The organism is Allomuricauda sp. R78024 (assembly GCF_044596045.1).
Lineage (GTDB): Bacteria > Bacteroidota > Bacteroidia > Flavobacteriales > Flavobacteriaceae > Flagellimonas.
The window spans coordinates 1,923,872-2,039,214 of the sequence record NZ_CP138995.1; the positions used below are offsets into that span (position 1 = coordinate 1,923,872).

General features: G+C 37.3%; 100 protein-coding genes, 1 tRNA gene and 1 other RNA gene (2 of these 102 running past the window's edge). 31 read left to right on the top strand and 71 right to left on the bottom strand.

What is annotated here, in order from left to right; all coding sequences use genetic code 11:
* Positions 1 to 542 carry the final stretch of a hypothetical protein gene (locus tag SJY44_RS08565; RefSeq protein ID WP_396592044.1) on the top strand. Its footprint begins 928 nt before the window's first position, so only the last 542 of its 1,470 coding nucleotides appear in the window; its start codon lies beyond the left edge, outside the window; the stop codon is at positions 540 to 542.
* 3 nt (positions 543 to 545) lie between these two features.
* Here the strand turns inward: SJY44_RS08565 and SJY44_RS08570 are convergent, their stop codons facing one another.
* Together SJY44_RS08570 and msrA are read right to left on the bottom strand one after the other, a co-directional pair.
* Positions 546 to 1,274, bottom strand: coding sequence for a CBM9 family sugar-binding protein (locus tag SJY44_RS08570; protein ID WP_396592045.1), 729 nt, complete (start codon positions 1,272 to 1,274; stop codon positions 546 to 548).
* A 39-nt stretch (positions 1,275 to 1,313) separates the two neighbouring features.
* Positions 1,314 to 1,997, bottom strand: coding sequence for a peptide-methionine (S)-S-oxide reductase MsrA (gene msrA, locus SJY44_RS08575; RefSeq protein WP_396592046.1), 684 nt, complete (start codon positions 1,995 to 1,997; stop codon positions 1,314 to 1,316).
* Positions 1,998 to 2,085: 88 nt separating this feature from the next.
* Between msrA and SJY44_RS08580 the strand changes: the two genes are divergently transcribed.
* Together SJY44_RS08580 and SJY44_RS08585 are read left to right on the top strand one after the other, a co-directional pair.
* A complete protein-coding gene (locus SJY44_RS08580; RefSeq protein ID WP_396592047.1) occupies positions 2,086 to 2,766 on the top strand; it encodes a peptidoglycan DD-metalloendopeptidase family protein in 681 nt (226 codons plus the stop codon).
* A gap of 182 nt (positions 2,767 to 2,948) precedes the next feature.
* Positions 2,949 to 3,176 (top strand): hypothetical protein, encoded by a 228-nt coding sequence (locus tag SJY44_RS08585; RefSeq protein WP_298928128.1) that lies wholly within the window; start codon positions 2,949 to 2,951, stop codon positions 3,174 to 3,176.
* Between the two features lie 252 nt (positions 3,177 to 3,428).
* Here SJY44_RS08585 and SJY44_RS08590 read toward each other — a convergent pair whose 3' ends face one another.
* From SJY44_RS08590 to SJY44_RS08635, 10 genes are all read right to left on the bottom strand, one after another.
* On the bottom strand, positions 3,429 to 5,006 hold the full coding sequence (locus tag SJY44_RS08590; protein WP_396592048.1) for an amidohydrolase family protein: 1,578 nt from the start codon (positions 5,004 to 5,006) through the stop codon (positions 3,429 to 3,431).
* A 7-nt stretch (positions 5,007 to 5,013) separates the two neighbouring features.
* Entirely contained in the window at positions 5,014 to 7,527 is a 2,514-nt protein-coding gene (locus SJY44_RS08595) for a M14 metallopeptidase family protein (RefSeq protein ID WP_396592049.1), read from the bottom strand.
* Positions 7,528 to 7,569: 42 nt separating this feature from the next.
* Complete coding sequence (locus SJY44_RS08600; RefSeq protein ID WP_396592050.1) at positions 7,570 to 8,787, bottom strand: sensor histidine kinase; 1,218 nt, start codon at positions 8,785 to 8,787, stop codon at positions 7,570 to 7,572.
* A gap of 164 nt (positions 8,788 to 8,951) precedes the next feature.
* Positions 8,952 to 12,314, bottom strand: a complete 3,363-nt coding sequence (gene secA, locus SJY44_RS08605) for a preprotein translocase subunit SecA (RefSeq protein WP_396592051.1) — start codon at positions 12,312 to 12,314, stop codon at positions 8,952 to 8,954.
* Between the two features lie 133 nt (positions 12,315 to 12,447).
* The gene (locus tag SJY44_RS08610) at positions 12,448 to 12,672 is read right to left on the bottom strand and encodes a DUF2795 domain-containing protein (RefSeq protein ID WP_013551418.1); all 225 of its coding nucleotides are present in this window, start codon (positions 12,670 to 12,672) and stop codon (positions 12,448 to 12,450) included.
* Between the two features lie 125 nt (positions 12,673 to 12,797).
* A complete protein-coding gene (locus tag SJY44_RS08615) occupies positions 12,798 to 13,355 on the bottom strand; it encodes a cob(I)yrinic acid a,c-diamide adenosyltransferase (RefSeq protein ID WP_396592052.1) in 558 nt (185 codons plus the stop codon).
* Complete coding sequence (locus SJY44_RS08620; RefSeq protein WP_396592053.1) at positions 13,352 to 13,486, bottom strand: hypothetical protein; 135 nt, start codon at positions 13,484 to 13,486, stop codon at positions 13,352 to 13,354. The genes SJY44_RS08615 and SJY44_RS08620 overlap by 4 nt, the downstream gene beginning before the upstream one ends.
* A 34-nt stretch (positions 13,487 to 13,520) precedes the next feature.
* Positions 13,521 to 13,961 (bottom strand): hypothetical protein, encoded by a 441-nt coding sequence (locus SJY44_RS08625; protein ID WP_396592054.1) that lies wholly within the window; start codon positions 13,959 to 13,961, stop codon positions 13,521 to 13,523.
* A 64-nt stretch (positions 13,962 to 14,025) separates the two neighbouring features.
* Entirely contained in the window at positions 14,026 to 15,903 is a 1,878-nt protein-coding gene (locus SJY44_RS08630; protein WP_396592055.1) for an ABC-F family ATP-binding cassette domain-containing protein, read from the bottom strand.
* A 24-nt stretch (positions 15,904 to 15,927) separates the two neighbouring features.
* The gene (locus tag SJY44_RS08635; RefSeq protein ID WP_396592056.1) at positions 15,928 to 17,097 is read right to left on the bottom strand and encodes a DUF4105 domain-containing protein; all 1,170 of its coding nucleotides are present in this window, start codon (positions 17,095 to 17,097) and stop codon (positions 15,928 to 15,930) included.
* Positions 17,098 to 17,198: 101 nt separating this feature from the next.
* Between SJY44_RS08635 and SJY44_RS08640 the strand changes: the two genes are divergently transcribed.
* Entirely contained in the window at positions 17,199 to 17,930 is a 732-nt protein-coding gene (locus tag SJY44_RS08640) for a CDP-alcohol phosphatidyltransferase family protein (RefSeq protein ID WP_396592057.1), read from the top strand.
* On the opposite strand, the gene lptB is transcribed toward SJY44_RS08640, so the two are convergent.
* The 4 genes from lptB to SJY44_RS08660 are packed head-to-tail and all read right to left on the bottom strand — an operon-like array spanning position 17,927 to position 20,862.
* Positions 17,927 to 18,667 carry an LPS export ABC transporter ATP-binding protein gene (lptB, locus tag SJY44_RS08645; RefSeq protein ID WP_298928096.1) on the bottom strand — a complete coding sequence of 247 codons (741 nt, stop codon included), beginning with the start codon at positions 18,665 to 18,667 and terminating at the stop codon, positions 17,927 to 17,929. The genes SJY44_RS08640 and lptB overlap by 4 nt on opposite strands.
* A gap of 56 nt (positions 18,668 to 18,723) precedes the next feature.
* Complete coding sequence (locus SJY44_RS08650; RefSeq protein WP_396592058.1) at positions 18,724 to 19,074, bottom strand: carboxymuconolactone decarboxylase family protein; 351 nt, start codon at positions 19,072 to 19,074, stop codon at positions 18,724 to 18,726.
* A complete protein-coding gene (gene tatC, locus SJY44_RS08655) occupies positions 19,064 to 19,897 on the bottom strand; it encodes a twin-arginine translocase subunit TatC (RefSeq protein ID WP_298928091.1) in 834 nt (277 codons plus the stop codon). Before tatC ends, SJY44_RS08650 begins: the two co-directional genes overlap by 11 nt.
* Positions 19,897 to 20,862: an SIS domain-containing protein gene (locus tag SJY44_RS08660; RefSeq protein ID WP_396592059.1), complete on the bottom strand. Its 966-nt coding sequence runs from the start codon at positions 20,860 to 20,862 to the stop codon at positions 19,897 to 19,899. Before SJY44_RS08660 ends, tatC begins: the two co-directional genes overlap by 1 nt.
* 188 nt (positions 20,863 to 21,050) lie before the next feature.
* Between SJY44_RS08660 and SJY44_RS08665 the strand changes: the two genes are divergently transcribed.
* Positions 21,051 to 23,252: a RecQ family ATP-dependent DNA helicase gene (locus tag SJY44_RS08665; protein ID WP_396592060.1), complete on the top strand. Its 2,202-nt coding sequence runs from the start codon at positions 21,051 to 21,053 to the stop codon at positions 23,250 to 23,252.
* Here SJY44_RS08665 and SJY44_RS08670 read toward each other — a convergent pair.
* Genes SJY44_RS08670 through SJY44_RS08685 form a run of 4 tightly spaced genes read right to left on the bottom strand, consistent with a single transcriptional unit; the run spans position 23,249 to position 24,595 of the window.
* Positions 23,249 to 23,647 carry a DUF2752 domain-containing protein gene (locus tag SJY44_RS08670; RefSeq protein ID WP_299213913.1) on the bottom strand — a complete coding sequence of 133 codons (399 nt, stop codon included), beginning with the start codon at positions 23,645 to 23,647 and terminating at the stop codon, positions 23,249 to 23,251. The genes SJY44_RS08665 and SJY44_RS08670 overlap by 4 nt on opposite strands.
* Positions 23,631 to 23,918, bottom strand: coding sequence for a CD225/dispanin family protein (locus SJY44_RS08675; protein WP_298928083.1), 288 nt, complete (start codon positions 23,916 to 23,918; stop codon positions 23,631 to 23,633). The genes SJY44_RS08670 and SJY44_RS08675 overlap by 17 nt, the downstream gene beginning before the upstream one ends.
* 24 nt (positions 23,919 to 23,942) lie before the next feature.
* A complete protein-coding gene (locus tag SJY44_RS08680) occupies positions 23,943 to 24,275 on the bottom strand; it encodes a CCC motif membrane protein (protein WP_396592061.1) in 333 nt (110 codons plus the stop codon).
* 11 nt (positions 24,276 to 24,286) lie between these two features.
* Positions 24,287 to 24,595 carry a DUF2752 domain-containing protein gene (locus tag SJY44_RS08685; RefSeq protein ID WP_396592086.1) on the bottom strand — a complete coding sequence of 103 codons (309 nt, stop codon included), beginning with the start codon at positions 24,593 to 24,595 and terminating at the stop codon, positions 24,287 to 24,289.
* Between the two features lie 86 nt (positions 24,596 to 24,681).
* Here SJY44_RS08685 and SJY44_RS08690 point away from each other — a divergent pair, with 86 nt between their 5' ends.
* The gene (locus tag SJY44_RS08690) at positions 24,682 to 25,224 is read left to right on the top strand and encodes a Smr/MutS family protein (protein WP_396592062.1); all 543 of its coding nucleotides are present in this window, start codon (positions 24,682 to 24,684) and stop codon (positions 25,222 to 25,224) included.
* Here the strand turns inward: SJY44_RS08690 and SJY44_RS08695 are convergent.
* Positions 25,221 to 26,195, bottom strand: a complete 975-nt coding sequence (locus SJY44_RS08695; protein ID WP_396592063.1) for a hypothetical protein — start codon at positions 26,193 to 26,195, stop codon at positions 25,221 to 25,223. The genes SJY44_RS08690 and SJY44_RS08695 overlap by 4 nt on opposite strands.
* 110 nt (positions 26,196 to 26,305) lie before the next feature.
* Here SJY44_RS08695 and SJY44_RS08700 point away from each other — a divergent pair, with 110 nt between their 5' ends.
* Positions 26,306 to 27,454, top strand: a complete 1,149-nt coding sequence (locus SJY44_RS08700; protein ID WP_396592064.1) for a cysteine desulfurase family protein — start codon at positions 26,306 to 26,308, stop codon at positions 27,452 to 27,454.
* On the opposite strand, the gene SJY44_RS08705 is transcribed toward SJY44_RS08700, so the two are convergent.
* From SJY44_RS08705 to SJY44_RS08715, 3 genes are read right to left on the bottom strand one after another with little or no spacing between them, the layout of a single operon-like run.
* Positions 27,451 to 28,104 (bottom strand): hypothetical protein, encoded by a 654-nt coding sequence (locus SJY44_RS08705; RefSeq protein ID WP_396592065.1) that lies wholly within the window; start codon positions 28,102 to 28,104, stop codon positions 27,451 to 27,453. The genes SJY44_RS08700 and SJY44_RS08705 overlap by 4 nt on opposite strands.
* Before the next feature lie 9 nt (positions 28,105 to 28,113).
* A complete protein-coding gene (locus SJY44_RS08710) occupies positions 28,114 to 30,633 on the bottom strand; it encodes a carboxypeptidase-like regulatory domain-containing protein (protein WP_396592066.1) in 2,520 nt (839 codons plus the stop codon).
* Entirely contained in the window at positions 30,587 to 32,278 is a 1,692-nt protein-coding gene (locus SJY44_RS08715; RefSeq protein ID WP_396592067.1) for a M23 family metallopeptidase, read from the bottom strand. The genes SJY44_RS08710 and SJY44_RS08715 overlap by 47 nt, the downstream gene beginning before the upstream one ends.
* 167 nt (positions 32,279 to 32,445) lie before the next feature.
* Between SJY44_RS08715 and SJY44_RS08720 the strand changes: the two genes are divergently transcribed.
* The 5 genes from SJY44_RS08720 to SJY44_RS08740 all read left to right on the top strand — a co-directional run bounded on the left by SJY44_RS08720 (position 32,446) and on the right by SJY44_RS08740 (position 35,325).
* Entirely contained in the window at positions 32,446 to 32,736 is a 291-nt protein-coding gene (locus SJY44_RS08720; protein WP_298928061.1) for a hypothetical protein, read from the top strand.
* Positions 32,737 to 32,750: 14 nt separating this feature from the next.
* On the top strand, positions 32,751 to 33,041 hold the full coding sequence (locus SJY44_RS08725; RefSeq protein ID WP_163423072.1) for a cell division protein ZapA: 291 nt from the start codon (positions 32,751 to 32,753) through the stop codon (positions 33,039 to 33,041).
* 55 nt (positions 33,042 to 33,096) lie between these two features.
* Positions 33,097 to 33,206: non-coding RNA, 6S RNA (gene ssrS / locus SJY44_RS08730), on the top strand.
* A gap of 51 nt (positions 33,207 to 33,257) precedes the next feature.
* Positions 33,258 to 34,829: a ribonuclease Y gene (gene rny / locus SJY44_RS08735; protein ID WP_396592068.1), complete on the top strand. Its 1,572-nt coding sequence runs from the start codon at positions 33,258 to 33,260 to the stop codon at positions 34,827 to 34,829.
* A 76-nt stretch (positions 34,830 to 34,905) separates the two neighbouring features.
* Positions 34,906 to 35,325 (top strand): CBS domain-containing protein, encoded by a 420-nt coding sequence (locus tag SJY44_RS08740; protein ID WP_298928049.1) that lies wholly within the window; start codon positions 34,906 to 34,908, stop codon positions 35,323 to 35,325.
* A gap of 84 nt (positions 35,326 to 35,409) precedes the next feature.
* Here the strand turns inward: SJY44_RS08740 and SJY44_RS08745 are convergent, their stop codons facing one another.
* The 12 genes from SJY44_RS08745 to SJY44_RS08800 form a co-directional block, all read right to left on the bottom strand.
* The gene (locus SJY44_RS08745; protein ID WP_396592069.1) at positions 35,410 to 37,545 is read right to left on the bottom strand and encodes a DUF349 domain-containing protein; all 2,136 of its coding nucleotides are present in this window, start codon (positions 37,543 to 37,545) and stop codon (positions 35,410 to 35,412) included.
* 144 nt (positions 37,546 to 37,689) lie between these two features.
* Positions 37,690 to 38,439 (bottom strand): shikimate dehydrogenase family protein, encoded by a 750-nt coding sequence (locus tag SJY44_RS08750; RefSeq protein WP_396592070.1) that lies wholly within the window; start codon positions 38,437 to 38,439, stop codon positions 37,690 to 37,692.
* Entirely contained in the window at positions 38,393 to 39,430 is a 1,038-nt protein-coding gene (locus SJY44_RS08755) for a DUF368 domain-containing protein (RefSeq protein WP_396592071.1), read from the bottom strand. The genes SJY44_RS08750 and SJY44_RS08755 overlap by 47 nt, the downstream gene beginning before the upstream one ends.
* 18 nt (positions 39,431 to 39,448) lie before the next feature.
* Positions 39,449 to 40,366: a DUF368 domain-containing protein gene (locus SJY44_RS08760; protein WP_396592072.1), complete on the bottom strand. Its 918-nt coding sequence runs from the start codon at positions 40,364 to 40,366 to the stop codon at positions 39,449 to 39,451.
* Between the two features lie 25 nt (positions 40,367 to 40,391).
* Complete coding sequence (locus tag SJY44_RS08765) at positions 40,392 to 41,792, bottom strand: tetratricopeptide repeat protein (protein WP_396592073.1); 1,401 nt, start codon at positions 41,790 to 41,792, stop codon at positions 40,392 to 40,394.
* An 86-nt stretch (positions 41,793 to 41,878) separates the two neighbouring features.
* Positions 41,879 to 43,075, bottom strand: coding sequence for an aspartate aminotransferase family protein (locus tag SJY44_RS08770; protein ID WP_396592074.1), 1,197 nt, complete (start codon positions 43,073 to 43,075; stop codon positions 41,879 to 41,881).
* Positions 43,075 to 44,781: an OstA-like protein gene (locus tag SJY44_RS08775; RefSeq protein ID WP_298928028.1), complete on the bottom strand. Its 1,707-nt coding sequence runs from the start codon at positions 44,779 to 44,781 to the stop codon at positions 43,075 to 43,077. The genes SJY44_RS08770 and SJY44_RS08775 overlap by 1 nt, the downstream gene beginning before the upstream one ends.
* 67 nt (positions 44,782 to 44,848) lie before the next feature.
* Positions 44,849 to 46,117: an adenylosuccinate synthase gene (locus SJY44_RS08780; RefSeq protein ID WP_396592075.1), complete on the bottom strand. Its 1,269-nt coding sequence runs from the start codon at positions 46,115 to 46,117 to the stop codon at positions 44,849 to 44,851.
* A gap of 12 nt (positions 46,118 to 46,129) precedes the next feature.
* Positions 46,130 to 46,585 carry a transcriptional repressor gene (locus SJY44_RS08785; protein WP_298928023.1) on the bottom strand — a complete coding sequence of 152 codons (456 nt, stop codon included), beginning with the start codon at positions 46,583 to 46,585 and terminating at the stop codon, positions 46,130 to 46,132.
* 42 nt (positions 46,586 to 46,627) lie between these two features.
* On the bottom strand, positions 46,628 to 48,832 hold the full coding sequence (locus SJY44_RS08790; RefSeq protein WP_298928021.1) for a RelA/SpoT family protein: 2,205 nt from the start codon (positions 48,830 to 48,832) through the stop codon (positions 46,628 to 46,630).
* A gap of 44 nt (positions 48,833 to 48,876) precedes the next feature.
* Positions 48,877 to 50,109 (bottom strand): M48 family metallopeptidase, encoded by a 1,233-nt coding sequence (locus tag SJY44_RS08795; RefSeq protein ID WP_396592076.1) that lies wholly within the window; start codon positions 50,107 to 50,109, stop codon positions 48,877 to 48,879.
* A gap of 3 nt (positions 50,110 to 50,112) precedes the next feature.
* Positions 50,113 to 50,916, bottom strand: coding sequence for a TrmH family RNA methyltransferase (locus SJY44_RS08800; protein ID WP_396592077.1), 804 nt, complete (start codon positions 50,914 to 50,916; stop codon positions 50,113 to 50,115).
* Positions 50,917 to 50,983: 67 nt separating this feature from the next.
* Between SJY44_RS08800 and SJY44_RS08805 the strand changes: the two genes are divergently transcribed.
* Positions 50,984 to 51,787, top strand: coding sequence for a DUF6503 family protein (locus SJY44_RS08805; protein ID WP_396592078.1), 804 nt, complete (start codon positions 50,984 to 50,986; stop codon positions 51,785 to 51,787).
* A gap of 58 nt (positions 51,788 to 51,845) precedes the next feature.
* On the opposite strand, the gene SJY44_RS08810 is transcribed toward SJY44_RS08805, so the two are convergent.
* From SJY44_RS08810 to SJY44_RS08835, 6 genes are all read right to left on the bottom strand, one after another.
* A complete protein-coding gene (locus SJY44_RS08810; RefSeq protein ID WP_396592079.1) occupies positions 51,846 to 53,138 on the bottom strand; it encodes an amidohydrolase family protein in 1,293 nt (430 codons plus the stop codon).
* Positions 53,139 to 53,149: 11 nt separating this feature from the next.
* Entirely contained in the window at positions 53,150 to 56,092 is a 2,943-nt protein-coding gene (locus SJY44_RS08815; RefSeq protein ID WP_396592080.1) for an amidohydrolase family protein, read from the bottom strand.
* Positions 56,093 to 56,156: 64 nt separating this feature from the next.
* A complete protein-coding gene (locus tag SJY44_RS08820) occupies positions 56,157 to 57,224 on the bottom strand; it encodes a DUF3810 domain-containing protein (protein WP_396592081.1) in 1,068 nt (355 codons plus the stop codon).
* A 153-nt stretch (positions 57,225 to 57,377) separates the two neighbouring features.
* Positions 57,378 to 58,487, bottom strand: coding sequence for a peptidylprolyl isomerase (locus SJY44_RS08825; protein WP_396592082.1), 1,110 nt, complete (start codon positions 58,485 to 58,487; stop codon positions 57,378 to 57,380).
* A gap of 5 nt (positions 58,488 to 58,492) precedes the next feature.
* Complete coding sequence (gene gldI / locus SJY44_RS08830) at positions 58,493 to 59,050, bottom strand: gliding motility-associated peptidyl-prolyl isomerase GldI (RefSeq protein WP_396589419.1); 558 nt, start codon at positions 59,048 to 59,050, stop codon at positions 58,493 to 58,495.
* The gene (locus tag SJY44_RS08835; RefSeq protein WP_396589420.1) at positions 59,047 to 60,063 is read right to left on the bottom strand and encodes a bifunctional oligoribonuclease/PAP phosphatase NrnA; all 1,017 of its coding nucleotides are present in this window, start codon (positions 60,061 to 60,063) and stop codon (positions 59,047 to 59,049) included. The genes gldI and SJY44_RS08835 overlap by 4 nt, the downstream gene beginning before the upstream one ends.
* A 315-nt stretch (positions 60,064 to 60,378) precedes the next feature.
* Between SJY44_RS08835 and SJY44_RS08840 the strand changes: the two genes are divergently transcribed.
* Positions 60,379 to 60,798, top strand: coding sequence for a nucleoside-diphosphate kinase (locus SJY44_RS08840; RefSeq protein ID WP_109662234.1), 420 nt, complete (start codon positions 60,379 to 60,381; stop codon positions 60,796 to 60,798).
* Between the two features lie 56 nt (positions 60,799 to 60,854).
* Here SJY44_RS08840 and SJY44_RS08845 read toward each other — a convergent pair whose 3' ends face one another.
* The 4 genes from SJY44_RS08845 to recF are packed head-to-tail and all read right to left on the bottom strand — an operon-like array spanning position 60,855 to position 63,188.
* Positions 60,855 to 61,361, bottom strand: a complete 507-nt coding sequence (locus SJY44_RS08845; RefSeq protein ID WP_396589421.1) for a GNAT family N-acetyltransferase — start codon at positions 61,359 to 61,361, stop codon at positions 60,855 to 60,857.
* A gap of 27 nt (positions 61,362 to 61,388) precedes the next feature.
* Positions 61,389 to 61,685, bottom strand: coding sequence for a DUF721 domain-containing protein (locus SJY44_RS08850; protein WP_396589422.1), 297 nt, complete (start codon positions 61,683 to 61,685; stop codon positions 61,389 to 61,391).
* Complete coding sequence (locus tag SJY44_RS08855; protein WP_396589423.1) at positions 61,685 to 62,107, bottom strand: hypothetical protein; 423 nt, start codon at positions 62,105 to 62,107, stop codon at positions 61,685 to 61,687. The genes SJY44_RS08850 and SJY44_RS08855 overlap by 1 nt, the downstream gene beginning before the upstream one ends.
* Position 62,108: 1 nt before the next feature.
* Positions 62,109 to 63,188, bottom strand: a complete 1,080-nt coding sequence (recF, locus tag SJY44_RS08860; RefSeq protein WP_396589424.1) for a DNA replication/repair protein RecF — start codon at positions 63,186 to 63,188, stop codon at positions 62,109 to 62,111.
* A 126-nt stretch (positions 63,189 to 63,314) separates the two neighbouring features.
* Between recF and SJY44_RS08865 the strand changes: the two genes are divergently transcribed.
* The 7 genes from SJY44_RS08865 (at position 63,315) to SJY44_RS08895 (ending at position 69,462) form a co-directional block, all read left to right on the top strand.
* The gene (locus SJY44_RS08865; RefSeq protein WP_396589425.1) at positions 63,315 to 64,076 is read left to right on the top strand and encodes a tol-pal system YbgF family protein; all 762 of its coding nucleotides are present in this window, start codon (positions 63,315 to 63,317) and stop codon (positions 64,074 to 64,076) included.
* A 4-nt stretch (positions 64,077 to 64,080) separates the two neighbouring features.
* Entirely contained in the window at positions 64,081 to 64,563 is a 483-nt protein-coding gene (gene ribH / locus SJY44_RS08870; protein ID WP_396589426.1) for a 6,7-dimethyl-8-ribityllumazine synthase, read from the top strand.
* Positions 64,564 to 64,693: 130 nt separating this feature from the next.
* A complete protein-coding gene (locus tag SJY44_RS08875; RefSeq protein WP_298927965.1) occupies positions 64,694 to 64,978 on the top strand; it encodes a riboflavin synthase subunit beta in 285 nt (94 codons plus the stop codon).
* Positions 64,978 to 66,825, top strand: a complete 1,848-nt coding sequence (gene mutL / locus SJY44_RS08880; RefSeq protein ID WP_396589427.1) for a DNA mismatch repair endonuclease MutL — start codon at positions 64,978 to 64,980, stop codon at positions 66,823 to 66,825. The genes SJY44_RS08875 and mutL overlap by 1 nt, the downstream gene beginning before the upstream one ends.
* The gene (locus SJY44_RS08885) at positions 66,826 to 67,560 is read left to right on the top strand and encodes a rhomboid family intramembrane serine protease (protein ID WP_298927959.1); all 735 of its coding nucleotides are present in this window, start codon (positions 66,826 to 66,828) and stop codon (positions 67,558 to 67,560) included.
* 3 nt (positions 67,561 to 67,563) lie between these two features.
* Positions 67,564 to 68,430, top strand: coding sequence for a rhomboid family intramembrane serine protease (locus SJY44_RS08890; protein ID WP_396589428.1), 867 nt, complete (start codon positions 67,564 to 67,566; stop codon positions 68,428 to 68,430).
* Positions 68,431 to 68,433: 3 nt separating this feature from the next.
* Positions 68,434 to 69,462: an endonuclease/exonuclease/phosphatase family protein gene (locus SJY44_RS08895; protein WP_396589429.1), complete on the top strand. Its 1,029-nt coding sequence runs from the start codon at positions 68,434 to 68,436 to the stop codon at positions 69,460 to 69,462.
* On the opposite strand, the gene SJY44_RS08900 is transcribed toward SJY44_RS08895, so the two are convergent.
* The 11 genes from SJY44_RS08900 to udk all read right to left on the bottom strand — a co-directional run bounded on the left by SJY44_RS08900 (position 69,454) and on the right by udk (position 79,725).
* A complete protein-coding gene (locus tag SJY44_RS08900; protein WP_396589430.1) occupies positions 69,454 to 69,762 on the bottom strand; it encodes a DUF6122 family protein in 309 nt (102 codons plus the stop codon). The two genes, SJY44_RS08895 and SJY44_RS08900, sit on opposite strands and share 9 nt — an antisense overlap.
* The gene (locus SJY44_RS08905; RefSeq protein WP_396589431.1) at positions 69,755 to 70,387 is read right to left on the bottom strand and encodes a WbqC family protein; all 633 of its coding nucleotides are present in this window, start codon (positions 70,385 to 70,387) and stop codon (positions 69,755 to 69,757) included. Before SJY44_RS08905 ends, SJY44_RS08900 begins: the two co-directional genes overlap by 8 nt.
* Positions 70,384 to 72,123, bottom strand: a complete 1,740-nt coding sequence (gene lepB, locus SJY44_RS08910; protein ID WP_396589432.1) for a signal peptidase I — start codon at positions 72,121 to 72,123, stop codon at positions 70,384 to 70,386. The genes SJY44_RS08905 and lepB overlap by 4 nt, the downstream gene beginning before the upstream one ends.
* A gap of 48 nt (positions 72,124 to 72,171) precedes the next feature.
* Entirely contained in the window at positions 72,172 to 72,873 is a 702-nt protein-coding gene (gene dapB, locus SJY44_RS08915) for a 4-hydroxy-tetrahydrodipicolinate reductase (RefSeq protein WP_396589433.1), read from the bottom strand.
* A 3-nt stretch (positions 72,874 to 72,876) separates the two neighbouring features.
* Complete coding sequence (locus SJY44_RS08920; protein WP_396589434.1) at positions 72,877 to 73,518, bottom strand: DUF5683 domain-containing protein; 642 nt, start codon at positions 73,516 to 73,518, stop codon at positions 72,877 to 72,879.
* Positions 73,511 to 74,422, bottom strand: coding sequence for a ParB/RepB/Spo0J family partition protein (locus SJY44_RS08925; protein WP_396589435.1), 912 nt, complete (start codon positions 74,420 to 74,422; stop codon positions 73,511 to 73,513). Before SJY44_RS08925 ends, SJY44_RS08920 begins: the two co-directional genes overlap by 8 nt.
* The gene (locus tag SJY44_RS08930; RefSeq protein ID WP_298927938.1) at positions 74,423 to 75,196 is read right to left on the bottom strand and encodes an AAA family ATPase; all 774 of its coding nucleotides are present in this window, start codon (positions 75,194 to 75,196) and stop codon (positions 74,423 to 74,425) included.
* Positions 75,197 to 75,331: 135 nt separating this feature from the next.
* The gene (gene scpA / locus SJY44_RS08935) at positions 75,332 to 77,398 is read right to left on the bottom strand and encodes a methylmalonyl-CoA mutase (protein WP_396589436.1); all 2,067 of its coding nucleotides are present in this window, start codon (positions 77,396 to 77,398) and stop codon (positions 75,332 to 75,334) included.
* Positions 77,391 to 78,788 carry a methylmalonyl-CoA mutase subunit beta gene (locus tag SJY44_RS08940; RefSeq protein WP_396589437.1) on the bottom strand — a complete coding sequence of 466 codons (1,398 nt, stop codon included), beginning with the start codon at positions 78,786 to 78,788 and terminating at the stop codon, positions 77,391 to 77,393. The genes scpA and SJY44_RS08940 overlap by 8 nt, the downstream gene beginning before the upstream one ends.
* Entirely contained in the window at positions 78,781 to 79,113 is a 333-nt protein-coding gene (locus SJY44_RS08945) for a septum formation initiator family protein (protein WP_298927930.1), read from the bottom strand. The genes SJY44_RS08940 and SJY44_RS08945 overlap by 8 nt, the downstream gene beginning before the upstream one ends.
* 3 nt (positions 79,114 to 79,116) lie before the next feature.
* Complete coding sequence (gene udk / locus SJY44_RS08950; RefSeq protein WP_298927926.1) at positions 79,117 to 79,725, bottom strand: uridine kinase; 609 nt, start codon at positions 79,723 to 79,725, stop codon at positions 79,117 to 79,119.
* 193 nt (positions 79,726 to 79,918) lie between these two features.
* On the opposite strand from udk, the gene SJY44_RS08955 reads away from it, so the two are divergent.
* The 4 genes from SJY44_RS08955 to SJY44_RS08970 all read left to right on the top strand — a co-directional run bounded on the left by SJY44_RS08955 (position 79,919) and on the right by SJY44_RS08970 (position 84,705).
* Positions 79,919 to 80,404 carry an acetyl-CoA carboxylase biotin carboxyl carrier protein subunit gene (locus SJY44_RS08955; RefSeq protein WP_396589438.1) on the top strand — a complete coding sequence of 162 codons (486 nt, stop codon included), beginning with the start codon at positions 79,919 to 79,921 and terminating at the stop codon, positions 80,402 to 80,404.
* Between the two features lie 6 nt (positions 80,405 to 80,410).
* Positions 80,411 to 81,853: an acetyl/propionyl/methylcrotonyl-CoA carboxylase subunit alpha gene (locus SJY44_RS08960; RefSeq protein ID WP_396589439.1), complete on the top strand. Its 1,443-nt coding sequence runs from the start codon at positions 80,411 to 80,413 to the stop codon at positions 81,851 to 81,853.
* A gap of 5 nt (positions 81,854 to 81,858) precedes the next feature.
* Positions 81,859 to 83,400, top strand: a complete 1,542-nt coding sequence (locus SJY44_RS08965; protein WP_396589440.1) for an acyl-CoA carboxylase subunit beta — start codon at positions 81,859 to 81,861, stop codon at positions 83,398 to 83,400.
* Positions 83,401 to 83,496: 96 nt separating this feature from the next.
* Positions 83,497 to 84,705, top strand: coding sequence for a multidrug effflux MFS transporter (locus SJY44_RS08970; RefSeq protein WP_396589441.1), 1,209 nt, complete (start codon positions 83,497 to 83,499; stop codon positions 84,703 to 84,705).
* Here SJY44_RS08970 and SJY44_RS08975 read toward each other — a convergent pair.
* The 8 genes from SJY44_RS08975 to SJY44_RS09010 all read right to left on the bottom strand — a co-directional run bounded on the left by SJY44_RS08975 (position 84,702) and on the right by SJY44_RS09010 (position 95,818).
* Positions 84,702 to 85,784 carry an anhydro-N-acetylmuramic acid kinase gene (locus SJY44_RS08975; protein ID WP_396589442.1) on the bottom strand — a complete coding sequence of 361 codons (1,083 nt, stop codon included), beginning with the start codon at positions 85,782 to 85,784 and terminating at the stop codon, positions 84,702 to 84,704. The genes SJY44_RS08970 and SJY44_RS08975 overlap by 4 nt on opposite strands.
* A complete protein-coding gene (locus SJY44_RS08980; RefSeq protein WP_396589443.1) occupies positions 85,784 to 86,449 on the bottom strand; it encodes a class I SAM-dependent methyltransferase in 666 nt (221 codons plus the stop codon). The genes SJY44_RS08975 and SJY44_RS08980 overlap by 1 nt, the downstream gene beginning before the upstream one ends.
* Positions 86,446 to 88,056 (bottom strand): glycoside hydrolase family 3 protein, encoded by a 1,611-nt coding sequence (locus SJY44_RS08985; protein WP_396589444.1) that lies wholly within the window; start codon positions 88,054 to 88,056, stop codon positions 86,446 to 86,448. Before SJY44_RS08985 ends, SJY44_RS08980 begins: the two co-directional genes overlap by 4 nt.
* A complete protein-coding gene (locus SJY44_RS08990) occupies positions 88,049 to 89,329 on the bottom strand; it encodes an MFS transporter (protein WP_298927903.1) in 1,281 nt (426 codons plus the stop codon). The genes SJY44_RS08985 and SJY44_RS08990 overlap by 8 nt, the downstream gene beginning before the upstream one ends.
* Positions 89,326 to 89,808 carry a hypothetical protein gene (locus tag SJY44_RS08995; RefSeq protein ID WP_396589445.1) on the bottom strand — a complete coding sequence of 161 codons (483 nt, stop codon included), beginning with the start codon at positions 89,806 to 89,808 and terminating at the stop codon, positions 89,326 to 89,328. The genes SJY44_RS08990 and SJY44_RS08995 overlap by 4 nt, the downstream gene beginning before the upstream one ends.
* 2 nt (positions 89,809 to 89,810) lie before the next feature.
* Entirely contained in the window at positions 89,811 to 91,268 is a 1,458-nt protein-coding gene (locus SJY44_RS09000; RefSeq protein ID WP_396589446.1) for a glycoside hydrolase family 10 protein, read from the bottom strand.
* Positions 91,269 to 91,425: 157 nt separating this feature from the next.
* Positions 91,426 to 92,736, bottom strand: coding sequence for a RagB/SusD family nutrient uptake outer membrane protein (locus tag SJY44_RS09005; RefSeq protein ID WP_298927895.1), 1,311 nt, complete (start codon positions 92,734 to 92,736; stop codon positions 91,426 to 91,428).
* 10 nt (positions 92,737 to 92,746) lie between these two features.
* Positions 92,747 to 95,818, bottom strand: coding sequence for a SusC/RagA family TonB-linked outer membrane protein (locus SJY44_RS09010; protein ID WP_396589447.1), 3,072 nt, complete (start codon positions 95,816 to 95,818; stop codon positions 92,747 to 92,749).
* A 212-nt stretch (positions 95,819 to 96,030) separates the two neighbouring features.
* Here SJY44_RS09010 and SJY44_RS09015 point away from each other — a divergent pair, with 212 nt between their 5' ends.
* The gene (locus SJY44_RS09015) at positions 96,031 to 96,777 is read left to right on the top strand and encodes a DeoR/GlpR family DNA-binding transcription regulator (RefSeq protein ID WP_298927890.1); all 747 of its coding nucleotides are present in this window, start codon (positions 96,031 to 96,033) and stop codon (positions 96,775 to 96,777) included.
* 37 nt (positions 96,778 to 96,814) lie between these two features.
* On the opposite strand, the gene nagB is transcribed toward SJY44_RS09015, so the two are convergent.
* Complete coding sequence (gene nagB / locus SJY44_RS09020) at positions 96,815 to 98,755, bottom strand: glucosamine-6-phosphate deaminase (RefSeq protein WP_298927887.1); 1,941 nt, start codon at positions 98,753 to 98,755, stop codon at positions 96,815 to 96,817.
* Between the two features lie 193 nt (positions 98,756 to 98,948).
* Here nagB and SJY44_RS09025 point away from each other — a divergent pair, with 193 nt between their 5' ends.
* The gene (locus SJY44_RS09025) at positions 98,949 to 99,698 is read left to right on the top strand and encodes a DeoR/GlpR family DNA-binding transcription regulator (RefSeq protein WP_298927885.1); all 750 of its coding nucleotides are present in this window, start codon (positions 98,949 to 98,951) and stop codon (positions 99,696 to 99,698) included.
* Between the two features lie 5 nt (positions 99,699 to 99,703).
* Positions 99,704 to 100,513, top strand: a complete 810-nt coding sequence (locus tag SJY44_RS09030; protein ID WP_298927882.1) for an N-acetylmuramic acid 6-phosphate etherase — start codon at positions 99,704 to 99,706, stop codon at positions 100,511 to 100,513.
* A 16-nt stretch (positions 100,514 to 100,529) separates the two neighbouring features.
* Here the strand turns inward: SJY44_RS09030 and SJY44_RS09035 are convergent, their stop codons facing one another.
* Entirely contained in the window at positions 100,530 to 101,651 is a 1,122-nt protein-coding gene (locus SJY44_RS09035; protein ID WP_396589448.1) for a PQQ-dependent sugar dehydrogenase, read from the bottom strand.
* Positions 101,652 to 101,797: 146 nt separating this feature from the next.
* Here SJY44_RS09035 and SJY44_RS09040 point away from each other — a divergent pair, with 146 nt between their 5' ends.
* From SJY44_RS09040 to SJY44_RS09050, 3 genes are all read left to right on the top strand, one after another.
* Positions 101,798 to 110,119, top strand: coding sequence for a T9SS type B sorting domain-containing protein (locus tag SJY44_RS09040; protein WP_396589449.1), 8,322 nt, complete (start codon positions 101,798 to 101,800; stop codon positions 110,117 to 110,119).
* A gap of 210 nt (positions 110,120 to 110,329) precedes the next feature.
* Positions 110,330 to 110,626, top strand: coding sequence for a hypothetical protein (locus SJY44_RS09045; RefSeq protein ID WP_396589450.1), 297 nt, complete (start codon positions 110,330 to 110,332; stop codon positions 110,624 to 110,626).
* Positions 110,627 to 110,712: 86 nt separating this feature from the next.
* Positions 110,713 to 110,786: transfer RNA gene (locus SJY44_RS09050), tRNA-Pro, on the top strand.
* 591 nt (positions 110,787 to 111,377) lie between these two features.
* Here SJY44_RS09050 and SJY44_RS09055 read toward each other — a convergent pair.
* The 4 genes in view from SJY44_RS09055 to SJY44_RS09070 are tightly spaced (at most 36 nt apart) and all read right to left on the bottom strand, a layout consistent with a single transcriptional unit that may run on beyond the window.
* Complete coding sequence (locus SJY44_RS09055; RefSeq protein WP_396589451.1) at positions 111,378 to 111,530, bottom strand: hypothetical protein; 153 nt, start codon at positions 111,528 to 111,530, stop codon at positions 111,378 to 111,380.
* A 6-nt stretch (positions 111,531 to 111,536) separates the two neighbouring features.
* Positions 111,537 to 112,865 carry a Gfo/Idh/MocA family oxidoreductase gene (locus SJY44_RS09060; protein WP_396589452.1) on the bottom strand — a complete coding sequence of 443 codons (1,329 nt, stop codon included), beginning with the start codon at positions 112,863 to 112,865 and terminating at the stop codon, positions 111,537 to 111,539.
* Between the two features lie 3 nt (positions 112,866 to 112,868).
* Positions 112,869 to 114,251: a DUF1080 domain-containing protein gene (locus tag SJY44_RS09065; protein WP_396589453.1), complete on the bottom strand. Its 1,383-nt coding sequence runs from the start codon at positions 114,249 to 114,251 to the stop codon at positions 112,869 to 112,871.
* 36 nt (positions 114,252 to 114,287) lie between these two features.
* Positions 114,288 to 115,343, bottom strand: partial view of a TRAP transporter large permease gene (locus tag SJY44_RS09070; protein ID WP_396589454.1) — the 3' portion only. The gene runs 240 nt beyond the window's last position; only the last 1,056 of its 1,296 coding nucleotides appear in the window; the start codon falls outside the window, past its right edge; the stop codon is at positions 114,288 to 114,290.

Consider the following 115,343-nt stretch of genomic DNA (forward strand, 5'->3'; position numbering starts at 1 on the left):
ATGGCGAGGTAAAATTGGCGGCTAATACCAAAAACATTAATGCAAGCTTGTCTTATTCAAGCTTGCATGCTTCTACCATTGATGGTAATGGAACAGATATAAGAGCATCCTATTCACCAGTAGTGGTTCAGAAATGGAATTTGGGACAGTTAAAAACGGATTATTCAGATTTGGTTAATTTAAAGGAAGTGGGAGAACTAAAATTAAACGCTATTTCTTCCAACGTAATTATTGATCGGTTGGTGGGCAAGGTGTTTGTTACCAATAAGTTTGGTGATTTAAACATAAACTCAATAGCCAATGGTTTTTCTGCAGTTGATATTTCTGTAGAGAATGGAGAGGTCAACTGTAAAATTCCTTCCGTGCCGTTTTCTATATATGTTAATGAAACGGCTTCGGATTTTAAGTATCCAGAAATTCTTGCGATTGGGTCATCCAATCATTATGGTGCCGTTATTCACAAAGGCTACCATATCAACAATAAAGAAGGTAAATCCATCAAAATCAATTCCAAATACAGCGAAGTAGTCTTGGAACAATAAGATTTATTTGAGTATTAAAGTCCCAAAAATATCTGCATTGATCCATCCCTGATTCTTATCTTCTCCAGGAACAAATACGGATCCAATAAAATTCTCTCTCTCTTTACTGGTATCGTTATCACAATAGGCTAAGGCAAACCCTACCTTTTTATTTTTGGATAGGCTTTTGGGTGTATTCTCTTTCCCATCAACATATTCATCAGAAAAAAGTTTTACCGCAATTTCCCAAGTAGTGGTCTTGTCGTTTGTTGCATGCTTAGAAATGATATGGTCATTATATAATCTTGGTTTCTGATCAGGTGCCAAATCAACAACATTTCCATCCATGGCCACATGATAGGCAAAAGCATTATGTGTAAATTGATGTGTTCCTCCTGAGTTATCTTCGTCAATAAATACTTCTACACAATCATCATCCCACCACAACTTTAACGGGTCATCATGTTGATCAAAAAGAATATCATCTGTGATTTCAACCAAAAGATAAAGTGCATTTTCATCCCAACTTAACTTATACCTGCCATTAAAGTCATCACTGGTATAGGCATTTCCTAGCCAAAGTTGATCCAGCGCCAACCATTCAACATTGCCCCAACATGCATCAAGAGCTTGTCCATCAATGGTTGGGCTTTTTTGAGCTTTTTTCACCTCTATTAGTTGGTGGTCTTCTTTTTGAGTGGAAGCACAGCTTATCAGCAATAAAAAAAGGGTCAAGCTTATAAATTTTTGCATGGCCCTAAGATAACTATTTTAAAAAATCTCCTACAATTTCTAATGCGATTCTTCCTTCAAATAGGACTTGAAATTTTCCTTAAATCGATTGAATCTAGGGATTGAGACGTTCCTTATATAGGAATTATGTGGATTTCTTTTTTCAAAGTCTTGATGATAATCTTCTGCTTTGTAAAAAATGTCAAATTCCTTAATCTGTGTGACGATAGGACGCCCATACACGTTTTTAGATTCTAAAAGGGTTACATAATCAGCTATGATCTTCTTTTCTGCTTCATTCTTATAAAAGGCAATGGAACGATATTGCGCCCCCCGATCAGGTCCTTGTCTATTTAATAATGTAGGATCGTGAGAACCAAAAAATACTTGGACCAATTTGGTGAAGGATATAACTTCTGGATCATAAAACACTTCTACAGCTTCTGCATGGCTTGTACGACCATAGGCCACTTGTTCATATGTAGGATTTTCCTCAGTTCCGCCAGAATAACCAGAAACCACTTCCTTAACTCCTTTTACACTTTCAAAAATGGCTTCTACACACCAAAAGCAGCCACTTGCAAAATAAGCGGTCTCATAATTTTGTAATTCTTCAACGGTGAGTTCAATCTTTTCTATGGTTTCCTGCTGAGCAAGAACGGGTTTAACTACAGTGTTTTTGGGTTGGCAACTAGCAGAGGCCAATAAAACAGATATTAAAAAAGTAATTCTTGCTATCTTCATCTTGGTTTTATTGCTTAGTAGCATCAAGATAAGAAGTATTACTTGTGTTGCTGTTAAAAATTGTTAATCCATCAATGTTTTGTGTATAATGAATACCTTGGAAGTATTGCTTAAGGAATATGATACCAGCCCTATACCTATATTAGATTCAGAGATACCTCTGTCTGACTATTGTCTTATTGATTTATCTTCAAAGAACAAGAGTTTAGAAAGATTTGATATTACTTCGCCAGACTCCTGTCAAAAATATGTGGATGAGGTTCTTTCGATACATAATGCATACGTTGCTTTTGGCGGATACTTGGAACATAGGTCCTTATATACTAAGTCTGAACGATTTTTAACCACAGGCGAACGCAACATTCATTTAGGGATGGATTTTTGGTGCAAAGCAGGTACCAAGGTAATGGCTCCATTAGCTGGAAAGGTCTTTAGTTTTAAAAATAATGATGATATGGGCAATTATGGACCAACCATCATTTTAGAGCACCAAGTAGGGGAAGTTACCTTCTATACCCTTTATGGGCATCTTTCTTTGGAGTCGATTGACGGACTTGAAATTGGAACCCGGTTTAAAAGAGGAGAGGTGCTTGCAACTTTAGGTACTCCAGATATAAATGTGAACTATGCCCCGCATTTACATTTTCAAATCATATCGGATTTACAAGGATGTCAAGGGGACTACCCGGGGGTATCTTCCAAGGATGACTTAGGTTTTTATCAAAAAAACTGTCCAAATCCCAACCTTTTATTCAAACTCTCTTTTTAAAACATCGATGAAATGCACATGGAATCGACAGGGTGTTTTTGACCTTAAAAACGTTTATCGAGGATAAAATACACTTTACCTGAAAAAGGTTCCCACACCGAAAAAAAAAGAAGGTTAAACGAGTTAAATCCAGGCTACATAGCATGTGAGGGTACATTTACATTGTAATAAAAACCCAAATCATGAAAGCAATTTTAACCATCATCGCAATAATCTTCTTCGGAGCTCTAGCTACAGCACAAGACACTGCTAAGGAAGTAAAAGCTGAAACTATTACTGTTGGTGTTGAATTGAACATTGAGATTCAGGAAACTGAAACTGAAATTGCTAGACTTTATATGTTCAAAAATTCTAGAGTTAAAAAAGAGCTTTCTTTTAGAACTAAAAGAAACAAATCTAAATTAGCTTAATCATGATAATGGGAATCGCTATTCCACTTACTTTATTTTTTAGCACGGCGTTTGTTATTGCGTCGATTGCTTTTTCATTTCGAAAAAAAAAGATTCCACTAGCACATCAAAAAAAAAGTAGGCCATTTTAACTAAAATGACCCACTTTAACGGTTAATCGGAAAAAATCGTAACAGACCGATATTTAAGTAGTTCTTGGACCAGTTAGAATATTTTTACCAACTTAACCTTTAAACCTCTAAAATATGTACGCTATTTTAATCCCGGTTGCTTTATTTTGTAGTTTAATTTTTGTTTCTGCTGCTGTACTGTTGTTTTTACGTCTTGCAAAAGTGCCTTCGCGTCGTAGATAATTCCATCTTTTATGGTGTAGGTTACACCACCAACACGCACAACTTCGTTATCTTCTGTTAATTTAACGGCTCCAGTTCCATACAATACCTTTAGGTTTTTAAGTGGGTTTTCTGATACCACTACAAAATCTGCCAATTTCCCTACTTCTACGGTTCCAATTTTATCTGCCATTCCTAAGGCTTCGGCACCATTTAAAGTAGATGATCTAATAATTTCCAAAGGATGAAAACCCGCTTCGCGAAGCAATTCCATTTCACGGATGTATGCAAATCCATACAATTGAAAAATAAAGCCTGAATCTGAGCCAGTAGTAACTCTGCCGCCTCTATTCTTATACTCGTTGACGAAAGTCATCCAAAGCTTGTAATTCTCCCTCCAAGACACTTCTTGCTCAGTGCCCCAATCATGCCAATAAGAACCATGAGAGATTTTACTTGGCTGATAAAAGTCCCAAAGGGAGGGAAGGGTATACTCTTCATGCCATTCTGCCCTTCTGGCCCTATGTAAATCACGACTGGCTTCATAGATGTTAAAAGTTGGGTCAAGTGTAAAATCCAAACTTATAAGCTCGTCCATAACCTTGTTCCAATGCTCGGAATATGGTTTTGCGGCCTGTTTCCATAATTTACCAGCTTCTTCAAACCTATGTTGTTCATTTTGGTAGTTATATCCCAAGGGATAGTCCTGAACCGTTCTATCTTCAAACAAAGCCTCTGGAAGTCCGTACCAATGCTCCATGCTGGTTAGACCCGCTCTTGCAGAGTGCAACACATTCCAACGGGCAACATCTAACTGTGCATGGTGACAAGCAGAACGTAAGCCTAGTTTTTTATTTTCATCCAAAGCTGCTGCCATTATTTCTGGTGCAGCTCCAAAAAATTTAATTCCATCTGCCCCTCTTTCCGCATTGGCCCTTACCCATTTTCTGGCCTGAGCTGGAGTACTTATAGGTGCATCGTTCAATGGGTTAAAATCTTTGGTTTTCTGTCCAAAACCAGTGTATGCAAAGACTCTGGGTGCTATGATCTCGTTTTTCTCACTTTTTCGCTTTAAATCCAAAGTCCAATCAACACCACGCCCGCTGGGTTCCCTTACTGAAGTGATGCCATGGGCCATCCATAGTTTAAAAACATAATCATAATCTGCACCTTGTGCTATTCCTCCAATATGGCCATGCATGTCTACAAAACCTGGTAAGAGGTACATGCCGTTACAGTCGAGTTCTTTGCCGCCTGGTTTTAACGTTGGTCTTTTAGAATCGTCAATTTTAACGCCAGGGTAACCAACCACCTGAATTTTTACAATTTTATTGTTTTCAACAACAATGTCTATTGGGCCGCGAGGTGGTGCACCATTTCCATTGATTAACGTAACGCCTCTAATAATGAGTTGAGGAAAAGGACCCTCACTCATTTTTTCTTGTCCGTAACTTAAAAGAAATTGAAAAAGAAGTAAAAAAGAAAGTAATTTTTTCATAAGTGTATTATTCTGGAATTCTGATTTTATCTCCTAAAAACAAAGCATTTAAAAATAATCGGTTAGTACCGTACCAAGACCCTCTAAAGTTGGGGTTATCTGCAAACAGAACCACTCTTCCGCTTCCCAATTTACTTACTATTAATGAAGCCGATGGTTTTAGGTTTTCTTCCATATTTTTCTTGGTGATAAACCCATCAATATGTGGGTCTTTGGCATACTTTGCTACTGTGGCATACTCATTTTTACTGGGTGCCAACCAAACAGAGTTGTTTTTATAAACTGGAATGGAAGTATCGTTATAACCAAATGCAAGGGGATGGGTAATATCTAAATCCACTTTAAAAATTGCACCACCAAGACTTTCTTTTCCTAGGTCTTCAGGTGCATTTACATAAGGTTTGCGTTCAATGGTTTTTGTTGAATCTTTTTCTTTTTCAATTAATTTTTCATCTACTAATTCTTTATCAATAACCCATTTTGACGCAGTTCCAATAGTAATTAAGGTATTGCCTTTGTTCACCCAGCTCTTTATTTTTTCCTGTTGTTTTTTGCTAAAATCATAGCCTCCTGAGACCATTACCAAGGTATTGTAGGTATCCAGGTTAGCTTTTCCAAAATTTCGAACTGGGATTTTGGTTATTGGCATATGCACTCTAGTGTCTAGTAGATGCCATACTTCTCCAGCTTCATAAGAACGGACTCCGTCGCCTATTATCATGGCGGCCTTAGGCTTTTTTAAAGGAGAAATCCATCTACTTCCTAAATCAATTCCTTGTAAGCTATATCCTGAGTTAACAGAATACATTGGAACATGGTATTTCTTTTGTGCTTGTTGAACTAGCTCATAAACCGCATTTGCATCCTTTTTTTGAAGACTTACCGGAATTACCAATGCACCATAACCAAATTTTTGGCTACCCACAGAAGTATTGGCCGTAAAAGGTTTGGAGGAAGAGGAAATTACAAGTCCCTTAGATTGTAAATAATTTAGTGCAGCTACGGCGTTGTAATCATCATAATCAATGATATAAGCATATTCAGATTTACTTATGGATGTTGTTTTTACCAAATTATCCAGTGATGTAACCTTCTCCCCAAGATTTAGAGAGGTAACCGGTTTGTACTTCATATTGTAAAAGTTGGCTACAGACCAGGCAGATGCATCGTAATACACGCTGTCACGGTATTTCTCATAGGTTTCAAACATGGTTTGCACCATTCTATACTGAGGTTGTCTTGTAGGAACCACAAAATTGTTACCTGATTTATAAACATCAATTTTATGGAGTAAAAGTTTGTCAACAAAGGCTTTTACACGGTTAGGGTCATGTTCATCTTTGAATGAATATCCTTTTACTTTACTTTTTGATGCGTTTGCCATTCCACTTTTGAAGAACTCCTGCTGGTATTTCCTCAAAACTCCTTTATTCTCAACTGCTGCTTTAACAGTGGTAATACTAGAGGTGTATTGGTTTCTTATTGTGAAAGGAAAGGTGATTTCTCCAAAATCCGTGGTTTGTTTATGTCCTCTTGAACTTGCCTGTTCAAATAACAATCCCAATCCACCTTGTAAATCAGGGTAAGAGGAACCGTAGCCTGGATAAGTGCCATCAAACACTTCTTTTGTAAAGTAAAATGAACCGATGCTATCCAGCGCTTCGGCAAAATAGTTTCCGAATAAATTGTTCAGGTCTAAGTAATTTTCTTTTGGCATAATTGGGTTCAAAGAACCATTATCTTTCATGGGTTCAAAAAAGTAGGAGCTTTGGGTTCCCATTTCATGAAAATCTGTAACCACGTTTGGATACCACTCATGGTACCAAGTCAATTTACCTCTGCTTTCAGGATTTATTCCCAATAGCCAATCTCTGTTTAAATCAAACCAATAATGGTTTGTTCTGCCCCTTGGCCAATATTCATTGTGTTCCGCATCTTGAGGATCACCCACCAGTGGATTGCCTTGATACATGTTTGCCCATTGTGTATGTCTATCTCTACCATCTGGATTTATAGTGGGATCAACAAAAATTACACCTTTACTTATGTAATTTAATATTTCTGGATTGTTGGAGGCCGTTAAAGTATAAGCTGTTAATAAGGCTGCTTCTGAACTAGAGGGCTCATTGCCGTGCACATTGTACCCTAGGTTTATAAATATGGGCACATTGTCATAGTTCGTCGGACTTTTTGTTGGATCGGTAAATTCAAGATGTTGTGATTTTAACTGATCTAAATTCCCCAAATTTTCAGGAGAAGTTATCGTTAGAATAACCAATTTCCTGCCTTCATGAGTTCTTCCATATTCGTAAATGGAAGCTCTATCGGAAACTTCAGAAAGTTTGGTCAGATAACTTACAATTAAGTCATGTCTTGTGTGCCTTTCGCCAATGCCATATCCTAAAAATTCTTCAGGTGATGGGATGTTAGGATTGAAAGGGTGAAATTTTTTAAAGAAGTAGTCCTGAGCTGAAAGGGAAGTACTTAAAAACAGTGCTCCAAGGAGTAATTTTTTCAACATAAATATGAAGATTAGTTAATCTTCTAAAGATATGAAAAGGTTTTAATCGACAGAGTTGAATTCTTCTATTATTTCTTCAAATTCCATTCTGTAATAGGTGCCTTTTTTTTCTGAGTCCCTAGTGATGGAACCTCTTAATTGGCGAGCGAGGTTATAGATAAGTTTTAATCCTAATGATTTTGAAGTTTTAGGATCAATATCATCAGAATATCCGATGCCATTATCACCAATATACATTTCATATCGCTTATCCGATAGTTTGCGAAGAGAGATTAAGATTTCACCGGCCTTATCTTCCTTAATGCCGTATTTAAGAGCGTTTGTAATCGTTTCATTGATAATAAGGCCAAGTGGGATTACCGTGTCTATGCTTAGCTTATTCTCATCAATATCCAATTTCACTTTTACATTATTGGTATTTCCTTTTACTGATCGCACCAAATATTCGCATAGTTCCTTAACGTAGGGTTTTAGCTCAATTTTAGATAAATAGTCATCTCGTTTATAAAGCATTTCATGCACCATTGCCATGGAAACCACTCTGTTTTGACTACTCTTTATAATACTGCTAATCTTTTCATCTGCAATGGATCTAGATTGTAGACTCAATAAACTTGAAACAGTTTGCAGGTTATTTTTCACCCTATGGTGTACTTCTTTTAAAAGTGTTTCCTTTTCATCAATTCGTTCTTGAATTTCCCGCCTGGATTTATACAATTTATGATGTGCTCGCAATAAATTCTTTCCAAAAACACCACCAAGTAAATAGACAGCAAAAATTACACTTAAAAAAGAAAACCAGCTTCTAGATTCCAAAGGGATTGTATTTCCTGAGATTTTGAAATCACTAAAGTCATAAAGAAATATAATGGCAACAACTGCTAGGTTAATAATAAGATAAACTTGGCCGTAAATTTTTGTGGTTACATAGCCAGCAAATACTACTATGGCCAATACAAAAATAAAAGGGCTTTGAATACCACCACTAAACAACGTTATCAAGGTAGCGCCAACCATCGCCAATATGGAGGTGATATTATATGTTACCGTTAGATTTTCATGCTTGCGAAATAAAAAGGTGTTCAATAGGTTTAGGACTGCAAAGCCAAAAAATGTGTAGGGAATTATTCCTTTTATATCTAATAGGAATAAGCATATTATACCTAATATGACTGCAAATAAAGAAGAACTATAGTTAACCTTGAGCACCAATTGAATTTTGTCCTGTAAACGATATTTGTCCTTATTAGGAATTTTCATATGCTGCGTTGGTTGTTCTCTTCTACTACAAATTTATGTTAAAATATAGTGGTAAAAGTAGCTTATTATGGGGTGTTTAAGCTATAAATCTAATTATGTTTTTTATATAATCAAAAACGACAACCCTAAAAGGCTGTCGTTTAATCGGTTTAAATATTTTGAGATTAGTCTTCTATCAACACCCACTCACCTTTATGTATGAGAGGTTCAGCTTGTTTGTATTTAACAGTCTTACTTTCGCCGGACATTACATTTTTTATAGTGACCCGATCATTTCTTCCAATTTTCGGCTTCTCCCTAACAATAGTTTCTGTAATAGCAGGCCTTCCTCCTTGTGTTTGCCCAGCTGCTCTGTTTTGAGCGGCCAATTCATCACTATTGGGTATTTCTTCTTTTGAAGTTTGTATATTTTCCTTTGGTCTACGAACATTTCTGGCCTCTTGAATCTGGTTTGTGTTTTCTGTAGGTAATTCTCCTTTGAACAAAAAGGAAATAATCTCTTTGTTCACTTTGTCAATCATTTCTTTAAAAAGCTCAAAAGCTTCAAACTTGTATATTAAAAGCGGATCTTTTTGCTCATGAACGGCCAATTGCACGGATTGCTTTAATTCATCCATTTTGCGCAAATGTGTTTTCCAAGAATCATCTATGATAGCCAAAGAAATATTCTTCTCGAAATCTGTAATCAATTGTTTTCCATTACTGGTATAAGCCCCTTCCAAATTGGTTACAACGTTAAGGGATTTAATACCATCTGTAAATGGAACCACTATACGCTCAAACTTATTGGATTGATCTTCATATACTTTTTTAATGACCTGAAAAGCTACCGTAGCGCTTCTTTCCATTTTTTGCTGATAGAAATCATAAGCAGCGTTGTAGACACTAGTGGCAATATCTTGAAAGCTCAACTTTTTAAATTCCTCTTCGGTGACAGGAGAAGTAATTGAAAAATATTTGATTAGTTCAAATTCAAAATTTTTGTAATCATCTGCGGCCTTGTTGGTATCGGCAATAATTTCAGAGGTGTCGTAGATCATATTGGCAATATCCACTTTAAGACGTTCCCCTTGCAATGCATGTCGTCTTCTTTTGTATACAACCTCACGCTGAGCGTTCATTACGTCATCATATTCCAATAAACGTTTACGAATACCAAAGTTGTTTTCTTCTACTTTCTTCTGTGCGCGCTCAATGGATTTGGTCATCATGGAGTGTTGTATGACCTCTCCATCTTCCAAGCCCATACGATCCATCATTTTGGCTACACGATCAGAGCCAAACAGGCGCATTAAGTTATCTTCTAAAGAAACATAGAATTGAGAGCTTCCTGGATCTCCCTGACGTCCAGAACGGCCACGTAACTGTCTGTCCACACGTCTTGAATCATGACGTTCCGTACCAACAATGGCGAGTCCGCCAGCATCTTTTACTTGCGTACTTAGTTTGATATCGGTTCCACGACCTGCCATGTTGGTGGCAATGGTTACTATACCTGCGTTACCGGCTTCTGCAACAATGTCCGCTTCTTTTTTATGAAGCTTTGCGTTAAGCACGTTGTGCGGAACTTTACGAACACTCAATAGTTTAGAAAGTAGCTCAGATATTTCTACTGAGGTGGTACCAATTAGAACTGGTCTACCTGCATTTGATAGTTGGGTGACCTCTTCTATGATCGCATTGTATTTTTCACGTTTGGTCTTGTATATCAAATCGTGTCTGTCATCACGGGCAATAGGTCTATTGGTTGGAATTTCCATTACGTCCAACTTATAGATTTCCCAGAATTCTCCAGCTTCAGTAACTGCTGTACCGGTCATTCCAGCCAGCTTATTGTACATTCTAAAGTAGTTCTGAAGGGTAATCGTAGCAAAAGTTTGGGTCATGGCCTCAATCTTTACGCTCTCTTTGGCTTCAATCGCTTGGTGAAGCCCATCAGAGTAACGTCTACCATCCATAATTCGACCTGTCTGCTCATCTACGATCATAACCTTGTTTTCCATGACCACATACTCCACATCTTTTTCAAACAGCGTGTAGGCCTTTAATAATTGGCTCATGGTATGGATACGCTCACTTTTAACGGCAAATTCTTTAAAAAGCCCTTCTTTAAGTTCAGCTTCTTTTTCAATCTCTAGATTTTGGTTTTCAATTTTTGCAATTTCACCACCAATATCTGGCATTACAAAAAAGTCTTTATCCTGATCTCCAGAAATATAATCAACCCCTTTATCCGTTAATTCAATTTGATTGTTCTTCTCATCAATAGTAAACAATAGTTCGGCATCAACCTTGGGCATTTCGCGGTTGTTGTCTTGCATATAAAAGTTCTCTGTCTTTTGCAGTAACTGTTTTACACCTTCTTCACTCAAAAATTTGATTAACGCTTTATTTTTTGGTAAACCTCGATGTACGCGCAATAATTGAAACCCACCTTCTTTGGTATCTCCTTCACTAATCAATTTTTTGGCTTCTGCCAACACACCAGTTAAATACTGTCGTTGTTTTTGAACAATATCACCAACTTTTGGTTTTAATTCATTGAATTCATGTCTGTCACCTTCCGGAACTGGGCCAGAAATAATCAAAGGCGTACGGGCATCATCTATCAATACAGAATCCACTTCATCTACAATAGCGTAATGATGTGGGGGCTGTACCAAATCATCTGGGGTATGTGCCATATTGTCCCTTAGGTAATCAAAACCAAACTCATTGTTAGTTCCATAGGTGATATCAGAGTTATATGCCGCTCGTCGACCTTCAGAATTTGGCTGATGTTTGTCTATACAATCAACGGAAAGACCATGAAACTCAAAAATAGGGGCCATCCATGCACTATCCCTCTTTGCCAGATAGTCGTTTACGGTTACCAAATGCGCTCCTTTGCCGGGTAGTGCATTTAAGTAGAGTGGGAGAGTGGCCACCAATGTTTTACCTTCTCCTGTGTGCATCTCTGCAATTTTCCCTTCATGCAAGGCAATCCCCCCAATGAGCTGAACATCATAATGTATCATATCCCAGGTAACTTCTTTTCCGGCGGCATCCCAAGAATTTTTCCAAACTGCGTTATCTCCTTCAAGGGAAACATAGTCTTTTGTGCCTGATAATGACCTGTCAAATTCGGTAGCGGTTACAGTAATGGTTTCATTGGCAGTGAAACGCTTTGCCGTTTCCTTTACTACGGCAAAAGCTTCTGGAAGAATTGTATTCAGTGTGTTTTCTGAAATTTTGTAAGCCTCTTCATTGAGCTTGTCAATTTCAGTATAGATTTCTTCATTACGATCTATATCTGTAGAATTCTGGACTTCTTCCTTTAGTGCTTTGATTTTATCATCTATCTCCTTACAATCTTCTTGTATCTTGGATTTAAAGGAAACTGTTTTTTGTCTTAGTTCATCGTGGGTCAACCCTTCAAGCTGTTCTTCAAAGGATTTTATCTCTTTGACTAAAGGCTGTAACGATTTTACGTCTTTCTCTGATTTATCTCCAACGAAAACCTTTAGTACGGAATTAATAAAGCTCATGAATAATTTTTCTTTTGGATTGCAAAAGCTGTTCCATTGTCCTGAGGAGGGTAGAAACCTTTTGCTAGGCTGTCAAAATTACATAAAAAAAAGCCTCATAAGAGACTTTTTAGTAGTGTTTGTTTTTCTAAAATTAATACTCGTCCTCATTCCAGAGGTAATCCTCTTCGGTGGGATAATCGGGCCATATTTCCTCGATGGACTCGTAAATTTCACCACCCTCTTCTTCCATTGATTGAAGATTTTCAACAACTTCCAATGGCGCTCCGGTACGGATGGCATAATCTATTAATTCGTCTTTGGTGGCTGGCCAAGGCGCATCACTTAAATATGAAGCTAATTCTAATGTCCAGTACATAGTAACGGTTTGATTTTAAATTTTTTGCAAAAATAATTTTTAAACTGAATTTGTCAAGCAAAATCGACATTATTTAAAAAAATATTTTCAACATATTAGTTTGTAACGCAGAAAATAAGGATTTATTAGTCTAATTTTTCAGGAATCCACTTGACCTCTTCTGCCAACAAATCCTTTGACAACTTCCGTGCCAATACAAAAAGGTAGTCGGAAAGTCTATTTATGTATGCAAGTAGCATGTCAGGTACTGGGTCATTTTCATGTAAATATGAGATCATACGTTCCGCCCGGCGACAAACTGTTCTGGCAATATGACAGTATGACACAGTTGCGTGCCCTCCAGGAAGAATAAAATGAGTCATTTCTGGAAGTTGTTTGTTCATTTCATCAATTTCTTTCTCCAACAGCTCAATATCATCCTCATTTATTTTAGGGATTTTCAAGCGATTTTCTTTTTTTGGTTCGGTGGCCAAAATTGCACCTACCGTAAAGAGTTTGTTTTGAACCAAAGTGAGAATTTCTTTTGAGTTACGATCAATTTCTTGGTCCCTGAGCAGCCCTAGAAACGAATTTAATTCGTCTACAGTACCGTAACTTTCAATTCGAATATGGTGTTTTGGAACTCGTTTGCCTGTAAAAAGTGCCGTGGTAGCTTTGTCGCCAGTTTTTGTATAAATTTTCATTTTTCGTGTCTACGTTTACCTTCCATAAACTTTCGAGACTTTCTATTTCTTGAACCTCTTTTGTTCTTAAAAAGGATTGCTATGTAAATGATGGCCAATAACCCTAAAATGTAATAAATAGTATCACTCATGAGAGAAGTGCTTTTGATATTTAAAAATACTTTTTTAAATCCGGATGGTGAAATGTTCTTTTACTTGTTCCTTCCGAATAAAAAGAACGCCACAATGGAACATGTCTATGCTTACCGTGATCATTGGCAATTCAACAAGTTTTCTCCAAAGCTCTTGTTTTTTAGGAGTTTGATGAATGGAGTTGATAAAAATCATACTATTGTAATGGAATTTACCTTCTAATAATAAATGCTTTAGCTCATCGACCCTTAATTCTTCGACATAAAGTAAATCAATCATAGTTGTACCCATGACTATATTTGGAAAATGGGTGTGCAAGAGTTTTTTAAGGTCATGATTTCCCCAAAGCTCCATGGTATTATAGTCAAAGTAGGTGATGCTCTTTAAAAGTATGTTAATTGACTTTACATTGTCCCATTTTTGTTTTGAGTACAGGCATTTGGTAACATAATTAAAAACAAAAGGGGAGTGCACACCATGCTGGTTGGTTGATTTTATAAGGAACTTCAGGTATGTAATGAATTTTAAATACATTTGATTACCCTTCTAAAATAGCAGAAAGCGTAAACCAGCGTTCGGTTTTGGTTTCTATCGAATCGGAAATCTCTTTGAGTTTAATGGACAGCTGGGCAATTTCATCACCAGTTAATGCAGGATCAACAAATTTGGTTTGCAGTAACCTTTTTTGTTCTTCTAATTTTTGAATTTCCCTCTCTAACTGTTTATGTTCCTTTTGTTCTGAGTAAGATAATTTTTGAGAACTTACTTTTTCTTTCCAATTGGTTTTTTCAGCTTTTTCAGAACTATTGTTTTTGGCTTCTCGCTCTGCTATAACTTTACTGCTTTCATAAGCTCTATAATCCGAATAGTTTCCTGGAAAGTCTTCTATAATACCTTTGCCCTTAAATATAAATAAATGATCTACAATTTTATCCATGAAATAACGGTCGTGCGAGACTACGATTAAGCATCCCGGAAAGTCCAATAAAAAACTCTCTAAAACATTCAATGTTACAATATCCAAGTCGTTGGTGGGTTCATCCAAAATCAGGAAGTTTGGGTTTTGGATAAGAACGGTGCATAGATATAATCTTTTACGCTCTCCGCCACTTAATTTTTCAACAAAATCATATTGTTTCTTGCGATCAAAAAGAAAACGTTCCAACAGTTGTTGCGCCGAAATTTGTTTCCCTTTTTTCAAAGGAATGTAATCTCCAAATTCCCTAATGACATCTATGACCTTTTGCCCTTCTTTCGCATGGATTCCACTTTGGGTGTAATAACCAAATTTAAGCGTATCACCTACCACTACTTTTCCTCCATCAACTTCTTCTTTTTGGGTGATGATGTTCAAGAACGTGGATTTTCCAGTTCCATTCTCACCAATTATTCCAACCCGTTCCCCTTTAGTGAAGGTATAATCAAAATTTTCTAAAATAGTCTTATCCTCAAATGCTTTGGATACGTTGTGAAGCTCTAAAATTTTACTTCCCAAACGTTCCATATTTAACTCTAACTGTACTTCATGGTCAGTTCTCCTTTGGTGTGCTTTCTGTTTTATTTCTTTAAAATCATCAATTCTAGACTTGGATTTGGTAGTACGGGCCTTTGGCTGTCTTCGCATCCAATCCAATTCTTTTTTAAAAAGCAGTTTTGATTTGTGATGTTCTACAACTTCTCGCTCCATTCGTGCTTCTTTTTCTCTAAGGTAGTAGGAGTAATTGCCCTTATAACTATACAATTGATTGTTGTCCAGTTCTATAATTTCATTGCAAACACGTTCTAAAAAATAACGATCATGGGTAACCATGAAAAGTGTTATGTTTTCTTTGGTAAAATGAGACTCAAGCCATTCAATCATTTCTAAATCTAAATGGTTGGTTGGCTCATCTAGAATAAGTAAGTCAGGTCTATTTAAAAGTGCATTTGCCAAAGCCAGACGTTTTTTTTGTCCGCCAGAGAGTGTGCCTACTTTTAAATCAAGTTTATCTAAATGTAGCTTAAAGAGAATCTGTTTGTATTGGGTTTCAAAATCCCATGCGTTATGCCGTTCCATGGCTTCAAAAGCTTTTTGGTATTGCTCCGCATTGTCAGGATTTTGAACGGCACGTTCATAATTGGAGATGATTTTTAAAACTTCATTATCCGTACTGAAAATAGTTTCCTCGATGGTTAAATCTGGATTGAGATTAGGTTCTTGTTCTAAAAAAGCAATTTTTATCCCTTTTCTGCTTGTCACTTGCCCAGTTTCAGAACTGTCCTTGCCAGAAATTATATTTAGAATAGAGGTTTTTCCACTTCCGTTTTTGGCTATTAAAGCAATTTTTTGGTCTTTGTTTATTCCAAAGGAAATATCAGAGAAAAGGACCAATTCTCCATAAGATTTAGATATATTTTCTACTGTCAATAAATTCATTGGAATAAGTTAGGGGTAACTCTCTTATTGTCTTATAAATTTTAAGAGATAGGAATAGCGCGTTGCCAAAGTCAAAAGTAAAGGAATCACTATTGGGGAAAAAATTTGAACACTTATAATCCACAATAAGATTAAAACACCCAGGAGCGCTAAAGCTAACCACAAATATTTGGGTAGCCATGCTGGTAGTTGATTTTGAAACGCAATAACAAACGCAACAACTAAATTTAAAGGGAAGGCCCACAAAAAATTGAAATTTTTTGGTGTGGAAGTATGATCAGTGGCAAACCAAAGTAAAAGTATGCTTGTGCCAATAATCCCAGTTATTAAAAACAATGAAAAATCTAACCAGCGACTACGAGTTTTATGTTTATGGTCCAGGTATGTAACTATGCCTGTGAACAAAAACAATAAAGTGAACCAAAATAATGGAGACATTGGAAAAAAACCATTTCTCATATGTTCGCTATAGTCTAAAATGGTGCGTTCCCTTTCTAACAGGGGTTTGCCACTCTTGGTTGTATTCCTCATCTGCTCCATGGCATAATATGGCAAAAACATATGTTCTTGAACAGTTGCTTTGCGATCTACCACAGCACCAAAGGCCAGATCAATACCAAAAGAGGACCAAGAGTTAATATCCAAATTTTGTCTTACAAGCTCCCTAAAGGTGTATAGCCTATCCAAATGCGAACCATCAAAAACAATGGCATCTCCAAATTGCTGCACTAAAATATCTCCGGTAATGCTAGAACAATTATTCAATAAGGGATCATATAGATAATCTCTGTTTTCTGGCAAATAATTATCCTCAAAAAAAACGAGCAACTTGTTTTTTTCTGCTAAGGTCAAATCCAAAATCTGCTCTTTAACCCACCTTTTTTCCAATTCATATTCAAACAAAAATCTGTCAAAACTCCTTCTGGAAAGCGAATAGACCAATTTTCCCTTGGCAAAGTTCAAATAGAAGTTGGGTTTATTAAAGTCAAATGTTCCGTAGTTGTAGACCACGTCAATTCCTAAGACAGTATCTTGAACCCGGAAAGCACTATGTCCAAAAGCAGAGAAGAGCTCATCTCCCGAGGCGCAAGTGAGAAAACTAATTTTGGAATTTTCGGTTAAGGTAGGGGTTTGGGAAAATCCATTTCCCCCAACCACAAAAAGCATTACCAAAAAGAAAATCCAATGTTTCATTTCTGACTTTATCAGCGCAAATATCTAAATAAATACTACAAGGCGGAACATGAAAACCTAACACTTTGTTTTTTACCTTATTTTTACGAAAATCCGAGCTTATGAAGCGATACATTCCTAACTTTTTAACACTTCTCAATTTATTTAGTGGTTGTGTAGCAACTGTATTTGCGGTGCTGAATCATCTGGAACTGGCTGCACTTTTCGTTTTCATAGGGATTTTCTTTGATTTTTTTGATGGATTGGCAGCTCGTCTTTTAAACGTCCAAAGCGAGATTGGCGTTCAACTGGATTCTTTGGCAGATATGATTACAAGTGGATTGGTGCCTGGAATTGTGATGTTCCAATTGTTGCAAATGGCAGAAACCGGAGGATGGAATCTTGGGTTTTTTGGTCATGAAACTGAGATGACCATGTTGCCCTTTTTTGGTTTTGTAATCACTTTGGCGTCTGCTTATAGATTGGCCAAATTCAACGTAGATGAAAACCAAGTTTCTTCCTTTATAGGATTGCCTACTCCAGCAAATAGCCTCTTTATCCTCTCATTGCCTTTGATTTTATTGTATCATAATAGTGATGAACTAAATGGGATTATTTTAAATCAATGGTTTTTAATGGGATTAACTTTGGTGAGCGCCTATTTGCTGAATTCTAGAATAAAGCTATTTGCATTAAAGTTTGATAATTGGAGTTTTAAGGATAATGCAGTCCGTTATCTTTTCTTGATCGGAAGTCTAGTGATGTTGATTACTCTAAAGTTTTTGGCAGTGCCTTTGATAGTGGTGTTCTATATTTTGGTCTCGCTATTAGCACCAAACTATAAAAACAACTAAAAATCCAGTTTCTTTTTTCGAAGTTCGAAATTCTGGCCTAGATATACTTTTCTTACCATTTCGTCTTGCGCCAAATCCTCTGGGACACCTGCTTTTAATATACCCCCTTCAAACATTAAATAAGACCGCTCTGTAATGGCCAATGTTTCCTGTACATTATGATCGGTGATCAGGATACCAATATTTTTGTTTTTTAGTTGGGCAACTATTCGTTGAATATCTTCTACCGCAACGGGGTCAACCCCCGCAAATGGCTCATCTAAAAGAATGAATTTAGGGTCGGTCGCCAGAGCACGTGCAATTTCAGTACGTCTACGTTCACCACCTGATAACAAATCTCCCCTGTTTTTGCGAATATGTCCCAAACCAAATTCATCAATCAAGGACTCCATCTTCATGTGCTGTTCCTTCTTACTTAGTTTGGTGAGCTGTAAAACACTTAGAATATTTTTTTCAATACTTAACTTGCGAAAAACAGAAGCTTCTTGTGCCAAATAACCAATTCCGTTTTGGGCTCTTTTATACATGGGAAAATTGGTTATCTCCATGTCATCCAGATAGATTTTGCCCCCGTTTGGCTTTATTAAACCAACAATCATATAAAATGAAGTGGTTTTCCCGGCACCGTTTGGTCCCAAAAGACCTACAATTTCCCCTTGGTTTACCTCTAGAGAAATCCCTTTTACAACTTTACGGCCTCGGTAGGCCTTCAATATGTTTTCAGCTCTTAGCTTCATAAGAATTCGCCAAAACTAAACATATTCCAGATTAGACATTGGACTTTGTGAATATTTTATGTCTCCAGGTTTTCTAATTCTTCCCAATATTCGAAAGCACGTCTTAGGTGTGGAACAACTATAGTTCCTCCTACCAAAGTAGCAATGCCTAAAGTTTCCATAACTTCTTCCTTGGTTGCACCTTCGTTTTTAGAACTTTCAAGGTGGTATTTTACACAGTCATCACATCGCAATACCGCTGAAGCGACAAGACCTAGAAGTTCCTTGGTTTTTACATCCAATGCTCCTGCCATAAAGGCGTTGGTGTCCAAATTAAAAATCCGCTTAATAAGTTTATTGTTTTCAGCCAATAATTTATCGTTCATTTGAGAACGATAGGCGTTGAACTCTTCTACTTTATTTTGCATTTTTGGCTTCTTTTTTAGCTTGGTTCCTTAAAACCACTTTCGAAATATAAATACTGATTTGGTATAAAATAAGTACAGGAACAGATACCACAATCTGACTTGCTACATCTGGGGGAGTTATTACTGCGGAAAGAATAAGAACGACAACCAGAGCTATTTTTCTATATTTCTTCAATATTTCTGGCGTAACCAACCCTACTTTGGTCAAAAAGTAAATAATAATGGGGAGCTCAAACATTATTCCGCAAGCTATTACCGAAGCCCTTACCGTGGCAATAAAAGAACTGATGTCAATCTCATTCAGGACTTCCTTACTCACTTGATATGTCCCTAAAAAGTTGATGGAGAGGGGTGCCACAACATAATAGCCAAAAAGTACACCCATAAAAAACAGGGCTGACGCGACCATGATAAAACCTCTAGAATGTTTGCGTTCGTTTTTATGAAGACCAGGACTAATAAACCGCCATACTTCCCATAAAACATAAGGGAATGCAATGATAAAGCCAGCCCAAATGGATGTCCAAATATGTGCGGAAAATTGCCCCGCCATTGTACGATTCTGTATCGTAAACGGTAGTGAATCCGCGCAGAATTCTGAAGTTATCCCAAAAAAGGTGGCTATTTTACAGAAAAACTGGTAGGTTGGAAAGTCCATTTTTTTGGGACCAAAAAGAACAGTGTCAAAAATAAAATCCTTCATGAAAAAGGCTATACAGGCAACTAGAACAATTGCGACTACTGACCTAATTAGGTGCCACCTTAATTCTTCCAAATGGTCTAAGAAAGACATTTCGTCTGGGTTCTCTAACTTTTTTACCATTATAAAATTCCTTCGTTTATAAGGTTATGAATATGAACCACACCTGCGTAGTGGTCTTTATCAAAAGCCAAAAGTTGTGAAATCCCTTTTTCCTGAAGCACGGCCAATGCTTTAACCGCTAAAGTATCAACATCTATAGATTGAGGGTTGGAAGTCATAATATCTTTTGCGGTTAGACCACTTATATTATCATGCTTACTAAGCATTCTCCTAATATCTCCATCTGTAACAATACCAACAACGGCATTGTTTTCTATTACGGCTGTTACCCCCAACATTTTTTCAGAAATCTCAACAATAACTTCTTTTAAGCTTGAGTCAGCATTCACTTGCGGTTTCTGATTGTTTATAACAATGTCAGCGACGCGTAGATATAATTTTTTGCCCAAAGCACCTCCTGGGTGATATTTGGCAAAGTCTGCACTGCTAAAACCTCTAAGCTCCAAAAGGCTAATTGCAAGTGCATCTCCCATTGCCAATTGCGCCGAAGTGCTTGTGGTGGGAGCCAAATTGTTAGGACAAGCTTCTTTCTCAACATAAGTATTTAAGGCAAAGTCAGCTTGCTTGGCCAATACAGAATCCATATTTCCGGTAATACCGATCAGCTTGTTTTTTCCAATTTTTATCAATGGGAGTAAAGCTTTTATTTCTGGTGTATTCCCACTTTTAGAGATACAAACCACAACATCGTTTTCTTGGACAGTTCCCAAATCCCCATGAATGGCATCTGCGGCATGCATAAAAATGGCTGGTGTGCCAGTAGAATTGAGTGTAGCTACGATTTTAGAAGCTATTATAGCACTTTTGCCTACTCCAGAGACTACGACCCTTCCTTGGGATTCTAAAATGTGCTGCACAGCATGGGCAAATTGTTCGTCGAGCAGATTGACCAAATTTTGTATGGCCTTACTCTCGGTTTCGATGGTTCTTTTCGCAATGGATAAAATAGACTGGATGTTGCTCAATGTAATAAACAGATTATCTAATTGTATTCCTAAAAGAATATGTTATATTTAAGATTACAAAACTAAACAAACTATCTTTTACTAACCATTAATGAAGAACAGAATGATTCTTCCTTAAAATTGATATTCAAAATTAGAAATTTTAGAGCCTTTAATTAGGCTGCTTGATTTAAATCGAAAATACGGAAATGGGTCTTACGAATACCGATTTGCACTCCTCACTAAAAAAATACTTTGGTTTTTCACAGTTCAAGGGGCTACAAGAAAAAGTAATACAAAACATACTTGAAAATAAGGACACTTTTGTGATAATGCCAACTGGTGGTGGTAAATCTCTATGTTATCAACTACCAGCAATTATGAATGAAGGCACCTCTATTGTGGTATCCCCACTTATTGCACTCATGAAGAATCAAGTTGATGCCATACGCGGGGTATCCGATGAACACGGTATTGCCCATGTATTAAATTCTTCCTTAACAAAGACCGAAGTAAAACAGGTAAAAGAGGATATCACCAACGGTATTACCAAATTATTATATGTTGCGCCGGAGTCTTTGACAAAGGAAGAGAACGTAGATTTTTTAAAAGGTGTCCCACTTTCTTTTGTTGCTGTGGACGAAGCGCATTGTATCTCTGAATGGGGGCATGATTTTAGACCGGAGTACCGCAACCTTAAAAGTATTATCAATCGTCTTGGCGATAATATTCCAATTATTGGTCTTACAGCCACCGCTACACCAAAGGTGCAGGAAGATATTATCAAAAATCTGGGAATGACGGATGCCAAGGTATTCAAAGCTTCCTTTAACAGGCCCAATTTGTTTTATGAAGTACGCCCAAAAACGCAAAATGTGGATGCGGATATCATCCGCTTTGTAAAACAGAACCAAGGAAAATCTGGAATCATCTATTGTCTCAGTAGAAAGAGGGTTGAGGAATTAGCTCAGGTATTACAAGTGAATGGCGTTAGCGCAGTGCCTTATCACGCAGGTTTTGACGCTAAAACAAGATCAAAATACCAAGACATGTTTTTGATGGAGGATGTTGATGTGGTAGTTGCTACTATAGCTTTTGGTATGGGCATTGACAAACCCGATGTACGTTTTGTAATTCACCATGATATTCCAAAAAGTATTGAAAGTTACTATCAAGAGACAGGAAGAGCTGGAAGAGATGGTGGTGAGGGACATTGTTTGGCCTTTTATTCTTATAAGGACGTTGAAAAGTTGGAAAAGTTCATGTCTGGAAAACCTGTTGCTGAGCAGGAGATTGGTAACGCACTTTTACAAGAAATTGTCGCTTATGCAGAAACTTCTATGTCTCGCAGAAAATTCATTCTTCATTATTTTGGGGAAGATTTTGATGGGGAAAAAGGAGATGGTGCAGACATGGATGATAATGCAAGAAACCCCAAGAAAAAAGAAGAAGCCAAAAATGATGTGGTGAAACTTTTGACCGTTGTCAAAGGAACAAATGAAAAATTTAAAACAAAAGAGACTGTGAAAATATTGGTTGGTAAAGTAAACGCCATGATATCTTCACACAAAACAGATGAAAAAGATTTCTTTTCAATTGGCTCTGAAAGAGATGAGGCCTATTGGATGGCATTAACCAGACAGGTGTTGGTAGCAGGATTACTAAAAAAGGAAATTGAACAATACGGTATTTTACATCTAACTGAAGGCGGCAGAAGTTTTTTGGATGAGCCAAGTTCTTTTCTAATGACCAAAGATCATATATACAGTGCTGAGAACGATGATGCCATTATAACTGCCAGTAAATCTAGTGGAGGTTCTACAGATGATAAATTGTTGAAATTACTGCGGGATTTACGTAGAAGCGAAGCAAAAAAGATTGGTGTGCCACCTTTTGTGGTATTTCAAGATCCATCTTTGGATGATATGGCCCTAAAGTATCCTATCACTATTGAAGAGCTCTTAACTATTCATGGGGTTGGAGAAGGAAAGGCTAAAAAATATGGTAAACCATTTCTGAACCTAATTGCCAACTACGTTGAAGAGAATGATATCATTAGACCAGATGATCTTGTGGTTAAAAGTACAGGTGCTAATTCTGCCTTAAAATTATACATCATCCAAAATGTTGATAGAAAATTGCCTTTAGATGATATTGCATCAGCAAAAGGATTGGAATTACCTGCCCTCATCAAAGAAATGGAACAGATAGTATTTAGTGGGACAAAACTAAATATTGGATATTGGGTTGATGAAATATTGGACGAAGATCAGCAAGAAGAAATTCATGAGTATTTTTTGGAAGCTGATACGGATTCCATATCCCAGGCTATAGATGAGTTTGATGGTGACTATGAAGATGAAGAATTAAGACTCTACAGACTCAAATTTATAAGTGAAGTGGCAAATTAAGGCGCCAGATACTCAAAAGGAAAAGCTTTTATATTTCTAAATACCATAAAAAGCAAGACTACAGATAAGATTATCAAAGGAGAGTATCTATAGTTAAGAAGGCTTTCCCGCTTTACAATACCCAATTTTGTAGCTAGATGCTGCCCAATCACAAATAATGCTGGGAGCAGCATTAAATTGTGGCTTATTGCTTCTCCGATTCTTAAATGCAGTAAATCATGAATTGCCCTCTGACTCCCACATCCCGAACAGTAGATCCCCAGATATGTATTAAATGGACATTTTGGGAACAACAAACCCCTTTCTGGATTGAAAGAAAAGTAAAGGAGTATTGCCAAAATAGACAATACTCCTAAAATTACTATTAAGGATATTTTTTTAATAGCTTCCGGCATTTGCCATACCTCCTAAAATTGCAAAACCAAATATGGCAAAATAGATAATCCAAATCAAAAGAGAAAAACCAGCTCCAATCAATGCCCACATTTTTGCATTTTTAGATGCTTTTTGAGCTTCTTCATATTCACCTCTGGCATAAGCCTCATTAACCTTAGAAGCGTAAATAATACTTGCTATTCCTGTTGCAATACAACAGAATATTGTACTTAAAATGGCCCAAACCAAATAATTGTCTGGCTTTGGCGGCATGTTCGAATTGTTTTCCATTATAGTTGATTAAATATTTAGTTATTAATTGTATTGTTCCATTGCTTCTTGATAAGCGGATTTGAATTCTTCAATAAACTCTCCAAACCCACCAGCATTAGAAATAATATAAATCCATCTTACCACCATTATAACACTTAAAATAAGCGCTATCAATGATATTATTTTTCCAGTTTTTATTTGACTGTAATTATCATAATCATCTGGATTTTCCTTGTACAGTTTTTCAGACTTTGTTGCTAGAAAAAAACCAATTCCTGATGAAATAGCACCGAAAATACCGGTACAGCAACAAATGAATCCGAAAATACCAAGGACAATACTCAATACCCCATTAGGTAGCTTTTTTTGTTCCATAATAATAAAAGTTATTGTAAAAGTTTAAATAAAAAATTGGTTAAAATTGTGACTACGCTAACAATACCCAGGGTCATAATAATTTGATTGGCATGTTTAATTTTACGAAAGTTATTTACAAATAAAAAACTGAACAGTAAAAATAGGGGATAAATAGCTGGGTACATTTTAAAGGCAGCTAAAAATTCACCTTGAAAAATTAAACTCACTGAACGTTGCATACCACATCCAGGACATTCAAAACCAAACAGTCTCTTGTTCAGACAAGGCAACATATAGTCCTTTGCATAAAGCAAAAAAATGGTTGGTTGTAGATACATAATAGCAATTACTGTCAAGAAAAATACTACTATTTTTGCTATTGATATTAAACTTTTCAGAATTTTTTTAGCAAAGAATACAGAGGATGACTGTCTTTAACGTTGGTGACCAAGTAGAAGTGTTGGATGAAACCATATCTGGTATTGTCCAAGCCAAGGATGGTGATGTCATCACCGTGATTACCTCTGAAGGTTTTTCACTAGAGTACTCGTCCAAGGAACTTGTAAAGGTTGAAGGCGGCATAAGCGTTACTAATTTTGAAGCTGTGCAAGGCATAAAAGATAAAGAGCGCTCTAAGAAGAAATCAATTCGTATTTTAAAACCTAAAGAACGGAATGCTCCTAAAATGGAGGTTGACCTTCATATAAATCAGTTGGTGAAGTCGGCAAAAGGATTGAGCAATTTTGATATGCTGAACATACAGTTGGACACGGCCAAAAGGCAATTGCACTTTGCCATGGACAAACGCATTCAAAAAATAGTTTTCATACATGGCGTAGGTGAAGGTGTTCTTAAGGAAGAACTATATTACCTTTTTAGGAAATACGAGAATGTTAAGTTTTATGATGCAGACTATCAAAAATATGGCTTAGGAGCAACTGAGGTTTACATATTTCAAAATACTTAGCTGGTCGTAGTAAATACCCCAAATGTATATGCAGCAATTGTTCCAGCATTTGACCCGTTCAAATCTTGTAACACAAACTCTGAGAGTAAAATAGTATGGGTATAAGTAATGATACCATCAGTATTTGGTTCAGATGCAACAGTACTCACGGAGACTTTGCCCTCAGTAGTAGAAAATTCATTTTCAAGTTCTGATGTAGCTATTCCAGAGCAAACAGAATCAGTAGTGACAGCTACACGGGCTATTCCATTTTTAAAGATGATACTTTCAGATAAGTCCGCTTCACGTGGAGTGTCTACTCCTGTTGCGACGTTGGCCAAAAGACTGATAGGAATGGCTAACGAAATATATTCGTCATTGAGTACTTTGGTAAGAACAATGGTTTCGCCTACTATATCACATGCATTTATATCAGTACTAACAAAATTGGAAAAAACAAGAGCTACACTACTCTCAACATCGGTTTCATAATCCCCAAAATCTATTCCCGTCTGGTCTGTTATACTTTCACCTAAGCTATTGACGAGAGTTACCTCTGAAATGGTAATTGCATGATTATAGGTTTTGGTTGTTCTATTAACGGTATCTAAAGAACTTGTTATTTGAACAATACCTGCGGTTGCTGTAATTTCTTCAATAACCGTTGGGGTGACTGGAGGTATTTCGCTGCAAAAATAGGATTGGTTAACATCATCGGAAAAAAGACGATAAGATAAATCGGATTGACTGTCAATAGTGCTCGTAATCGTGCCATCACTTGGTCCATTTTCAATAAGATTTGCTTGCAAATCCAAAATCAACACTTCGTCTCCATTGATTTTAAAAAACAGAGTGGTTTCCGTGTCTTCTTGACCATCATCACAAAATTGTATTGAACCTTCATCAAAATCTATTGTTTCAATTTGTAGATCACCATCACTACAAGAAGACAGCATCAAGATTAGTAGGATTGGGAGGGATAATTTTCTCATACGCCAAATTTAAAAGAATTCCGTTTTAATACACCAACACTAAGAAATACTTTAAAAGAAATTAACTTTATTTGGCTTATTTTTGGCGAAGTTTAAATGATAGCTAAATCATGCAAAAAGTGTATTTGGACAATGCGGCAACTACCCAGGTGAGAGAAGAGGTTATTGCCAAAATGCAAGAGGCCTTGGCCGTATATTACGGAAACCCATCTTCTACTCATAGTTACGGAAGATCTGCAAAGACCGCCGTAGAAAAAGCTCGAAAAACAATTGCAAAAACATTGAATGCTCAACCTTCAGAAATTATTTTCACATCTGGAGGTACGGAAGCTGATAATATGATTTTGCGTTGTGCAGTAAGGGATTTAGGTGTAAAAACCATAATCACTTCAAAAATAGAGCATCATGCGGTGTTACATACCGCTGAAGAGCTGGAAAAAGAATATGATATTTCACTTCTTTTTGTTGATTTGGATGCCAATGGCAATCCTGTTTTTAGTCATTTAAAGGAACTTTTGATAAAAGACGATTCCAAAAAGCTGGTCAGTTTAATGCACGTGAACAATGAGATTGGGAACATAACGGACATTAATGCTATTGGTGAAATATGTAAAGAAAATGATGCGTTTTTTCATTCTGATACAGTACAATCCGTAGGACATTATCCTTGGGATGTGGAAAAAATACCTATTGATTTTTTTACTGCTGCTGCACATAAATTTCACGGCCCTAAAGGAATAGGATTTGCTTTTATTAGAAAAAATTCAGGTTTAAAACCTATGATCTTTGGTGGTTCCCAAGAACGAGGTTTTAGGGCCGGTACAGAGCCCTTTCATAATATTGTTGGGTTGGAGGAAGCTTTTGTAAAGGCATATGACAATTTGGAAGAAGAAACCAATTTTGTAAAAGGGTTGAAGAGGTACTTTTTGGAGAAAATTCAGAAAGAGATTCCTGAAGTCAATTTCAATGGTTTTTCTGGTGATTTGGAAAAAAGCACATATACCTTGGTCAATGTGCGTCTGCCTTTTGATAAGCAAAAAGGGCTAATGCTACTTTTTCATTTAGATATGAAGGGAATAGCTTGTTCTAAAGGAAGTGCATGTCAATCTGGAAGCAATATGGGATCACATGTACTTACAGAAATTCTAGATGATACAGAGTTGGAAAAACCGTCTCTACGTTTTTCCTTTTCTAAGTACAATACCAAAGGAGAGTTGGATTACACCATTGGAATATTAAAGGAATTCGCAGAAAGTTAATTTCTATTTTTTCGCTGCTTTTTTTCTTTATCGTACGGAAACTTACGGGATGCTAGTTTCATCATTCTATCAATAAGTTCTGTGGTATTTTTACCCGTTTTTTTGGTAATGGCTTTTTCGTATTTCCAAAGGAGTTTTCCAGAATTTCCGTCACTGACTTTTACACCAATTCTCCCATAGTTGGCATCACCACTAAAATAGTCCAAAAGGTTAAAGTTTGTGGGCACACCTTTAGAAAGTAAAATGTTTAAACTAAGGTTACCACTAATAATACCATCAACTTTTAGGATTTTGCACAACTCCGTAATAGTGTAAATGTCCAGATTGTCATACATAATCCCATTCTGACTAAGAATGGCATTGGTGTCCTCTATATTTTGGAATTCTACATTGAACCTTTTACGTTTCTTTCGTTTGGAAAAGTAGGTTTCTAGAGCATTCTGCACAGCATAACCTTCTCTTTTTGCCAAACTTTTTAGCTCTTCTTGGTTTACATTCCTTTTAAGGTCCAAGTTTGCAATAAACGGGACTATCGCTAATACTTGATGGTTTTTGCTAAGTTCATCAAACTTCCTGTTTTCATAAATATTCTTTTGCGCAGATCCCAGAGTAACGATTAAAAAGGCAAAAAGAGGTATGATTTTTTTCATCAACATATTTTAAAATCGCATTCCAAATTTCACATTAAGAATACGGCTTGTCAAAAAATTAGGTACAGCGAATTGTCTTTGGGAATCCACATCCCTGACCCAAGTGTTTGTTATAGAATTTTGGTTATTGAACATATTAAAAATTTCAAAGCCAAAACTAAATTCTCTAAACTTGTGTAACCAATGCCCTTTTGGGTATTGATTCTTACTATCAGCAAAAATATAGGAAATTCCCATATCGGCCCTTCTATAATCTCTTAATCTATTCTGAAATTGATAGGGATCCGCATTATTTGGTGAACCTCCAGGAACTCCCGTGTTATATACAAGGTTAAGATAAAGTTTGAGATTTGGAATTGTTGGGACATAATCTTGAAACAAAACAGCAAATTTTAACCGTTGATCCGTAGGTCTTGAAATAAATCCTCTATTGTCAATATTTTCCTCTGTTTGAAGATATCCTAGACTTACCCAAGATTCTGCTCCTGGAACAAAGGTTCCGGTGAGTCTAAAGTCAAATCCATAGGCATGGGCCGTGGCATTGTTTTGTGCAGCATACCTAACTCTAACATCTTCTACAGTATACGTGTTCACATTGGTTAAATCTTTATAGTAAGCTTCGCTAATTAAAGTAAAAGGCCTGTCCCAAAGATTAAAACTGAATTCACTTCCCAGTACATAATGAACGGATTTTTGCGCCTCTACGTTTGGGTTTATAGTTCCGGTTATATCTCTTAATTCTCTATAAAAAGGAGGCTGTTGGTAACTGCCTATTGCAAATCTGAACAGAATATCTTTTTTCCAATCTGGTTTTATGGAGAATTGTCCTCTAGGACTAAAAAGTGTTTGCGAATTATTAGCAAAACCTTCCCCGCTTAAAATCCAATGTTGTGCCCTCATGCCCAAATTAAAATAGATATCATGGGACCCTAGTTTGGTCTGCTGACTGTATTGTGCAAATCCAGAAAATCGATTGGTTTTTACAAAATTGGTGGCTTGAGTGCTTTCAAAAGCAACAATGTCTCCTGTAAACGGTTCTTCAGGCTGATTGTTAACAAACTCAGGTTCAGATGGACGGATAAAAAACCCGGCGGAATCAATAAATTCAGATTCTCTAAGCTGATCACGAATGTCTTCATGTGTGTATTTAACACCCCATTCCAAAGATTTTCCTTCCTTATTGAATTTTCCACGATGAGATAAATTAAAAATCAATGCATCCAACTGATTTCTGGCTCTATTTATTTGTGATCCTATTCCCCTAGAGGCTGTAACTTCCCCTAAGTTTTCACTTCCTAAATTAGTGTCTATTTCGCCGAGCTCATATGATGCGATAATATCTGAGAATTCTTCTTCTTGGGCATGGTAAATGGAAGTGGTAATATCTATTTTGGTGTTATCGTTGACAATGTAATCAGCTTTTAGAGCCCCAAGAGCATTATTGTATTTGCTGTTTTCTTTTCCTTCATAAAAAACAAGTAAGGCCCTAGGGTCATTTATGGTTCCAAAATTGGTTTGTCGGGTCAGTGGTTCATTTTGGTAATCGTTTATAGAAAAGGTTCCCAAAAAACTTAAATGATATTTTTTGGAAAATCTGTAAGTAAGGTAGCTTTGTGCATCTACAAATTTTGGATTGAAATTGGTCTCCGTTTGTTGCGTGTTTACAAATAAGCTATTGTCCCTATAACGCACTCCAGTGATACTGCTAAACTTTTTGTTTTTAGAAATGGTTTCCAACGTAGTGCTGGCACCTAAAAGACTTCCTTGAACACGTAGTGAAAAATCAACTGGGTTTTTATATGTAATGTCCAAAACAGAGGATAGTTTATCTCCATATTTCGCTTGAAAACCTCCTGAAGAAAATTCCAGTCCAGTAATCATATCGCTATTTACAAAACTTAAGCCTTCCTGTTGTGCGGACCGTACTAAAAAAGGACGATAGACTTCTATGCCATTTACATATACAAGGTTTTCATCAAAATTCCCACCGCGAACGTTGTATTGAGTGCTCAATTCATTATTGAATGAAACACCTGGTAACAGTTTTAGAATGTTTTCCACACCGGCATTGGCTCCTGGTATCTTCCTCACAACCTCTGGAGAGATCGTGGTAATTCCTTCAATGCTTTTTCTTCCGGTTGCGGTAACATCTACGCCTGCAACTTGAATGGCATCTGTCTTCATTACCGGATTAAACTCAAAAGTTTCATTTGTGGTTAAAATAAGGCTTTCCAGAACCACATTTTTATGCCCTAAATGAGAAAATGTAATGGTATTTTTAGTTTCTGCCGTTAATTGTAGAATATAGTAACCATTATTATCAGTGGTGGTGCCTAAATTACCAGATACAATATTTACATTGGAAATTGGAAGATTGTTTTGATCTAAAACCGTTCCTGCAACTGAAGCCGTTTGACCTTGGGCAATGAATATACCAAAAATCAATAGTATTGCAATTATAGGTTTTGTAGCGGCCAATACACTATTTTCTAAAAAAAGTACACTCAAAGGTACTGGAATTGCCAACATTATCTGTTACAACTACTTTGAGGTCACATTGTGTTTTATTTAGAATCTTATCATCAAAATTATAAGTGATGGTCTTTGTTTTAGGTTCATATTCCATTAGAATCCATTCTCCGTTTAAGGTTGCAGAAAAAGTGTTTATTCCGCTGAGGTCATCACTTATCTCTAAACTTAAATAGCTATAATTGCTCAGCCACTGTTTCTCTTTAAAGTTTCTGGCATTAATTGTTGGAGAAATGCTGTCCTTGGCCAATGTGTAGGTTCCCAATGTGCGAGTGCGCGTTGTAAAAGAGCCATCACGTTTATATGTCTTGGAGTGTCTTGGTTCCATACCTTTATCAAGACGTGCTATAAAGAGTTGTTTTCTATCTGCAATGGCATATTTAGAAACATCAAAACTGATGGTGAAATTTCTATGGGCGGCAACACTGTTATTATGGATTGAAACAGTATCGTTGCCCTTTTTTAAATCTATATAGAAGTCCTCATAAAACGTACTGGAAGGAAAATAGACTTTTGCGGCACCTAAATCAAAATTATTGGGTTTATCGGCAATGATAAAATCATCCGTCTTTTTATCACTCTTGCTTATTTTAATGGGTTCTCTTTTTCCTTCTACAGGAATACTAAGTTTGGTGTCATTTCCTTCTATATCGGAAATCAACAACTCAATAGAGTACGACAACCCTTCCTTAATTGTTATTTTTCCATTGTTATGAAGGGTTTTGTATATGGCTAAACGATTGTAGGGCTCTTTAAAGCACTTTTGTATACGTTGTCTAAATTTTCCAAAATGCTCATAATCAATCAGCGTGTTGATATATCTTGTTTCTCCAAAAGAGAAGGTCTCAAAGTCATATTCTGAGTATACTTTTCCATTGACGGTTTGTTTTACCGAATAAACTCCATTTTTATTGGCTGCCATATCTTGACGGTCAAATCCATTAAAACCAAAACCTATTGTGCCGATTGCGGTTATTTTGTCTGCCAAAAAAGTACCGTCTGGTCGTTTGGAGAAGTTGAGCTGTATTTTTTTTGCACTTTGGTTTACAATGGCATCATCAGATAAAGGATATCCAAAAAGTCCTACTAATGAGGGGTTTGTAGCATCTCTAATCTCATAACCGTATAACAATGGATTGGTGGGTTTCTCGGTAACACTGCTTCGTATTTCAAAATGTAGATGGGGCCCGGAGGAGCCTCCTGTATTGCCGGAGTACGCAATTGTGCTTCCTTTCAGGACTTTTAACTCTCCATAATCCGGAAATACTTCAACCTCATAAGACTGTTTTTTGTACTGTGTCTTTTTGATGAAAGCTTCAATCTCAGGGCCAAATTTTTGAAGGTGTGCATATACAGAGGTATATCCATTGGGGTGTGCAACGTAAAGCACTTTGCCATACCCCCATTGGGAGACCTTAATGCGGGTTATAGTACCATCAGCAATAGCTAGGACAGGCAGTCCTTGCCTTCTTTGGGTCTTAATGTCTATTCCAGAATGAAAATGGTTAGAACGTAGCTCTCCAAAAGTACCTGCTAAAATCAATGGAATCTCCAAAGGGGATTGAAAAACATTTTGGGGGTATTTTTCTTGTGCTGTAAGGATTTGGGAAAATATGAAAAGGGCTCCAAAAAAGTATAGGCGCATATTGTGGTTTATAATTACATACGAAAATAACCAATGTTTTGATCTGTGAAAAGGCTTTTATTAAGCTTTAAAAGACCTTAAAGCAATACTTGAAGAATAAATACTAAAAGTTTTGCGAGGTTAGGTCAGGTTGGTTAACTTTGTGTAATACGCATTGATGTTTGCATATGGGCGAACTAGTTGAGATTGTTGATTCTCTAGAAAATAAGGTAAGCAAGTTGTTGCACAAACTAGAGTTGTTGCATAAGGCTAATTCTAAATTAAAAGAAGAATTGAACCTTGCAAAAGAGGAAAACCAACTTACACAAGGAGCCATTTTGGAATGGGAAGAAAAATACAATTCCTTAAAAATGGCAAACACGATGCTGGGTAGTAATACTAGTAAAACCGAAGCTAAGCTCAAGATAAATACATTAATCCGCGAACTGGATGTTTGCATTGCCAAGCTTGCAGATTAATACGTAATTAAAATATGGAGAAGCTCAAAATAAAGCTTTCAATTGCAGATAGGGTATATCCTTTGACAATAGATCCTAAGCAAGAAGAAGGATTGCGTAAAGCAGCCAAGAATATTGAAAATTTGGCCAAAAAGTTTGAGCAAAACTATGCAGTTCGTGATAAGCAAGATGTATTGGCCATGTGCGCTTTACAATTCGCTTCTAAGATTGAGCAAGGCGGAATAGACAGTTCGGAAAATACCAATACTGCATTTGAACGCCTTCGTGCCTTAAATGATTTGGTACATTCCAAGCTTGGAGAATAAGTTCTTTTAAATAAAAATATTGTTACTGCCCACATTGGTAATTATTTTTTGACAAACTCAACACTATTATATTTGAAAAGGGTGAGTTTAAGTTGTAAAAGCAGGCCCTACCTGTATAGGGATCCTTGAGCAGCTTGTTAGCCCTAAACCTGTAATTTGGAGTTTGTACAAAACTTCGGCTAATGTGGGCTTTTTTTTTAACCAAACACAATCAACATGGATAACACTATAGTAATTCTTGTGGCTGCAGTTGTAGGGTTGGCGATAGGATTTATAATCGCCAAGATGATAGAAAAAGGTAAGGCTGCAAAAACCATTTCCAGTGCTAAGAGGGAAGCTACAAATGTATTAAAGGAAGCAAAGAAAGAAGGGGAGAACATAAAGAAAGACAAAATATTTCAGGCCAAAGAGAAGTTTTTAGAATTAAAAGCTGAACATGAAAAGGTCATTATAAATAAAGACAAAAAGATTGCAGAAGCTGAGAAGCGAACAAGGGATAAAGAATCCCAAATCAGCAATGAACTTGCCAAAAACAAAAAGCTGAACGATCAGCTTCAAGAACAAATCAAGGAAGTCACTTATAAAGGAGAAATACTTGATAAAAAACAGTCGGAAACCGAAAAACTGCACAAAAGTCAAGTACAACAGTTAGAAGTAATTTCAGGACTTTCTGCTGAAGATGCCAAAAGTCAGTTACTGGAATCTCTTAAAGAAACTGCAAAGACGGATGCAATGGCATACCTCCAAAGCACTTTGGAAGAAACCAAATTAACTGCACAGCAAGAAGCACGAAAAATAGTAATAAATACTATTCAACGTATTGGAACGGAAGAGGCGGTAGAGAACTGTGTATCTGTTTTTAACTTGGAATCTGATGACGTAAAGGGACGAATAATTGGAAGAGAAGGGCGTAACATTCGTGCTATAGAGTCTGCAACCGGAGTAGAGATTATAGTAGATGATACACCAGAAGCGATAATTCTTTCTTGTTTTGACTCCGTTAGAAGAGAAGTTGCCAGGCTTTCTTTGCATCGTTTGGTTACCGATGGAAGAATTCACCCTGCACGTATTGAAGAAATAGTCAAAAAGACAGAAAAGCAAATCAATGAGGAGATTGCGGAAATTGGAAAACGTACGGTAATCGACCTTGGAATTCATGGATTGCATCCAGAATTGATAAAGGCGGTAGGCCGAATGAAGTATCGTTCTTCCTATGGACAAAATTTATTGCAACATTCAAGAGAGGTTGCCAAGCTTTGTGGTGTAATGGCTGCGGAATTGGGACTAAACCCTAAAATTGCCAAACGTGCGGGCTTACTGCATGATATTGGAAAAGTACCAAACACTGAGGTAGAGGTAGAAACCCCGCATGCTATTCTTGGAATGCAGTGGGCGCAAAAGTTTGGAGAAAATAAAGAGGTGTGCAATGCCATTGGAGCTCACCATGACGAGATTGAAATGAACACATTAATTTCTCCTATTGTACAAGTATGTGATGCCATTAGTGGAGCACGTCCGGGAGCAAGGAGACAAGTGTTGGATTCGTATATCCAACGTTTGAAGGACTTGGAAGATATTGCCTTTGGTTTTAGTGGAGTTCAAAAAGCATATGCCATACAAGCAGGTAGAGAACTTCGTGTAATTGTTGAAAGTGAAAAGGTAAGTGATGATAAGGCTGCTGAACTGTCCTTTGAAATTTCTCAAAAGATACAAACGGATATGACTTATCCCGGTCAAGTGAAGGTTACTGTAATCCGTGAGACACGATCGGTAAATGTGGCCAAATAGTCCAATCCTGATATTTGTCATGCTTTTTAAATAGGAAACACGGTAATTTCATTGATAGATTAAAACCTATCAAAATATGAAAAAGCGCGTACCTGTTTCAGAGATAATGACAAGAGATTTAATCACGCTGACTACCAGTGATGATCTCGTAACTGCAGAAGAACTTTTTAAAAAGCACAATATAAGACACATTCCCGTGATCAGCGGAAAGGCAATTGTTGGTATACTGAGCTATACTGATTTACTGCGCATTAGTTTTGCGGATGCTGTTGATGAGGATGAAGAAAGAGTAGATACCATGGTTTACAATATGTTCACCATTTCTCAGGTAATGGCTAGAGATGTAATCAGCGTTCCTTCTAATACTACGATAAGGGAGGTGGCAAAGTTTTTAGCAAAAAAGGAGTTTCATGCCTTACCTGTTGTGGACAATGAAAAGTTAGTAGGAATTGTTACAACCACAGATTTAATAAACTATTTGTTGGATTTGTATTAAAGAAACAGTTTGTAGAAAATATAAACCCAATACATTAACTATTAACTTAATGTGTTGGGTTTATTTCTTAAATAGAGCCTGATTTTACTCTTCTTCGCCACTATTTGTATCATCACCTTCTTCAACTACTTTGTTGCGGTTATTTTGCAAGATGTTAAGCTTTTTAAGCTTGGCTTTCCATGTTTCTAAGGCTTCTTTGTGTCTATTGATATTCTTTACAACATCTTTTACCAAAGGATTATCTTCAGAGGCGTTGGAGAAAAATTGAAGATTATTTTCCAATTGCCTTATTTCCGATTTGCTTTCTTCTATTTTCCTACGGATAAAGATTCGTTCATTACCAATAGCCCTGCTATCATCTGTCTTGGCAAGTTGCTGCATTTTATCGCCATACTTAAGCAATTCAGATTCTTGCTTGCTCACTCCTAACTTTGTAAATAAGGCGTCTACAATTTTGTTGAACTTGCCGTTTATATGCTTTTTGTTATAGGGAATGCGTCCATACGTTTTCCATTCCGAAATAAACTTCTTGACCGTGGTAAGGTCTTTTTCAGCATCATCACTTAATTGAAAAGCTTTTAAGCGCTCCAAGCAAGCATTTTTCTTTTCAAAGTTTTCGTATTCTTCTTTTTGACTTTCATTCTTTTCAGAATGCAGTCGGTTAAAATAATGATTACAGGCATTTTTAAACTCGTTCCAAATCTTGTCAGAATACTTTCTGGGAACATGACCAATTCTTTTCCATTCGCTTTGTATGCGCTTCATTTCAGAGGTAGCCATATTCCTATCTTCGCTGTCCTTGAGCTCAAGTGCCAGTGCTAAAAGCGCTTTTTTCTTTTCTAAATTTTCATGCTGTTCCTTTTTCTGATTTTTATAAAAGGAATTTTTATTACGATTAAACTTACGAACAGCATCCTTGAAAGTACTCCAAGTTTGTTCATTCACTTTTTGAGGTACCTTGCCCGCTTTAAAAAAAGTATCGCGAAGCGCTTCCACTTCTTTTATTTGTAATTGAAGCGCTTTATGGTTATCCGTGACGCTTTCTGCAATCTTCAATATGGATGCGATAACCTCCTGTTTTTTTTCTAAGTTCTTTTCGTAATCCTTCTCTAGTTCATTATAATGTTCCTGTCTGCGTTCGTGCATAGCTTTGGTGGCGCTGCTAAAACGATTCCAGACCTCCTCTCGTTGTTCCTTTGCGACCGGACCTATATCTTCTTTCCAGATTTTATGAAGCGTTTGTAACTCCCTAAAAGCCTTACCTAAGTCAGGCTCACTGACCAGTGCTTCTGCACGTAGGACTAGTTTTAATTTTTCTTCGAGGTTGTGCTTAAAATCAAGATCTCTTAATTCTCGATTAAGGTGGAGGAAATCATAGAAGATTTCCATATGATGGTGGTATGTTCTCCAAACATCATTGTAATTGTTTCGCGGAACAGGACCAGCATTTCTCCAATTTTCTTGTAGATCCTTAAAATTCTTGTATGTGGTATTAATATCCTCTTCCACATTTATAAGACCTTTGAGCTCTTCAATTATCGCTAAGCGTTTATTAAGATTACCTTTAAGGTTTTGCTCCAGTTTCTTGTAATATTGGTCACGTTTTTCACGATATTCTCCAAAGACTTCGTTGAATTGTCTTTTAGAAACAGAGTTATATCGAAAATCTATTTCATTACCGCCATTGGCTACAAACTCTTCTTTTTTGTGCTCTAAAAACTCCTGAAATTTTTGGTCAAACTCGTATTTTATGGAACTGACATGTTTATTTATGGCTTGGATCTTTTCATTTTTCACCAGGCGCTGTAACTCTCCAACCAAGTTTTCAATAGACATGGAATGGTAGTCGAGTGTAGGAATATGATGTCGTTTCTCGTTATCCACATCTTCAGCATCTTCAGCATTGGATTCTTCAATTTCTTCAATTACCTCGTCCGGTTTCTCAGATTTTGAAGATTCGTTATCCACATCTTCAGCATTGGATTCTTCAATTTCTTTGATTACCTCGTCCGGTTTCTCAGATTTGGTAGATTCCTTCTCTTCAGAAGATTGAGGTTCCTTGGGAGGTTCAATATCTGTATCTGTATTTTTTTGTACTGGATTATCGGCTGTTTTTGGTTCAGAAATGGGGCTTTCTTCAACAGTAGTTTTTATAACATCCGCATTATGCTCAGTACCACCACCTTCAGTTTCCTGAAGTTTTTGTTCGTTGTCCTGCATCAGTAGTTTCTTTTCCTTTGAATTGATGATAATTATAGCCAAGTTAACAACTAAATTACCCAATAACAAAAGTAGTGCTTCTTCTTTTGTTTAAGTTTTATGATGTGGGGATTAATCAAAATGGAGCACTCTTGACTTTTAATATCAGGAATTCCAGATTTCCCAACTTCTTTCAGCTTGTAACTTCAACATTTTCAATCCATTACATATCTCAGACCCTTTTGATTCACCTTCACCCAAAAAAGCAGTTTTTTCTGGGTTATAGATAAGATCAAACAAAAGGTGCTCGCTATCTAGATGTTGGTAGGGTAGTGATGGTTTATCATTTATATTGGGATATGTACCGAGTGGAGTACAGTTAATAATAATGGTATGCGCGGCAATGATCTCCTTATCAAGTTCTTTATAGGTAAATTGATGCTCCTTTTTATTTCTGGAAACATAAGTATATTCAATACCAAGCTCTTCTAAAACAAAACGAATAGCTTTTGATGCTCCTCCTGTTCCTAGAATAAGTGCTTTTTTATGATGTGTTTTTAAAAAAGGCTCTATTGATTTTTGAAAACCATAGGCATCTGTATTATAACCTTTTAAACCTTTTTCAGTAAATTTTATGGTATTTACTGCTCCTATTTTTTTTGCCCCAGAATCCAAATCATCCAAATATGGAATAACCAGTTCTTTATAGGGAATGGTAACATTAAGGCCTTTTAAATGAGTTTGAGACACTAGGGCTTCAAATTCTGAGATTTCTGGAATATCAAAATTTTCATAGCTGTGGTCATTTAGCTTTAAGTCCGCAAATTTTTGTGTAAAATAGCCTTGAGAAAAGGAATACGAAATGTCTTTACCTAAGAGTCCGTACCTGTTTTCTTTCTTTTCTGTTTTTTCCATACCAATCTAAAATCAATAATACCAAAATTCCCAGAATCACAAAAAATATGGCCCACCAGGTTTCGGGAGTTGCTAGATTTGGGAGATAGCGTTCATAATTAAGAACTATTTTATCTCCATTGGAATCTAGCAATACATTGCCAAGCGTATCCATTTTGTACATGGTTCGTTTCCAAGGCCATACCACACCTAAAGAACCTGTTATAAAGCCAAGGATAATAGCAGTTGAACTTGCTTTGTAATGTTTTAGCAAGTAACTGAGCAAATGTGAAAAAGTTACCAGTCCAGTTGCCGAACCTAGCGTAAAAACCGCCAGAATTTTAAGAGTTTCCATTCGTTTGGGATTGTCCATAAAGCCAAAATCCCCAGAGAACATTTCAGAAAATGTATCATACAAAGCGTTTACGGAATCTACCAATAACAAGACATAATTACCCATAAGAATTAGGATAAATGAACCTGAGAGCCCTGGGAGCGTCATTCCAGAAACACTGATGATACCGCAGAAAAAAATAAAGAATAGATTATCATTCTCTCTTGCAGGGCTCAAAAAACTGATTGAAATACCAATAACAAGACCAATAATTCCTGCAGGAATAGTTCTTTTATTCCAGTGATTAAAATCTTTGGAAATAAAATAGATGGACCCTAAGATCATACCAAAAAAGCTGGCCCATACAAAAAGTTCTTTTTGTTCCAAAAAAAAGTCGAGCACTCTAGAAATACTAAAATAGCTTACCAGCATACCGAAGATGAGAAGCAGTAAGAATTGACCGTTTGTATATTGATAAAAACTCTTGAACCTTCCGTTGAGAAGTAGTTTGAAAGCTTTGGAATTTATTTTTTGAAGCGAATAGATGAATTCTTCATAGAAACCACCAACAAAGGCAACAATACCGCCAGAAACTCCAGGTACCTTGTTGGCGGCACCCATACAAAGGCCTTTTATGACCAAAAAAAAGTTGTCCAGAAATGTTCTAGGTTGATGCATCTATTGGGTAAGTTTCTCTTATTTTTTGGAAGCTACTCTTTCCAAGATAAAAATAAGGGAAAAACCTATTATAGCTAGGATTATGGCAAGTATTAACTGATTGTCTCCATCAAATGCCCATGGCAATACGTTTATATCATCAATAACAACGGTCTTGTCTCCAAAAGTCTTGGTTTCCAATACTTTTTTCCATGGCCATATTTTATTCAATGACCCTAATATAAAACCTGTTAACAGGGCCAGAGTGATGTTTTTGTAATGACTAAACATCCATTTTAACAGTCGAGCAAAGCTCAAAAGGCCAAATACAGCACCTAGAGCAACGGTAATTACAATTTTGATATCTCGTTCATGAACTGCATCTAAAATGGTTTTATAGGACCCCAAAAGCACTAAAATAAATGCTCCTGATATACCGGGTAAAATCATAGCGCATACTGCCAATGCCCCAGATAAGAAAAGGTAAGGTAGACTTTCTACGTTTTCATTTGGAGGAAGTTCGGTAATAAAATATGCTATTGCTGCGCCAACAATAAATATGACGACAGTTGCTGTGGTCCATTTCTTAATTTCTTTCCCCACAAAAAAGATACTGGCCAATACTAGCCCAAAGAAAAAGGACCACAATAAGATGGGTTGATTTTCTAGTAGCCAACTTAAAAACTTGGCCAAGGATAGCACACTGATAAAAATACCTGAGAATAAGGCAAGCAAAAAATTACCGTTCGCCTTGCCCCAAAATGCTTTTAATCCTTCTTTTCTTAAGGTGGTAAAAAGAGAAAGGTTAATATTATTGATAGAGCTTATAAGCTCTTCATAAATTCCGGAGATAAATGCTATTGTACCTCCTGAAACTCCAGGAACCACATCAGCAGCACCCATGGCAATTCCCTTGAGTGTTATAAACACATAATCTAGCAGTTGACGTCCTTTCATGAATTTTATGGGTAAAAACCTTAAACTATGTAGATGTTTTTTTGATTTCAGAAACTAAGGTTTGCAACCACTTTACCTTATTGAATTCTGGGAATTCATCTTCAAACAACTGCAATTTTTCAATATCCAATTGCATGGCCTCTGCCAATTTCTCTCTAGCATTTAGAATTTCGTTGTTTTTAAGGTAAACTCCTGCGAGTTTGTACTGGAGTTCTGCACTTTCAGGATAAAATTCAAGTCCTTGAATGATTACTTGGGTCGAAGACCCAAAATCTCCTAACTTTTTGAGCACATCTGCCCAATTTTTCCACGTATCTAATTCATAATTCCCTAAATCAACAGCTTGCTTGTATGCAAAATCCGCCTCATCAAAATTATTGAGGGCAAAATAAATTTTTGCACATTTTTTCCAATACAAAGGATTTTCACCATCAATATTTATGGCCTTGTTGATGTAATACAAGGCTTTTTCATAGTTCTCCAGCTTATAATGGAAATCGGTTATTGCCAACCAGCCTTTATCCAATAATGGATCTTCGTGAACTGTATTGTAGTAATAGTATTTTGCTAGGTCGTTATTGCCCAATTTTTCATGGCACCTTCCTATCCTTAGATAAGCATGTGATGTTGGGTCTTCTATAGAGATGGTAGTTTCGTAATTCTCAATGGCTTCGTTATACTTGCCAAGTTTTTCTAGAACTTTTCCTTTTTCAAAATAAGCTCCAATGAAAGAATCGTCAGAGATAATGGCAAAATCAAATGCGGCTAAGGCTTCTTTGTACATGTCCATACTATAGTACATTTTACCCAATTGGTGCCATGCAACCTCGCAATATGGATTTCGCTCTAAATAATCATTCAAATAGTGAATGGCACCATCAAAATCCTCTAAAAACTCAAAGCAGTAGATTACGTTGTACAAAGAAGAATAATCTCTATCATCAAATTCCACGCACCTCATAAAACTACGTTTTGCGCTTTCAAAATCATCCATGAACAGGTATTCCATACCTAAAAGTGAATAGATATCAAAACTATCCTCAGTTCTGTGGAGTGCCTCCAAAAGCAGGTTTACCGCTTCTTGATGATTATCTTGTTTGGATTGAATGTTGGCCCGTTGTATGTAGATTTCCTCGTTGTGGGAATCAATGTTTTGGAGTTCATCCAACAATTTTTCTGCAGTTTCAAACTTGTCTTCAAAAACCAGAATCTCAACACGTAATAATTTTAATTCCAATGAGTTAGGATGTTGCTCCAAGCCTATTTGGATGGCTTTTTTACCCAATGAGACTTTTCCATTATTTAAATAATAGTGAATGATTTCCTCAAAGTCCTCTGCATCAAAAAAGTAGACATCGTCTGTCTTGAGCATGGACTCAAATTTACTTATGGATTTGTCAGGATATTCGTTAGAATCTAACGCCATAGGAACGAGTTTGGTTTAACTATGGACTTAAAATTAGCCCTTTGAGGCTATCCTTAAGTCTTTGTTTGGGGTATGTTATCAACAAATTAGTTAACAGCAGTGGGTTTGTAATCGTTTAAAATACCAATGATTTGGTCGCATCCTATCGCTATTTCTTTCATTGAAATGGTCAATGGTGGTGATATCCGAACCGCTTTGGATTCAAAAAGCAACCAGAAAAGAATAAGTCCTTTTTTGGCAGCTGTCAACACTAAATAATTGACAATTTCCTCATTGTCTAATAGCAAAGCAAGCATTAAACCCTTACCTCTTACTTCTTTAATCAAAGGATGTACCAAAAGGGTTCTAAATAGATTTTCTTTCTCTAGTGTTTGTTCAATGAGCTGTTTTTCAGTGATTTCTTGTAATGTTGCCAAGCTGGCAGCCGCAATTACTGGGTTCCCGCCAAATGTGGTGATATGACCCAATTTTGGATTTATCTGTAAGGTGTCCATCATCTTTTTTGAAGAAACAAATGCTCCCACGGGTAGCCCTGCAGCCATTCCTTTACCTAATACCAAAATATCTGGGATACAGTTAAAATGCTCAAAAGCGAATAGTTTTCCTGTTCTTCCAAACCCAGGTTGAATTTCATCTAAAATCAATAGGGCTCCAACTTGATCACAGCGTTCTCTAACTTTCGCCAAATACCCATTTTCTGGAAGAATGAATCCAGCACCACCTTGTATGGTTTCTAGGATTATAGCCGCTGTTTTTTCCGTAATCTGTTCTAAATCCGCTTCTACGTTAAATTTGATAAAGGAAACGTCTGGGATTAATGGCCTAAATGCACTTTTGCGCTCTTCATAACCCATTAAACTTAGGCTCCCCATTGTATTTCCATGATAGGCGCGATGGGCGGCAATAAGTTGTGAGCGCCCAGTATACCTTCTCGCTAATTTTATGGCACCTTCAATAGCTTCTGTTCCTGAGTTAACCAAATAGGTTGTTTCCAAGTTTTTGGGAAGCTTTGACGCCAATAATTTGGTGAATTCTACAGCGGGTTGCTGAATGTACTCTCCGTATACCATTACATGCATATATTTTTCAAGCTGTTCTTTTACAGAGTTTATAACCCTTGGGGGACAGTGACCCAAGCTGCATGCAGAAACTCCTGCAACAAAATCTAAATGTGCCCTACCTTGATTATCATAAATGTAACTACCCTTTGCATGAGAAACTTCCATACCTAAGGGATGTGCTGTAGTTTGAGTTTGATATGTAAAAAAGTCATCTCTAAGCATTAGGGACTTTGTACTTTCTTTACGGTAGCTTCTTTTGGTTTTATAGCCTTGGTGGCTGATATTTTGTTTATTGGATCGTTTTCATTCTCCTGGCGTTCTTTTTCTTCTGCATCAATGTCTATAGGATTATCTATTCCGCGAATTTTTACAAGCTCTATGTTATTGTCATCTTCATCAAAAATATCATCCTTGCTCAGAATGCGTTCATCTCCCCGCCATATAAACCCTTTTAATTTTCTACTTTCCACCGGTAATTCCGTGTCCGGAAAAATATCCCCATCCGGATTTACAAAAAAGGTAATATCCTCAATATCATTGTTGGCCATTAGCAACCTTATCTTACTACAAATGGTTTTATCAATCCCTATCAATTCTTGGTCATCATTGTACATGTAGTAAATCACTTCTGTATTTCTGATTAGATCAATGATTTTAAGTTCGTTTTCTATGAACTTTCCATAAAGGTCCTTTCCCTTGGCTTGATTGTAACCCGTTTTACTAATGGTATCCAACGAAATAATGAAGGCATTCTCCAATACTTTGAGCGAATCCAATTTCTCGGTTTCTAAGTCAGAAATTAAGTGAATACTATCGCCTGTTATTTGATTATCTACATTCCAGAGGATTGGATTCTTGATCAATTGGGTAATTCCTGTTTTTTCTGCGGAATGAATAGAATCACATTTTCCACTTAAATCCGTTTTATAAAATTTTGCATTTCTAAAAGCGCGAAGAATACGGGCTTCTGGTTTGCCGGTTACCATTAGGGTGTCACCATGCATATAAAGGGAGTCTTGTTCCACCATACTAATTGAAACAGCCCTTTTGGTAGCAAAGACCGAGTCTTTGGCTTTGAAAACTTCGGCATAATGAGCTCTAATGACCCCATTGTTTATGGTGTCTGTTATTTGGATATTGTTGGTGGCAGATGCAAATTCAGACGTCTTGTCAAAATAAAGACTATCACCTAAAATGATTTTGTTATCATAATCTATTCTAGTGTTTTTTATACCATAGCCTTGTTCAATCTTGGTGTCATAAAATCCACGTTCACAGTATATTTTATATTCTTCACCGGTAATCGTTGAAGGTCCATACATATAAGCATTTTTAGAAATACGGTAATAGTCCAGTTGTTCAGAATCTATTATATATTCAGGATTGTCAATATGGACATTGTTTCGAAACTGTACTTTCTTCAATTCGGTAAAATAGGTGCCAATCTTACTGGTAAGCACATTAACTGAGTCAACGACTTTTCCTCCTGAATTGTAGAATGATTCTTGTTTTTCCCTATTAAAATATAAAGTATCGGTGGTCAAGGTCATCTGGCCATCGGTAAGATCTACTTTTTCCCAGGCTTTGGCCAATTTTGAGTCACCATTATAGCTCATATAGCTACTGTTCATTTCAATAGAATCACCTTGTTGTAGCCTAACATTGCCTATTGCCTTTAAACGGTTTTCTTGGGAATAAAAGATTGCTATATCACACCACAAATCCGCTCCTTGGTGTTCAAATTGAACTTGCCGCTCATCATCCTTGCTGAAAATTGAAGCCCCGGGAAATTGGGCCTCATCTTTAGTAAAATTGGCACCGTATACAATGTTTATCTGTCTACTTGCAGGTTCTTGCTCTTTTTCTTGAGCAATGGCAAAGAAAAATGAGAGGGTAAAAATGAAAAATGAAATTCTTTTCAAATCCATAGAATTTTGCCCAAAAGTAGGATTTTTAAGCAAAGTATAGATATAGATTTAGAAAGGTTTAGTATTCCTAGCGATGAATAGTCTGCGTTCTATCAGGTCCTACAGAAACAATTTTAATGGGAACGTTCAACTGTTCTTCCAAAAATGCAATGTAATCGTTTAGGGCAGGAGGTAACTCCTCAGCTTTAGTCAATTGGGTTAAGTCTTTGGCCCAACCTTTCATCTCTTTATAAACTGGAGTCACATTCTCGCTCTCAATATTATAGGGTAGATGTTGAATTTCTTCACCTTTGTACTTGTAAGCGGTACATAATTTTAGGGTTTTAAAGCCACTAAGGACATCCCCTTTCATCATCATTAATTCAGTAACGCCATTAATCTGAACAGCGTATTTTAAGGCAACAAGGTCAAGCCATCCACAACGTCTAGGTCTGCCGGTGGTAGCACCAAACTCGTTACCTACGCGACCCATAGTTTCACCATCATTATCAAACAGTTCGGTTGGGAAAGGGCCACTGCCCACTCTGGTGGTATATGCCTTAAAAATACCCAATACACGGCCTATTTTATTGGGAGCAACCCCTAAACCTGTACACGCTCCAGCGGCGGTGGTGTTAGACGAGGTAACAAAAGGATAAGTGCCAAAATCAATGTCCAGTAAAGATCCTTGTGCTCCCTCAGCCAATATTTTCTTGCCTTCATCCTGCGCTTTAAAGATGTACTCTTCGCTATCAATAAACTTTAATTGCTTCAAAGTTGCTACACCTTCATAGAATTCAGCTTCCAACTCGGTCAAATCATATTGGATATCCACGTTGTAAAATCCTATCATGGCCTCATGCTTATCTGCTAAAGCGCGGTATTTCTCTTTCCAATTCTCAAACTCTAAATCTCCAACACGCATACCATTTCTACCGGTTTTGTCCATGTAAGTTGGGCCAATCCCTTTTAAAGTAGAGCCAATCTTCGCTTTTCCTTTTGCGGCTTCTGAGGCTGCATCTAACAAACGATGCGTTGGCAAAATAAGATGAGCCTTTCTTGAGATAAAAAGTTTTGATATGATATCGATATCGAACTTTTCAAGATTGTCCAATTCTTTTTTAAAAATAACAGGGTCTATTACTACGCCGTTACCAACAACATTTATAGCGTTTTTATGAAAAATCCCAGAAGGAATAGTATGTAGTACGTGTTTTATGCCATCAAATTCTAAGGTATGCCCTGCATTGGGACCTCCCTGAAATCGAGCAATAATATCATAGTCTTTTGTAAGTACGTCAACAATTTTTCCTTTTCCTTCGTCTCCCCATTGGAGTCCAAGCAATAAATCTACCATGAAATGTATTGGTTATTCTGTTAGGTTTTCTTCTTTGTTTCTGGTTCCGTAGAAATATAAAGAGTGGTTGTTGATTTTAATATCAAAAACCTCCTCAATGGTTTTTTTTATAGATTGGATGCGTGGGTCACAAAACTCCACCACTTCTCCAGTATCTGTTAGGATAACATGGTCATGCTGACGGTCAAAATAAGATTTTTCGTATTGCGCCTGATTTTTTCCAAATTGATGCTTTCGTACCAGTTTACTGTCCAACAAAAGATCAATGGTATTGTATAATGTGGCACGACTGACCCTGTAATTTTTTGTCTTCATTTTTATGTAGAGTGATTCCACATCAAAATGATCTTCACTATTATATATTTCTTGTAAAATGGCGTAGCGTTCAGGTGTTTTTCGATGCCCTTTCTCTTCTAGGAAAGAAGTGAATACATTTTTTACAATTTCCTGATTTTTATTGTTCCCCATAGCTTTCTCACCAATGCTAAAGAACAAAGGTACAGCTAAAAATTAAATTCTGGTTACTTTGTCTATACCCTCTACCTGCTTCAAATTATTAATGAGTTTTTTAAGAATACTGTTGTTTTTTACTACTAGTGTTATTTTACCTGTAAAAGTACCGCCATCTGCACTAAAATTAAGGTTACGCATGTTAACATGCATATTATCCGATATAATATTGGTGATGTCATTAACCAGTCCTAAATTATCTATCCCAGTAATTTGAACATCTACGGTAAACTCTTCCTGGGAGGAATCTATCCATTTGGCAGACATAATTCTATAGGCATAGTTGGATTGTAAAGAAATGGCATTGGGGCAGTTCTTTTTATGAACTTTTATGCCATCATTTACACTCACAAAACCAAAAACATCATCTCCTGGAATTGGGTTACAGCATTGAGAAAGTTTATAGGTCAATTTCTCTTCCTCCCTTCCAAATACGAGCATATCATATTTGGTAGTTATTTCTTCCTTGTCAACGTCTTTTGGAGCAGGGTTTCTACGAATTCTATTTTTAAAGAAATTTAGGAAGGCGTTGTGGTATGAAGAAGCAAACTCCTTTATCCGTTCATTATCAATAACACCAATTCCTACCCTATAAAACAAATCCAAGCTGGTTTTAAGCTTAAAGAAAATCACCAGTTTGTTGACTGTATCTTCGTTGAGGTTTATTTTTTGCGATTTTAACTTCCTTCTCAGGGTTTCTTTTCCATCCGCAGCAATGCTCTTTTTTTCTTCACTTAATGAGGATTTAATTTTTGCCCGGGCTCTTGCTGTTTGTGCGTAGTCTAACCAACTTTGGCTAGGTTTGGCACTTTCAGAAGTTATGATTTCAACCTGATCACCACTATGGAGTTCTGACCCTAACGGAACCAATTTTCCGTTTACTCGCGCCCCACGTGTCTTCATTCCCACCTCTGTGTGGATGTGAAATGCAAAATCTAACGGAGTAGCACCTTTGGGCATTGATTTTAGTTCACCCTTGGGCGTAAACACAAAAATCTCTTTGGAATATAGGTTGAGTTTAAACTCCTCAACAAAATCAACAGCATTACTGTTAGAAGTTTCCAGTGCTTCCTGCAATCTGTTCAACCAATCCTCTATACCTTGTTCTTTTTGTTCTCCGTGTTTATATTTAAAATGTGCTGCATAGCCTTTTTCCGCAATTTCATGCATTCGTTCACTGCGTATCTGTACTTCCACCCATTTACCTTTTGGTCCCATTACGGTGATGTGCAGTGCCTCATAACCTGTGGATTTTGGTGAAGTTATCCAATCTCGTAACCGAATTGGATTTGGTGTAAAGTGATCCGTTACAATGGAATAGATTTTCCAAGCCAAAAACTTTTCATTTTTTTTATCGGACTTGTAAATGATTCTAACAGCAAATTTGTCATAGACTTCATCAAAAGAAACATTTTGGGCCTTCATTTTTCTTCGGATGGAAAAAATGGATTTCATCCGTCCTTTGATGTTGTAATTTAGACCTTCTTTATCAAGAGAATTTTTAATAACGTTTGAAAAGTCATCAATATATGCCGATTGATCCTCTTCTGTATCCTCAATTTTGGCTTGAATATCCTTATATACCTCAGGTTCGGTATACTTTAAACTAAGGTCTTCTAGATGAGTTTTAATATTGTAAAGTCCAATTCGATGTGCTAACGGAGCATAGATATAGAGTGTTTCCGAAGCTATTTTTACTTGCTTATGCTCAGGCATGGAATCCATTGTGAGCATATTGTGGTAACGGTCTGCTATTTTGATGATGATCACCCTAACATCATCATGCAGTGTCAATAACATTTTTCTAAAGTTCTCAGCCTGCTGGCTGATATCTTTATCTTTTTTTAAGTGGGATATTTTGGTTAGCCCATCAACAATACGAGCAACACTTTCTCCAAACATGCGCTCAATATCATCTAAAGTGTAAGGCGTGTCTTCAACAACATCATGCAGAAGGGCGGAAGCAATGGAAACTGCATCGAGGCCAATTTTTGAGGCCACAATTTTTGCTACCGCAATAGGATGGAATATATACGCTTCACCAGATTTTCGACGTTGGTCTTTGTGGGCATCAACGGCCACATCAAAAGCAGAGCGTATCAATTTCTTGTCCTTATCGGACAAGGTTTGATAGCTGATACGAAGCAATTCTTTATACTGCTTCGCAATCTCTTTGTTCTCTTTCTCAATAGCAGCCTCCGTCATAGTATATTAAAATTACCACAATCTTTAAAGGTAACCAACAAAAATCATGCCTTTAGGTTTCTAATGCGCTCTACTAGAGGAGGGTGGGAGTAATGCACAAATACATAGGCCGGGTGTGGGGTCAAGTTGCTTAAATTATTTTTTGACAACTTTTTTAATGATGTCACCAAAGGTGTTGCAGCAAAGGTTTTCTTGGCATAATCATCTGCTTGGAACTCAAATTTTCTTGACAAATAGTTCATGGCAAGTCCTGTAACTTCTGAAATTGGACTGTAGAGCAAAACAAAACCTACAAGTCCGGCATGAAAGCTCGGTGTTGATACGCCAATAGCTAGCGATATTTCTGGACTGTTTATGAACAAAGACAGTATAAAAAGTGTAAATCCGGTCAAGCCTAAAGAAACCAATAGATTGAAAATAATATGTTTCCGTTTGTAATGACCCACCTCATGAGCCAAAACTGCCACAATTTCTTCTTCACTTAGATCATTGATTAATGTATCAAACAATGTAATACGTTTTTCCTTTCCAAATCCAGAAAAGTAGGCATTTGCTTTAGTTGATCTTTTAGAACCATCAATGACAAAAATGTTTTTAAGCTCGAAGCCTACGTTTTTAGCATAATTTTCAATGGCGCTTTTTAAACTGCCATCGGTTAAAGGCGTTTGTTTATTGAATAGCGGAACGATCAATCGGCTATAAAATAGATTCATGAACAAAATAATGGCACTTATTAAAATCCAAGTATAAATCCAAAAGTTTGATCCCGTCCATTGATAAAAAAGTATGAATAGGGATAATATTCCTCCTCCAAAAATTATAGTAAGCACCCAACCTTTGATCTTGTCCAAGAAAAAAAGCTTTTTGGTTGTTTTGTTGAAACCATATTTTTCTTCAATTACAAAAGTTTGATAGTAAGAAAAAGGTGTTCCCAAAATACTGCTTCCCAAAAGCATGAATCCAAAGAAAATTAATGCCATGGGAATTGTCTTATCCGTAATTGAACGAGTAATGGAATCAATCCATTCAAACCCTCCAAAGAATAAAAAGGAAAGGGTCAGAATCAATGAAAACCCATCAGAAAAGAGTCCAAATCGGTGATTTGTTAATTTATACTTTTGAGATTTTTGATATTCTACATCATCAAAAACATCACTCAGTTCAGATGGAACATTAGATGTGAAGCGTTTTGCATTAAGGTACTCCAACACCTGGTGAACCAGGTATTGAATTACTAAAATGATAATGATTGTGTAGAAGAGAGTAGTTTTTTCCATAGGCTAAAATCCGCGTTGCCGCTTCGCTTCAAATATAAGTATTGCCGCCGACACAGAAACGTTCATAGAATCTATTTCACCCTGCATCGGGATAATTAGGTTTTGGTCGGAATTTTGAAGCCAAGCCTCGGTAAGACCTGTTGCTTCGGTCCCCACCACAATCGCAGTGGCGCCTTTAAAATTGCAATCTACATAGTTCTTGGATGCCGTAAGCGCAGCGCAGTATACTCTAATCTCTTTTTCTTTTAGAAAATGGATGATTTCTTCCGTGGTACCCGCGCCAATTTGGTTAGTGAATACGCAACCTACACTGGAGCGAATAATATTTGGGTTATAGATATCCGATTTTGGGTTGGCAATAAAAACTGCATCAACGGCAGCTGCATCTGCTGTTCTTAATAACGCTCCAATATTACCTGGTTTTTCAGGTGCTTCCGCTACCAAAATCAAGGGATGGTCATTTTTAAACGTAACTTTTTCCAGACTATGTCCTTTGCTTTTGGCTATGGCCAATACGCCTTCTGTGGTTTCCCTATATGCTAGTTTCTCATAAACTGGACTAGATATCTGTATAATCTCGACGTTGGGATTTTTGAGTACAGGGTGAACCGCAAAATCAGTTAAGATTTCTGGACAAAATAAAATAGTCTCCAGAATAAAACCTCCTTTTTGCGCCAGTTCAATCTCACGTAGGCCTTCCACTATAAAAAGTCCAGTTTTCTTTCGTTCCCTAGACTTTTCTTTAAGGAGCAATATCTTCTTTACCAAAGGGTTTTGGATACTGCTGATTAATTTGGTTTCCTTCACACATCAAAAATACGTAATCTTGTAATCTTAAGAAGGAATTTCCGACAAAGCGGCAAACTATACAACTATGAAGAAAGCAACGATCCTATTTCTTGCACTTGCTATTGGAGCATGCAAACCTGCTACTAAAAAAGAAGAAGCCACAGATACTGTTCAAGAAGAAACGGTTGAATCTAAACCCAATTTTCCAGAGGCTTTGGTAAAAGTTTTTGATGCCCATGGAGGGTTGGCAACATGGAAAGAGCAGCGTACACTAGCATATGAAATGCCAAAAACTGATTTTACAGAAACGCATACTATAGATTTATGGTCTAGAAAGGATCGAGTAGATGCTGGGCAGTTCTCGTTAGGGTCCGATGGTAAAGAAGTTTGGCTTTTGGATACAGAGAAGACCTATAAAGGAGATGCCGGGTTTTATCATAACCTGATGTTCTATTTTTATGCCATGCCCTTTGTTTTAGCTGATGATGGCATTATCTATTCAGAGGTCGAAGATTTGGTTTATGAGGATAAAAGTTATCCAGGTATTAGAATCTCATATGAATCTGGAGTGGGTACGTCATCTAAAGATGAATACTTTATTTATTTTGATTCAAATACCAATCAAATGGAATGGTTGGGATACACAGTAACCTATAGAACAGGCGAGGTGTCAGAAACCATTAAATGGATTAGGTACGATGATTGGCACAAGGTTGAAGGTTTGGTCTTACCAAAATCAATTACATGGTATAATTTTGAAGGCACTAAGATTTTAGATGCAAGAAGTACAGTTGAATTTGAGAACATTACTTTGAGCAAGAGCTCTAAACCGCATGAGTTTTATGCCAAGCCCGAAAAGGCAGAATTTGTGACAGTAAAAAAGAACTAAAGAAATATACACTACAATAGAGAGCGGCGTTCCAAGGAACGCCGCTTTTATTTTCTCTTTACTTTCCTTCGTATTTGCCCATATAGCGTTTCCAAAGTTTGGTTTGGTGGGTTTCTAAAGAAATATCCCTACCATCAATAAAAGCTCTTGAAAGTTGATTGGTTCGCATATCCAAGGCATCTCCTTCAGAAATAAACAATGTTGCACTTTTTCCAACCTCTAAGGTGCCATAATCGGAATCAATACCTAAGATTTTAGCTGTGTTTCCTGTTAATAATTGTACCGCTTTTTCCTTTTCTAACCCTTGCGCAACTACTTGACCTGCATAAAAGGGAAGATTTCTAGTTTGAAAGTTGGATGCAGATGCATTCTGTAAACCTACCAGCAAACCCGCTTCCATCAACAATTTTGGCAATTTGAAGGTGAAATCATAGTCATCATCATCATATTTTGGAAGAGTATGGGTAAAGTTCACCAAAACAGGAATGTTATGTTCTTTTAAGAAATCACTGATTTTATGTGCATGGTACCCTCCAACAAGTACAATATTTTTTGCCCCAGATTTCTTCACAGCGGTAATGGCGTCCATCATTTCTTTTTCACCATCGGCATAGATGTACAAATGTTTTGTTCCATTGAAGACACCTTGCATGGCGGCAAATGCAGCATTATTTTCCTTGGCACTGTCTTTTCCGTATGCGTTTGCATTTTGCATAAAGGTTTTAACCTCGTTTGCTTGCTTTTGGTAGTCTTTGTTAGGGATAAAACCATTGGGCTCTCCCATCCACCATCGGCCTCTTCTGAAAATTGCTGGCCAATTCAAATGAATTCCATCATCCACCTTTACAGTTGCGTCTTCCCAGTTCCAAGCATCAAATTGCACAATTGACGATGTACCCGAGATTCTTCCTCCCTTGGGAGTAATTTGTCCTAACAAAACTCCATTGGGACGCATACTTTCCACAACTTTTGATTCTGCGTTGTAGGCTATAATGCTCCTAATGTGCGGGATAATGTCGCCAATTTCATCTTGGTCATTACTTGCCCTAACTGCATTTACTTCAACCAACCCTAAAGACTTTCCTGGAGCTATAAAGCCTGGGTAGATGTGTTTTCCGCTTGCATCTATAATTTGGCCTTTGCTTTCTACTTCAGAACCACCTATGGCCGTTATTTTTCCATTTTCAAATACTATGGTACAGTTCTCTTTGATGGTACCGTTACCAACATGGGCTGTAGCTCCAGTAATCGTAATTGTTTCTTGCTGAACTGGAGCCGGTGTCTGTTGCGCTGTAGCTGGAAAAATGCTTATCAGCCCAAATAGTATAAATAGTGATATAATTTTTTTCATCGTATTATATTTTAAAGGCTTTCGCAGTGAAACTTTGGTTTTTTACTCTCTTTTGGACCTTGCATTTCTGCTCCATTTTCTTTCTCGTTCAACATCATATTAATGAGTTGACTTCGTTCCCGTTTTACAGATTCGCGAAGCATCTTATCTTTTTCTAGGTCGAAATAGACTGTACCTTCAATCATCGTTTTTTCTGCTTTTGCATACACAGAAAGGGGATGATTGTTCCACAATACTAAATCTGCATCTTTCCCAATTTCAATACTTCCTACCCGATTGTCGATGTGCAATAACTTAGCTGGATTCAAGGTCACTGTTTTCCAAGCCTCAATTTCTGACATACCACCATATTTAACTGTTTTACCAGCTTCTTGGTTCAATCTTCTGGACATTTCCGCATCATCACTGTTTATGGCCACTGTCACACCTTGACTGGCCATTATTGCCGCATTGTGGGGGATCGCGTCGTTTACCTCGTACTTGTAGGCCCACCAATCGCTAAAAGTTGAACCTCCCACTCCGTGCTCGGCCATTTTATCAGCTACTTTATAACCTTCCAAAATGTGCGTGAAGGTGTTTACCCGAAAATTGAATTTTTCTGCCACTTTCATCAACATATTGATTTCACTTTGCACATAGGAGTGACAACTAATAAAACGTTCTCCGTTTAAAATCTCCGCTAGGGTTTCCATTTCTTCATCATGACGAACAGGTAGCCCCGACTTCTTTTTGGCATCATATTCCTTGGCACGTTGAAAGTAATCTACAAAGAGTTGTTCCACACCCATTCTTGTTTGTGGAAAACGTGAAAAACTTTGCCAGTTGGATTGTTTTACATTTTCTCCCAAGGCAAACTTTATAAATTTAGGCGAGTTTTGGAATATGAGTCCATCAGCACTTTCGCCCCATTTTAATCGTAAAATGGCTGAGCGCCCTCCAATAGGATTTGCGGAGCCATGAAGTAACTGAATCGCAGTCACTCCACCGGCCAAATTTCTATAAATATCCATGTCCTTGGGATCAACAACATCCGTCATTTTTACTTCAGCAGTAGAATTGTGCCCTGCCTCGTTTATGGCCAAGGCCCCAATATGCGAATGTTCATCAATGATACCCGCGGTTAAATGTTTTCCAGTTGCATCTACTACCTTGGCATTTCCAGCACTAAGTTCCTTTCCAATTTTGGTAATCTTACCATTTTTCACCAGAACATCTGTAGTTTCCATAATGGTTTCACCAGTCCAAACCGTTGCATTTTTAAAAAGAACATTTTCTTGTTTAGGCTTTGTTTTGTATCCGTAACCCACATTTGGATAGGAGAGGGGCATCAACTTTGGAGTATTGATTATAGCATCTTTTTTGGCTCTTTCCTCAAAAGAAGCTGTTTTACGAACGGTTACTGAAGATTCGTTTCCGTTAGGTAGTGTTATTTTACCTTTAATGTTTTCAGAATCTGGAGTAATAAGTGCTATTAACCTGTATGATTTTCCATCGTTGTTGGAAAAGGACAAATTCAACCAATCTGCTTTGTAATCAATTTTTGAATCGAGTTTTTCCTCACCCTGCTTTACCTCTGCTTTGGGCTTGTTTGTTTCCCCTGTTATGGATAGGAGGTATGTTGCTCCGTCTGCGGTAAGATTGTAATCACCTCGAATATCCTCTCGGTCTTTAGAATTGATGACATTTTTTACTCCTTGCACCCAATTTTCATGCAAAATGCTTCCTTTTTCGAAAATGTCTCCAGAGGCAATCAACAAGTTTGCTTGTCTACCTACTTGTAAGGAACCTATTTGATTGGATTTTCCTAAAATGTTTGCAGGTACAGAAGTTAAGGCCTCCAAAGCTTTTGTTTTGGAAAGCCCATAATTAATGGCTTTCATGAGTTTTGATTTAAAATCTGAAGGAGACTTTAAATCATGTAAAGTGATAGAAAATTGAATTGCATTTTCTTCCAACACCTTTGGGTTGGAAGGAGCCAAATTCCAATGTCTCATGTCTTTTAGAGCAACATAATGTGCTTCATAAGGATTGGATACGTCATAAGCTTTTGGGAAGTTAAGCGGAACTATTAATTTGGCGTTGGTAGTTTTTACCTCTTTTATGTATTCGTATTCATCACCTCCAGCCAATATAGCATATTGAACTCCAAATTGATCACCAATTTTATCCGCTCTCAATACGTTCCCATTTTTTCCTGCAGCAAAAATCTGTGTCATTCCTTTGTTTTCTATCAAAGCTTCCAGCGAACGATCTTTGGTATCTATATTGCCTTTACTATACCAATCCATATCATAATACAACTGGCGCATTAACGAAGTAGCTCCCATTAAAGAAGTTGGGTAGGATTGATTCTTGGCAATACTTTTTTTGAAAGAGAAATATTGAGCTGATTTATCTTCTAATATCCTTTTGGATTCACTTCCCTGGTCGTTTAGGGCAACAAGAACACCAGAACCTCTTGCTATACCATCTTGGATATGGGAATTGACCACTCCAAAACCAGCTTTTCTAAGTTCTTGGGCTTTTTTATCATCATAACTAAAGCTCGAAATAGCATCGTTTTCAGGCATAATGTGATCGTTCCAGTAAAACCCTTCACGAGAAGCGTTGTATTGTGCTGATCTACCTCGGGTTTTAGCCTTCTCGGGTTTTTTTATACCAAAGCTTGAGAATACATCAATAAATGAAGGGTAAATGTACTTCCCTTCTAAATCTTCAACCACGGCATTTTTTGGAATGTTCACCGTGTTTCCTACCTGAACTACTTTTCCATTTTGGACAAGCAATGTTCCGTTTTCAATAACTTGGGTAGGAGTAACATAAATCTTGGCATTGGTAAATGCCATGTAATTGTTGTTTTTTGTTTTAACACCATCATTTTTTGGAAAATAATCTTGTGCAAACAAAGAGACACTTCCCAAAAGCAGGGAGAGTGTTAGGAGTCTCATTTTCATATAATACTTATTGGATTAGTCGCTTTAAAGGTAGCGGAAGTAGGGGTATTGTACAAGCTACAATTTAGAATATATACTTATCATGATAGTTAATCAAAAGACCCACTACTGAATTGTAGCTTTTGATGCCTTCCTGTTGATTATTCGCTTTTAAAAAGGTATTGAAAATGGACTTGAATACAGGTTCCAAAGGATTTTCATATTGCTTCCAAAATTCAGAAACCTCTTTAAAATTTTTTTTGACTCCGGGATTTAGTTGTTCAACAATTTCTTTAAGTTTTACATCATCTTTTCTTGATAAATCTGATAAGCAATAGGCCAAAGCATGGGAATAGGCGGTGTATTTAAAGTATACGTCTTCGTTTCGGACAGTGACCAAAAAACCTATAAAATTAGTAGCGTCTTCCGCAGAATAACCTAGCTGATGTCCCACTTCATGACCACTTACGGTCGGCAATCTGTAAAGAGGTGTTATTCCATTTACTTGGGCTTCATTGGAAAATGGGTTTAGGTAGCCTCCATACCCCATATAAGTTAAGGGAAGACTAAAAAGCGATGATTTAAGGCTTGGTCTTTTATACTCAAAACTTGGATAGCTTTCCTTTAGTAACCTATAACCATTTTTGGTTTTTTTAAATATTTCTTTTTTTGAATATGGGATTTTTACAGGATCAATACTGTCTCCTGTAATTTTGGTTTGGTAATGGTTAGCCTTTTCTGCCAAATATTGTGTAAAAGCGACTAATTCATTGTTAGTATATTCTTTTTCAATCCCCAGCTTCCACGTAATAGGCTGTCGGTAGTAATTCATTCCCCAAAGTAGATGGAATGCAAAATAGGTTATAGATAAAACCACTACGATGTCCTTTAAAAAAAGTAATGGCTTCTTTTTGATGGATTTTCGATGTATGTACAAGTATCTTCCTGCTAAGATAAAAAGTGCTAAATAAAAAAGATCGCCGATTGAAAAAGGCGCCCAACCAAAAAGCGTTCTTAAAAACCATGAGATGCCAGGATACAGTCCGTTACTATAATATTTTTCAATAAGCTCTGGATAGCTTCCAACCCATTTTACAAGAATTATTTGCAAGGGCAGGGCTATGGCAATAACTGTTTTAATTTTCTGTCCCATCAAAAATTAAAAAATATAGGAGGTGCTTTAAACTTCTAATCTAGTTCTTAATTATTAGATTGCCAATAAGCTTTTGGGTCTTAACAAACCTTTGGGTAAAAAATAAAAAAAGCCGCACATTGTGCAGCTTTTTTGGTGGATTCCTTATACATTTTATTCTTGTACGCCTGTAATTTCCAAATCAAAAACTAAATCAGAATTTGGAGGGATGGGGCCACCGCCTTGTGCTCCATATCCTAAATGAGGTGGAATAAATAAACGAATCTTATCTCCAACTTTCATAGTTTGAAGACCTTCTTTAAAACCAGGAATAAGGCGCGCTTCTGGACTATAATCCATCAATACAGGTGAATAGCCATTGCCTTGTTTTCTTTTAGCATCAAACTTATTGTGTCTTGTTGCTACTTCTTCATAATTGCTATCGAACAAATCACCATTGGGCAACCAACCTGCATAATTTACCAATACTTTCTGACCTATTTTCGGTTTTTCTCCATCTCCTTGGGTTATAGCGTAAATTTTCAATCCAGATGGAGTCTCCAATGCTTCTTCTTTTTGTTTGACGAGTACTGAAACCAAATCCTCTTTCATTTTTTTGAAAGCGGCTACCGCTTCTTCTTCTTCGGCAAAATAGTCAGTCATGATTTGGATGGCATCAAATTTTTTGGCCTCTTTACCATTTCTTACAATTTCCACTTTGTTCATTACCACATCAACATTGGGTTTGTTTGCTGGAGCACTGACCTCAACATTGGCAATTGTATCCACTACTTCCATTCCTATTACTACTTCTCCAAATACAGAGTGTCTTCCGTCTAGCCAAGGCGTTTCCTTATGTGTGATAAAAAACTGACTTCCATTGGTTTTGGGTCCTGAGTTGGCCATGGACAAAATTCCTTTTTTGGAATGACTAAGAGAATCATGGAATTCATCCTTGAACTTGTATCCAGGGTTTCCACTTCCAGTGCCAGTAGGATCACCACCCTGTATCATGAAATCTTTTATGATTCTATGAAAAATAATGCCGTCATAATACTTTTTTCCTTTAAGACTGTCAGCTACAAACGGGTTGTTGCCCTCTGCAAGGGATATAAAATTAGCAACGGTTACTGGAGTTTTTCCGTGCTCCAATTTTACAATTATATCACCTTGGCTGGTTTGTATATCCGCAAAAATTCCATCGCCTAAGTCAGCATATTTACTGGACTTACATCCAAGGAAAACTATTGAAAATAAAGTGATTAAAACAAGGGATTGTTTCATTGTTATTATGGTTTTAGATTTAAACTATCTTGATTAATAATGATTGTATGTAATTCGATTGTAGATTTTAAAGGAGTTTTAGGACCAATACTATTTCCGTCACCGTGATAGCTATATGCTAATAAAGAAGGAAACAGAAATGTTGCGCGCTCACTAATTTTAAGCAATTTAACTGCATTTTGCAAACCAGGAAATAGCTGCTCTTTGTCCACTACATACGAAGTGGGGCCAATGTCTTCCATACTATAGATGGTATCATTGTCCAGAGTCACAAGATTATAAGAAAACAATATCTGGTCATTGGTCTTTGGCGAATATGTAGCTGTATCGTTTTTGACTTCAAAAAAATATTTAAACCCACTTGGGCTTGCTAGATAATCATGAAGAGTATCCTTTTCAATAATGCCACTTATGATCTTTTCTTCCAGTTCCAATAACTGCTTATTGCGTTCCACGGATTCTTTAAAAAAACTACCAGATTTTACTTCTACTGGTCTTCTTGGTTCAGGACCTCCACAGTTTACCAAAAGAATTGCCGCAAAAATTAAAAAAAAAGCTCTCATGGGTTTAGTTGGCTTTTGTACGTTTTTAAGATACTATTGAATTGTTTAATGGTTTCTTCCATACTGATATCACTTCTTCCTCCAGCAGCATTGTCGTGTCCGCCGCCATTAAAATGATTCCTTGCAAACTCATTTACTGAAAAATCACCTATTGAACGGAACGAAATTTTTATAATACCTTCTTCTTTGTTTTCAATAAAAATCACTGCAAAAATAATTCCTTCCAGCGTTAATCCATAATTGACAAAACCCTCTGTATCCCCTTTCTTAAAATCATGCTTATCCAATTCCTCTTGTGTCAACGTAATATAGGCTGTGCTATATTCAGAAAGAATTACCATATTACTCAACGCTACGCCCAATAAATGAAGACGAGATGGGGAATTGGTATCGTAAATATTTTGATGAATCTCCATATTCTCTGCCCCACGATCTATTAAGTCCGCAACCACCCGATGCGTTCTACTAGAGGTTGACCTGTATTTAAACGAACCTGTATCCGTCATAATTCCTGTATACAGATTAGTGGCAATGGCTTTGGTGATGTCACTCAAACCATCCAAGTACTCTATAAAATTATAAACCATTTCGCAGGTAGAGCTCATACTTACATCTGAGTAGGTCACCTTGGCATAATCACTTGGTTGTTGATGGTGATCTATCATAATGAAATCTGCCTCTTTTTCTTTTAAAACAGCTCCCAATTGCCCTGTTCGGGATAAATCATTAAAATCCAAAGTAAATATTACCGTGGCTTCTTCAAGAGCTTTTTTGGATTGCGAATTTTCCTTTTCAAAGTTTAAGATGGCATCGCTTCCGGGCATCCATTTTAGAAATTTGGGATAATCATTTGGAGATATGACGGTAACTTGCAACCCTTTTCCTTTAAGGAAGTTTAGGAGCCCAAGGCATGAGCCTATGGCGTCACCATCAGGGTTCTTATGGGGTATGATTACGATTTTTTGGGGCTGGGAAAGAATAGACTTGACCGTCGTGATATCCTCTAAATTCATGCGGGCAAAGATACAATAATATAACATAGAGGTAAACCATGACCTCCTATTTTTGTTCGACCGATTTTAAAGTTATGCAACGCTTTTTCTTTTTTAAGCACTGTTGTTTTTGTCTTAGGGTGCAAGAAGAATCAAATGCCAATTTCATAGTTACTTCCGTTCCTAGTTTTAGAATTATTGAGTTGAACATGAAGAATAGAGAAGCCCATCTAAAAATAATGTGTGAAAATAGAATGGTTTTTCAAGAATTAAAACAGGAGTATTAAACCTTGTGCGTTGCTCGAAAAAACGTAAGTTTGCGCAAAATTTAAAAAAATGACTGGAAATAGAACATTTACCATGATAAAACCAGATGCTGTTGAAAACGGACATATTGGTGCAATTTTGGAAAAGATAACTGCTGCTGGATTCAGAATCGTAGCAATGAAATATACACAGTTAAGTAAAAGAGATGCTGAGGAATTCTACGCTATACATAAAGAAAGACCTTTCTTTGGAGAATTGGTTGAATTTATGACAAGAGGACCTATTGTACCTGCCATTTTAGAAAAGGACAATGCGGTTGATGATTTTCGTGCATTAATTGGAGCAACTAACCCGGCAGAAGCTGCTGAAGGAACTATTCGTAAATTATTCGCTACGAGTATAGGTGAAAACGCTGTTCATGGTTCTGACAGTGATGAGAATGCAGCAATAGAAGGTGCTTTCCATTTTTCAGGTAGGGAAGTATTTTAGTTTTTTGTTAGTAAAAACTTTTGAAAACATAAAAGCCACTCCTATCGAGTGGCTTTTCAATTTGAAAACAATAGAAGTTCTTCTTTACTTCCTTTTGGTTTTATTTTTCCCACTTCCTGAAGCCCAATTTTGTTGAGAAGGTGTTGCGATTTACTATTTTTTTGAGTGGTAATGCCTAAAATGGATTCCAACTTCAATGCTGATTTTCCGTACGCTAATGTCGCCTTACAAGCTTCGGTGGTATAACCCTTTCCTTCATATTCTGGCAGAATTGCAAACCCTATGTCTGGGCTATCCAAATAATCTCGTTTTACAAAGCCACATATGCCTATAGGTATTGAAGATTCTTTGAGACACATTTTATAAAGGCCATAGCCATGTTCTTTATAAGAGTTAATTAAACTGGAGTTTATATAGTTAACTGCTTGCTTATCCGTTTTTATACCCCTATCTCCAATAAACTCTATCCAATTTGGACTATTCAATAGTTTTTTAAAAAACTGGGAATCTTTAATGTTTGCTTCACAGATTATTAATCGGGTTGTTTCAATGATTCTTTTCACTTGATTCATGAATGACTTACCATACGGTTAACGAAGCACTATTTTCTTTACCAACTCTTTACCCAATTCCTCATTAAGCATAGCTATGATTTTGGTTTTTCCTAAACTCAACTCTTCTCTAAGTACTGAAGAAGAGAGTGATACAAAAAGAGTTTCGTTCCTAAGTTCAACTGCCGTAGTATAGTTGTTGACCCCGTTCCCCATTAATTTTACCCAAGCATCTTTGGCATTTACCCTATCCATACCTTTTTGAAGCTTATTTTCTTTTATAAACTCCCCAAGTGCATCACTCATAGGAATATGGGAATTGTGTCTTTTTGCCATTATTTTGGTATTGAAATAGGTTCGAACCGTTTATAGGAGTATAATATTCCATCTTCATTACGCACTGAAAAAGAAGTTGAATCTATTTGAATCAGCTTTTCTTCCCGTTCGCTTAAAGGGTTTTTGTAATGCAATGTAAAACTTTTGTCTATCCTGATTACCTCGAAAACTTCAGCATCATTAGAAGTATTATAGGTGCCGTCAAATTTGGGTTGTAGCTTTTTTCGGTAGCCTTTGGTGCCTTCCAATTGTATAAAGTCAACACTTGGGTTAATGGAATAGTTCTTTTCTGCACCATCTTGAAATGTAACTTCGGTAATTTCCCAATACCCATTTAGATAATGCAGATCTTCTTCTGATAGCGAAGTATCCTTGCATCCCCAAAAAGATAAAATCATAAAGAAAAGCAACATTTTCTTCATACTACAAGGTAAAGATTTTATAACTCTGTCTAATGTTTTTAACTACATTTTCGGTACGTTCCGCATGTGTGTCACTAATAAATATCTGGCCAAAATTATCATTGTCCACCAATGCCACAATCTGCGACACGCGATTTTCGTCCAGTTTATCAAAAATATCATCCAGCAGAAGGATGGGAGTGGTCTTGGCCTGTTCTTTTATAAAGTGGAATTGCGCTAGCTTTAAAGCAATCAAATAAGATTTTTGTTGCCCTTGACTACCAAATTTTTTAATGGGATGTCCAGCAATGGTAAAGTTGAGGTCGTCTTTATGGATTCCCACGCTCGTGTATTGTATAGCCCTATCCTTATCAACTGTAGTTTCCAAAAGTTCCAATAAGCTTTTGTCCAAGAGTTGACTTTCATAGGAAAGCATGATTTCTTCTTCCTTTTCAGATATGTGGGCATACTGTTCCTTAAAGATTGGAATAAAGGATGTTACAAAGGCCACTCTTTTTTGATGAATTTCTGTTCCCAGGGTATGTAATTGCTCATTGTAAATAGCTAGCGTATTGGGGTCAAAAGTATGATTGGCAACAAAATACTTAAGCAATGAGTTACGCTGCACCAAAACCTTATTGTACTTAATCAAGGTTTTTAGGTATTCTTTATCTGATTGCGAAATAACACCGTCCATAAATTTTCTACGAGTGTCACTTCCCTCTGTTATAAGGTCTCTATCTGAAGGGGAGATGATTACAAGAGGTAAAAAACCAATATGCTCTGAAAACTTTTCATAGGCCTTCCCATTTCTTTTAATGACCTTTTTTAAGCCACGTTTAAAGCTACAAATGATTTTTTCTGTCCTATTATCTTTTTCAAATTCGCCTTCAACTACAAAAAACTCGGTTTCATGTTTTATATTTTGGGTAGAAACCGGATTAAAATAGCTTTTCCCGAAAGAAAGGTGGTATATGGCATCCAAAATATTGGTCTTTCCCACACCATTATCGCCAACAAGACAGTTGATAACAGGGTCAAATTCTAGACTCTTGGAAGAGAAATTTTTGTAATTAACTAAAGACAAGTGCTTTAAAAACATAAAAAGCTAAAGGGATATTACATTTTTAGTCATTGAACGACTAATTAAAGATTCCAAAAATAACGAATAAATTACCTTTTGGTTTTGGATAAAAACTTTATTTTTGCGCGATTAATCAAATGAAGAATGGCAACATACAAGAAGCGAGGCTTTAAGCCAAAAAATAAGGTTGAAGAAGCTCAATTAGATGAGCAGAACAGTACAACGGCTGAAGTATTTAGTACTTTGGATGAAAGTGCTTCCAAAACCGAGGCTTGGGTTCAGAAAAACCAGAATTACATTTTGGGCGCGATTGGTGCCATTGCTATAGGTGTTTTAGGGTATTTGGGGTACAATGAATTTATTCAAAAACCAAAGGAAGCATCTGCGGCTAATGAACTTTTTTATCCGCAACAATATTTTGATCAGGCATTGACAAACGAGACGGCTAAGGATTCATTGTTTACTTTGGCCTTAAATGGGGCAGAGGGTAAATATGGTTTTCTGGATATTATTGAAGAATACAAAGGAACCAAAGCGGCTAACCTTGCTAAATATTCTGCGGGAATGACCTATTTGAACATGCAGCAATATGACGAGGCCATTGCTAATTTGGAGAGTTTTTCTTCAAGTGATGCAGTTTTAGGAGCCATGGCTAAGGGGGGAATGGGTGATGCTTTCTCTCAATTGGGTCAGAATGAAGATGCTTTGGAGTATTACGAAAAAGCGATTGCACATAGCAATAATGAATATACTGCCCCCAGATTTTTATACAAAGCGGGTGTTATTGCCATGGATTTAAACCAAAAAGAAAAAGCATCAAGCTTTTTTGAGCGCATCAAAAATGAATATTCTTCCTCTCAAGAGGCAAATGGAATAGATGTACTTATTGGACTAGCCAAAAATTAGGCTTATGGCTACTGAGAACAAGAACTTATCCGCTTACGATAAAACAACAATCCCAAACGCGAAGGAATTTCGGTTTGGGATTGTTGTTTCTGAGTGGAATGATACCATTACGGAAGGACTATATAATGGCGCTTTAGAGGCCTTAGTGGATTGCGGAGCTCTTACTGATAATATTCTTAGATGGAATGTTCCAGGAACTTATGAGCTTACCTACGGATGTAAAAAGATGCTCAACACTCAAAAAGTGGATGCAGTAATTGCAATTGGCAGCGTTATTCGTGGAGAAACCAGTCACTTTGATTTTGTTTGTAGCGCAGCGGCCCAGGGTATTAAGGACCTAAATGTTGCTTATGACACACCTGTTATCTTTTGTGTTCTTACTGATAACACTTTACAGCAAGCTATAGACCGCAGCGGAGGCAAGCATGGAAATAAGGGAGCCGAAGCGGCTATTGCAGCAATAAAGATGGCTGCCTTAGGAAGGTAATTTTTATGTTTTTAAGAGCAAATAGGGCAATACTATAGTTCTATCTAAGACTGTTAACATTTTTTGGCAGTAGTTCCCAATCCTATTTTTTGATTTTGAGTACCTTTGAGATTATACGGAAAAGGATATAATGCGAAATTTTCTAAAACTTAGAAAAAATAGAACCTATGATTATTCACCACGCTATTACAAGGGTGAAGGTAATCCTTATAAAATAGAACATAAACTAGATAAATACAGAAGTACAGCTAATACACAAAGAGGCCTAAAAAACAAATTTTCCTCAGCTTTTGATGACTTAAAAAATGAAGGGGATAAAAACTTAAAAATTCGTTTTACGATTATTGTGGCCATCTTAATATTGCTGTTCCTCTTCATCATAGACTTTGATTTATCCATATTCCTGAATCCCTAATGGCAGATATCATTAAACTCTTGCCAGACCATGTCGCCAATCAAATTGCAGCAGGGGAAGTGGTTCAGCGACCAGCTTCAGTAGTAAAAGAACTATTGGAAAACGCCATAGATTCTGGTGCTACCCTAATTAAATTGATTGTAAAAGATGGAGGTAAGGCTCTCATTCAAGTTGTGGACAATGGTTCTGGAATGAGTGAGACCGATGCTAGACTTTCTTTTGAGAGACATGCTACATCAAAAATATCAACCGCCCAAGATTTGTTTAACCTGCAGACAAAAGGATTCCGTGGTGAAGCCTTGGCTTCAATAGCAGCAATTGCCCATGTGGATATGCAGACAAGGATGGATAATGCGGAAGTTGGGACACATTTAAAGATTGAAGGCAGCAAAATAATGTCTCAAGAAGTGATAGCCACACCAAAAGGGACATCAATAGCTGTTAAAAATCTATTTTTTAATATTCCGGCCAGACGTAATTTCTTAAAATCCAACCAAGTTGAATCACGGCATATTACAGATGAATTTCAGCGGGTTGCCTTGGTCCATCCAAACATAGAATTTCATTATTACAATAATGGTTCAGAATTATTTAATCTTCCAAAGACCAAACACAGACAGCGAATAAGTAATGTTTTTGGGAATAGAATGGGAGACCGTTTAGTTCCGGTCAATGAAGGGACTGAAGTAGTTAAAATCTCGGGATTTGTCTGCAAGCCAGAATTTGCTAAAAAGAGTAGGGGAGAACAGTTTTTCTTTGCCAATAGCAGATTTATAAAAAGCCCATACTTGCATCATGCAGTAGTTGCCGCTTTTGAAGGACTTATTAAGACTGACTTGTATCCTGGATACTTTTTGTATTTAGAAGTGGATCCTGCATCTATCGATATCAATATACATCCCACAAAAACAGAGGTGAAGTTTGATGATGAAAATACCATGTACGCCATCATTCGTTCCACAGTAAAACATAGTTTGGGACAATTTAATGTAGCTCCAGTTTTGGATTTTGAACATGACCCTAATTTAGACACTCCCTATGCATATAAGGAGAAAGGAGCAGTACTGCCTAAGGTAACCATGGATGCTTCTTTTAATCCTTTTCAAGAGACTTCAGAAAGGACAAGCGCTACGTCTAACTATCAAAAAACCAGCACAAAGGCTTGGGAGAATCTGTATGAAGGTTTAAATACCGGGGTAAGTACAGATAATTTCAGCAGTATAGAGATTGAATCGGACACTGAGGTACAAGGAACATTTTATTCTGATACAGAATCGCAAGAACATGTTAGCACCACCTTTCAGCTAAAAAGAAAGTATATAGTTAGCACCATTAAGTCCGGCATGTTGGTAATTAATCAAAACCGTGCACATGAACGGGTGCTTTTTGAAAAGTTTTTAGCTGAAATCACCGTAAAGGAAGGTGTCAGCCAACAGCTCTTGTTTCCTTTAGAACTTACCTTCACCAAACAAGAATTGATTATTTTAAAAGAGATCAAAGATAGCCTGATAAACGTTGGTTTTGCTTTTGAAAGTTTGGAAGAAGAGACTGTTAAAGTGACAGGTGTGCCCTTGGTTGTCTCCGAAAGCGGAATTGGCATGGTATTGGATCGTTTGATAGCTGATTATAAAGAGGGATTTGAAGGAAATTCAATTTCTCAAGCGGAATTGCTGGCAAAGGCACTGTCTAAAAACCTGGCAGTAAAAACAGGTGAAGTATTGGATAAGGACTCCCAGTTAGGTTTGGTGAATGATTTATTCGGTTGTAAGGAACCTACATTAAGTCCGTTCCAAAAAATGACATACACTATTATCTCTGAAGGAGATATTGAAAAAAAGTTTAGCTAAATGGGTAGATTGACAGAGGCGGTAAAACATTTGTTGATTATCAACGTGATTTTATTTATAGCCACACAATTATATGGGGATCAAATGTATCAGTGGTTATCCCTCTGGTTTCCTCAGAACACTAATTTTCAGTGGTGGCAGGTAATTAGCCATATGTTCATGCATGGCGGCCTTATGCACATTGTGTTTAATATGTACGCGCTGTGGGCATTTGGAACTCCTCTTGAGCAAGCTTGGGGCAGGAATAAGTTCTTGTTCTTTTATTTTTCAGCCGGACTTGGTTCTGCCTTATTGCATACAGGGGTTAACTATTATCTTTTTAATGAAGGAATGACTGCTTTGGTCAACGCTGGAATGACAGAGACGCAGGTTTTGGATATAATATCAAAAGGGCAATACAGTCCAGATTGGTATAACGTGGCTTCTAAAAGCACCATTGATAATTTTTTAAGTGCTTACAATACACCGGCAGTTGGAGCATCAGGTGCTATTTACGGGATTTTAGTGGCATTTGCTTTTATGTATTCTGAAGCAAAACTTATGTTGATATTTTTACCAGTGCCTATAAAAGCAAAGTATTTTGTACCCTTGTTGTTAGCTGGAGACTTGTTTTTTGGAATAGGAAACATAAATACTGGAGTGGCACATTTTGCGCATATAGGTGGCGCATTAATTGGATTTATTATGATGTGGTATTGGAAAAAGAATGAGTTTAATAAAAACCGTTGGAATTAGCCTATGGCGAATGGTGGATTACAATATAATTTTGCAAAATTCAGCATAGCTGAAAAACTGATTGCACTAAATGTTCTCGTCTTTATTTTGGACGGACTGTCTTTAGCATTACTTGGAAATTCAGTATCGGAATGGTTTGAACTGCCCAAAGATTTCATGGAATTTTTTGGTCAGCCCTGGTCTATAGGCACATACTCATTTTTCCATGCCGGTTTGGGTCATATCTTTTGGAACATGATCATGCTCTATTTTGCTGGTAGAATTTTCTTAAATCTATTTGATAACCAACGGTTCATTAACGTATACTTTTTAGGTGTTATCGTTGGAGGAATGGTTTTTTTGCTTAGTTATAATATTTTTCCAACCTTATTGAATACAAATACAGCATTAATAGGGGCTTCAGCAGGAGTTACGGCAGTATTGATTTTCGTATGTGCTTACTTACCAAATCAAGAAGTGCGGATTATCTTTTTTAACGTTAAGCTTTGGTATGTAGGGGCATTTTTTGTTTTGGTCGATTTAATACAGATTCCGTATGGTGGAAATGTAGGTGGCAGATTAGCACATTTGGGAGGAGCGCTGCTTGGATACATTTATGCACGACAGTTGTTAAACGGAAATGATATCGGTTCTGGCTTTACAAAGTTTAGAGACGTTATTGTTCAACTCTTTAAACCAAAAGAAAAAAAGGGACCTCTTAAAACGGTATATAAAAAGAAGACTTCCAAAGGTAAGAGTTCTGCAGATTATGATAAACAAGCCCATCAGCGTAAAATAGATGCCATCTTGGATAAAATCAGTAAATCTGGATATGAGAGCTTATCCAAGGCCGAAAAGGATTTTTTGTTTAAAGCAGGTAAAGAGAATTAGTACGTGAAAAAGACTTCTCTCATTCTTGGTAAGTTAATATTTACGGTTAATATACTAGTTGCAGTTTTATTACTTGTTACTTGCATTCTTTCCTTTTTAACAGCTCATATTTTCTCTTTATTATCAGTTCTTAGTCTGATTGTTCCTTTTCTTTTTATTATAAATGGATTGTTTCTCGGGTATTGGCTTTATAGAAAAAAAAGAAAGTTCTTACTATCTCTGATAACACTGTTCATTGGGTATTTGGTTTTTGGACCATTTTATGGAATTGGTAACCATAATGAAGAGTCATCAGCGTCCGATTTGAAAATAATGACCTATAATGCATGGGGATTTAATAAGAATGGTTGGATTAAAGAACCAAAAATTGGGGATAGGATATCTGCATTTATCAAAAATGAAAATCCAGATATCGTCTGTATTCAAGAGCATAGCAGAATACGATATAAGCAATTAACCCAATATCCGTATAGGACTGAAACGCCTTATTCAGTACCCAGGAGCATACAAGCTATATTTTCAAAATACCCTATTGTTGGTAACGGTTCACTTGACTTACCTGGGACAAGTAACAATATCATATACGCTGATATTCTGCACAAAAAAGACACGATAAGAGTTTATAATTTGCATTTACAGTCATATAATATTGTCCCATCATCAGAAACGTTTTCTGAAGAAGAATCAGAAAAGAATTATAAAAGACTGGTCAATACTTTTACAAAACAACTTGAACAGGCTAAAATCTTTAATAAACATAAAGAAACAAGTCCATATAAAAATATAGTTTGCGGCGATATGAATAATACACAGTTCTCTAATGTATATCGTATATTGAGCAAGGATTTGCAAGATACTTTTTTGGAAAAAGGAAAAGGATTTGGCAGAACATATGGTCTGTTAGGGTTTCCTATTCGAATAGATTATATACTTGTAGATCCAGCGTTTGAAGTAATCTCTCACCAGAATTATAATGAGAAATTGTCTGACCATTATCCGGTTATGGCCACTATTCGTCTTAAATCAGATTAAAAAACAATCCACAACATCTGCAATAATATGGATGATAAGCGCTAAACCTATTATTCGGGTTTGTTTAAAGAAAGGAAGAATACAATATAGCGAGATGGCCCAATAGCTATGGAGTGGATGAAAATTTATGCTGCAACGATTTAAATCAAATATTGGTTCTGCAAGAAGATGATCCAGGTCGATTACAATACCCGCTAAAAGAACAAGTATCACCTTAATTCTATTTTCCTTGAAAAACAAAAAACCTATAAGGATAGGAACGATAAAATGAATGCTATAATGAATGATGAACCTAAGCATCTAAAAAGCCTAAAGATTGATTTTTTAAATAGGTAAGTGCATTGGTTCCTTCATTGAATAACAAATCCAAAATGCTTAGATTGGATATAAAACCGTGTCTTTCTTCAAAGACTTGAGAATACTCTGCCAGACCAATACTTAATTCTCTTTTTGACTCTGCTAAGAATCTCGTATCAACATTTTTTGAAGGTATGACCTCATAAGAAGAAGTTTTTTTTGTGGGGTTTTCAATGCCTAAACAATCACCAATGGTTTTTATAGTTTTTAGGTTGAAATCAAAAAGAGAACCTTTGGCTTCTTCAAACAAAGGTTTTAAATCATCCTCGTAAAACTCAAAGAAGGGGGACGTTCTATAAGCAGTTTCCAAGGTTCGCCAATGTTGCTTTTGCCAATTGAAACTATTATCCATTTCAATCTCACTATATTTTTGATGATCTTCTTTTCCCTTGGTATGTTTTATGGGAATGTTTAGCATATGCTTTCCCTGATCTGTACAGATATAGCAGCGGTTCCTGTATGTCTGTTTCTGGAAATTATCACACGCTTCCCAAACAATGTCGTTTTGAGCAATTACAGAAAACGTGATGATGCTTGGCAAATAAGTAGGATGAACTAATAAACTCAAGAATTCTTTTTTCTTCGTTTTCTAAAAAAGTCAAATATAAACCATCCTGCAAGTACCATTAAAAAATACTTTAAATAGGATACAGGTTCTCCGCTACCCCCAACAGTAGTAAAAATACGATCCCAACGGGGACGCCATTTTATCAAGCCTTCTTTGAAGTTATCAAAACTCAACCAAAGAAAAACAGGTTTCCCAACAATATGGTTAGCCGGAACATATCCCCAAGTTCTGCTATCTTCAGAGTGGTCGCGGTTATCTCCCATCATCCAATAATAGTCTTGTTTAAATGTATAGGAACTCGCTTCTTCTCCATTGATCAAAACTTTTTGTCCCGTAACGACCACATCATTGTATTCGTAATCCCGAATAATCTTCTTGTATAACGGAATGGTTTTGTAATTGATTTCTACAGTGGCTCCTTCCTCAGGAAGATATATAGGACCAAAATTGTCATTGTTCCATGGATAGAAATTGGGTTTTTGAGGATATGCACCTGTGTATACTCCCTTACCTTCATTCGTTTTTATAACAGAATCTATCTCTTGATTCTTTTGCAATGCAGCCACCATGTCATCTGTTAAGTTGGCAATTCTTGACCTCGGCTTTTCTTCTGTCAGGGATAATCTCAATTGTCTTATAACTTCGGTAGGTATTCCTTTTTCCCGTGTTATAAGTTCAATTTTACCATCTGCTGTTTGGTTTGCACCAAGCACAAAAGGAGATAGTGCATTGTACTGATCTTGATTTAGGCCTGCAGTTATATATTTCCTGAGGTAATCTGAAGCGTCAACCTCATTAAGTAACCTACTGGACACCCCTTTTTGGGAATAAATAGTATAATCATACATCACTTTTGCCCTATCTGAAAGCTGCAGTTTTTTCCCATTGATATGAACAAAACCGTCTATGACCGCCAACGAATCCCCTGGAGTTCCCACGCACCTCTTAACATAGTTAGACTTTTTGTCTATTGGTTTTTTTACAGCTTTTTCTGCCTTAAAAAATTGATACAAGGTATCTGAGGGCAAGCTGAAAACAACTATGTCATTTTTTTTGATGGTATTGAACCCTGGAAGGCGCATATAGGGTAATTGTAATTTATTCTTCCATGAGGTTTTATGAGTTGCTGGGTCAACATCGGCCACATATGATCTTTTCTTTACTCCTGGAATGGTATCATGCACCATTGGAAGAGCCAATGTGGTCATGGGAATTCTTGCTCCATAATGGAATTTGCTAACAAACAAAAAATCTCCAATCCTAAGAGTGCGCTCCAATGAACCAGTAGGAATTACATACGGCTGTATAAAGTAAGTATGCACAAAGGTTGCAGCTACAATGGCAAAAACGATGGAGCTTACCCATTCTCCAAGTCCAGTTCTAGGTTTTAAATCTCGGTCTTCAATATATTTTACATCTTCGGCATAATTGATATAATAGATGTAAAATCCTAATGTTAGAATAACCAGCCAGGTATCTAAAAGTTTGGTCTTTCCAAAACTTCTAATGGTTTCTACCCACACCACTGGGAACATCAATAAATTAATAATGGGAATGAATAACAGTAAAATCCACCACCAAGGTCTGTTTATGATTTTCATCAAAACAATACCATTATATATTGGGATTGCTGCTTCCCATGCTTTTCTACCTGCTTTTACATAGAGTTTCCAAGTGCCTAAAAAATGAATGATTTGTACAATCAAAATAAAAATGACCCACTGCGTACCGTTCATAAAGAAGTTTATTTGTAAGACTACAAGTCTAGATTGTTGTTACTTTTTTTAATTAAGATTTAACACATCTTTCATAGAAAAAACTCCGGTTTTACCCTGAATCCACTCTGCGGCTATAACCGCTCCTAAGGCGAAACCTTCACGATTATGGGCAGTATGCTTAATTTCAATATTATCTACTGTGCTTTCATACGAAATAGAATGGGTTCCGGGAACAGACCCTTCACGTTTAGAGATGATCGGGATTTTCTTTTTTCCAGACGTATCCAATTCCCATCCAATATATTCAGTGTTTTCTATGATTCCATCTGCCAGTGTAATTGCCGTGCCGCTTGGCGCATCCAATTTTTGGGTATGATGAATTTCTTCCATTTCAACGTTATATTGATTTAGATTCGACATCATTTTGGCCAAATACGAATTCAATTCAAAAAATACATTGACTCCCAAACTAAAATTTGAGGCATATATGAACGCTCCATTGGTCTCATTGCATATGCCTACAGCTTTATCATAATTTGATAGCCATCCGGTGGTGCCTGAAATAACCGGGATGTTGTTTTTAAAACAAGTGGTTATGTTATTAAATGCGGCGTCTGGAGTGCTAAAATCAATGGCGACATCGATGTTTTTGTAATCCACTTCCTGTGTATCTAAATCTACCTTTGCAACTATGGAATGTCCTCTGCTTTGAGCTATTTGCTCAATCATTTGCCCCATTTTCCCATATCCAAATAATCCAATGTTCATAAATTAAAATTTTACCACTAGGGCCATTCCATAATATGGCTTATTGGTCAAGGGATTAACATCTAAGTAAGGTTGAAAATCAAACGATAAATCATCATCCACATTATATTGTTTAAGATGAGCATCTACATTTGCGTCTATTATATTAAAAGCATAAAGTGCTATTGTAACCAACAATGACAAATCTCTATCACGCTGAGAGCTTTCTTGTGCATCTTGTAACGCATCATTAGAAATATCTGGGCCACTTCCGTCACCATTTATATCGTAAAATTCATCATCAGTAAAACCGGCTCGTCTTCTTTTAAATGCATCCCTGGCCCTGTTATATTCAGTGTTGTTAAAGGAATACACATAAATCCCTGTTCCAATGGCCCCCCAAACTATGGGTGCCTTCCAATAGCGTTTGTTATAAATTTGACCCAATCCAGGAAATATAGCGGAATAAAACGCCGCTTTACTGGGTGCAAGCGGGTTTATCTTTTTCTTTTCATAAGTAACTTCTTGTATTATAATCCCTTGGCCTTCCAAATCTTGAGCCAATGAATCAATTTCTTTGGGGTGCGGTTCTATTTCATCTTCTTGAGAAAAAGAAAACTGAACAAGAAGCAATGAAAAGAACAGTAAAAAAAAACTTTTACTCACCTGTCAATAATTTTCTTAAACGCTGAAATTCTTCTTTGGAATGAAAAGGAATTACAATTTTTCCTTTTCCATTTTGGGAGGTGGTAACATCGACTTTAGTAGAAAGGTGGTGCTTTAATGCATCCATACCTTTACTGACAAAATTTGGTATTTCTCTGGAGCTTACTTTTTTTACTTCTGAAGAACCTCCATTTTTTGATTCCTTGTAAACCTTTACCAAACGCTCTGTTTCTCTTACGGAAAGCCCATCAGAAACTACTTTCTCATAGATATTGATTTGGTCTTTTTTCTTTTCAATATTTATTAGAGCCCGACCATGTCCCATACTTACAAAACCATCTCTCATTCCTGTTTGAATGATAGGGTGTAATTTAAGCAAACGCAAATAATTGGTAATGGTAGAACGTTTTTTACCCACACGGTCACTTAATTTTTCTTGGGTAACTTCAATCTCATCTATAAGCCGCTGATACGAAAGTGCAATTTCAATAGGGTCTAAGTCTTGGCGTTGAATGTTCTCCACCAAAGCCATTTCCAATGATTCTTGGTCGTTTGCTATACGAATATAAGAAGGGATAGTTTTTAACCCTACCAACTTAGAAGCACGAAACCTTCTTTCACCAGAGACCAACTGGAATTTGTTGAAATCAAGCTTTCTTACTGTAATGGGTTGAATTATTCCAAGTTCCCTAATTGAACTTGCCAGTTCCTTAAGTGTTTCATCATTAAAATTGGAACGTGGCTGAAAGGGATTTACCTCAATAGAATCAATCTCCAATTCAACTACATTGCCAATGACCTTATCCGCATTTTTATCCGAAACTGATTGAATATCATTCTCGGGATCTTTTAATAGAGCGGAGAGGCCTCTTCCTAAAGCCTGTTTTTTAGTTGCCTTCGCCATTTAAACTTTCTCCTTGTTTTTCTTCAATACTTCGTTGGCCAAGTTTAGATAATTTGTGGCGCCTTTGCTGCTAGCATCATACTTAATAATGCTTTCACCATAACTTGGCGCTTCACTTAACCTAACATTCCTTTGGATTATGGTATCAAATACCATGTCCGCAAAGTGTTTTTTAACTTCTTCCACAACTTGGTTAGAGAGTCGTAACCTTGAGTCATACATGGTCAACAACATGCCCTCAATATCCAAATCGTTATTATGTATTTTCTGAACACTCTTTATGGTATTCAACAGCTTTCCTAAGCCTTCCAAAGCAAAATATTCGCATTGTATTGGAATCATGACAGAGTCGGCCGCTGTAAGCGCGTTCAAAGTAAGTAGACCTAAAGAAGGGGCACAATCAATCAAGATAAAATCATATCTGTCTCCCAAGCCTTTAAGGGCCTCTTTCATCATGTACTCTCTGTTGTCCTTGTCAACCAATTCTATTTCAATGGCCACAAGGTCAATATGTGCTGGAATAAGATCCACATTTGGGGAATCTGTCGGTATAATTACTTCATCCACTGTTTTGGTATGTTCCAGCAACTGGTAAGTGCCTTTTTCAATACTGTCTACATCAATACCTAAACCTGACGTTGCATTGGCTTGGGGGTCTGCATCAATTAGCAATATTTTCTTTTCCAATACACCAAGCGAGGCAGCTAGGTTAACCGTAGTGGTTGTTTTACCTACTCCACCCTTCTGATTTGCAATAGCAATAATCTTGCCCATTTCATAGTAAGTTAGAGGCTAAAAATACGATTATTTAAGACGCTAAAAAATGTATTTTGTTAACACTAAGTGAATAACCTTAACATTGGACGTTAAAGAAAGTTAAAGTTTTAATTATTAGGTTGTTAAGTGAGGTTAGTCCATTAAAATCTTTAAGATTTCAATAGCTGCGCCGCTGATTTTTGTGCCTGGCCCAAATACCGCAACAGCACCGTGTTTTAGCAGGTGTTCATAATCTTGTTTAGGAATGACTCCGCCAACAATGACCATAATGTCCTCTCTTCCATAGTTTTTCAATTCTTGAATTACTTCAGGAACCAAAGTTTTATGTCCTCCCGCTAGAGAGGAGATGCCTAAAACATGAACATCATTTTCAACAGCTTGTTTTGCTACTTCTGCAGGAGTCTGAAAAAGTGGACCAATATCTACATCAAACCCAAGATCCGCATATCCAGTTGCGACTACTTTTGCTCCTCGATCATGACCATCTTGTCCCATTTTTGCTATCATAATCCTTGGCCTTCTACCTTCTTCCAACGCAAAGTCATCTGCCATTTTTTTGGCTTTTTCAAAACTAGCATCGTTTTTAATCTCTTTGGAATACACTCCTGTAAATGATTGGATTTTTGCTCTATAACGCCCAAATGCCTCTTCCATGGCATCACTAATTTCGCCTAAAGTGGCACGTGCTTTTGCTGCTTCTACCGCTAAAGCTAATAAATTTTCTCGCTTAGAGTTGTTTTCCATGACCTTCTTGGATGCTAGAGTGATTTCACTCAAAGCTTTTTGAACAGTATCTTCACTTCGGGTAGATTTTACCTGTTGTAGTTGCGCTATTTGTTGTTTACGAACCTTATCATTATCAACTTCCAAAATTTGAAGGTCGTCCTCATTCTCTAAACGGTATTTGTTTACACCTACAATGGTATCTTGAGTGCTATCAATGCGAGCTTGTTTTTTTGCAGCAGCTTCCTCAATACGCATTTTTGGAATACCAGCTTCAATGGCTTTGGTCATCCCTCCAAGTTCTTCCACTTCCTCGATTAATTTCCAAGCTTCTTCCGCAATTTGTTTTGTTAAAGCTTCAACCTCATGACTGCCTGCCCACGGGTCCACAGTTTTTGTAATATGTGTTTCTTGTTGCAGGTAAATCTGGGTATTACGTGCAATTCGTGCTGAAAAATCTGTTGGTAGTGCTATTGCTTCATCCAAAGCATTGGTGTGTAAGCTTTGGGTTCCACCAAAGGCAGCTGCCATAGCTTCAATTGTAGTTCTGGCAACATTGTTAAACGGGTCTTGTTCCGTTAAACTCCAACCACTGGTCTGGCTATGGGTACGGAGCATTAATGATTTTTCATTTTCTGGATTGAATTCCTTCACCAATTTGGTCCAAAGCATCCTACCGGCCCTCATTTTAGCAATTTCCGTAAAATGATTCATGCCAATTCCCCAGAAAAAAGAAAGACGAGGTGCAAAATCATCAATTTGTAATCCTGCTTTTAAACCAGTTCGGATGTACTCAATGCCATCAGCAAGTGTATAAGCCAATTCTAGTGAAGCAGGTGCACCAGCCTCATGCATGTGATAACCAGAAATACTGATGCTATTAAATTTTGGCATATGCTTGCTGGTAAATTCAAAAATATCGGCTACCAATTGCATGGATGGTGCTGGCGGATAGATATAGGTATTCCGCACCATAAATTCTTTAAGAATATCATTTTGGATAGTGCCAGAGAGCTGTTCCATGGAAACGCCTTGTTCTTCGGCAGCTGCAATGTAAAAGGCCATGATAGGGAGAACCGCTCCGTTCATGGTCATTGAAACGGACATTTTATCCAAAGGAATTCCATCAAACAGGACTTTCATGTCCTCAACGGAATCTATGGCAACCCCAGCCTTTCCTACATCGCCCACTACACGTTCATTATCACTATCATACCCTCTGTGAGTAGGAAGGTCAAAAGCTACGGATAACCCTTTTTGTCCAGCTTCTAAATTTCTTCTATAAAAGGCATTGCTTTCTTCAGCTGTTGAAAACCCGGCATACTGGCGTATTGTCCAAGGCCTGCGAACATACATGGTAGAGTAGGGGCCGCGTAAAAAAGGAGAGATGCCCGCGGCAAAACTCTTTGAAGTATCTATTTCGCTGGATTTTACAGTCGAGGATAATGTTAGATTCTGAAGATTCTTTCTACTCATCGCCAAGTCTTTTTTGTTCCAATGCTTCTGCCAATCGCCTTTCAATAATGGGCTCTATGATTGTTTTTCTAGGTTGGATTTTTACAAAAGGGTAGAGTTCTAAATCATCCTTCATTCGATCCTGCGTATTTTGATATTTATTGGTGCCCACCAATGTTATTTCCTTGGTATTAAAAAGCTGCTGCTCTTTTTCGGCACTTTCTTTTATTTTTCGTTGAATAACGCCTTTTTTCAATTCGCTTAAAAACCCTCCGGAATTTTCAATCTGTTTAAAAAGCTCCAATGCTCTTTCAGCAAGCTGTTGGGTCAAAGACTCAATGTAATATGTTCCCTCTGCTGCTTTTGATATTTGATTGAAATAACTTTCTTCTTTTAGTAACAGCAATTGATTTCTAGCGATGCGTTCCCCAAATTCATTGTCTTTATGATAAATGGCATCATACGTTAAATTCGTAACAGTATCCGCTCCTCCAAGTATAGCGGACATACATTCTGATGTTGTACGTAGCATGTTGACATTGTAGTCGTACAAAGTTTTGTTACGTTTGGAAGGAATCGCCATAATATGGCAATCATTCTCAATTCCATATTCGGTTATCAAGCTTTGCCATAACCATTTCAATGCTCTTAGTTTTGCTATTTCAAAGAAGTAATTCCCACTAACGGCAACTTTGAAAGTTATTGGGAAAGACCTCTCTACTGCGCTCGCGGTGGCATTGGAAAAATGGTTTAAGTATTCATTGGCGTGTGCTAAACCATATGCCAACTGTTGAACCATATTGGCTCCAGCGTTTTGGTAAATAGAAGTATCAACACTTATTGTGGCAATGCCTTTTTTTGTTGAAGTTAAGCTGTATATTTTTTCTAATAATAAATGGTCTTTTTCTAGGTTATGAAACCAATTTCCAGCCTTGGTAAGATTAGTGATTAAGTCAATATTAAGGTTGATCTTTGCCTTTTTTCCATCCGTGAATTCTAATAGATTTTTAATGGACTCAATATCTAAAAACTGAAAATTGAAATGGATTGGGATATGTTCCAAGTCAATTTTGGAAAGTAACTCTTTAAAACCTACATTCTTATTTGGTATGGTAAAGACTATGCTTTCTGCCCCTCTTTTTAGGCAATCTAGAGCCTTGGTATTTGCCTTTTTAGAATCACCAACAAAAATAGTCTGAGCAATTTTCCAGTTATGGTCTTTAGGAAGTTTAAGGGTTTTTGCATTTTGTAAATCTTCAGCATGGTAAAAAGGCTTCACCTTAATGCCTTCCAAGGATTCCCAAAGTAGAGTTTCGTTATAGTCCGCTCCCTTTAAATCGAATTGGATTTTCTGTTTCCATTGTTTTGCGGAAACCTCAGGAAATTCATCAAACAAACCTTGATCACTCATTCTTTTTTGTCTTTAAACTATCCTCGTACTCGATTAAGAAAATCTCCTCATTTTCTTTCTTCATGTAAAACTTTTCACGTGCAAACTTTTCTAATTCGCTTTTGTCAGAAAGTTTTTCAAGAATCTCTTTATCCTTGTTTATTTCTCCTTTTAAAAATTCTTTCTGTTTCTCTAATTTTTTGACCTCATTCCGCAACTCCAAATGTATCATCAAAGAATTGGTGTCAAAAAAAACCATCCAAATCACAAAAATGGTCAAAACCAAAACGTACATGTTGGTCATGACTTTAAACCACTTTTTATTTTTTAATTCTTTGAACCCCATAGCTTAACCTAGTCTGTCATTTATAATGGTCCGCACCATATCTACGGCCACTGTGTTGTAATGGTTATTTGGGATAATAATGTCCGCAAATTCCTTAGACGGTTCTATAAACTGCTGATGCATTGGTTTTACAGCGGTTTGATATCTAGTCAATGCTTTTTCAAGGTCATGTCCACGTTCTTTTATATCGCGTTGCAATCTACGAATCAAACGTTCATCCGAATCTGCATGAACGTAGATTTTTATGTCGAACATATTGCGTAGCTGCGGATTGCTCAAAACCAAGATGCCCTCAACAATCATAACCTTTCTCGGAGGTGTCAAAATGGTTTCTTCTAAACGCGTCTCTTCAACAAAAGAGTATATGGGCTTATTGATTGATTTCCCTTGCCTTAACTGCTCAAGATGGGAGATTAACAAATCAAAATCTATGGAATTTGGGTGGTCAAAATTGACTTTTCCCCGCTCTTCTTTGGTCAAATGGGAAAGGTCATTGTAATAGGAATCTTGTGAAATGACTCCCACTTCATTCTCTGGCAGTTCATCTACTATTTGATTAACCACAGTAGTTTTTCCGCACCCAGTACCACCGGCAATTCCTAAAATCAGCATAATGATAATTTAAATCTCAAAAGTAAGCATTTGATAAGATTTGCAATCTGCTAATATTCTTGCATAGTTAATGCCTATTTATAAAAAAATGAATGATGATTATCATAAATCTTGAAAGTTTCTGGGACTAGTTTTGTATTGGATTAAGGCTTTAATCTTATATTTATCTAGATAACCTGTAACTACTGTTTTTATGGAAAATTCCTATGTTATAAAGGTCAATGAAAACTTTGATTTTCAACTCTCCGAAGACGATATTTCCTCATTAGATATTTTAAAGACAAGCAGTGATACGCTGCACCTACTAAAAAATGGCGTTTCTTACCATATTCAGATTGTAAAATCCGATTTTAACAATAGGCTTTATACAATTAAAGTAAATGGTAATGAGCATCAAATCTCGATAGATGACCCTTTGGAGGTACTTATTAAAAAAATGGGTTTTGCCGTTAATGGAGCTAAAAATATAGATTCCATAGCAGCTCCAATGCCAGGTTTGATTCTGGATATTTTGGTTAAAGAGGGAGAAGAGGTAAAAGAAGATGGTCAATTATTGATTTTAGAAGCCATGAAAATGGAAAATATTATTACTTCACCTCGAAATGGCTTCATTAAAAAGATTTCTGTAATAAAGGGCGAAGCGGTAGAAAAGAAACAATTACTGATTGAATTTCAATAGTCAATTATGAAAAAAATATTGGTTGCAAATCGCGGAGAAATTGCCTTACGGGTAATGAAAACCGCAAAGAAGATGGGAATAAGCACTGTAGCGGTATTTTCTAAAGCAGATAGAAATGCCCCGCATGTTCGATTTGCAGACGAAGCAGTCTGCATTGGAGAAGCGCCATCCAATAAATCTTATTTGTTGGGAGATAAAATCATTGAAGTAGCCTTAAAGCTAAATGTTGATGGAATCCATCCTGGATATGGTTTTTTAAGTGAGAATGCGGATTTTGCAGAAGCGGTTGAAAAGAATGGACTGACCTTTATTGGTCCAAAATCCAAGGCCATACGGATAATGGGTAGTAAACTTGCCGCTAAAGAGGCAGTAAAGGCATATAATATTCCCATGGTGCCAGGCATTGATGAGGCCATAACAGATGTTGCCAAAGCCCATGAAATTGCAAATGAGATTGGATACCCAGTTTTAATAAAAGCTTCCGCTGGTGGAGGTGGAAAGGGTATGCGAATTGTAGAAAAGGAAGCAAATTTAGAATCCCAAATGGAACGGGCAATTAGTGAAGCTACTTCTGCCTTTGGGGATGGTTCTGTTTTTGTAGAAAAATATGTGACTTCTCCAAGGCATATTGAGATTCAAGTGATGGCAGATACCCATGGCAATGTGTTGCACTTTTTTGAACGGGAATGCAGTATCCAAAGACGTCATCAAAAGGTTGTGGAAGAGGCCCCGTCTTCTATTTTAACACCTGAACTAAGGAATGCAATGGGGGTAGCGGCAACTAAGGTTGCTGAAGCTTGTGATTATGTGGGGGCGGGTACAGTGGAGTTTTTAATGGATGCCGATTTAAACTTCTACTTTTTAGAAATGAATACAAGATTACAGGTAGAACACCCAGTTACAGAATTAATTTCTGGAGTTGATTTGGTGGAGCTGCAGATAAAAGTGGCTAGGGGGGAAGAACTGCCCTTAAAACAAGAAGATTTAAAGATACAGGGCCATGCTATGGAGTTGCGGGTTTATGCAGAAGACCCTCTGAACGATTTCTTGCCTAGTGTAGGTAATTTGGAAGTTTATAGGTTACCAGTGGGAGAAGGAATTAGGGTAGATAATGGTTTTGAAGAAGGAATGGATATTCCAATTTATTATGACCCCATGCTTTCAAAATTGATTACGTATGGTGAAACGAGGGAAGAGGCGATTGAATTAATACTTGATGCTATTCAGAATTATAAAATTAAGGGAGTACAGACCACATTGCCTTTTGGCACTTTTGTTTTTAAACATGATGCGTTTAGGTCTGGAAATTTTGACACACATTTTGTAAAAGATTATTATTCTCCGGAAATCCTGAAACAAAAAAACACGGATGAGGCAGAAATAGCAGCTATGATTGCATTGCACCAATACCTTGAAGATCAAAAAATAGTAAAATTACCATCAAACTAATTCGTATGGATTCCAAAATAAAGATTTTAAAGGACAAAGTAGCTCAAGCCCATTTAGGTGGAGGTGAAAAACGAATTGAAAAGCAACATCAAAAGAAAAAATTAACTGCGAGGGAGCGAGTCCAATATTTGTTGGATGAAGGCTCTTTTGAAGAAATGGGCATCTTGGTTACCCACCGTACCACAGATTTTGGTATGGAAAAGGAAATCTATTATGGGGATGGTGTTGTAACAGGTTATGGAACTATTAATGGACGATTGGTCTATGTTTATGCCCAAGACTTTACCGTTTTTGGAGGTGCATTGTCTGAAACCCATGCTGAAAAAATATGTAAAATCATGGATTTGGCCATGAAAGTGGGCGCGCCAATCATTGGATTGAATGATTCCGGAGGAGCCAGAATACAAGAAGGAGTTAGGTCTCTTGGTGGGTATGCCGATATTTTTTATAGAAATGTACAAGCATCAGGAGTAGTCCCTCAGATATCTGCAGTAATGGGGCCATGTGCAGGTGGGGCTGTGTATTCGCCAGCAATGACTGATTTTATTGTGATGGTAGAGGAAACCAGTTACATGTTTGTTACCGGACCCAATGTGGTAAAAACGGTAACAAATGAAGAGGTTACATCTGAAGAATTGGGAGGTGCCAGTGCACATGCGGTAAAATCTGGAGTTGCTCATAAAACCTCTTCCAATGATGCTATATGCTTGGATGATATTAGAAACTTGTTGGACTATTTGCCTCAAAACAATACGGAATTACCAAAATTAAAGCCATATGCTTTAGGAGATGAGGTAAGGGAGGAACTTTCGGGTATGGTGCCTGATAATCCTAACAAGCCATATAATATGCATGATGTAATCAATGGGATTATTGATAGCGATACTTTTTATGAAATCCATAAAGACTATGCTGAAAATATAATAGTTGGTTTTGCACGATTAGGAGGTAGAAGTATTGGCATCATTGCTAACCAGCCCATGTTTTTGGCAGGGGTATTAGGAGTACAAAGCTCAAGAAAAGCGGCCCGTTTTACTCGATTTTGCGACGCCTTTAATATTCCGTTGCTGGTTTTGGTGGATGTTCCTGGTTTCTTACCTGGTACAGATCAAGAGTGGAACGGTATTATCATGCATGGAGCCAAACTTTTGTATGCCTTGAGTGAAGCAACTGTACCGCGAGTTACAGTCATTACTAGAAAAGCATATGGTGGTGCTTACGACGTAATGAATTCTAAACATATTGGAGCAGATTTCAATTTTGCATGGCCCAATGCGGAGATAGCGGTTATGGGGGCAAAAGGAGCTAGTGAGATTATTTTTAGGCGAGAAATTGCAGCTGCAGAAGACTCAGTAGAAAAATTAGCTGAAAAAGAAGCTGAGTATGCGGAAAAATTTGCAAACCCATATAGAGCAGCGCAAAGAGGGTTCATAGATGAAGTAATACTTCCTAAAAATACCAGAAGAAAACTATTGAAAGCTTTTGCTATGTTAGAGAATAAGAAAGTACAGGCTCCAAAGAAAAAGCACGGGAATATTCCGCTTTGATCTACTAGTGTTTCTAGGTGCAGGAATTGTATAAATATAATACAAATACCTTCTAAAAAGCTTCACCACTTATCTGGGTATGCCTAGTTTTGCAGAATGCAAAAAGAAACCCAGAAACCTAATTTTGAGTTTATAGCATTGATGGCTGCATTGATGTCAATCGTAGCACTGGCAATTGATGCTATTTTACCTGCGCTATCAAATATTGGAGTGGCCATAAATAGTTTGGACCCCATAGATCACCAATTGTTGATCACCATGATTTTTTTGGGACTTGGAGTAGGTCAACTATTTTTTGGACCATTATCTGATAGTTATGGCAGAAAACCAATGGTTTATTTGGGTTTTACTTTATTTGTTATAGCAAGTATGATTTGCTTACTTGCCCCTTCTTTGGAAATAATGATTTTAGGTAGAATTTTACAGGGCGTTGGCCTTTCAGGACCAAGAACCCTGGCCATATCTATTATTAGGGACACTTATAAAGGAGATTATATGGCCAAAGTAATGTCTTTTGTGGTTGCCTTCTTCATTTTAATACCAGTTGTTGCGCCAGCTATAGGGAAGATTATTCTCGACAATTTTGGATGGAAAGCGATTTTTTATGTTCAATTGGTTTTTGGGCTCATCGTTTGTTTTTGGTTTTGGAAAAGACAAGCTGAAACACTTCGTCCAGAATATAAGATTCCAATCTCTAGTAGCGTGTTCATTGATGGAGCAAGGGAATTTTTAAAGTACAGGGAAACCATTATTTATACCTTAATGTCAGGTATGGTAACTGGAGCTTTTTTGGTGTATTTAAGTGCGGCACAGCATGTTTTTGAAAATCAATATGGTTTGAAAGAGGCGTTCCCTTATATTTTTGCCGGACTGGCAATTTCTATTGGACTTTCAACATTGTTAAACGGTACGTTGGTAATGAAGTTTGGCATGCGCAAACTATCACGGTTGGCACTTATTGGTTTTTGTGCCATTGCAATCATGTACTCCCTTCTATTTTGGAATTCCCCTAACCCCAGTATCTTTGTTTTGGTCGGTTTTCTTTCGGCACAGTTCTTCTGCTTAGGTTTTATGTGGGGAAATTACCGCTCTATTGCTATGGAACCAATAGGTCATATAGCAGGTATTGGTGCAGCCATTAATGGTTTTGTTTCAACCTTGTTGGCCATACCTATTGCCACGTTTATAGGAGATTTTGTGCAAGATAGTGTTTGGCCACTCTTTGCCGGTTTGGCTATCTGTGGCCTACTTTCATTATTTACTTTGATGATGGTTAAAAAGCCAAAAAGAGTTGCTGCAGCTTAGTTGTTTTCAGGAAAAAAAACTTCCCCGCTACATGAATCTTCTGTTGCTCCTGTTACTGAGCTCAACACATTGACTTTATCTTCCAAACGAAGTACTCCCATTAAAGCAAAAACTAATGCTTCCTTGAATGCGATCAATGTTTTAGAAAGAATGATGATATCTATTGATGCCCCAAGCTTTTCTTGAAGAGTGTCCATAAAAAAATGATTTAAAGCCCCGCCTCCGGCAACGAATAATTTGCTACGCGGTTTTGTGGCATGTTTATGGACTTCTATTGCAATTTGTTCGCAATTATGATGAATAAATGTATGGAGTAAATTAATGTGGGAAGCACCCGAATTTTCAATCAATGGAACAATTTGTTCAGTAAACAGCTCGTAACCTGTAGATTTGGGATAAGGCAACTTATAATATTCTAATTGATTAAGCTTTCTAGCTAGTGGTTTATCTACCCTTCCGCTTCTGGCCAATTTACCTCCCTCATCATAAGCCAATCCCATTTTTTGAGTAACATAATTTAAAGGCATGTTGGCCATACCAATATCATATGCGATGCTTTCTCCATTTTTATCAAAAGAAATGTTACTTATTCCTCCCAAATTCAAGCAAAAATCATAATCATGAAATAACAATCGATCACCAATCGGGACCAAAGGAGCACCTTGTCCTCCCAAGGAAACATCTTTGCTTCTAAAATCGCATACAACTTGTTTTTCGCTGGTATCTGCTAATAACTGTCCATCTCCCAATTGAAAAGTAAAACCATCTTCTGGTCTATGGTGCGATGTATGTCCGTGGCTCGCTATAAAATCAACTTGTAAATTGTGTTCCTCAATAAAACTTTTAGCTTGTTCACCCAGCCAAACACCATAATCTTTATGTAATTGATCATGATTTTCTTCAGATAGATGAATAGCATTTTTAAGATAGTCCCGCATTTTTTCGGTATAATGGACATCTCTAGTGTTTTCTATGGAAAACTCCCAATTACCATTGCTTTGCCAAAGATGGCAATAGGCTAAATCCAACCCATCTAATGAAGTACCGGACATTAACCCTAGAACCTTATATTTTTTCATTATAGTTTTTTGATTTTAATGATTAATGAAATAGGCTTTTCATCGTCATTCAATACCTCCTGAAAATTTACCTTCACCTTTTCAAGAGATCCAAGTATTTCCAACCAATTTTCAAAAGTTCTTGCATACCAAGAATGACCGTCTTCAAAATTGCCTGGTAAGCCCTTCCAAGCGTCGGTTAACCACTGACTTTTATATGCAAGTCCACTTTGTATTAAGAAAAATGGGTGCAAGGTTTGAATTATAATGTATCCATTGTGAGAAATGGACTTTAACGTGTTTTCCAAAAGTTTTTGGAGGCCATCCTCCAAATACAGACAAAAGTTAAAAACAGCGGCATCAAAAGGAGCATGTGGTATAGGGTTACCTTCTATTATATCCTCAAAAGTGAATACGTGATAATCTCCTGAATCTTTTTTTTTGGCTTCCGCAATAAGGTCTTCTATAGCATCAAACCCAACAGTATGGAATCCCATTCTGCTTATTTCTCTTGTGAGCCAGCCTTCTCCACATCCAATATCGGCGAACTTCTCACAATTGAGACTGGCAACAGTTTTCAAAATTGCTTTATTGGTGAATTTTCTAGATGGAATCTGATTGTCCTGAATTACCTTAATCCATTCGGAAGCATTCTTTTCCCATGATGAAATGATGTCCGTTTTCATACTTGAAATGTTTTAAGTGTTATGGGGAGTTTTCCTTTGGCTTCTGTTTGACCAATAAAATGATGATATGCCACTTCTTGGAATTCCGTAAAATCTTGATAGACCACTACTACATTGGAGCTGGATTTCAACTTTAGCGTATCAATCACGTAGGGATTTCCAAAGAGATAGATTAAAACATTTTTTTGGGATATTAAAGATTGAATAAAATCCAATACCACTTCATCAATTCCGAACTTATTTTTTGGTTTTATAGAAGGAGGAAAGAGTGCCAATACAATGTTTTTATGTTCAGAAACTTTACCTCTGATTTTGTCTATTGTTTTCGCATTTAATTGATACTTGGGTTGCCCAGATTGGCCTTCTAGTTTTGAGGAAAAGCTGTTTTCTGAGTGATTACCCAATGAAAGGTTGAGAAAATCATTTGCTTTTATTTCTTTCAAAGTATCTGGACTTCCATAGAGTTCAGTTATGCTATAATGCGCAATTTTTTTGTTTAACTCTGATGCTGATTGAGAGTTAATGTTCCTTTCCATGTCAGTTTCTAAAAACGCCCGCTCCTTTAACCTCCAAACCCTTTCAAAACTTTCTTCAATTCTTTTTTCTGAAGCACTTGCTACTATTTCTTCAATACCCTCTTTTGAATGTTCCGAGAAACACATTACATCCATTCCGGCTGCAAAAGCACTTGCTTCCAGCATTCCTTTTTGAGCATATTTTTTAGATACTGCATGCATGTTCAAAGCATCAGAGATAATAACGCCTTCAAACCTCATATCTGTTCTCAATAAATCGGTTATAATTTTAGATGAGGTAGTAGATGGATTTCCCAAATCATCCAGTTCTGGAACGGATAAATGGCCTATCATTACAGCATCGACACCTTTTTTTATAAGCTTCTCATAAGGATAAAGCTCGTTTTTCGTCAACTCTTCTTTTGATTTGTTTATTACAGGTAATCCCAAGTGGGAATCAGTGGCAGTATCGCCATGTCCTGGAAAATGTTTTAGTGCACCTAAAGTCCCAATGCTTTCCATGCCATCTAAATAGGCTTCTGCTTTGGCAAGAACCATATTTTTATCATCCCCAAAAGACCGGTATCCAATTACTGGATTTTCTGGATTGTTATTGATATCCACTACTGGGGCCAAATTCCAATGAACACCAGCTTTTTTACAGTCCAGTGCTATTTGCTTTCCAACTTCAAAAATTAAATCATTGTTTTCTTGTATAGCGCCTAAGGTAATTGCATAGGGGTATTGTGGTGTTTTTTCTATACGCATGGCCAAGCCCCATTCGGCATCAATTGCTATGAGTAAAGGAACGTTTGCAGCTTTTTGATACCTAGAAATGAGTTGTTTTAATCTTACATAGCTATCATCATTGTAAACTACTTTCTTTTTGCCTTCAAAATTGGTAGCGGCACTTGCTCTACTATGAAAAAAGCAAATAGCCCCTATATTATTTGTTCTTATTGAATCTTCAATCTTTAGAATTTCTTCTTCACCATCATTTATAAATGCAGCGGGCATAAACAACTGTGCAACCTTTTGCTTTAGGGTAAGTTTTTTTGTGGCATTAGAATAGGGTAGTAGACTGCTATACATTGCTTACATCAGTTTTTTTACCATAATCTTCTGGGTATTTTAAATACCTAAGAACTAGAAACGCCGGGAGTGCTGCAATGACTACCCAGAGAAAGAATCCATCATACCCCAGCCATTCTTGAATATATCCACTCAACATCCCTGGAATCATCATTCCCAAGGCCATAAAACCTGTAGCTATGGCATAGTGCGAAGTTTTAGTGACTCCTTCAGCAACATATATGAGATAAATGAGGAACGCCGCAAACCCAAATCCATAACCAAACTGCTCAATAACCACCGTTCCTACTACTGCAAATAGACTTGTAGATTGAGTGACAGCAAGAATAGCATAGAGTGCGTTTGGTAAATTTAGAGCCAATAGCATGGGAAGCATCCATTTTTTCAAGCCATCTCTAGAAATTAGAATTCCGCCCACAATACCACCAATAGAAAGCATTATGATGCCCACGGTGCCGTAAATGGTTCCCACGGCTTCTGTGGAGTATCCCAAGCCTCCTACTTCCAAAGTATCCAATAAAAAAGGGGAGGCCATTTTAACCAATTGCGACTCGCCTAAGCGATAGGTAAGTATAAACAATAGTGCTACCCATATTTGGTTCTTTTTGAAAAAGCTGACAAAAATCTCTGAAAAACTCGCTGGTTTTTCTGTTGTTTTATTTTGTGATTCTTCAAATTTGGGTGCAACAAAAAAGTTAGAAACGGTTAAAATCAACATTAATACGGCCGCACAAATCATGGTCATTGACCAAGCCTTTGTATTATCCCCGTATTCATGTTCAAGAAACCCAGCAAATATGACCAGCAGCCCTTGCCCCGTTACCATCGCCAAGCGGTAAAAAGTGCTTCGGAGTCCTATAAAAAAAGATTGCTTCTTTTGGGTTAAACCAATCATATAATATCCATCTGAAGCAATATCGTTGGTTGCAGATGCAAAAGCCGCCATCCAAAAAAATGCAAGTGTAATAATGAAAAAAGAATTAGAGGGAAGAAACAAACCAATGCCCAAAAAGGACAAAGCAACAATAAACTGCATGCCCAGAAACCATTTTCTTTTAGTTCCATTTAGGTCTACCAATGGGCTCCATAACGGTTTTATTACCCAAGGTAGATAAAGCCAACTGGTGTACAGTCCTATCTCTGCGTTGCCTATTCCCAAACGCTTGTACATAATGACAGACACTGTTACCACCATAATATAGGGAATACCTTGTGTGAAATAGAGCAATGGTATCCAGGCCCATGCGCCTTTGTCTTTTTCGACAGTACTCATTTACGGTGTTTTAATAGATTTTGGTAAATACTTTTTTCGGATTGCTCAATGACTCGTGCATTCACTACTTTTTGGTAGTATTCAATTGGACCAACCCCTCCTATAACGGCATAAGCATATCCAATTTCCTTTAATGCATTTAGCGATTTTATTAAAAGTATTTTTCCGATGTTTTTCCCTCTTTCCGAAGCTAATACTCCTGTCGGTCCAAAAAAGTTTTTAGATGTGCTTTCAAAACAAGCAAAACCTAAAATGGATTGTTCCCGTTGAGCCACAAAACAGTTAACGGGTAAAGAGGCAAAGGACACATCGACCTCATCTCCCCAGTTTGCGCTAAAATTGGATGTTACCCAATTTGTTATAATGCTTTTTTCGGGTGCTATCGGTCTTTTGATTATGATGTTTTCAGATTCCAAAAGATGTCTTTCATCCTTGGAACAATCAGGCAAATCAAGAAGTCTTACAAGCATATCTTGCATAATCAATTTGATTCTAGTGTTAGTATCTGTACTTCACTTTCATTTCCGAAGGCATCAACAATGGTAACTCCAATGCCATTTTTTGATTGCTTTTTTGTCAACTGCAGCTGATTACAGACAGAATTTTGACTAACGGAAAGATAACTCTTTCTTATGAGCAGTTTTTGGCCTGGAGTTTTCTTATTTAAAGCATAATAGTGAAGAAATCTTGGAATACTGTCCGAATGGGAAACACAAATGTCCACATTGGCATTCTTTATTATTTGGATTGACTCAACTTTTGGGAAGGACACCTCCCTTTTTGTTTTTGTAATTCCACTTGGATTTTGTGCAGGAAGTTTATAGAACTTTAGCTTCAAGATTTTGGTGACATTCTCATTTTTTCCTAAAAGTGATTTTGCACTAAAGAAAACGTTGCCGGTTATTTCCTTTTGAGATCTAGCAAGTAAAAGCTGTTTGGGTATTTCTTTTTTCTTGTTCCAGGCCTTATCCTTGTTGTTCTTGATTTTGTAGGTGCCGTTGCCTATGTATAAATTGGTGTTTTTGGCACTATTATTAGCCCACCATTTGGTAATAACTTGGTGAGAGGCAAGAGGATAATCCATACTCCAATACACTTGAGGTACTAAATAATCCAACCAACCTTTTTCAACCCAAAGAAGCGGATCGGCATAAAGATCTTCGTAGGTAGTTTGCCCTGCTTTGGTATCTGATCCATTTGGATCCGTAGTCTTATTTTTCCAAACACCAAAAGGACTTATGCCGAATTGAACCCATGGTTTGGTTTTTTTTATGGCTTTATGGACGTTTTTTACCAAGGAATCCACATTGCTTCGTCTCCAATCTTCTATGTTTTGATTTTGTAAACCATAGGTTAGAAAAGCTGTACTGTCTTTAAATACTTCATCTTTGATTTTATAGGGATAAAAATAGTCATCAAAATGAATTGCATCTACATCATAATTTATAACCACCTCCTCAATCACATTGGTTAGTTTTTGTTGCACTTCTGGCAATCCAGGATTATAGTAATATTTTTTGCCGTACTTGAGCATCCAATCTGGATGTTGATAGAAATCGTGTTTTTTAGATAATGCTACGGTGTCCAAATCAAAAGTAGCACGATATGGATTGAGCCATGCGTGAAATTCCATTCCGCGCTTATGTGTCTCCACTATCATCCATTCCAATGGTTTGCTAAAATCTTTTGGTGCTTCTCCTTCTTGTCCAGTTAAGTACTTGGACCATGGGGCTTGTTCCGTTTCGTAAAACGCATCTCCGGCTGTTCGTATTTGTACAATGGCCGCATTAAAATTAAGCTTCTGATAGAAATCCAGAATTTCTATAAAATCCCTTTTTTGTTTTTCTGAATTGTCATTTGCATTTTTAGGCCAGTCAATATTTACCACTGTTGCAATCCAAACTCCTCTAAACTCTTTTTGTGGTTGAATTTTGGTCATTCTTGAAACCGAGCAAGAAAGACAAAGCAAAAGTGGAATTATGTAAATAATTCTTGACATAAAAATTAAATAAAAAAGGCCTACTTATGGACTAAATGTAGGCCTTTTCGCTTGATAAAATTGAAAACTAAAACTAACAACTCAAACTAAAATTGTTTTATATTGACGGATCTGCAGGGGTATTTGGGTTATTATCTCTTTCTGTATCTGGATAAGGATAATAATTCCTGTTACGTTCTGCATCTGCATCATTTGGACCTGGTCTATTAAATCTTCTGCTATCTTCTAAAGACATACCACTCATAAATAATTCAATACGTCTATTTCTATAGATTTCTTCTAAAACTGCTTCTTGGGTTGCCGCGCCTGAATACTCAGGTAGATTGGCTCCCAATCCAAATGCGTCTCCTGCAGCGGTTTTGGTTAGCACTTGATTTAACACTGCTATGGCCTGAGGCACTTGGTCTTGTCTTGCCAAAGCTTCAGCTTCAATCAGCAATATTTCTCCTGGCAAGTATACAGGGATGTCATCTAGATTATCATCAAAAAAACCAACAGAGAAAAACGCATCTTCATTTGTTGAAGGATCATTGGCTATTGTAACGTAAAAATCTAAACGCCCATCAGTTGGATCGGGCAACAATGTATCTGGTAATCCAAATTCATCGTTCTTAGCTTCAACAACATTGTTGGTGCCATATGTTTCCGAAATTGGGTTGGGCACAGCAGCATCATAAGACCAAGTAGATTGAACCGATAAATTCACAGCATTGGCAGCTGTAACCGCAGCGGGGTAGTTGCCAGCCATTAGGTTATATCTAGCCAATAGTGCTTGAATGGAATTTTCTAAATCTACAGATTGGAAAACACTTGATGATACCGAGGAAGAGATACCGCTTTGTGCATATCCTAAAGCTGTTGTTAAATCACTGATTGCATCCGCTAAAACCTCTGCTCGTGAATTAAATTGTGCTTCCTGTTCTGTGATCAAAGGTACTTGTTCAAAAAACTGGATGAGCGTGCCATTGGCCAATGCTTCATAGAATAGGGCATAAGCTTTTAAACTATTGGCTTCAGCTTCATCTGCGGCGGCAGTATCAGCATTTTCGAACACGGTCAAAGATTCTCTGCGAACCAGCATAAGCTCGCCCCACAGACTTCTTAGGATACCATTGTTAATGGAAATTTCATTACCTCCATTGATTAGCTCAGCTTCAGCTAAGTTCCCAGGATTGATCAGTCTCAATTCATCCGCAGTTAAACCAGATGCAGTAACGGTTGTATAAATTGCTCCTGCACGATCAGTACTGTAACGTTGCTGAACTCCATTAATTAATTTGATAAGGTTTTCAACACTTCCTTCAACTTCTGGATCGGAAATGTTAATTGGGTCGATGAACTCTTTGTCACAAGATACAATGACAAAGAATACGGTAATAGCTATAAAAATTTTATTGATATTTTTCATTGTCTTCTTATTAGAAATTTGCACTTAGTGATAGAATAAAAGTTCTTGGAATTGGTACATTACCAAAATTCACAGCACGTAACAAGTTAGATTGTCCACCAGCATTTGTTTCTGGGTCATAACTAAAAAAGTTATCGATAGAGATCAAATTTCTTCCTTTTAAGGCTACAGTAAAGTTTTTTACCCCCTTAAAAAGTTCGGGAAATGTATAACCTAATGAAACCTCACGCAATTTTACAAATGAACCATCCTCCATTCTAAATTCTTGAATTGGATATATTGAAGAGATATAACCTCTTGGAAGTTCGCCAGATAATTCCTGTTCTGCCAACCTTCCTACACCGACTCCTTGTCTTGTTCGTTTATCCGCGTCAAAGACATCAAAACCTTGAACTGATTCCCACAACATAGAAAATGAAAATTGTTTGTATTGTACATCTGTTCCAATGCCCAGGAGATAATCTGGATTTGGATCACCTATAACTCTTCTCAAAGCATCACCTGTTGGTTGTCCACTTGCGTCTCTTTGAGGGGTTCCGGCTAAAGCGTCTCCTCTTTCTTGTTGAGGTAAGCCATCTGCAGTCAATAGAAAACTACCATCATCATTTCTAGCAAAATAGGTTCCATAGAAGACTCCCAAAGCTTCACCTTCCCTAACTTGTGGTGGAGCTCCACTTACAGTGGCTATGGATATGGGACCACCTGTAGTTGCGGTAACCTCATTTCTATTTCTAGTAAAATTAAAGTTCAAATCCCATTTTAAATCATCAGTTTTTATAGGAGTTACTCTTAAGTAGATTTCTAAACCATTGTTTTTCATACTACCCACATTCTCAAATCGAGAAAGACCTCCTTCTGAAGGAGCCAACGTACGCTGAACAATCAAGTCTGATATCTTCTGATTGTAATATGTGAACAAAACAGATGCTCTATTGTTGAACAAACTTAAGTCCGTACCAATTTCAAATTCCTTTAATCGCTCCACTTCTAAATCTTCATTACCCAGAGCACTGGATTGGCTTAATGAAGTGGTTCCTTGAAACTCGTTTGGATTATATCTTCCAAACCTTGCATAAGGACCTACTGCTGTGAGGTTTCCTGCTTCACCATAAGATGAACGTATCCTGGCAGAATTTATAACGTTGGATATACCTGAATTCTCCCAAAAAGGTTCACTTGACAACACATACGAACCTGATATTTTAGGGTAAAAATTTGTTCTTTTATCAGGGTCAAAGTTTGTAGCCCCATCAATTCTACCTGCAATAGTTAGAAAGTATCTATCATTAAAAGACAGAGTCTCCTGAACAAAACCTCCAAAAATCTCTAATCTATCATCGCTTTCTTGCGCTTGTAAAGGAACGGTAGGAGTCCCGCTTGCATCTAAATCTCGACCTTGGGTTCCAGAATACTCTAAACTACTAGATTGGAAATTATATCCTACTATGGTTTGAGAATTGATATTTTCAGAAATGTCAAAATCAAATGTAGCGTTCACATCATAATTCCAGTTAAAAATAGTTGCTTCCGCATTACCTTGATAACCATTGTTGAAATATGCAGCGTTAACCGGCTCATAAGCATATATAGGAATTGAAATGTTTCCATCCTGCTTGTAAGTGTCAACACCTAAAATTTGATCTATAGTCAAAAAATCTGTTGGTTTTAAAGACACCATTAGGTTTGGAATGAACCTAGTGACATCTTGGGTAATGTCGAACTCTTCTATTATGGATAAAGGGTTTACTCTGGTAGGTTCCACACTTTGCAGGTTCCCACTTGCATCCCTTTGAGAAGCATTGTAGATATTGTTGGTGATATTTACGGAATTGATTGGACTCCAAAAAACATTTCCATCTGGCTTTTCATCAGAAGCACTGTTCATAAAGTAAAGCCCTACATTGTATGATAACCAATCGTTAACGGTATGGTTAAAATTTAACCTTGCAGAAAGTCTATTGTATTTAGTGTTTCTAATGATACCTTCATTGGACAAATATCCAACGGAAGCTGCATAGCCCATTTTTTCGTTTCCATCCCTTATGGATAAATAGTTGTCCGTTCCAAGTCCTGTTTGGAATATTAAATCTTGATAATCAAAACGCTGTACATCTACCTTATTGGTCAAAAGATTGGCGAAAGGTGTTGTGTTTCCTTCGGCATCTCTACCAAATATGGGCCACAACCTTACATCTTCGCCACCAAATTGTTCACCCCTTAAATTAATGTCCACTTCCTTTCTCAAGTCATTTACGTTGAACGAAGTTTTGAAGAAAATTTCTGGACCATCAACAAAGTTACCACCTCTTTTAGTGGTAATGATTACCACACCATTAGAAGCACGCGAACCATAAATTGCAGCTGCAGCTGATCCATTTAGAATATTGATGTCTTGGATATCATTCGGATTAATGTCCACCATTCTGTTTTGACCTGGACTGGCATCTCCAGAGCTGACATTTAGGTTGGTTACATTAGTTGTTAGGTTACTGGCAATAACTCCATCAACTATATATAAAGGTTCTGAAGAACCACTTATGGTACTTGGACCTCTTAGCCTTATTGAAAAGCCACCTGCGGGGTCACCCGAGTTTTGGGTTATTTGAGCACCTGGAACCTTACCTTGAATTGCAGATGTAACATTGATAGGGTCTGCTTTTAAAAGTTCTACGCTTTTTACGGTAGTAACAGCATTACCTAATTTTTTTCGTTCCTGCACTACAGTGGAACCGGTTACAACAACCTCATCAAGACTTAGAAGGTCTTCTGACATTACAAAGTTGTTGGTTATGTCACCACCGGAATAACTCACACTTATTTTTTCTGTTGAATACCCTAGGTAACTGGCAACAAGTGTGTAATCTGCTTGCTGCAAATCAGCTTGAAAGCTGTAGTTACCATCAAAATCGGTTACAGTTCCATAAGAAGTGTTCTCAATATAAACAGAAACACCAGGTATAGGCGTTCCGTTTCTACTATCTGTCACTGCTCCAGAGAAGGAGCCTGAATTTTGGGAAAATGCACTGGCACTGAAGACCATGCACACCAAAAACAGTAATTGGCGCAAATTTTTTCCATTCATAAAATTAGTTTTTTCCATTTAGTGTTGGAGTTAGTTACAAATTCAAGTTCTCGTTTTACTTAATTAATATAGAGTCGGTATCAAAAATATGCAAATAATCGAAAATCTTGCAATGTTTTGCAATATTTTTTAATATATATATTTGTTAAAGCCATTTTTTGCATTATTTTTCCATAATTTTTAAACTTTTACATTTGCTTAAATAACAAACCATGCTGAAGGAAGAGCGCCATCAGGTTATATTGAATGAGGTGAGAATACACAACAAAGTTTTGTTGACAGATATCGCCGAGTTAGTAAAGGTCTCGCCAGATACGGTACGAAGGGACATCAAAGAACTGCATGATGCCAATAAACTAAAACGTGTTCATGGAGGTGCTATTTCACTGGGATTTAATCATTATAACTACGCCAATCGCGAAATTTATTCGCTCGAAAAAAAATCAAAAATTGCGGAGAAGGCAGTTTCCCTATTAAAAGAAGGTCAGGTTGTTCTGTTAAGCGGAGGGACAACAAATCTTGAAATAGCCAGATTAATACCTCCTTATCTTAAGATCACCTGTTTTACTCCTAGCTTGCCCATAGCCGTTCAGTTATTGCCAAAACCAAATATTGAGATAATATTTATTGGAGGTAAAATCAATAAAGATTCGCAAATTACCATTGGAGGTGGTCCAATTGGAGTTTTATCGGAATTAAAGGCAGATATCTGTTTTTTAGGCGTGAATAGTATTCACCCATCGGATGGAGTAACAGAATTTGATTGGGAAATTGTTCAGGTTAAAAAAGCAATGATCAATGCTTCAAAAAAAGTAGTAGTTCCTTCAATCTTTGAAAAAATTAATTCTGTTCAACGCTATAAAATTTGTGATGTTGCTTCTGTAGATATATTAATTACGGAATTGGATAAAAATGATCCACTTTTGAAACCTTATGGAAAAAATATAACGTTAGTATAAAGAAAGAGAGGCTGAAAAGCCTCTCTTTCTTTATAAACTATTTGAATTTATAGCGAACAAAACCTTCCATAGCTTCATATTCCGCCATACCTAATTGATTATATTTTTTTGCTGTTTCCGTGTTGCGCTGCTCCGCACGTTGCCAAAACTCACGTTGATCATTTCCTGGAAACATAGCTGCATCTTTTTGTGATTGGTGCTTAAAAATGGCGTTTTTCTTTCGTTCCATATCTTTTGGACCAACCGGTACTGCCATTTCCATATCTGCAATATCCCATTCTTGCCATGCACCACGGTACAACCAAAGGTAGCAGTCATCAATCCAATCGGCTTTTTCTTGAACTAACCTATCTACTGCCTCATATATTATTTGAAGACATACACGGTGCGTTCCATGCGGATCAGAAAGGTCGCCTGCAGCAAATATTTGATGTGGCTTTATTTTGTTCAAAAGATCATATGTTATTTGAACGTCTTCCTCCGAATGAGGTTTTTTCTTTACTGTACCAGTTTCATAAAATGGCAGATTCTGAAAATGAGCATTTTTTTCATTCACTCCACAATATCTACAAGCCGCCAGAGCTTCACCTTTTCTTATAAAACCTTTGATTTTTTGAATTTCTGGACTATCTACCTGTCCAGGAGATTTTGAACTCAAGAACTGTCGTGCATCCATCAATTTTTTCTCTAGTTCCTTATTGCCAGTTTGCACGTCTGTGGCAAAATCCAAAAATCGAATCACCTCATCATCAAAAACGGCAATATTTCCTGAAGTTTGGTATGCCACGTGAACCTCATGCCCTTGGTCAACCAAACGTAACAGTGTTCCGCCCATAGATATTACATCATCATCAGGATGCGGACTAAATATTAGCGAGCGCTTAGGGTATGGGGCTTTTCTCTCGGGACGTTGACTGTCATCTGTATTTGGTTTACCTCCAGGCCACCCGGTAATAGTTCTTTGAAGTTCGTTGAAAACTTTAAGGTTTATATGTTCAGCCGAACCTATTTCTGCAACCAAACTCCCCATTCCGTGTTCATTGTAGTGCTCGTTGGTGAGTTTTAAAATTGCTTTGTTTAATTTTTCAGAAAGCCATAAGGTGGCTTTTTTGATCAATTTGTCATTCCAATCACATTCACTTACTAGCCAAGGTGTATTGATCCGTGTTAGGGAAGATGCAGCTGCCGAATCTAAAATGAACTCACAGTTCTCATGATGCTGTAGGAATGTAGCTGGAATACTCTCTCTGATTTTTCCTTCAACAGATTGTTCTATTATACTTGCCTTGCCTTCGCCCCAAGCCATCAGAATTATTCTTTTAGCATCCATTATGGTTCCAACTCCCATGGTAATTGCTTTTTTTGGCACATTTTCAAGACCAAAGAAGTCACTAGCGGCATCTAATCTGGTTACCCTATCTAGACGTACTAAACGTGTTTTACTTTTCAGGGATGAGCCTGGTTCATTGAAACCGATATGGCCTGTACGACCAATGCCCAATACTTGAATGTCAATGCCACCTGCTTGCTTGATTTTTTCTTCGTATGCATTACAAAAATCACGTACATCTTCTTTGTCCAGAGTTCCGTCAGGGATATGTATATTTTTCTTTTTGATGTCTATATGATCAAAAAGGTGCTCATTCATAAAACGAACATAACTATGTATAGAATCAGATTTCATTGGGTAGTATTCATCCAAATTGAAAGTGATTACATTTTTGAAGCTTAACCCTTCTTCTTTGTGAAATTTTGCCAAAAAATCATAGACTTTGGTAGGGGTAGACCCTGTTGCAAGCCCTAAAACAACATTTTTGCCTTGTTTTTGACGCTGTCTAATTAGTTGGGCAATTTCATTGGCTACCCAAAAAGAGGCGTCTTCGGAGTTGTTGTGTATGTGCGTCTCTATTTTCTCAAATTTTTTAGACTCCTCATCATAGGGGAAATCCATTGTTTCTGGTTTTGTTGCTTTTGACATAGGTGAACAGTTTTAACTTCTAGATGACAAATGTATTAAAAAAAAAGGTATCTGCTGTTTTTTGCAGTAGTTAATGCAATTATATGCCATAATTAACCTTTTAACAACATTTTATAAATAAAAACTGAATAAAATGGCATGGTGAATATTTTCATATATTTGCCCAGACAAGCACTGTATTAATGTGTCTTTTATGTTGAAAGAAGAACGACAACATGTTATTTTGAATGAAGTGGCACTACATAATAAGGTGCTTTTGACTGATATTGCTGAAATGTTGGATGTCTCTATAGACACAATTAGGAGAGATGTAAAGGAACTTGACAATGAAAACAAGCTTCGCAAAGTGCATGGTGGAGCAGTTTCTTTAGGTTTTACCAACGCAACGGTTAGAAATACCAACATTTATGCCCTTGAAGAAAAAAAGAAGATTGCAGAAAAGGCTGTTATGATGCTTAAGGAAGGTGGGGTGGTATTTATAGATGGGGGTACTACTTGTCTTGAATTAACCAGACAAATACCTGAGAATATTAAATTGACTTGTTTTACGATGAGCCTGCCCGTGGCAATGGAGTTATTGGCAAAGCCCAACGTAAAAGTTATTTTCATTGGTGGTGAAATTTCACCAGACTCGCAAATATCTATCGGTCCAAGTACTATCCGTCAGTTATCTGAAATAAGAGTGGATTATAGTTTTATAGGGACTGGTTATGTTGATTCCCTGTTTGGGCTCACTGAATTTGATTGGGATATTGTGCAAGTTAAAAAGGCAGTAATCAAGGCTTCCAAAAAAACTGTACTTTTGTCGATATCCGAAAAATTAAATTCCCAACACCGATATAAAACTTGCGATATTAATGCGATCAATACGATGATAACGGAATTGGATCCTAACAACAACCTTTTAAACCTCTTTAGAAACCAAGAGATTCATCTTTTGTAATGGATATGAATTATAAGAAAATTACAGAGAATCCTTCAAATTATGACAATTTGGAGCAAATGGACACCAGTACCATTCTAGAAAGCATCAATAAAGAAGACAAAAAAATAGCAGAATCCGTTGCACTGGTCATTCCGCAAATAACAAAACTTGTGGATTTAGTAGCTGAACGTTTTCTAAAAGGAGGACGACTGTTTTACATTGGTGCAGGAACGAGTGGTCGTCTGGGAATTTTAGATGCTTCTGAAATACCACCAACCTATGGTATGCCATATAATAGGGTAATTGGTTTAATTGCAGGTGGTGATGCAGCCATAAGAAAGGCGGTAGAGTTTGCTGAGGACAGTACCCTCCAAGCATGGAAAGATCTAAATCAGTTTGATGTAAATGAAAAAGATGTTGTAATTGGTATTGCTGCATCCGGAACTACGCCATATGTGTTGGGTGGAATAAGGGACGCCAAGGAAAATGGACTACTAACTGCGGGTATCACCAATAACCCAGGTTCCCCCTTAGCTATGGAATCAGATATCCCTATAGAAATTGAAGTAGGTCCCGAATTTGTTACTGGAAGTACTCGTATGAAAAGTGGTACTAGTCAAAAACTTGTTTTAAACATGATTTCTACTGCCTTAATGGTGAAGATTGGAAGGGTCAAAGGAAACAAGATGGTCAATATGCAATTGAGCAATACCAAGTTGGTAGATCGCGGCACACGATATTTGGTGGAAGAACTTGGATTGGACTACAACGACGCAGAGAAAGCGCTTAAAAAATATGGTTCTGTAAAACGTGCAATAGAAGAAATGAAGTAGTTCTTCGTATGCTTGACTACTTTTTGGGCATCAATCTATAAATTCCTTTTCCTTCAATTCCCACATAAATAAAACCATCTGGTGCTTGGCGAACACTTCTAAGTCGTCCCATGCCATCTAATAATTTTTCACGGTACACTACTTTGTTGTTTTCAATAACTAATCGTTCTAAATATTGAAAAGCTAAGGAACCCACAAGCAGATTTCCTTTCCAATTTGGATATTTTTCAGAAGTGACAAAAGTCATTCCGCAAGGAGCAATGGAAGGTGTCCATTGATAAATGGGTTGATCCATACCGGTTTTTGAGGTTTTATCGGTAATTTTTGTACCACTGTAATTGATTCCATAAGTGATTATAGGCCATCCATAGTTTTTTCCTTTTTGTACAATATTTATTTCATCACCCCCTCTAGGTCCATGCTCATGTTCCCATAATTGCCCAGTTTCATAATGTTTTACTAGACCTTGAGGATTTCGGTGACCATAACTGTATACTGCAGTTTTAGCACCCGATTGACTTACAAAAGGATTGTCTTTGGGAATTCGTCCATCATCATGGATTCTATATATTTTTCCTCCATCTTTGGTAATATCTTGAGGATTTACGTCTCTATTGCCTCTGTCGCCAACAGAAAAGTATAGGAATCCATCATCATCAAATTCTAATCGAGAGCCAAAATGCTGGCCTTTTGTTGTATTTGGTTCCGCTTTGTAGAGTAATTGCTTTTCAATAAGCGAGTTTTCAGATAGCTTGGCCCGCATTATTGTCGTATTTCCTCCCTTACTACTGCCATTTGAGGAAGCGTAGGATAGGTAAAGCCATCCATTTTCTTCATAATCGGGATGTAATTCAATATCTAAAAGCCCTCCTTGCCCCCGTAAATATACTTTAGGAACATTGTCTATTTCCGTCGTTTTTCCGCTTTTATAAAGAAGAAGTTTTCCTGCCTTTTCTGTTATTAAAATACCCCCATTTGGAAGAAATACCATACCCCAGGGGTTTTGAATACCCGAAACTACGAGTTCAGCAGTAAAATCAACATGTTTGGGAAGATTTATGCTCTTATCAGATTTTTGAGCACAAGATGAAGTGAGCATTACAACGAAAAAATAAGGAAGGATCGCACTTTTTTTCATAATTTAACGTTGAAATAAAAGAATTTATAGACGAACTACGGCTTTTTATAGTCGAAAGATAAAAGAAATATATAAGTTTAGATAATTACAATCATAGAATATAAGGTCCCAAATCCGAAGTATTCTACCATAACAAGACTTAACCTATGCTTCCTCAAAAAACAAGGCATTTGCTATATGCCGTGTTGTTGGTATTTATATCAATATTTTGTTCCACGGTCCTAGCGAAAACAGAGGTCAAAACGATACTAACCAAAATAGTATCTGCCGTTTCAGAACCAAGTACTGAAAAGACTTCGTCGGTTTCCAAAATTGATGATTCAGCAGCTAAAGCAGATGTATTTCTTTCTGCTAGTAGCAGCATGTTCATGACCATTATCCAAGGGACTAATGAAGAAGTGGTCTGTCCTAACGATGGTAGTACCTTGGCAAAATTCTTCCTATGCGGTACCAGTGATATTAGAACATTGACATTAAGCCAATCTGGTAGCAGCTATGAATGGCAGAAATTAGATCCAAATACCTGTGCTCCAACGGTAGTAGATGATTGTCCAACTATTAATGGTGCATGTACCTGGAATACTGTAGGGACTGGAGCTACTTATAGCCTTGATTCCGCTGGTGAATTTAGGGTGCGGGTTGATTCTGGTCAGTTCTTTTATTTTAAGTCTACTTTAAACCCATTAAATCCACAGCTGATCAAAGAAGATATTATATGTGGAAATCCAGGTAGGGTAGAGGTAACCAATGTACCTGCTGGTTACGAGTATAGTTTAAATAATTCTGGAGGACCGTACCAAGACGACCCATTTTTTGATGTTACCACTCCAGGTAACTATATGGTTTGGGTGCGTTTAAAAAATGTTTCTGCAAGTGCGTGTTTGTTCCCTTCGAATACTGTTAATATTCAAAATTTGGATATCACTGTAGATGTAACTGCTAATGATATTTTATGTAGTAGCGAGTTGGGTAGTATAGATGTTCAAGTTTCTGGAGTTCCAGGTTTTTATACGTATCGTTTGATAAAAAATGGAGTAACCGTAGATACCTTTGGTCCAAATGGATTGGACGCCTATACGTTTGCCAATGTAAGCCCAGGAGTATATAGTATTAGAGTAGATACCAATGATTGCTCAGAAACCATAACTACAGATACGGGTGGTGCTACCATTGAAATTGGAAATGGAATAAGTCCTTTGGATGTTGTGGCCACAGCTTCTGCCAGTTTTGGTTGTGGAGCTGCTTCTGTTGATGTGGATTTAACGACTACAGGAGGTACGGCACCCTATCGTTTCAGTGTAGACGGCGGGGCATTTGGTTCAACCTATACGAGCACCACATCATTTACAGTAACAACTGCCGCAACCTATGCTATTTTGGTAGAAGATGCCAATGGTTGCCAAAGAACTGCTTCTGTAAACGTTCCAGATATTCCACCACCAATTTTTAATATTACTGAAGAAGATGCCAATTGCGGGGGATCCAACAATGGTAGAATTACCGTAAATGTCACCAGCGGATTTGGATATGAGATAGAATATAGTAACGATAATGGTACTAGCTATCAAACAAGTAATGTGTTTTCCAATTTGGCTCCAGGTACTTATGATATTGTTTTACGATATGAACAAGACTCTTTTACTTGTACTACAACCCCAATTGTTGGAACCATAGGGACACCGTCAAATATCAGCGCAACTGCAACCCCAGATTCAGTACCTACTTGTACAAATGAAAACGGAGGTCAGATTACTATTTCTGGAGTTTCAGGAGGAACAGCTCCCTATGAATATAGTGTTGGAGCTGGATTTGGCACAAATCCAGTTTTCTCAAACCTGGGAGTAGGAAGCTATACTCCTTTGGTTAGAGATGCAAATGGGTGTGTTCAGCCATTACCAGATATCGTTTTTAATACGCTTGACAAACCAACTGATATAGCGTTTACTATCTCTAGTTTGGATTGTATCACAACAACAGCTACCGTAGGGCTTGTGATTACAGGTGGAACGGGACCATACAATTATGAAATTATAGCCCCAGCTGCTAGTGCAGTCAATAATGGAACAACAAGCACATTTGGAGGTTTAGGATTAGGAACATATACTTTTAGGGTAACTGATAATGAAGGATGCTCGTATGATGAAAACTATGCTATCACGGATATCAGTTCAATTGGTGTTCAAGCGCAACAAACAAGAGTTGTTACCTGTGTTGGTGATTCCGATGGAGAAGGTCGTTTTTTAGTAGATGGCTTTAATACTACCTATAGTTACGATATAGATGGAGGAACATTAATTACGGGCCAAAACAGTGGTATTATACCACTAACAGGATTGGCCGCAGGAAGCTATCTAATTTCAGTTACAGATGAAGATACCAATTGTACGGACACTTCTACTCTTGTGATTGAAGAGCCTTCAATAGCTTTTGCCATTTCTGGATTGGACGTGACCGATATGAGTTGTCAAAATGGAAATATTGGTGCTGTTAGAATAAATACTGTCGGAGGTTGGGGAGGTAATAGATATACATTAACACAACCGGATAGCTCCACTAGAGGGCCGAAAAATGGAAGTGTTTTCTCTAATCTTTCTCAAGATGGACTATATCAAGTAAGTGTAACGGATGCTAACGGTTGTACCGTAACAGATAGTTTTACATTAACCATTTTGCAAGCCCCAACATTGACATTGGATGTTGGAGCTTCAGACTTTTGCTATGATAATTTTACAGCCGCGACCTTGGTAGTCAATGCTACCTTAGGTGCTGCACCGTATCAATATAGAATCAATGGTGGTGCCTTGGGTGCAAGTAATAGTTTTTCTGGACTTACTCCAGGAAACTATAGTATAGAAGTGGTGGATGCAAATGATTGTAGAGATACTGTTACGGCAACTATTGAACCACAAGTAACTGCGCTGGCGACAACCATCCAAGAATTGGATTGTGCTGGTCCTCCTGCACAAATTCAAGTGAATATCAGTAACGGATATACTTCTGGTGGAAACTATGATATTTACGAGGTGCAGATTAATGGCGGAGGCTATTCATCAGATAACAACAACATTACAGGAAATTCCTTTGTATATAGCATACCTAACGATGGTTCAATTATTTCGGATACAACATATCAATTTTTAATTACGGATAGTCAAGGGTGTACCACAGAATCAAATATTGTAACCATAACACCTCCTGAAACCATAGCAGGCTCAGTGGTTGGAACTGATACACAATGTGGTGATGCAACTAGCGGAATTGTTGAAGTGATAGCTGATACTTCTCAAGGAGTTCCACCATATGAGTATAGTAATGATAACGGAGCGACTTTTAGTTCCCAAAATATTTTCTCTGGTTATGGTCCCGGAAATCACGGAGGATTTATGGTTAGAGATAGTAGAGGTTGTGTAAGTCCGGCTTATAATGTCACTATTGCAGCAAGCGCTGCACTTAATGCTGCATCAACCCCGAGCCCTGCAGTATGTTCATCTGGACCTATTGTAGGTTCTATTGCTACCTCTCTATCTAATGGGGTTGCACCGTTTGATTATGTTCTATTGGACGTGAACGGAACATTGGTAGCTTCTTCAATGGGTACCGCCAGTACTATCGCTAACTTTCCAAATCTACCTGTTGGTAATTACACTGTAGTAACTACAGATGCTCAAGGATGTGAGGATAGAGATGATATTGTTATTGACCAAAATACATTGGATTTAACTCCTTTGGATACACCACCTGCACTATGTTCAGATACTTTGTTTCCATACAGGGTTCAAGCCAGTGGAGGTACAGCACCTTACGAATTTAGACTGGTGGGTGACCCAATATTTCAGTTGGGTACGGGTGTAAATAACGATATTTTTGATGTTACTGGTCTCGTGGTCCCAAATGTGACTTACTTTGTCGAAGTCATGGATGCAAATGGCTGTACTTATATTGAAGAGATAGATTTCTTGACAGCACCGAGTCCTGTAACTGTCACCGCTACATCAACTACAGCTTCTTGTAATGTCGCAGGAAGTGGTGGAATTGATTATGAAGTTTCAGGAATTCCTGCAAATCCAGGAAATTTTACGGTAACCCTTCAAAATACAGATACTGGAGCTATAGAGGCAGGGCCTGATTCTTATACTAACGAGCCTATCCCGTTCAATGATACGTTTACAGGGTTAGCGCCTGGCAACTATCAAATCATAGTTACGGATACCGATTCAGGGTGTAGTGCGAGTACACTTGTTTTTATTGGATTTAGCTCGCCTTCCATTGTTATTGACAATAATGTTGAGGCTACTTGTAATACGGGAGCTCTTATTACGGTAAGAGGATTTGGTGGAACCGCACCGTTTGAATATGCTTATGTTCCAAATGGCGATCCTGCACCTACGGTCTTTGTTGCGGACACTACATTTGAAATACCAGGACCTTATCCTTCAGATTATGATTTTTATGTTAGGGACGCTAACGGATGTACTGCCCTGACTACGGCTACAATAACGCAAGAAGCAGGAATTCCGGCGCCTGCAATAGATGTTACCAATCAATGTACTGCGACAAGTGGATACCTAATTGATGTAACCGCCCCTATATCAACAGGTTCAGGTCTACCGGAAGAAACTTTCATGTATGATATTGGTAGTGGTTTCCAAAGCAGTGTCAACTTTGTAGTTCCAAATCCAGGAAGTTATGTGATTACAATACGAGATGGGAATGGATGTACAGATACCATAACCGCAGAAGTTTTTGATTTCTTTGCTATTACTGCTGATGCCACCTCTTTCCCAACCTGTAATGCAGGTGATGGTGAAATAACGGTAAACACTACTGGAGGTAGTGGTAATTTTGAATATCAATTGCGAGATGCTGGGACATTGGCCAATATAGGACCTGCTCAAGGCTCAAATACATTCACCGGCGTATTGCCAGGAGATTATAACATTTTAGTTACGGATTTAAGTTCCAATACAGCGCCATTATGTTCAGATGAAGCGGTTGTAAATGTATCCACAGTTAATACGCCCGTTATCACGGCAACACCAAGTACAGACATTACTTGTAATGGTGCAGATAACGGTACTATTGTGGTGGAACTTCAACCTGGAAGTGATACAGATACCCCATTAAGTTATATTCTATATGATGGTGCCAGTGCAACTGTTATGGCAGGGCCTCAACCATCTCCAGTATTCGATAATCTAACCCCAAATACGTATCAAGTAGAAGTGGTTTCAGATAGAGGTTGTGCAGATCGTTCTGGTAATGTTTTAATTGATGAGCCATCACTCTTGCTAGTAAATGCCATCAATACAGAGTTTAGTTGTAACCCTTCCAGTAACCAGTTTAGTACTGCTACGATTACTATTTTTACTGACACGAATGGAGATGGTTCAGGTGCAGCTACCGGAACTGGCCCATATACGTATAGTATGAATGACGGTACCCCACAATTTGATGGTACCAACTTCCAAACAAGCAATACTTTTGAAGTTATTGACAATGGAGCAAATCAGAGCATAATTCTTACCGCCAGAGATCAGAATGGTTGTGAAGAGATGTCCAATGTGAATATTAACACACCTACCGATATCACGTTCAGTTATAGTGTAAGTCAAATTACTTGTGATGCTTCAGGTGGCGGAGCAAGTCCTGGATCTATTACCATTATTGTTAATGAAGGTGCAGGAAATTATGAAGTGGAAATTTTGCCTTTAGGCTCAGAACCAGCTAGAAGTTCTTCTGGTACAGATCAAGTGGTTTGGCCTATTTCAACACCCGGTGATTACATTTTTGCAGTCACTGATGTTGGCAACGGTGGTTGTTCATATTTGACAGCTACAGTCAATATGCCAGAGTATAACAACATTGAAGCTGTAATTGCTGAGGTAAGGCCCGTAACTTGTTTTAATGGCAATGATGGAGAAATAAGTTTGGAAATCAATAATTATAGTGGAGCATACAATTATGAGGTTTTCTCAAGAGATAACTCGGGTATTGAAACTTCAACAGGTGTAACAGGAAGCTTTGATACCAATGCGCCAATTAATAGTCCAGAAATTATTACAGGGCTACCGGCAGGTAATCTTATTGTATATGTAGAAGCTTTGGATACTCCTTTTTGTGATGTAGTAAGTAACGTTGTTACGGTAAGATCTCCGGATAGAGCATTATCAGTTGTAGCGGCACAAACTTCAGAGGTTACATGTAACGTTCCAGGGTTTGGAGAAATTACCGCTACTGGAGATGGTGGTTGGGGAACCTATGAGTATCAGTTAATAGCTCCTGACGGTAGTACAATATTAGTGGATTACCCAAATACAAATCCAATATTTCAGAATTTATCTACAGGGAACTACACTGTAAATATTAGGGATTATAGAGGTTGTGAAGAAAGCACTATGATTAATCTTCCACCACCAACACCTATTACTGCAGATATTCAGATAGTAACCCCATTGGCGTGTAATAATGACAATAACGGCGTTATAGAAACGTATAACGTTTTAGGAGGACAGGGCCCAGGTAATTACCTGTATCAATTAAATAGGATTACAGATGGCACAAATAGTGGACTTCAGATAACTCCGACTTTCGCTAATTTGTCTGCGGGTGAATATACCATCACCATTTTTGATGGTTGGAACTGCAGCTTTACAACTGTTCCGATTACGGTTCAAGATCCTGAAATTGTTATTGCTGAATTGGTTGAACTTCAACCACCAGGTTGTGGGGATTTAGGGAGAATGGAACTGACCGTAACAAACCCAGAAGTTGGCGTAGATTATTTTTATCGTAGATCTGGGACAGCAGACCCATTCACACCATTTGGAGTTGGTTTGACCAGCATAGAAATAACAGCTGATATTACAATTGATCCGGGACCATTCCAATATGAAGTTCAAAACTCCAACGGATGTCCATTTGAAAGCTCCAATCAGATTTCCTTAGATCCAGCAGCACCTTTGGTAATTGCTTTAGACTTAACAAATGCAACCATCAATTGTGCAGGTGAGGCAACAGGAATCATACGTTCTGAAGCTTTTGGAGGAATAGGTAGTTATATGTATACACTATTAAATTCAAACACTCCACCCAATCCAACTGTGGCTAATACAGTAAGACCAGCGCAGAGTTCGGGAATATTCAGAAACCTAGATCCTGGCACTTATTATGTATATGCGCAAAGTGGTGGTTGTGAAGCAATATCCACACCAATTGTTATTGAGCCAAAACCACCTCTAGTGTTGGATTACTTAGAAGCAGTTCCTGTAATATGCCATGGTGATACGAACGGACAAATTATTATTGAGGCCAGTGGTGGTACAGGTGCAATTAGATATTCAATATCTGATACATTAAGTGAATTCTTTGAAGGGGATGACCCGGTCAATCCAAATAGAAAAACATTTAATGATTTATCACCAAGAACCTATGATGTAATTATTCAAGATGATTTAGGTTGTACCATAACAAGAACTGTAGAAATAACCCAGCCTATGGAATTGTTGGCAGGTATAGCTTCTACCACTCCAGAAATATGTTTGGGGGACGAGGATGGTACATTAACTTTAAATGTAACAGGAGGTACCGCTCCTTATTACACCAGTGTGAATTCTGCAGACGATGCTGATTTTGTTGAAAATAACGCCATGTTTTTTGACGGACTTCAAGGAGGTGAAACCTATGTGATTTTTATTAGGGATTCCAATGGTTGCCAGACTAACATTGTTGCTGAAATAGGAATAGGTATTGAACTCATGGCAGAACCAATAGTTCAATATGGTTGTGATGGTATTTTTCCAAATAGTACAGCGACTGTTTCCATTACAGATAGTTCATTATTGCCAAACCTACTGTTTTCATTGGATGTAGATGATATTCAATTGGCAAATGATCAAAGAGTGTTTGGAGATCTTCCACCAGGTGAACATACAGTTTACATTTATCACCAAAATGGTTGTGTAACCTTTGTAGAGTTTGAAATAGATGAATACGAGCCATTGATTCTAGAGGCAGAAAAAATTGGACCTAATGAAGTCAAAGCAATTGCAACCGGCGGATTTGGCGGATATGAATATTTCTTCCAAGGAGAATCGTTTGGAGAGTTAAATGTCTTTACAATTAATCAAGATGCCAATATCACCATAATGGTGAGAGACCAAAACGGATGTGTTGCGAATTTAGTAATGCCATTTGATTTTGACGGAATGCCGGAAATTCCAAATTTCTTCACTCCGGATGGAGATAATCTAAATGATTATTGGAGACTTGGTAATAGTAGTTTCTTTCCAAATTTGGAAGTCAAAATCTATGATCGATATGGACGCGTAGTAGCTATATTAGATCAAGTAAAAGGGTGGGACGGTACTTATGAAGGTAGTGAGTTGCCAACAGGAGACTACTGGTATGTGGTCAATGCAAATGATAAGGACAAGCAACAGTATGTAGGGCATTTTACACTTTACAGGTAAGTTATTGTAATCGTTTTTGAGTATATTTACGTTTGTACTGTAGTTTTATTATTTGAATTTGTACGATTTAACCAATAGATTCAATTCACCTAAAGAAACAATAGTTCATTTAAAGAAATATAAAGCCAACATTTTAATGGTATTACTGGTTCCATTACCTGTATACAGTTTCTGGAAATCTAGTCGGCAAATTCTTAAACGTGCTAATTAATGGATAAAAACAAATCTACGCCTGTTCCCTCTTTTATAACCTACGAATCCGGAAATTTTGACTATTCAATACTTCAATTAAATCTTTACCTAAACGCCTATAGCGAGGTGGATAAACCATACAAAATAGATTACAATACTTTATTGATGAGTTATCACCTTTGGAAGGGAAAGAACCTAGATGAGTTTTGCCAAAATCAAACTCTGGGTTATTTTTTATTGAACCCTACAAATGATTCGGCAGAAGCAAGAGAGGCATTTTGTATTGAAATTAGAGAGTTCTTGTCTGAAACTTAAAAAATCACCTGTTTAATTATTGTTTTTGAATTTGTAAAACTTCAAGCTCTAATATCATTAAAATTTATATTTTTGCAATCCATTTTCGGGATGTAGCGCAGCCCGGTAGCGCACACGCCTGGGGGGCGTGGGGTCGCAGGTTCAAATCCTGTCATCCCGACTTTAACATTTTATTAACATTTAATCCCTGATAATCAATTGATTATCAGGGATTTTCGTTTTAGGAGCAAAATATAAATCAGTACAAATCAGTCTAAATAACAGGATGAACGTGACGAAAACGGTTACGTATTTTGCTAAACGCCGACTTTGTTGGGTCTAGTACAAATAGGTTCTCGGGGAACCAGGATTTGAACCTAAAGAATCAAACTCTTTTCAAATCGGAACTTTTGAATATAAGTTCAATTAACGGTAGAATTGATTTCAATCTTAATGCTATTGAACCATGTAGCAAAGTGTCCCAATAAATGTTCGTATTATGTGCCTGATATTTTCTTTTTATATTCAATTGCTCAATTGAAAGTATAAATAAAGAATATGTTAGTAGATGGTTTCAAGTCGGAAGAATACAGCGCTATTTTAGGTAATTTAAGGGATAATGGATTTCTAGATGATAGTGATGTCCGAAACCTGTTAAAGAAATAAATGACTACCCAAAAAATCAACTTCAAAAATATAAACGATGCTAAAGTGAAAATTTTATCAGAAGCACTAATTGACAATTACTATCGATTGATTTCCTGAATTACATTTATGAGTCTAGACCCACGATCTCCTGTACCTCTATTACACCTATGTTAATGGTATCATTAGCTTTTCCTGGGTCGAATAAAGCATATGCAGAACCCGAATAAGCAAAAGCAGTTGTCAAAGCACTTTTTATAGCAAATTCCCTTCGTTTCACGATACTCTATAGTTTGGGTTCCCAGTCTTTTTCATACTCTCGTTTCCAGTTTTGCATAGCTTTTTCACTATTCAATGCTTTTCCTGTAGCCGTATCTATTTTCAAAGTTTCACCAGCATCTTGAGCCATATTTCCTAAATGACATAGCATAGTAGAAATACTAGCATCAGCAATCGGGGAGTGCAGTTCTATATCTGTTCGGATGGCATCAAGAAAGTTGGCCACATGGGATACATCTAAACCACCTATCCCTTGGGTATCAAGAGTGGCACTAACTGACTCTTCTAATTCAGATTTTATAAGGTTGCCTTGTAAATCATAAAGCTTGTAAAAATTACGGCTCAATTCTATTATACCCTTACTACCATAAATGGTTGCTCCACGTCCAGGGCGTTCAGGCTTCATAATACCACGGCTATGACCATTCCAAGTAATGAATTTATTATCATTAAAGCCAAATGTAAGCTGTTGGTTGTCAACAAATTCCCAATCATCATCATACGTGTATTTTCCTCCAAAAGATGTAACGGTTTTTGGAAGGTCAACACCCAGTGCCCAACGGCAAACATCTATTTCATGTGTGCCATTATTATGTACTTCACCAGTACCCCAATTACGGAACCAATGCCAATTATAAGGATGAATGTTATCTCGGTACGCTTCTCTAGGTGCTGGACCTTGCCAAAGATCCCAGTCTAATGTATTCGGTATATCTGTTTTTTTACCTCGGCCAATAGAACCTCTATTATTTGAATAATAGGCCTCTCCTTTGTAAACATCCCCAATGATTCCTTCTTTGATTTCCTTAACAGCCAATCTACTTGTTTGGGCTGATCGTTGTTGATTCCCCATTTGCACTTTTTTGTTGTACTTCTTCTGGGCAGCTACTAATAAATCATTTTCGTGTGGATTGTGACTACAGGGTTTTTCTACATAAACATGCTTACCAGCTTGCATTGCCATAATAGCCATGGGAGCATGCCAGTGTTCTGGCGTAGCGATAAAAACTGCATCTACATCTTTATCTTCCAATATTTTACGAAAGTCCTTCTCTACTTTGGGCACATATCCAATACTATTTTGACACCAAGTATTATGGGCCTCAATAATAAGATCATCAACATCGCAGTTATAAATGATTTTGGCATTGGGATAGGCATTTATAGCTTTTACATGGGCTTTTGCTCTGCCGCGAACACCTATTACAGCGCAATTCACTTGGTCATTTGCCCCTAATACATTGGCAATTCCCATTTGAGGTAAAACGAGTCCACCCAAAGTTACGGCTGCCGTTCCCGTAGTAGTTTTTTTAATAAAATCCCTTCTTGTAGTCATGACTTATCCTTTTTTGGCGGGTTTAATTTTAACATTCTTAAATGAAACTCTGTCTCCATGGTCTTGAAGTAAGATATGACCTTTATCGGCTTCTCCAAATTTGGGCCATTTTGCATATTTACTTTCGGAGACTAGTTTGCGGTACACATCATTTTTTCGTTCATATTCCAATACTTTTGCCCCATTCAGCCAATGTTCCACATGGTTGTTTTTTGATATGATGTGCGCCGTATTCCATTTACCAATTGGGTTTGCAGGTTTATTAATATCCGCAGCTATTAAATCATAAAGAGAAGACAAAGTGCGGCTGCCTTCATGGTTTCCTAATTTAGCATCGGGATGCCGTGCATCGTCTAAGATTTGATATTCCAAACCAATAGAAGAGCCTGGCCCTTTATTTAAATCTGTATCTACATAGTATTTTATACCACTATTGGCTCCCTCTGTCAATTTAAAATCTACCTTCAATTCAAAATCGCCATACAAATCAGTAGTAACAATATCGCCTCCTGCTGCAGATTCTTCGCCATTGGATGACAAAACCGTAAGCACTCCATTCTCCATTTCCCAACCTTGTTTTGGAAAATCATCTAATCTTGCTCCTCTCCAACCTTCACTGGTTTTACCGTTCCATAACAGTTCCCAACCTTCTTCTTTCTCCTTAATTGTGAGTTGGTTTTTGGTAACTACGGGAGTTAAAGGAGATGTCTTGGAATATTTTGATAAACTATCTGTAAGGATCTTAATATTTTTCCATTGAATCTCAGTTCCTTCTTTGTTATCTTTTCCAATACTATGTACCTGCAGGGCAATAAAACCGCTTGCTGTCTTATCATCAATTAAATGAGCTGCGGGCACTTCGTTAATCCATGTTTTAATAGTATCTCCTATAGCCTCTATTCGGTAATGGTTCCAATCACCTTGTTTAAATGCCTTTTGTGCTGAAGGGTTGTTTTCCAAAGTATTAAGCCAGCCTCGTCTAGCCTCGTCATAAATACCTGCACTCCATGCTCTGTCCGAAGGGTCTATTTCTACTTGGTAACCATGAACCCTACCATCTTGATAATAATGAAAACTGTTGCTGCGAATCTGTATACCTGAATTCATGGAAGAATCTACCATATATTCCAGTTCCAAAATAAAATCACCATACATCTTATCTGAAGTCATAAAGGAATTAGGGGTATCGTGAACTGTAGCGCCAACAATAACACCGTCACTAACTGTATATTTAGCCTCCCCTCCTTTTTGTGTCCATCCGTTCAATGTTTCTCCATCAAATAGACTCCCCCATGGGGTATTGTCTTTTTTTGTCTCTGAACAACTAAAAGTTGCCAAGACAATCGAATAAGCCAATACTAGCCTAATGTTTATCAATCTATTCATTATTTTATTGTTTTTGTTCTCATTTAGTTTATCATTTTACAAATCAAAAAGACTTGGAAGCCATAAGCTCAATTGCGGGAAATAGGTAATTAGAAACAGCACTAAAATCATAGCCACAAACATTGGCAACAAAGGCCGCACCACTTTTTCTATGGTGGTTTTCGCCACACCGACACCTACAAAGAGTACAGAGCCCACGGGTGGGGTACACAGCCCAATACAAAGATTCAATATCATGATGATTCCGAAGTGTACCGGATCTAACCCTAATTTTGTTACTACTGGTAAAAAAATAGGCGTGAAAATCAGTACTGCGGGTGTCATATCCATAAAAATTCCGACGAACAAAAGAATCAAGTTGATGATAAGCAAAATCATAATCTTGTTATCAGTAATACTTAATAAACCTGAACTAATTTCTTGAGGGATATTCTCATACGACAATACCCATGACATACTCATGGATGCGCCTATTAATAGCATTACAATAGCTGTAGTAACGGACGAGTTCAAAAATATCTTGGGGAGCTTATCCCTAGAAATTTCCTTATAGATAATTCCTAAAACAAGACTGTACAATACCGCTATGGCGGATGCTTCGGTAGCGGTAAATATGCCTGCTACGATACCGCCAATGACAAGCACTAGAAGAAACAGACTAGGTACAGCATCAATAAAGGTTCTGAACACGTCTTTTAATTTGCTTTGCTGTCCTACTTTGTAGCCTTTCTTCTTTGCCCAAATGGAAGCAATTATCATCAAGAAAAGCCCAGTCAATATTCCCGGAATATATCCAGCAATGAACAAGGCCGCTATAGAAGCTCCTCCACTTGCCAAAGAGTAAACAATTAAAATATTACTTGGCGGAATAATCAAACCAGTTGTTGCCGAAGTAATATTCACGGCAGCACCAAACTCACGGTCGTAGCCTTCTTTTTCCATCTCTGGACCTAGAATGCTTCCCATGGCTGATGCCGATGCCATTGCTGAACCTGCTATCGCTCCCATTAACATGGCAGCAATGACATTGATAAGTGCCAATCCGCCAGGTAATGCACCTACCAAGGTCTTCGCAAAGGCAATTAGTCTATG

Excerpts from the sequence above, each read along its gene's own strand:
- SJY44_RS08955 (WP_396589438.1), top strand. The coding sequence starts at position 79,919 with ATGGAAAATTCCTATGTTATAAAGGTCAATGAAAACTTTGATTTTCAA.
- SJY44_RS08925 (WP_396589435.1), bottom strand. The coding sequence starts at position 74,422 with ATGGCGAAGGCAACTAAAAAACAGGCTTTAGGAAGAGGCCTCTCCGCT.
- SJY44_RS08770 (WP_396592074.1), bottom strand. The coding sequence starts at position 43,075 with ATGCTTAGAGATGACTTTTTTACATATCAAACTCAAACTACAGCACAT.
- SJY44_RS08610 (WP_013551418.1), bottom strand. The coding sequence starts at position 12,672 with ATGTACTGGACATTAGAATTAGCTTCATATTTAAGTGATGCGCCTTGG.
- SJY44_RS08775 (WP_298928028.1), bottom strand. The coding sequence starts at position 44,781 with ATGGATTTGAAAAGAATTTCATTTTTCATTTTTACCCTCTCATTTTTC.
- dapB (WP_396589433.1), bottom strand. The coding sequence starts at position 72,873 with ATGAACATTGGATTATTTGGATATGGGAAAATGGGGCAAATGATTGAG.
- SJY44_RS08570 (WP_396592045.1), bottom strand. The coding sequence starts at position 1,274 with ATGCAAAAATTTATAAGCTTGACCCTTTTTTTATTGCTGATAAGCTGT.
- SJY44_RS08710 (WP_396592066.1), bottom strand. The coding sequence starts at position 30,633 with ATGTTGGCAATTCCAGTACCTTTGAGTGTACTTTTTTTAGAAAATAGT.
- tatC (WP_298928091.1), bottom strand. The coding sequence starts at position 19,897 with ATGGTAAAAAAGTTAGAGAACCCAGACGAAATGTCTTTCTTAGACCAT.
- SJY44_RS08960 (WP_396589439.1), top strand. The coding sequence starts at position 80,411 with ATGAAAAAAATATTGGTTGCAAATCGCGGAGAAATTGCCTTACGGGTA.
- SJY44_RS08690 (WP_396592062.1), top strand. The coding sequence starts at position 24,682 with ATGACTGTCTTTAACGTTGGTGACCAAGTAGAAGTGTTGGATGAAACC.
- lptB (WP_298928096.1), bottom strand. The coding sequence starts at position 18,667 with ATGAAGCTAAGAGCTGAAAACATATTGAAGGCCTACCGAGGCCGTAAA.
- SJY44_RS08940 (WP_396589437.1), bottom strand. The coding sequence starts at position 78,788 with ATGAGTGATCAAGGTTTGTTTGATGAATTTCCTGAGGTTTCCGCAAAA.
- msrA (WP_396592046.1), bottom strand. The coding sequence starts at position 1,997 with ATGAAGATAGCAAGAATTACTTTTTTAATATCTGTTTTATTGGCCTCT.
- SJY44_RS08900 (WP_396589430.1), bottom strand. The coding sequence starts at position 69,762 with ATGCTTAGGTTCATCATTCATTATAGCATTCATTTTATCGTTCCTATC.
- SJY44_RS08765 (WP_396592073.1), bottom strand. The coding sequence starts at position 41,792 with ATGGCGTTAGATTCTAACGAATATCCTGACAAATCCATAAGTAAATTT.
- SJY44_RS08630 (WP_396592055.1), bottom strand. The coding sequence starts at position 15,903 with ATGAATTTATTGACAGTAGAAAATATATCTAAATCTTATGGAGAATTG.
- SJY44_RS08705 (WP_396592065.1), bottom strand. The coding sequence starts at position 28,104 with ATGAAAAAAATCATACCTCTTTTTGCCTTTTTAATCGTTACTCTGGGA.
- SJY44_RS08815 (WP_396592080.1), bottom strand. The coding sequence starts at position 56,092 with ATGAAAATGAGACTCCTAACACTCTCCCTGCTTTTGGGAAGTGTCTCT.
- SJY44_RS08945 (WP_298927930.1), bottom strand. The coding sequence starts at position 79,113 with ATGGGGTTCAAAGAATTAAAAAATAAAAAGTGGTTTAAAGTCATGACC.
- udk (WP_298927926.1), bottom strand. The coding sequence starts at position 79,725 with ATGCTGATTTTAGGAATTGCCGGTGGTACTGGGTGCGGAAAAACTACT.
- SJY44_RS08930 (WP_298927938.1), bottom strand. The coding sequence starts at position 75,196 with ATGGGCAAGATTATTGCTATTGCAAATCAGAAGGGTGGAGTAGGTAAA.
- SJY44_RS08685 (WP_396592086.1), bottom strand. The coding sequence starts at position 24,595 with ATGTATCTACAACCAACCATTTTTTTGCTTTATGCAAAGGACTATATG.
- SJY44_RS08855 (WP_396589423.1), bottom strand. The coding sequence starts at position 62,107 with ATGAAGAAAATGTTGCTTTTCTTTATGATTTTATCTTTTTGGGGATGC.
- SJY44_RS08890 (WP_396589428.1), top strand. The coding sequence starts at position 67,564 with ATGGCGAATGGTGGATTACAATATAATTTTGCAAAATTCAGCATAGCT.
- SJY44_RS08700 (WP_396592064.1), top strand. The coding sequence starts at position 26,306 with ATGCAAAAAGTGTATTTGGACAATGCGGCAACTACCCAGGTGAGAGAA.
- rny (WP_396592068.1), top strand. The coding sequence starts at position 33,258 with ATGGATAACACTATAGTAATTCTTGTGGCTGCAGTTGTAGGGTTGGCG.
- SJY44_RS08740 (WP_298928049.1), top strand. The coding sequence starts at position 34,906 with ATGAAAAAGCGCGTACCTGTTTCAGAGATAATGACAAGAGATTTAATC.
- SJY44_RS08780 (WP_396592075.1), bottom strand. The coding sequence starts at position 46,117 with ATGGTAGATTTATTGCTTGGACTCCAATGGGGAGACGAAGGAAAAGGA.
- SJY44_RS08790 (WP_298928021.1), bottom strand. The coding sequence starts at position 48,832 with ATGACGGAGGCTGCTATTGAGAAAGAGAACAAAGAGATTGCGAAGCAG.
- SJY44_RS08680 (WP_396592061.1), bottom strand. The coding sequence starts at position 24,275 with ATGGAACAAAAAAAGCTACCTAATGGGGTATTGAGTATTGTCCTTGGT.
- SJY44_RS08650 (WP_396592058.1), bottom strand. The coding sequence starts at position 19,074 with ATGCAAAATAAAGTAGAAGAGTTCAACGCCTATCGTTCTCAAATGAAC.
- SJY44_RS08590 (WP_396592048.1), bottom strand. The coding sequence starts at position 5,006 with ATGAAAAAATTACTTTCTTTTTTACTTCTTTTTCAATTTCTTTTAAGT.
- secA (WP_396592051.1), bottom strand. The coding sequence starts at position 12,314 with ATGAGCTTTATTAATTCCGTACTAAAGGTTTTCGTTGGAGATAAATCA.
- SJY44_RS09015 (WP_298927890.1), top strand. The coding sequence starts at position 96,031 with ATGCTGAAGGAAGAGCGCCATCAGGTTATATTGAATGAGGTGAGAATA.
- gldI (WP_396589419.1), bottom strand. The coding sequence starts at position 59,050 with ATGAGAGCTTTTTTTTTAATTTTTGCGGCAATTCTTTTGGTAAACTGT.
- SJY44_RS08975 (WP_396589442.1), bottom strand. The coding sequence starts at position 85,784 with ATGAAAAAATATAAGGTTCTAGGGTTAATGTCCGGTACTTCATTAGAT.
- SJY44_RS09060 (WP_396589452.1), bottom strand. The coding sequence starts at position 112,865 with ATGACTACAAGAAGGGATTTTATTAAAAAAACTACTACGGGAACGGCA.
- mutL (WP_396589427.1), top strand. The coding sequence starts at position 64,978 with ATGGCAGATATCATTAAACTCTTGCCAGACCATGTCGCCAATCAAATT.
- SJY44_RS08875 (WP_298927965.1), top strand. The coding sequence starts at position 64,694 with ATGCGAAATTTTCTAAAACTTAGAAAAAATAGAACCTATGATTATTCA.
- SJY44_RS08980 (WP_396589443.1), bottom strand. The coding sequence starts at position 86,449 with ATGAAAACGGACATCATTTCATCATGGGAAAAGAATGCTTCCGAATGG.
- SJY44_RS08675 (WP_298928083.1), bottom strand. The coding sequence starts at position 23,918 with ATGGAAAACAATTCGAACATGCCGCCAAAGCCAGACAATTATTTGGTT.
- SJY44_RS08615 (WP_396592052.1), bottom strand. The coding sequence starts at position 13,355 with ATGAAAATTTATACAAAAACTGGCGACAAAGCTACCACGGCACTTTTT.
- SJY44_RS09040 (WP_396589449.1), top strand. The coding sequence starts at position 101,798 with ATGCTTCCTCAAAAAACAAGGCATTTGCTATATGCCGTGTTGTTGGTA.
- SJY44_RS08635 (WP_396592056.1), bottom strand. The coding sequence starts at position 17,097 with ATGAAACATTGGATTTTCTTTTTGGTAATGCTTTTTGTGGTTGGGGGA.
- SJY44_RS08840 (WP_109662234.1), top strand. The coding sequence starts at position 60,379 with ATGACTGGAAATAGAACATTTACCATGATAAAACCAGATGCTGTTGAA.
- SJY44_RS08580 (WP_396592047.1), top strand. The coding sequence starts at position 2,086 with ATGAATACCTTGGAAGTATTGCTTAAGGAATATGATACCAGCCCTATA.
- SJY44_RS08795 (WP_396592076.1), bottom strand. The coding sequence starts at position 50,109 with ATGGAAAAAACTACTCTCTTCTACACAATCATTATCATTTTAGTAATT.
- nagB (WP_298927887.1), bottom strand. The coding sequence starts at position 98,755 with ATGTCAAAAGCAACAAAACCAGAAACAATGGATTTCCCCTATGATGAG.
- ribH (WP_396589426.1), top strand. The coding sequence starts at position 64,081 with ATGGCTACTGAGAACAAGAACTTATCCGCTTACGATAAAACAACAATC.
- SJY44_RS08640 (WP_396592057.1), top strand. The coding sequence starts at position 17,199 with ATGAAGCGATACATTCCTAACTTTTTAACACTTCTCAATTTATTTAGT.
- SJY44_RS08835 (WP_396589420.1), bottom strand. The coding sequence starts at position 60,063 with ATGAATTTAGAGGATATCACGACGGTCAAGTCTATTCTTTCCCAGCCC.
- lepB (WP_396589432.1), bottom strand. The coding sequence starts at position 72,123 with ATGAACGGTACGCAGTGGGTCATTTTTATTTTGATTGTACAAATCATT.
- SJY44_RS08585 (WP_298928128.1), top strand. The coding sequence starts at position 2,949 with ATGAAAGCAATTTTAACCATCATCGCAATAATCTTCTTCGGAGCTCTA.
- SJY44_RS08715 (WP_396592067.1), bottom strand. The coding sequence starts at position 32,278 with ATGCGCCTATACTTTTTTGGAGCCCTTTTCATATTTTCCCAAATCCTT.
- SJY44_RS08865 (WP_396589425.1), top strand. The coding sequence starts at position 63,315 with ATGGCAACATACAAGAAGCGAGGCTTTAAGCCAAAAAATAAGGTTGAA.
- SJY44_RS09030 (WP_298927882.1), top strand. The coding sequence starts at position 99,704 with ATGAATTATAAGAAAATTACAGAGAATCCTTCAAATTATGACAATTTG.
- SJY44_RS08665 (WP_396592060.1), top strand. The coding sequence starts at position 21,051 with ATGGGTCTTACGAATACCGATTTGCACTCCTCACTAAAAAAATACTTT.
- SJY44_RS09010 (WP_396589447.1), bottom strand. The coding sequence starts at position 95,818 with ATGAATGGAAAAAATTTGCGCCAATTACTGTTTTTGGTGTGCATGGTC.
- SJY44_RS08985 (WP_396589444.1), bottom strand. The coding sequence starts at position 88,056 with ATGTATAGCAGTCTACTACCCTATTCTAATGCCACAAAAAAACTTACC.
- SJY44_RS09035 (WP_396589448.1), bottom strand. The coding sequence starts at position 101,651 with ATGAAAAAAAGTGCGATCCTTCCTTATTTTTTCGTTGTAATGCTCACT.
- recF (WP_396589424.1), bottom strand. The coding sequence starts at position 63,188 with ATGTTTTTAAAGCACTTGTCTTTAGTTAATTACAAAAATTTCTCTTCC.
- SJY44_RS08620 (WP_396592053.1), bottom strand. The coding sequence starts at position 13,486 with ATGAGTGATACTATTTATTACATTTTAGGGTTATTGGCCATCATTTAC.
- SJY44_RS08995 (WP_396589445.1), bottom strand. The coding sequence starts at position 89,808 with ATGCAAGATATGCTTGTAAGACTTCTTGATTTGCCTGATTGTTCCAAG.
- scpA (WP_396589436.1), bottom strand. The coding sequence starts at position 77,398 with ATGAGTAGAAAGAATCTTCAGAATCTAACATTATCCTCGACTGTAAAA.
- SJY44_RS08750 (WP_396592070.1), bottom strand. The coding sequence starts at position 38,439 with ATGGAAAAAACAGAAAAGAAAGAAAACAGGTACGGACTCTTAGGTAAA.
- SJY44_RS09025 (WP_298927885.1), top strand. The coding sequence starts at position 98,949 with ATGTTGAAAGAAGAACGACAACATGTTATTTTGAATGAAGTGGCACTA.
- SJY44_RS08725 (WP_163423072.1), top strand. The coding sequence starts at position 32,751 with ATGGAGAAGCTCAAAATAAAGCTTTCAATTGCAGATAGGGTATATCCT.
- SJY44_RS09045 (WP_396589450.1), top strand. The coding sequence starts at position 110,330 with ATGGATAAAAACAAATCTACGCCTGTTCCCTCTTTTATAACCTACGAA.
- SJY44_RS08970 (WP_396589441.1), top strand. The coding sequence starts at position 83,497 with ATGCAAAAAGAAACCCAGAAACCTAATTTTGAGTTTATAGCATTGATG.
- SJY44_RS08745 (WP_396592069.1), bottom strand. The coding sequence starts at position 37,545 with ATGCAGGACAACGAACAAAAACTTCAGGAAACTGAAGGTGGTGGTACT.
- SJY44_RS08805 (WP_396592078.1), top strand. The coding sequence starts at position 50,984 with ATGAAGAAAGCAACGATCCTATTTCTTGCACTTGCTATTGGAGCATGC.
- SJY44_RS08785 (WP_298928023.1), bottom strand. The coding sequence starts at position 46,585 with ATGGGGAACAATAAAAATCAGGAAATTGTAAAAAATGTATTCACTTCT.
- SJY44_RS08810 (WP_396592079.1), bottom strand. The coding sequence starts at position 53,138 with ATGAAAAAAATTATATCACTATTTATACTATTTGGGCTGATAAGCATT.
- SJY44_RS09065 (WP_396589453.1), bottom strand. The coding sequence starts at position 114,251 with ATGAATAGATTGATAAACATTAGGCTAGTATTGGCTTATTCGATTGTC.
- SJY44_RS08600 (WP_396592050.1), bottom strand. The coding sequence starts at position 8,787 with ATGAAAATTCCTAATAAGGACAAATATCGTTTACAGGACAAAATTCAA.
- SJY44_RS08825 (WP_396592082.1), bottom strand. The coding sequence starts at position 58,487 with ATGAAACAATCCCTTGTTTTAATCACTTTATTTTCAATAGTTTTCCTT.
- SJY44_RS08965 (WP_396589440.1), top strand. The coding sequence starts at position 81,859 with ATGGATTCCAAAATAAAGATTTTAAAGGACAAAGTAGCTCAAGCCCAT.
- SJY44_RS09000 (WP_396589446.1), bottom strand. The coding sequence starts at position 91,268 with ATGACCAAAATTCAACCACAAAAAGAGTTTAGAGGAGTTTGGATTGCA.
- SJY44_RS08990 (WP_298927903.1), bottom strand. The coding sequence starts at position 89,329 with ATGAGTACTGTCGAAAAAGACAAAGGCGCATGGGCCTGGATACCATTG.
- SJY44_RS08595 (WP_396592049.1), bottom strand. The coding sequence starts at position 7,527 with ATGTTGAAAAAATTACTCCTTGGAGCACTGTTTTTAAGTACTTCCCTT.
- SJY44_RS08755 (WP_396592071.1), bottom strand. The coding sequence starts at position 39,430 with ATGCATCAACCTAGAACATTTCTGGACAACTTTTTTTTGGTCATAAAA.
- SJY44_RS08760 (WP_396592072.1), bottom strand. The coding sequence starts at position 40,366 with ATGAAAGGACGTCAACTGCTAGATTATGTGTTTATAACACTCAAGGGA.
- SJY44_RS08695 (WP_396592063.1), bottom strand. The coding sequence starts at position 26,195 with ATGAGAAAATTATCCCTCCCAATCCTACTAATCTTGATGCTGTCTTCT.
- SJY44_RS08820 (WP_396592081.1), bottom strand. The coding sequence starts at position 57,224 with ATGGGACAGAAAATTAAAACAGTTATTGCCATAGCCCTGCCCTTGCAA.
- SJY44_RS08720 (WP_298928061.1), top strand. The coding sequence starts at position 32,446 with ATGGGCGAACTAGTTGAGATTGTTGATTCTCTAGAAAATAAGGTAAGC.
- SJY44_RS08885 (WP_298927959.1), top strand. The coding sequence starts at position 66,826 with ATGGGTAGATTGACAGAGGCGGTAAAACATTTGTTGATTATCAACGTG.
- SJY44_RS08670 (WP_299213913.1), bottom strand. The coding sequence starts at position 23,647 with ATGCCGGAAGCTATTAAAAAAATATCCTTAATAGTAATTTTAGGAGTA.
- SJY44_RS08850 (WP_396589422.1), bottom strand. The coding sequence starts at position 61,685 with ATGGCAAAAAGACACAATTCCCATATTCCTATGAGTGATGCACTTGGG.
- SJY44_RS09005 (WP_298927895.1), bottom strand. The coding sequence starts at position 92,736 with ATGAAAAATATCAATAAAATTTTTATAGCTATTACCGTATTCTTTGTC.